The sequence below is a fragment of the Bacteroides sp. ET225 genome, from assembly GCF_024733745.1.
Lineage (GTDB): Bacteria > Bacteroidota > Bacteroidia > Bacteroidales > Bacteroidaceae > Phocaeicola > Phocaeicola excrementipullorum.
The window spans coordinates 57,672-173,014 of the sequence record NZ_JANRHN010000003.1; the positions used below are offsets into that span (position 1 = coordinate 57,672).

At 47.5% G+C, this 115,343-nt stretch carries 83 protein-coding genes and 2 pseudogenes (2 of these 85 cut by a window edge); 42 read left to right on the forward strand and 43 right to left on the reverse strand.

The window, feature by feature from the left end; genetic code table 11:
- The 16 genes from NW212_RS02085 to NW212_RS02160 form a co-directional block, all read left to right on the forward strand.
- Positions 1 to 770, forward strand: the 3' portion of a protein-coding gene (locus tag NW212_RS02085; RefSeq protein WP_258336997.1) for a hypothetical protein. The gene continues 535 nt to the left of window position 1, outside the view; 770 of the gene's 1,305 nt are visible here — the last part of the coding sequence; its start codon lies off the left edge, out of view; its stop codon occupies positions 768 to 770.
- Between the two features lie 222 nt (positions 771 to 992).
- Complete coding sequence (locus tag NW212_RS02090) at positions 993 to 2,123, forward strand: glycosyltransferase family 4 protein (protein ID WP_258336998.1); 1,131 nt, start codon at positions 993 to 995, stop codon at positions 2,121 to 2,123.
- Positions 2,120 to 3,241 (forward strand): glycosyltransferase family 1 protein, encoded by a 1,122-nt coding sequence (locus NW212_RS02095; protein ID WP_258336999.1) that lies wholly within the window; start codon positions 2,120 to 2,122, stop codon positions 3,239 to 3,241. The genes NW212_RS02090 and NW212_RS02095 overlap by 4 nt, the downstream gene beginning before the upstream one ends.
- 275 nt (positions 3,242 to 3,516) lie before the next feature.
- Positions 3,517 to 4,641, forward strand: coding sequence for a glycosyltransferase family 4 protein (locus NW212_RS02100; protein ID WP_258337000.1), 1,125 nt, complete (start codon positions 3,517 to 3,519; stop codon positions 4,639 to 4,641).
- Between the two features lie 70 nt (positions 4,642 to 4,711).
- Positions 4,712 to 5,305 carry a sugar transferase gene (locus tag NW212_RS02105; protein WP_258337093.1) on the forward strand — a complete coding sequence of 198 codons (594 nt, stop codon included), beginning with the start codon at positions 4,712 to 4,714 and terminating at the stop codon, positions 5,303 to 5,305.
- A gap of 10 nt (positions 5,306 to 5,315) precedes the next feature.
- Positions 5,316 to 5,585 (forward strand): PqqD family protein, encoded by a 270-nt coding sequence (locus NW212_RS02110; protein ID WP_258337001.1) that lies wholly within the window; start codon positions 5,316 to 5,318, stop codon positions 5,583 to 5,585.
- Between the two features lie 13 nt (positions 5,586 to 5,598).
- The gene (locus NW212_RS02115) at positions 5,599 to 6,690 is read left to right on the forward strand and encodes a nucleotidyltransferase family protein (protein ID WP_258337002.1); all 1,092 of its coding nucleotides are present in this window, start codon (positions 5,599 to 5,601) and stop codon (positions 6,688 to 6,690) included.
- 46 nt (positions 6,691 to 6,736) lie between these two features.
- Positions 6,737 to 7,657: a phosphoenolpyruvate carboxykinase gene (locus tag NW212_RS02120; RefSeq protein ID WP_258337003.1), complete on the forward strand. Its 921-nt coding sequence runs from the start codon at positions 6,737 to 6,739 to the stop codon at positions 7,655 to 7,657.
- Between the two features lie 17 nt (positions 7,658 to 7,674).
- The gene (locus NW212_RS02125; RefSeq protein ID WP_258337004.1) at positions 7,675 to 8,466 is read left to right on the forward strand and encodes a polysaccharide biosynthesis/export family protein; all 792 of its coding nucleotides are present in this window, start codon (positions 7,675 to 7,677) and stop codon (positions 8,464 to 8,466) included.
- A gap of 18 nt (positions 8,467 to 8,484) precedes the next feature.
- Complete coding sequence (locus NW212_RS02130) at positions 8,485 to 10,842, forward strand: tyrosine-protein kinase (RefSeq protein ID WP_258337005.1); 2,358 nt, start codon at positions 8,485 to 8,487, stop codon at positions 10,840 to 10,842.
- Between the two features lie 423 nt (positions 10,843 to 11,265).
- The gene (locus tag NW212_RS02135; RefSeq protein ID WP_258337006.1) at positions 11,266 to 11,457 is read left to right on the forward strand and encodes a hypothetical protein; all 192 of its coding nucleotides are present in this window, start codon (positions 11,266 to 11,268) and stop codon (positions 11,455 to 11,457) included.
- 19 nt (positions 11,458 to 11,476) lie between these two features.
- Positions 11,477 to 13,966, forward strand: coding sequence for a hypothetical protein (locus tag NW212_RS02140; RefSeq protein WP_258337007.1), 2,490 nt, complete (start codon positions 11,477 to 11,479; stop codon positions 13,964 to 13,966).
- Positions 13,967 to 14,147: 181 nt separating this feature from the next.
- A complete protein-coding gene (locus tag NW212_RS02145) occupies positions 14,148 to 16,223 on the forward strand; it encodes a fimbrillin family protein (protein WP_258337008.1) in 2,076 nt (691 codons plus the stop codon).
- Positions 16,224 to 16,251: 28 nt separating this feature from the next.
- A complete protein-coding gene (locus tag NW212_RS02150; protein ID WP_258337009.1) occupies positions 16,252 to 17,439 on the forward strand; it encodes an OmpA family protein in 1,188 nt (395 codons plus the stop codon).
- A gap of 173 nt (positions 17,440 to 17,612) precedes the next feature.
- Positions 17,613 to 18,077 (forward strand): S24/S26 family peptidase, encoded by a 465-nt coding sequence (locus NW212_RS02155; RefSeq protein ID WP_258337010.1) that lies wholly within the window; start codon positions 17,613 to 17,615, stop codon positions 18,075 to 18,077.
- Positions 18,074 to 19,744, forward strand: a complete 1,671-nt coding sequence (locus NW212_RS02160; protein ID WP_258337011.1) for an ABC transporter ATP-binding protein — start codon at positions 18,074 to 18,076, stop codon at positions 19,742 to 19,744. The genes NW212_RS02155 and NW212_RS02160 overlap by 4 nt, the downstream gene beginning before the upstream one ends.
- Here the strand turns inward: NW212_RS02160 and NW212_RS02165 are convergent.
- Positions 19,730 to 20,320, reverse strand: coding sequence for an aminotransferase class IV family protein (locus NW212_RS02165; protein ID WP_258337012.1), 591 nt, complete (start codon positions 20,318 to 20,320; stop codon positions 19,730 to 19,732). The two genes, NW212_RS02160 and NW212_RS02165, sit on opposite strands and share 15 nt — an antisense overlap.
- The gene (locus NW212_RS02170; RefSeq protein WP_258337013.1) at positions 20,304 to 21,299 is read right to left on the reverse strand and encodes an aminodeoxychorismate synthase component I; all 996 of its coding nucleotides are present in this window, start codon (positions 21,297 to 21,299) and stop codon (positions 20,304 to 20,306) included. Before NW212_RS02170 ends, NW212_RS02165 begins: the two co-directional genes overlap by 17 nt.
- A gap of 188 nt (positions 21,300 to 21,487) precedes the next feature.
- Here NW212_RS02170 and NW212_RS02175 point away from each other — a divergent pair, with 188 nt between their 5' ends.
- Both NW212_RS02175 and NW212_RS02180 read left to right on the forward strand, forming a co-directional pair.
- On the forward strand, positions 21,488 to 22,396 hold the full coding sequence (locus tag NW212_RS02175) for a hypothetical protein (RefSeq protein ID WP_258337014.1): 909 nt from the start codon (positions 21,488 to 21,490) through the stop codon (positions 22,394 to 22,396).
- A 182-nt stretch (positions 22,397 to 22,578) separates the two neighbouring features.
- Positions 22,579 to 27,462, forward strand: coding sequence for a RecQ family ATP-dependent DNA helicase (locus NW212_RS02180; RefSeq protein WP_258337015.1), 4,884 nt, complete (start codon positions 22,579 to 22,581; stop codon positions 27,460 to 27,462).
- A 384-nt stretch (positions 27,463 to 27,846) separates the two neighbouring features.
- Here the strand turns inward: NW212_RS02180 and NW212_RS02185 are convergent, their stop codons facing one another.
- From NW212_RS02185 to NW212_RS02200, 4 genes are all read right to left on the reverse strand, one after another.
- Positions 27,847 to 28,743 carry a fimbrillin family protein gene (locus NW212_RS02185; protein ID WP_258337016.1) on the reverse strand — a complete coding sequence of 299 codons (897 nt, stop codon included), beginning with the start codon at positions 28,741 to 28,743 and terminating at the stop codon, positions 27,847 to 27,849.
- A 13-nt stretch (positions 28,744 to 28,756) separates the two neighbouring features.
- Entirely contained in the window at positions 28,757 to 30,601 is a 1,845-nt protein-coding gene (locus tag NW212_RS02190; protein ID WP_258337017.1) for an IdeS/Mac family cysteine endopeptidase, read from the reverse strand.
- A 640-nt stretch (positions 30,602 to 31,241) separates the two neighbouring features.
- Positions 31,242 to 31,601 (reverse strand): hypothetical protein, encoded by a 360-nt coding sequence (locus tag NW212_RS02195; protein ID WP_204461773.1) that lies wholly within the window; start codon positions 31,599 to 31,601, stop codon positions 31,242 to 31,244.
- A 13-nt stretch (positions 31,602 to 31,614) separates the two neighbouring features.
- The gene (locus tag NW212_RS02200; protein WP_204461774.1) at positions 31,615 to 32,661 is read right to left on the reverse strand and encodes a virulence RhuM family protein; all 1,047 of its coding nucleotides are present in this window, start codon (positions 32,659 to 32,661) and stop codon (positions 31,615 to 31,617) included.
- Positions 32,662 to 32,869: 208 nt separating this feature from the next.
- Here NW212_RS02200 and NW212_RS02205 point away from each other — a divergent pair.
- From NW212_RS02205 to NW212_RS02240, 8 genes and pseudogenes are all read left to right on the forward strand, one after another.
- Positions 32,870 to 34,425 (forward strand): annotated as a pseudogene (locus tag NW212_RS02205) (RNA-binding domain-containing protein).
- A 17-nt stretch (positions 34,426 to 34,442) separates the two neighbouring features.
- The gene (locus tag NW212_RS02210; RefSeq protein WP_204461776.1) at positions 34,443 to 35,153 is read left to right on the forward strand and encodes a hypothetical protein; all 711 of its coding nucleotides are present in this window, start codon (positions 34,443 to 34,445) and stop codon (positions 35,151 to 35,153) included.
- Positions 35,154 to 35,287: 134 nt separating this feature from the next.
- Positions 35,288 to 35,494 carry a helix-turn-helix transcriptional regulator gene (locus NW212_RS02215; RefSeq protein ID WP_204461778.1) on the forward strand — a complete coding sequence of 69 codons (207 nt, stop codon included), beginning with the start codon at positions 35,288 to 35,290 and terminating at the stop codon, positions 35,492 to 35,494.
- A 6-nt stretch (positions 35,495 to 35,500) separates the two neighbouring features.
- Positions 35,501 to 36,628: a DNA cytosine methyltransferase gene (locus NW212_RS02220; protein WP_204461780.1), complete on the forward strand. Its 1,128-nt coding sequence runs from the start codon at positions 35,501 to 35,503 to the stop codon at positions 36,626 to 36,628.
- A gap of 3 nt (positions 36,629 to 36,631) precedes the next feature.
- Positions 36,632 to 38,542: an McrB family protein gene (locus NW212_RS02225; protein WP_239477842.1), complete on the forward strand. Its 1,911-nt coding sequence runs from the start codon at positions 36,632 to 36,634 to the stop codon at positions 38,540 to 38,542.
- Positions 38,543 to 38,718: 176 nt separating this feature from the next.
- Complete coding sequence (locus NW212_RS02230; RefSeq protein WP_258337018.1) at positions 38,719 to 40,740, forward strand: restriction endonuclease-like protein; 2,022 nt, start codon at positions 38,719 to 38,721, stop codon at positions 40,738 to 40,740.
- A gap of 75 nt (positions 40,741 to 40,815) precedes the next feature.
- Complete coding sequence (locus tag NW212_RS02235) at positions 40,816 to 43,017, forward strand: AAA family ATPase (protein WP_258337019.1); 2,202 nt, start codon at positions 40,816 to 40,818, stop codon at positions 43,015 to 43,017.
- A gap of 5 nt (positions 43,018 to 43,022) precedes the next feature.
- Positions 43,023 to 43,544 (forward strand): very short patch repair endonuclease, encoded by a 522-nt coding sequence (locus NW212_RS02240; RefSeq protein ID WP_204461784.1) that lies wholly within the window; start codon positions 43,023 to 43,025, stop codon positions 43,542 to 43,544.
- Positions 43,545 to 43,554: 10 nt separating this feature from the next.
- Here the strand turns inward: NW212_RS02240 and NW212_RS02245 are convergent, their stop codons facing one another.
- The 10 genes and pseudogenes from NW212_RS02245 to NW212_RS02290 all read right to left on the reverse strand — a co-directional run bounded on the left by NW212_RS02245 (position 43,555) and on the right by NW212_RS02290 (position 52,461).
- Positions 43,555 to 44,208 carry a hypothetical protein gene (locus NW212_RS02245; RefSeq protein WP_204461801.1) on the reverse strand — a complete coding sequence of 218 codons (654 nt, stop codon included), beginning with the start codon at positions 44,206 to 44,208 and terminating at the stop codon, positions 43,555 to 43,557.
- Positions 44,208 to 45,107 (reverse strand): relaxase/mobilization nuclease domain-containing protein, encoded by a 900-nt coding sequence (locus NW212_RS02250; RefSeq protein WP_204461786.1) that lies wholly within the window; start codon positions 45,105 to 45,107, stop codon positions 44,208 to 44,210. The genes NW212_RS02245 and NW212_RS02250 overlap by 1 nt, the downstream gene beginning before the upstream one ends.
- Complete coding sequence (locus tag NW212_RS02255; RefSeq protein WP_204461787.1) at positions 45,091 to 45,465, reverse strand: MobC family plasmid mobilization relaxosome protein; 375 nt, start codon at positions 45,463 to 45,465, stop codon at positions 45,091 to 45,093. Before NW212_RS02255 ends, NW212_RS02250 begins: the two co-directional genes overlap by 17 nt.
- Before the next feature lie 95 nt (positions 45,466 to 45,560).
- Entirely contained in the window at positions 45,561 to 47,378 is a 1,818-nt protein-coding gene (locus tag NW212_RS02260) for a DUF3987 domain-containing protein (RefSeq protein WP_258337020.1), read from the reverse strand.
- A pseudogene (locus tag NW212_RS02265) lies at positions 47,329 to 47,926 on the reverse strand (BT4734/BF3469 family protein). Before NW212_RS02265 ends, NW212_RS02260 begins: the two are co-directional and overlap by 50 nt.
- Before the next feature lies 1 nt (position 47,927).
- A complete protein-coding gene (locus NW212_RS02270) occupies positions 47,928 to 48,281 on the reverse strand; it encodes a helix-turn-helix domain-containing protein (protein WP_258337021.1) in 354 nt (117 codons plus the stop codon).
- Positions 48,282 to 48,293: 12 nt separating this feature from the next.
- The gene (locus NW212_RS02275) at positions 48,294 to 48,794 is read right to left on the reverse strand and encodes a helix-turn-helix domain-containing protein (protein WP_258337022.1); all 501 of its coding nucleotides are present in this window, start codon (positions 48,792 to 48,794) and stop codon (positions 48,294 to 48,296) included.
- A 213-nt stretch (positions 48,795 to 49,007) separates the two neighbouring features.
- Positions 49,008 to 50,927 carry a molecular chaperone DnaK gene (dnaK, locus tag NW212_RS02280; RefSeq protein WP_258337023.1) on the reverse strand — a complete coding sequence of 640 codons (1,920 nt, stop codon included), beginning with the start codon at positions 50,925 to 50,927 and terminating at the stop codon, positions 49,008 to 49,010.
- A gap of 164 nt (positions 50,928 to 51,091) precedes the next feature.
- Positions 51,092 to 52,120: a PspC domain-containing protein gene (locus NW212_RS02285; protein ID WP_258337024.1), complete on the reverse strand. Its 1,029-nt coding sequence runs from the start codon at positions 52,118 to 52,120 to the stop codon at positions 51,092 to 51,094.
- On the reverse strand, positions 52,117 to 52,461 hold the full coding sequence (locus tag NW212_RS02290) for a PadR family transcriptional regulator (protein ID WP_258337025.1): 345 nt from the start codon (positions 52,459 to 52,461) through the stop codon (positions 52,117 to 52,119). The genes NW212_RS02285 and NW212_RS02290 overlap by 4 nt, the downstream gene beginning before the upstream one ends.
- Positions 52,462 to 52,792: 331 nt before the next feature.
- Between NW212_RS02290 and NW212_RS02295 the strand changes: the two genes are divergently transcribed.
- Complete coding sequence (locus NW212_RS02295) at positions 52,793 to 53,290, forward strand: GNAT family N-acetyltransferase (RefSeq protein ID WP_258337026.1); 498 nt, start codon at positions 52,793 to 52,795, stop codon at positions 53,288 to 53,290.
- A 66-nt stretch (positions 53,291 to 53,356) separates the two neighbouring features.
- Here NW212_RS02295 and NW212_RS02300 read toward each other — a convergent pair whose 3' ends face one another.
- Positions 53,357 to 54,880: a DUF4301 family protein gene (locus NW212_RS02300; protein ID WP_258337027.1), complete on the reverse strand. Its 1,524-nt coding sequence runs from the start codon at positions 54,878 to 54,880 to the stop codon at positions 53,357 to 53,359.
- Between the two features lie 138 nt (positions 54,881 to 55,018).
- Here NW212_RS02300 and NW212_RS02305 point away from each other — a divergent pair, with 138 nt between their 5' ends.
- The 5 genes from NW212_RS02305 (at position 55,019) to NW212_RS02325 (ending at position 61,323) form a co-directional block, all read left to right on the forward strand.
- Positions 55,019 to 57,232 carry a bifunctional (p)ppGpp synthetase/guanosine-3',5'-bis(diphosphate) 3'-pyrophosphohydrolase gene (locus tag NW212_RS02305; RefSeq protein ID WP_258337028.1) on the forward strand — a complete coding sequence of 738 codons (2,214 nt, stop codon included), beginning with the start codon at positions 55,019 to 55,021 and terminating at the stop codon, positions 57,230 to 57,232.
- 52 nt (positions 57,233 to 57,284) lie between these two features.
- Entirely contained in the window at positions 57,285 to 57,680 is a 396-nt protein-coding gene (locus NW212_RS02310) for a DUF1573 domain-containing protein (RefSeq protein ID WP_258337029.1), read from the forward strand.
- A gap of 124 nt (positions 57,681 to 57,804) precedes the next feature.
- On the forward strand, positions 57,805 to 59,793 hold the full coding sequence (locus tag NW212_RS02315; protein ID WP_258337030.1) for an OPT family oligopeptide transporter: 1,989 nt from the start codon (positions 57,805 to 57,807) through the stop codon (positions 59,791 to 59,793).
- A 15-nt stretch (positions 59,794 to 59,808) separates the two neighbouring features.
- Positions 59,809 to 60,654 carry an alpha/beta hydrolase gene (locus NW212_RS02320; RefSeq protein ID WP_258337031.1) on the forward strand — a complete coding sequence of 282 codons (846 nt, stop codon included), beginning with the start codon at positions 59,809 to 59,811 and terminating at the stop codon, positions 60,652 to 60,654.
- Between the two features lie 105 nt (positions 60,655 to 60,759).
- Positions 60,760 to 61,323, forward strand: a complete 564-nt coding sequence (locus tag NW212_RS02325) for a 30S ribosomal protein S16 (RefSeq protein ID WP_258337032.1) — start codon at positions 60,760 to 60,762, stop codon at positions 61,321 to 61,323.
- Positions 61,324 to 61,406: 83 nt separating this feature from the next.
- Here NW212_RS02325 and NW212_RS02330 read toward each other — a convergent pair whose 3' ends face one another.
- The 5 genes from NW212_RS02330 to NW212_RS02350 form a co-directional block, all read right to left on the reverse strand.
- On the reverse strand, positions 61,407 to 62,531 hold the full coding sequence (locus tag NW212_RS02330) for a porin (protein WP_258337033.1): 1,125 nt from the start codon (positions 62,529 to 62,531) through the stop codon (positions 61,407 to 61,409).
- Positions 62,528 to 63,724, reverse strand: a complete 1,197-nt coding sequence (locus NW212_RS02335) for an electron transfer flavoprotein subunit alpha (protein ID WP_258337034.1) — start codon at positions 63,722 to 63,724, stop codon at positions 62,528 to 62,530. The genes NW212_RS02330 and NW212_RS02335 overlap by 4 nt, the downstream gene beginning before the upstream one ends.
- A 293-nt stretch (positions 63,725 to 64,017) precedes the next feature.
- Positions 64,018 to 64,785: an electron transfer flavoprotein subunit beta/FixA family protein gene (locus NW212_RS02340; protein ID WP_258337035.1), complete on the reverse strand. Its 768-nt coding sequence runs from the start codon at positions 64,783 to 64,785 to the stop codon at positions 64,018 to 64,020.
- A 67-nt stretch (positions 64,786 to 64,852) separates the two neighbouring features.
- Entirely contained in the window at positions 64,853 to 66,082 is a 1,230-nt protein-coding gene (locus NW212_RS02345; protein WP_258337036.1) for an FAD-binding oxidoreductase, read from the reverse strand.
- Positions 66,083 to 67,399, reverse strand: a complete 1,317-nt coding sequence (locus tag NW212_RS02350) for a DUF5690 family protein (protein WP_258337037.1) — start codon at positions 67,397 to 67,399, stop codon at positions 66,083 to 66,085.
- A 208-nt stretch (positions 67,400 to 67,607) separates the two neighbouring features.
- Between NW212_RS02350 and NW212_RS02355 the strand changes: the two genes are divergently transcribed.
- Together NW212_RS02355 and NW212_RS02360 are read left to right on the forward strand one after the other, a co-directional pair.
- Positions 67,608 to 68,498: a hypothetical protein gene (locus NW212_RS02355; RefSeq protein WP_258337038.1), complete on the forward strand. Its 891-nt coding sequence runs from the start codon at positions 67,608 to 67,610 to the stop codon at positions 68,496 to 68,498.
- 13 nt (positions 68,499 to 68,511) lie between these two features.
- The gene (locus NW212_RS02360; RefSeq protein WP_258337039.1) at positions 68,512 to 68,979 is read left to right on the forward strand and encodes a GNAT family N-acetyltransferase; all 468 of its coding nucleotides are present in this window, start codon (positions 68,512 to 68,514) and stop codon (positions 68,977 to 68,979) included.
- Between the two features lie 3 nt (positions 68,980 to 68,982).
- Here NW212_RS02360 and NW212_RS02365 read toward each other — a convergent pair whose 3' ends face one another.
- Positions 68,983 to 73,038 carry a two-component regulator propeller domain-containing protein gene (locus NW212_RS02365; protein ID WP_258337040.1) on the reverse strand — a complete coding sequence of 1,352 codons (4,056 nt, stop codon included), beginning with the start codon at positions 73,036 to 73,038 and terminating at the stop codon, positions 68,983 to 68,985.
- A gap of 299 nt (positions 73,039 to 73,337) precedes the next feature.
- Here NW212_RS02365 and NW212_RS02370 point away from each other — a divergent pair, with 299 nt between their 5' ends.
- Both NW212_RS02370 and NW212_RS02375 read left to right on the forward strand, forming a co-directional pair.
- Complete coding sequence (locus NW212_RS02370) at positions 73,338 to 75,851, forward strand: DUF4962 domain-containing protein (protein WP_258337041.1); 2,514 nt, start codon at positions 73,338 to 73,340, stop codon at positions 75,849 to 75,851.
- A gap of 156 nt (positions 75,852 to 76,007) precedes the next feature.
- On the forward strand, positions 76,008 to 78,542 hold the full coding sequence (locus NW212_RS02375) for a DUF4962 domain-containing protein (protein ID WP_258337042.1): 2,535 nt from the start codon (positions 76,008 to 76,010) through the stop codon (positions 78,540 to 78,542).
- Between the two features lie 484 nt (positions 78,543 to 79,026).
- Here the strand turns inward: NW212_RS02375 and NW212_RS02380 are convergent, their stop codons facing one another.
- The 19 genes from NW212_RS02380 to NW212_RS02470 all read right to left on the reverse strand — a co-directional run bounded on the left by NW212_RS02380 (position 79,027) and on the right by NW212_RS02470 (position 107,532).
- Positions 79,027 to 81,462 carry a DUF4962 domain-containing protein gene (locus tag NW212_RS02380; protein ID WP_258337043.1) on the reverse strand — a complete coding sequence of 812 codons (2,436 nt, stop codon included), beginning with the start codon at positions 81,460 to 81,462 and terminating at the stop codon, positions 79,027 to 79,029.
- Positions 81,463 to 81,595: 133 nt separating this feature from the next.
- On the reverse strand, positions 81,596 to 84,142 hold the full coding sequence (locus tag NW212_RS02385) for a DUF4962 domain-containing protein (protein ID WP_258337044.1): 2,547 nt from the start codon (positions 84,140 to 84,142) through the stop codon (positions 81,596 to 81,598).
- A 149-nt stretch (positions 84,143 to 84,291) separates the two neighbouring features.
- A complete protein-coding gene (locus NW212_RS02390) occupies positions 84,292 to 85,911 on the reverse strand; it encodes a DUF6562 domain-containing protein (RefSeq protein ID WP_258337045.1) in 1,620 nt (539 codons plus the stop codon).
- Between the two features lie 192 nt (positions 85,912 to 86,103).
- Complete coding sequence (locus tag NW212_RS02395) at positions 86,104 to 87,729, reverse strand: DUF6562 domain-containing protein (RefSeq protein WP_258337046.1); 1,626 nt, start codon at positions 87,727 to 87,729, stop codon at positions 86,104 to 86,106.
- Positions 87,730 to 87,785: 56 nt separating this feature from the next.
- On the reverse strand, positions 87,786 to 89,342 hold the full coding sequence (locus NW212_RS02400) for a DUF6562 domain-containing protein (protein WP_258337047.1): 1,557 nt from the start codon (positions 89,340 to 89,342) through the stop codon (positions 87,786 to 87,788).
- Positions 89,343 to 89,528: 186 nt separating this feature from the next.
- Complete coding sequence (locus NW212_RS02405; RefSeq protein ID WP_258337048.1) at positions 89,529 to 91,094, reverse strand: hypothetical protein; 1,566 nt, start codon at positions 91,092 to 91,094, stop codon at positions 89,529 to 89,531.
- Between the two features lie 22 nt (positions 91,095 to 91,116).
- Positions 91,117 to 92,181, reverse strand: a complete 1,065-nt coding sequence (locus NW212_RS02410) for a DUF6562 domain-containing protein (protein WP_258337049.1) — start codon at positions 92,179 to 92,181, stop codon at positions 91,117 to 91,119.
- A 31-nt stretch (positions 92,182 to 92,212) separates the two neighbouring features.
- Positions 92,213 to 92,974, reverse strand: a complete 762-nt coding sequence (locus tag NW212_RS02415) for a DUF3575 domain-containing protein (protein ID WP_375337937.1) — start codon at positions 92,972 to 92,974, stop codon at positions 92,213 to 92,215.
- 41 nt (positions 92,975 to 93,015) lie between these two features.
- The gene (locus NW212_RS02420) at positions 93,016 to 94,383 is read right to left on the reverse strand and encodes a sulfatase (RefSeq protein WP_258337050.1); all 1,368 of its coding nucleotides are present in this window, start codon (positions 94,381 to 94,383) and stop codon (positions 93,016 to 93,018) included.
- A 5-nt stretch (positions 94,384 to 94,388) separates the two neighbouring features.
- Positions 94,389 to 96,110, reverse strand: coding sequence for a RagB/SusD family nutrient uptake outer membrane protein (locus NW212_RS02425; RefSeq protein WP_258337051.1), 1,722 nt, complete (start codon positions 96,108 to 96,110; stop codon positions 94,389 to 94,391).
- A 12-nt stretch (positions 96,111 to 96,122) separates the two neighbouring features.
- Positions 96,123 to 99,290, reverse strand: a complete 3,168-nt coding sequence (locus tag NW212_RS02430) for a TonB-dependent receptor (RefSeq protein WP_258337052.1) — start codon at positions 99,288 to 99,290, stop codon at positions 96,123 to 96,125.
- A 106-nt stretch (positions 99,291 to 99,396) separates the two neighbouring features.
- Positions 99,397 to 100,668: a DUF4995 domain-containing protein gene (locus NW212_RS02435; protein ID WP_258337053.1), complete on the reverse strand. Its 1,272-nt coding sequence runs from the start codon at positions 100,666 to 100,668 to the stop codon at positions 99,397 to 99,399.
- 218 nt (positions 100,669 to 100,886) lie between these two features.
- A complete protein-coding gene (locus NW212_RS02440) occupies positions 100,887 to 101,303 on the reverse strand; it encodes an amino acid-binding protein (RefSeq protein ID WP_258337054.1) in 417 nt (138 codons plus the stop codon).
- An 18-nt stretch (positions 101,304 to 101,321) separates the two neighbouring features.
- Complete coding sequence (locus tag NW212_RS02445) at positions 101,322 to 102,623, reverse strand: phenylacetate--CoA ligase family protein (RefSeq protein ID WP_258337055.1); 1,302 nt, start codon at positions 102,621 to 102,623, stop codon at positions 101,322 to 101,324.
- Between the two features lie 62 nt (positions 102,624 to 102,685).
- Positions 102,686 to 104,011 (reverse strand): pyridoxal phosphate-dependent aminotransferase, encoded by a 1,326-nt coding sequence (locus tag NW212_RS02450; protein ID WP_258337056.1) that lies wholly within the window; start codon positions 104,009 to 104,011, stop codon positions 102,686 to 102,688.
- 4 nt (positions 104,012 to 104,015) lie between these two features.
- Positions 104,016 to 104,603, reverse strand: a complete 588-nt coding sequence (locus NW212_RS02455) for an indolepyruvate oxidoreductase subunit beta (protein WP_258337057.1) — start codon at positions 104,601 to 104,603, stop codon at positions 104,016 to 104,018.
- Entirely contained in the window at positions 104,600 to 106,219 is a 1,620-nt protein-coding gene (locus NW212_RS02460; protein WP_258337058.1) for a thiamine pyrophosphate-dependent enzyme, read from the reverse strand. Before NW212_RS02460 ends, NW212_RS02455 begins: the two co-directional genes overlap by 4 nt.
- A 197-nt stretch (positions 106,220 to 106,416) precedes the next feature.
- Positions 106,417 to 107,166: an amidohydrolase gene (locus NW212_RS02465; protein ID WP_258337059.1), complete on the reverse strand. Its 750-nt coding sequence runs from the start codon at positions 107,164 to 107,166 to the stop codon at positions 106,417 to 106,419.
- A 12-nt stretch (positions 107,167 to 107,178) separates the two neighbouring features.
- On the reverse strand, positions 107,179 to 107,532 hold the full coding sequence (locus tag NW212_RS02470; protein ID WP_258337060.1) for a hypothetical protein: 354 nt from the start codon (positions 107,530 to 107,532) through the stop codon (positions 107,179 to 107,181).
- Positions 107,533 to 107,609: 77 nt separating this feature from the next.
- On the opposite strand from NW212_RS02470, the gene lysS reads away from it, so the two are divergent.
- The 4 genes from lysS (at position 107,610) to NW212_RS02490 (ending at position 112,515) form a co-directional block, all read left to right on the forward strand.
- Entirely contained in the window at positions 107,610 to 109,337 is a 1,728-nt protein-coding gene (gene lysS / locus NW212_RS02475; RefSeq protein WP_258337061.1) for a lysine--tRNA ligase, read from the forward strand.
- A complete protein-coding gene (locus NW212_RS02480) occupies positions 109,334 to 110,329 on the forward strand; it encodes an NAD(P)H-dependent glycerol-3-phosphate dehydrogenase (RefSeq protein WP_258337062.1) in 996 nt (331 codons plus the stop codon). The genes lysS and NW212_RS02480 overlap by 4 nt, the downstream gene beginning before the upstream one ends.
- An 11-nt stretch (positions 110,330 to 110,340) precedes the next feature.
- Positions 110,341 to 111,690, forward strand: coding sequence for a glucose-6-phosphate isomerase (locus tag NW212_RS02485; protein ID WP_258337063.1), 1,350 nt, complete (start codon positions 110,341 to 110,343; stop codon positions 111,688 to 111,690).
- A gap of 96 nt (positions 111,691 to 111,786) precedes the next feature.
- Positions 111,787 to 112,515: an HAD-IA family hydrolase gene (locus NW212_RS02490; RefSeq protein WP_258337064.1), complete on the forward strand. Its 729-nt coding sequence runs from the start codon at positions 111,787 to 111,789 to the stop codon at positions 112,513 to 112,515.
- Between the two features lie 124 nt (positions 112,516 to 112,639).
- On the opposite strand, the gene NW212_RS02495 is transcribed toward NW212_RS02490, so the two are convergent.
- Positions 112,640 to 113,845, reverse strand: coding sequence for an ROK family transcriptional regulator (locus NW212_RS02495; protein WP_258337065.1), 1,206 nt, complete (start codon positions 113,843 to 113,845; stop codon positions 112,640 to 112,642).
- 201 nt (positions 113,846 to 114,046) lie between these two features.
- Here NW212_RS02495 and nagB point away from each other — a divergent pair, with 201 nt between their 5' ends.
- Both nagB and NW212_RS02505 read left to right on the forward strand, forming a co-directional pair.
- The gene (gene nagB, locus NW212_RS02500; protein WP_258337066.1) at positions 114,047 to 114,838 is read left to right on the forward strand and encodes a glucosamine-6-phosphate deaminase; all 792 of its coding nucleotides are present in this window, start codon (positions 114,047 to 114,049) and stop codon (positions 114,836 to 114,838) included.
- Positions 114,839 to 114,880: 42 nt separating this feature from the next.
- Positions 114,881 to 115,343, forward strand: partial view of a glucosamine-6-phosphate deaminase gene (locus NW212_RS02505; protein WP_258337067.1) — the 5' end (the start) only. Its footprint extends 1,523 nt past the window's final position; 463 of the gene's 1,986 nt are visible here — the first part of the coding sequence; the start codon lies at positions 114,881 to 114,883; its stop codon lies off the right edge, out of view.

A 115,343-nucleotide genomic window follows, 5' to 3' on the forward strand; every position in this document is an offset into this window, starting at 1 on the left:
CTGTTGTACTAGTTATAATCGCTTTCGGTTTAACAAGAATTGGAGACTTTTTTAATAAAAAATACATCTGGATTTATATTATGGCTTTTCTGGTATTGGCTGTAATAGGTAACATGATGGCTCGCACAACTTCCGTTGGAGTAATTATGGGATTACTATATTTAATATATGCATCAGGGAATTCTTCTGGTGTATCACGATGGAAAATATTTTTATGGATGCTATTTCTGGTTGTAGCATTAACTCCTATTATCATATATTTTTATAATACGAATACAGCTATACATAAATATGTCCGATTTGCATTTGAAGGCTTTTTTAGTTTTTTTGAAACGGGAAAATGGGAAGTAGGCTCAAATGAGATACTGAAATCAATGTATGTGTTTCCTGAAACGCTGAAAACTTGGATTATCGGTGACGGATATTTTCTTAATCCTTCAGACATTGATTCCTATTATACTGGAAAAATTTATGGCGGTTATTATATGGGCACAGATGTGGGATATTTACGTTTTATCTTTTATTTTGGCTTAATTGGTTTAATTGCATTTTCCATATTCATTTATAAAACATATAGAATTTGTTACCAACGTTTTCCCTATATGAAAGATTTATTTTTTATGATACTTCTTATAAACTTCATCGTTTGGTTCAAGGTATCTACCGATATATTTCTTGTTTTTGCCCTCTTCCTAATGGTTGACAAAACAGACAATGAGAAGATGGAAAAGCAGACATGCAATAAAACAGTAAACATATCCCCAACATAAAAGACTAATTTTTATTTAACCTAAAAGAAACATAAAGATATAGTCAAGCAGATCTTGCACAAGAAGCATCTAGAAAAGTGAACTTTCTCTGAATTCAGAAAAGATAATTATATTGACAAGACAGAATATGCATTTTACTCTGAGATCAAAAACATATTTCTTAATAGAATTGGACATTTTTAGAGAACTACACTAAACGACTCATATCACTAACGTTATTATATGAAAATAATTTACTGCATAGCTGGCACCCGACATTCAGGAGGGATGGAACGAGTATTAGCAAACAAAGCTAATTTCTTGGCAGAATGCGGATACGACATTGTTATTGTAACAACGGATCAGTGTGGGGAATCTTCTTTTTTTCCATTGAACAACCGCATCAGATGTATTGATCTAAATATCAATTACGAGGAGAACAACGGTAAGTCTATCTGGAACAAACTGGTTCATTATCCTATTAAACAGATAAAACATAAAAGAAGACTTACGGCATTATTAAAAAAAGAGAAACCCGACATAACGATTTCCATGTACTGCAATGACGCAGAATTTTTACCGTCTATTCATGATGGGAGTAAGAAGATTCTAGAAATACATTTTTCTCGTTTCAAACGGTTACAGTATGGTCGGAAAGGTTTGTGGAAATTAGCGGACAGATTCAGAAGTCACCAAGACGCATCCATTGTAAAAAAATATGACAAATTTGTTGTTTTAACCAATGAAGACAAAAGTTATTGGGGAAATTTAAAAAATATCTGTGTTATACCCAATGCACGTACTTTTACATTTTCAAGTCTAACTCCACTAGATAATAAAGAAGTAATTGCCGTTGGAAGGTATTGCTTTCAAAAGGGATTCGACATATTGATAGATGCATGGTATATTGTGTGTAAAAAAAATGCAGACTGGATTTTACGTATCGTGGGAAACGGTGAACAACATGAAGAATTACAACGGAAAATCAATATTTATGGTATAGGAGAACGTGTCATTCTTGATAATTCAAGACCTAATATGATTTCTATTTATCAAAAGGCCTCTCTATTTGTTCTGTCTTCAAGATACGAAGGGCTTCCTATGGTTCTTCTGGAAGCACAATCCGCGGGACTTCCTGTCGTCAGTTTTACTTGTAAATGTGGACCAAAAGATTTAATTGAAGATGGCATCAGCGGTTTCCTTGTTTCTGAAGGAGATGTGATAGAGTTAGCCAACAAAATACTACGGTTAATGGAAGACAAGAAATTGCGTGAATCAATGGGAAAGGCAGCATTTATCAATTCTAGAAAATATTCCATGGAACATGTCATGCAGCAATGGATTGACCTGTTCGGAAATCTTACACAAAAATGATGAAAACAATCGTGGTTTCAGCAGTAAACTTGCGTAAAGGAGGCACATTGACTATACTTCAGAATTGTTTGAAGTTCCTTTCTGAATCTGCTTTGTCAAAAGAATACAAAATCATAGCACTTGTACATAAAAGGAAACTTGCTGACTATCCGAATATTCAATATGTGGAAATGCCGGATATTATAAAAGGATGGGGACGAAGATTATGGTGTGAATATGTTACAATGTTCCAGCTTTCAAAAACATTTGCTCCCGTATATCTTTGGCTTTCTTTACATGATACAACTCCAAGAGTACGTGCGGAACGGCAGGCTGTTTATTGTCAGACCTCTTTCCCTTTTTATAAATGGCATTGGAGAGATTTTCTTTTTGACTATAAGATCCCATTGTTTTCGATATTTACCCGTTTTGCCTATCAAATAAATGTACATAAAAATATATATATGATTGTACAACAAGAATATCTTAGACAAGGTTTCAGTAAAATGTTAGGGGTAGAAAAAAAGCATTTTATTGTAGCACCTCCCGAACTTAAGCGATATGACTTGCCTTCCTCTATAGAATGTAGAAATATTTACTATACTTTTTTATTTGCCTCTACACCTGACTGCCATAAAAATTTTGAAACGGTATGTGAGGCTGCAAGATTATTGGAGAGCGAAATGGGACAAAATAGATTTAGACTCCTATTAACAATTGATGGAACAGAAAACAAATATTCACGTTGGCTTTTCAGGAAATGGGGAAAAGTCAAATCAATTTGTTTTGAAGGATTAATGAATCGAAATAAATTGTTTGACTGTTACACTTCTGTTGACTGTCTTGTCTTTCCATCCAAGGTTGAAACTTGGGGGCTTCCTATTTCTGAATTTATGTGTACCGGAAAACCTATGCTGCTAGCTGATTTACCCTATGCACATGGAGCGGCGGCCGGCAGCAAAAAAACAGCTTTCTTTACTCCGGAAGATGCTTGTCAATTGAAAAAAATGATGAAGCGTTTAATTGAAGGGGATGAATCTGATTTACAAAACATAAAGCGGAAAAAAATAGATGCTCCAAAAGCTTTCTCATGGGAAGAACTATTTCATTATTTGATATACGAAAAGCCCTCCAATTAAAGAATTCTTTATATCACTTGAAACATTAATCTGATTTAGGGCGACATAAAAGGGCTGCTTGACGCTGCCCGCACCATCCGGAAAGCCGGAAAGCTGCACTATCAGCAACTGTGCCGCAAATACGCCTTGGAGCATTTCAACAAAGAAGACCGCTATGCGGACTATATCCGGCTTTATGACGAACTGACGGAGCGTCACTGACATGCTGCAACGGATCTAAAGCGGAGGCATACAGTCAGACGCTGCCGGGAACAACAAACAAATGAAAAACTTCTATGAAAAATAAACCGTTGAAAATACTGCAACTCGGCAAATTTTATCCGATACGCGGAGGAATAGAAAAGGTGGCATATGACTTAACTGTCGGACTGTCTGAACAGCACACTGACTGTGACATGATGTGCGCTGCCATACAAGGGGGAAACAGGATCATTCCAATAAACGAACATGCACGGATAATATGCTGCCATACATGGATGAAAGCCGCCGCAACCATGATTTCGCCGGCTATGGTCTTTATGCTGCGGAAGATGCAGCGGCAATATGACATCATCCATGTGCATCATCCCGATCCGATGGCCTGCCTGGCCTTGTTTCTGTCCGGCTACAAGGGGAGAGTCATCCTGCACTGGCATAGCGACATATTGAAGCAGCAGTTTCTGCTGAAACTGTACAAGCCGCTGCAACAATGGCTGATCAGACGTGCTGACCTGATTATAGGCACATCGCCTGTATATCTGGCCGAATCACCTTTTCTGCAGAAAGTACAGGAAAAAACGGTCTGCCTTCCGATCGGAATAGCACCCGTAAAACAGGACTTGAAAAAAACAGAAGAAATCAGAGAAAGATACAGGGGAAAAAAAATCGTGTTCTCGCTTGGGCGTTTGGTCCCTTACAAAGGCTACAGATACCTGATCAATGCAGCCAAATACTTGGATGAAAGCTATGTGATCCTGATAGGGGGAACAGGACCGCTGAAAGATGACCTGCAGAAAGAAATCGAAGAACAGAACCTGTCGGAGAAAGTATTTCTGGTAGGACGTATCAGCGATGAAGAGCTTTCAGGATACTATGGAGCATGCGATGTGTTCTGTCTCAGCAGCATACAAAAGACAGAAGCTTTCGGCATCGTGCAGATCGAAGCCATGTCGTGCGGAAAACCGGTTATCGCCACAAACATTCCGCATTCAGGAGTGGCGTGGGTTAATGCGCACGGCATATCCGGACTGAATGTCAATCCGGAAGATGCGCACAGGCTGGCCGAAGCCATCAAAGCCGTAACGGAAGACGAAGCTGCATATAAAAGGTATTCAGAAGGTGCAGCAAGCAGATACCGGGAGCTATTCACCAAGGAAAAGATGATAAGTAAATGCTTAAATATATATTGTTATGAAAAATGAAAGTACAGATGCAATCGCAAAGACACTGGAAGCAAATGTAACGGCAGAAAGAAGTTACAATTACAGAAGCATGTCGGTTGCTGCATGTAGGACAAAACGTGCCTTTGACATTCTGGGGAGTTTGTTGGGTATGGTGGTTTTCTCGCCTGTATACCTGACCATTTATTATCTGATCAAACGGGAAGATGGAGGCCCGGCCATATTCAAGCAGGAACGTATCGGCTATGGGGGAAAGCCGTTCATGCTCTACAAATTCCGCTCCATGACCGTACAGTCTGAATCGGACGGCAAACCGGCTTTATGCCAGAAGAACGACAAACGGCTCACCAAGATAGGAGCTTTCCTGCGTGAGCATCATCTGGACGAACTGCCTCAACTGTGGAACATACTCAAAGGGGAAATGAGTTTTGTGGGGCCGCGCCCGGAACGCAAGTTCTTTGTCGACAAAATTACGGCGATAAATCCGAACTACGAACTGCTGTACCAGCTTCGCCCCGGGGTTTTTTCTCCGGCCACGCTCTACAACGGCTATACCGATACGATGGAGAAAATGCTGGAACGGCTCAGAATGGACCTGAAATATATGAGGGAAAGGTCATTGTGGCTTGACTGCAAGATTATCTTCCTTACGGTAAGTTCCATTCTTACAGGAAAGAAATTCTAAAACAACAAATATGGTAAAGACAAAACCCGGACTGAAACTGAGAAAAATAGGCAGCCAGTACATGATTGCGGACGCATGCGACGGAAATGTAAACATGAGCAGCGTATATAGCCTGAATCAGACGGCTGCACAGCTATGGACACAGATAGAGGAAGGAAATTCAACCCCTGAGGGACTGGCCGACTATCTGTGCGGAATATATGAAACAAACAAAGATACGGCTCTGCACGACGTGGAAAGGCAACTGGCCGAATGGAGATCTTATGGCCTGATATGCTGACCCCTCCGAAACTATGACATCCAGGGAAACAGAAAATACCGGAAAGGTACAGACGGCGTTGCTTGCGCTTCTGAAGGCCGGATTATGGGAATGCAGCCCGAACAACCTGAATCTTTTTCCTCTTTCGGCAACGGAGTGGAAGCATGTATTCAGGATGGCCGGACAGCAGACGGTTACCGGACTGACATTCCAGGGACTGCGCTGCTTGCCGGACAATCTGCTTCCTCCCCAAACATTGCTGCTGCAATGGACCGCCGAAACGGATGCCATCGAACGGAGAAACAAAAAAATGAACGCTGCATTGCAGACTCTCTGCTCCTCTTTCAAGGAAAAAGGACTGAATCCGATCCTCCAGAAAGGACAAGGCATAGCCCGGCTTTACGAAAATCCGCTGCTCAGGGAATGCGGCGACATCGATCTTTATTTTCAAAGCGCACACGACAGGGAGGCCGCACTGCAACATATAAGGCAAATGCGCATACAGATAAAGGAAGAACCCGACGGCAGTGCATTCTACGTGTGGCAAGGAGTGAAGGTGGAACATCACCAACGGCTGTTTGATCTGTACAATCCATTCCAGCAGCATGCCATCGGCCTGCTGATACGTCAGAAAGGATTTCAAGAAACAGGATCGGCACCTTACCGGCTTCCCTCCCCTTTCCTCAACCTGCTATTGCTGAACCTGCACATCCTGAAACATGCGCTGGGACGAGGCATCGGCCTGCGCCAGTTTTGCGACATGGCACGTGCCTGCTACAAACTGCATGGGGATATCAACCGGGAAGAAATGAAAACAGTATGCCGGAAACTGGGGCTCGGACAATGGAATCCGCTGCTGCATGCTTTTCTGGTAAACTGCCTCGGGCTGCCTGCCGAATGCCTTCCATACGATGAAACCGCATCTACAGCACAGCCTCTATCCGAAATTGTCTGGAGGGGAGGAAACTTCGGACAGCATAACCCGCTATACAGCAACACGGAAGGAAAGGCACGCAAATGGGAAACAGCACGCTCATTCGGACACAACGTAGGCTTTGCTTTCCGCTATGCACCGACAGAAGCCTTTTGGATTTTCACCAGCCTGATAAAAGGACAGTTCAGGTAAAGGAGGCAGAGAGATTAGAGTTTAAATTTTCCGATTAAGTATTTTTATGCCTATCAATTGCACTACATATTATTTCCGCATAGCAGACTTTCTGTTCTCGGTACAGTTGCCTGAAGCATCAGACATCGAAAAGCTGCTTCCTTCCTTCCGCCCTTTCCGGGAAACAGAAAATACGGACGGACAGATTCTTTTCAACTTTTCGGCACTGCCAGACGGTATTTCGCAGGAAGAAAGTTCGGACAAGCTGCTGGAGGAAACCGATAATGACATGGGTCATCTGAGCTTATACGCTTCAAGCTCAGGCTACCGCGTTGATGTTTCAAACAACGGCTATACCCATCGGCTACAGGCATCCCCGGACTTTTCGTCCGTCAGAGCTTCTGTTCTGTGGAGCGACAAATACGTGGGAAACATACTGTCTTCCATGATCCGCATCGCTTATGCACAAGCCATACTGCCCCATGAGGCTGTATCCATTCATGCCGCAACGGTTTCACACGAAAACAAGGCTTACCTTTTCATGGGAAAAAGCGGAACAGGCAAAAGCACCCATGCCAGTCTATGGACCGCCTGCATACCGGGTGCCGAACTGTTGAACGATGACAATCCTACCGTCCGCATCGTGAACGACAAAGCATATGCCTACGGCACACCCTGGAGCGGAAAGACGCCCTGCTATAAAAACGCCTCCTATCCCATAGAAGGGATGGTACGGCTGGTCCAGGCACCCGAAAACCGCTTCATCCTGAAGGAAGGAACAAAAGCATTTGCCATCCTTTATCCGGGATGCTCAGTGATATCGCAGGATATCCGCCTGCGCAACTGCCTGTACGACACACTGGCACGGCTGTCCGGAATGACAACCGTCGGTACGCTTGAATGCAGACCCGACGAGGAAGCGGCACTTCTGTGCTTTCAGAATCTGAATCGTTTATCAACTCCAGATGAAATAAGTATAATCCATTAAATTTATAACACACAACAATGAACAAACAATTTTTATGGGCAAGTCTGATTGCCGTACTGTTGCTGACATCCTGCGCTTCACGAAAGAATTTCGTCTACCTGCAGGATATGCAGCTGGGGGAAAAATACCCCATAGAAACCAGCTATGAAGCTGTTATCCACAAAGACGACCGGCTGAGCATTACGGTGAGCAACAAAAATCCGGAACTTGCCATTCCGTTCAACGTTTCCGGAGGGACGTTCAAGGTCGGAGCCGACGGAAATGTCACGGCAGACAATTCAACCCGAACAAACGAGAACGGATACCGCGTGGACGCATCAGGAAACATCGACTTTCCCATTCTCGGCAAGTTGTATGTAGAGGGCTTGACAGTAAGCCAGGTGAAAGAACTGATCAAGAAGCGGATTGAAGAGGGAAACTACATGAACGACCCGCTCATCTCGATCGAGTTCCTCAACTTCAAGTACACCATGCTGGGAGCTGTTGCAAGTAACGGCACCTTCACCACAAACGGTGACCGGATAACGATTCTGGAAGCCATAGCCAAAGCGGGTGACCTGAGCGCGAAAGCGAAGGTAGACCGGGTAGCCGTCATCCGGGAAGTGAACGGCGAACGCGAAATGCACATGCTCGACCTGCGTAGCACAGACATATTCGACTCGCCCTGCTTCTACCTGCAGCAGAACGACATCGTATATGTAGAACCCAAATACCGCAAGAAAGACAACGAAGACCGCGGCTGGCAATTCGCAACAACCCTACTGTCTGTCGCAAGTGTCATATGTTCAATCTTATGGCTCACCAAATAACCATTCTATAAAAAAACTATGCAGACTAATACTCCGACAAACAAGAACGACCAGAGCATAAACCTAATGGATCTGCTCGTTTATTTCGCATCCAAGTGGAAATGGTTCCTCATTTCGATACTGGTATGCGGAGGCATAGCATGGTACTGCTATGCCAGTGCGCCGCTGGTCTATTTCCGGTCGGCAACCGTTATCATCAAAGATCCGTCCAACAAGACTTCCACTACGGGACTGGACCGCTTCGACAACATCATCAACAAAGTAAACGTAGCGAACGAAATTCTTCAGTTCCGTTCCAAGAAACTGGTGCGCGAAGTGGTAAAGCGGATACACGCCGATATCAGCTACCTGAAGGAAGACGGACTGCGCACCAACGAGCTGTATACACAGTCGCCCGTACTGGTCAATTTCCCGGATGCTTTGCCCGAACAGCATTTTGCCTTTACGCTGACGCTGAAGGACAACAAGACAGTGGAGCTTTCGGACTTTACAGGCATCAGTGCCAAACCGAACTATACCATCAGCCTGAACGACACGACGGAACTGGCCGAAGGCATGCGCATCGTGGCCACATCCACCAACTTCTATACCGATTCATGGAAAGACGCTTCGATCCGCATCGTAAAGCGTCCGGTGGAGTCTATGGTAAACTATTACAAGGGGGCGATCGGAATCCGTCAGGAAGAAGAAGAATCTTCTATCCTTACTCTCTCGCTGAAGGACAGTTCGCCGGCACGCGCGGAAGACATGCTGAACACGCTTATCAACGTGTATAACGAAGAGGCGGTGAAAGACAAGAACCAGGTGGCGGTGAATACGGCCAACTTCATCAACGAACGCCTCATCATCATCGAAAGCGAACTGGGAAGCGTAGAATCGGATCTGGAATCGTTCAAGCAGAGAAACCAGATTATCGATATCGCTTCGTCGGCAGGCATGTACATGTCTGAATCGCAGAAGTACAACACCGACGCACTGGAACTGGAAACGCAGCTCAGACTGGCAAACTTCATCAAGGAATACCTGACAGACCCGACCAAGGAAACCGACCTGATTCCGTCGAACACCGGTATCAGCGACATGAATATCGAAAACCAGATCAATCTGTACAACACAGCCAAACTGAAGCGTGACCGGCTGATAGACGACAGCAGCGAGAACAATCCGGTTGTGAAAGAGCTGAACAACACGCTCAGGGCCATGAAACAGAATATCATACGCGCCGTTGACAACATGATTGTCAGCCTGAACGTAAAACGGAACGATGCGCAGAACCGGGAAATGAGGGCACAGGACCGCGTAACGGCGATCCCGACCAAAGAACGCCAGATGCTGTCGATCGAACGCCAGCAGAAAATCAAGGAAGCACTTTATCTGTATCTGCTGAACAAACGTGAGGAAAACGCGCTCTCGCAGGCGATGGCAGACAACAATGCCCGGGTAATCGACGGGGCGGAAGGAAGCGACTCGCCCATCTCACCCCAGCGGAACCGCATTCTGCTGCTCGGAATACTTATCGGAATTGCCCTGCCGGCTGTGGGATGCCTGCTGGTACTCTTCATGGACACACGTGTACGCAGCCGCAAGGAGGTGGAAAAAGCGCTGAACGTGCCGTTCCTCGGAGAGATTCCTTTCGACAAGGAAAAATCGAAAGGACACCAGAATGGAAGAATTGCAAGCATAGCGGACGAAGACGGCATGGTGTCTGAAGCCTTCCGCATCCTGCGCACCAACATCTCGTTCATGTCGCACAAAGACAAGCCCATACAGGTGATCACATTTACATCGTTCAGCGAAGGTGCCGGAAAGACCTTCATCTCGCAGAACCTTGCCACCAGCCTTTCTTATACAAAGAAACGGATCGCCATGGTAGACCTCGACATCCGCAAAGGTACGCTGAGCCACCGCTTCGGAAGCCGTCAAAACGGCGTTACAAACTACTTGTCCGACTCTTCGGTCACCGTAGATGACATCATCCAGAAGCACGAATACTTCGATGTCATTCCGTCCGGACCATCGGCTCCCAACCCGGCCGAACTGCTGATGGACAGCCGCCTGGACGAACTGATTGCCGAACTGCGCAAACGTTACGACTATATCATTGCCGACAACGTGCCTGTGGGCATCATCGCCGATGCCAGCATCGCCAACCGTATAGCGGACCTCACCGTGTTTGTGGCGCGCGCCGGACGTCTGGACCGCCGCCAGCTCCCTGACATCGAAGACCTCTACGAAGGAAAGAAGCTGCGTAACATGGCGCTCGTTCTCAACGGAGTGGATCCGAAACGCCGGGGATACGGATACGGCTACGGATATGGTTACGGTTACGGTTACGGACATGGATACGGTTACGGACATTCGAAGAAAAAGAAATGACGCTCCGCCGGTACAATTGCATAATCCGGCATGGACTTCTTTTGCCCACAAACCTGCATTTCCTAGGGTATCAGAGCGCGAAATTTGTCTTTTTTGGCATTTTTTACCACCCAAAGAGCAAATTCTTCGCAAAAATTATCCGTCATATCATAAATATACGTAACTTTAGCCGCTAAGGATGTAGCGGAATCGTTAAAATGTTGTTTCAAGCATCACAACTTTTGATACTTTACCGCTATGATTCCATTTAGGGGGACAAATCAACATTATACAGAACTCACGTAATTAAAAAAATTAAAAGGGAACAGCGAATGAACGGAAAAAGCAAATGAAAAACATTGCTGGCTTGGTGGCCGGCGGCTGCCTCCAGCGCATTCAAGAGATTCAAATTCAAACCAATAAACTAAAAAAGAAAGGAAAACTATGAAGAAAGAGTACATTGCTCCACTCACCGAGAGAACGGAGGTGGAACTGGAGCAGGGGTTTATGGCTGCTTCAGTGGTCGACAAAGAAGAACCTAACAGTGACGTCACAGCAGGAAGTCAGCAAATTGATGAGAATTTTGATTTCACAGGCAAAGGTCAAGATGTCTGGGGAACATCATCAAATAATTAAAAAGAAAGGAGTAACTGATATGAAACTGAAACACTATTTAGGCGTGCCGTTTATGGGCACGGTGGCACTTCTTGCTTTCACCGGATGTTCCGACGAGCTGGAAAGTGGAAAAAACAATATACCGCAAGGCAACGGAATCGTGTTTGGTGCAAGCGCACAATATGCCGGTCCGATAACGCGTGTTGCATACGGTGACTATGACTTTACGGAAGGACACGAAGGTGAGTTCGGTTTTCGTGAAAGTCAAGATATCACGTGGGAATCTACTGATCAGGTATCAATTTATTCTCCCACTTCGCCCAACCAGCAGCAAGTAGATTACGGCATTCAGGATAATACTGAAAATACAGATGCAAGCGAAGCCTATCTTGCCGCTATCAACGGACAAGACGGACTGCAGTGGGACAGAACGAGCACAACGCAAGACTTTTATGCTGTCTATCCTTCGAAAGCAAGCATCACGAACACTCAGATAAAAAATCTCGTGAGCTTCGAAGACGGCGTGCTTACAGGATACGTGCCCATCAATCAGGAACACACCATCACCAAAAGCGACAATGAATGGACAGCCAAGCCAAATATGAACTGGCTCTACATGGCAGCGATAAACAAAGGCTATAAAGTGCCGGCTCCTGATGCAGAACAAGACGGCATTTCACTTGATTTTGTGCCGCTGGTAACCACGCTCGAAATCACTTTTGTAGGTCCCACCGAACAGCCGATAGCCTCGTTCAACGTCGAATCAAACAGCGTACCTGTTACAGGGCAGTTCCTTTGCGATCTGAAACAAGGAAACACGACTACAGACGGAGATTTCGAAAATGTACCTGACTGTGAATCGATTGGGACGCATACTACCAACACTTATGCAACGGTCAGCACGTATTGGAATGAACCCAGTGAATCCGAGGACGGAACTACTGTTTATACACGTAAACCTTTAACTCTTGCCGCAGGTGAAGAAATCACATTCAACGTGTTCCTTCTGCCTAACCAAGACTTGGAAAACGTAACCATTCGTGTAGCAGGATTCAATACAAGTAGCCGCACTCTGTCGCTGGGTTCTCTGGGTGTTGTGCTCAGGCCTCACCGGAAGACTTGTATCAGGGTTCAGGCTCCGAAAATTAATGCCAGCGAAACCAACGAATGGATTTCTGGACTTAATGATAATGTGCTGGTTTCACAGCTTTCAATCCCTGGAACGGCAAATTCGTTCTCGTACATGTATCGTGGAACAAATTCGCATATCTACCAAGCGCAGACAAAAGATATTGATGCACAATGGAATGCAGGTATCCGTTGCTTTGAACTGGTTTGCTCAGAAAAATATGACAATTATAATAATAATAACAGCTCACCAAACGTTACAAATTTAGCCGACGCAAACTTGGGATGCAATCGAACAAATATCGGCATGACCTTTGGCGATGCGGTGGATGCGATATGGAATAAAGTTAACGGTACTGGAGAATTTGCTATAATTATACCGACTTATGAGTCAGGGACAGGACATCCTGGGGACCATAACGGAGTAATAAGTTTTGCAAAAGCCCTTAATGCTTTCTATGATAGTCGCAACTATAAATATAAATACCAAACTTACAGTTCCACCCTTACGGTAGGTAAGGCAAGAGGACATTTGCTTTTCATTGCGCGCATCACGAGTGAAGAGGATGAAAACCCTGACGATTATATGCCTGAACCTGCTAAAGGAATTTTTGTTGACCAATGGGGTTCGCTGAAAGATAATTGGGCACGCCGTGGTTACACAACAAGAAGCGGTACGGTTGTGAACAACTGGGGTACGTCAACTACAGACCGTTATTCAATGGAAAGCTATATGCTTTATAGAGGTGGCAATGTTCCATCCATTTTCCCAGAAAGAGTTGATGCCAACACCAACTTCGTGCATTCCAGTACACGACATGACGGCTCAAAAGGAACAGCTTACATTCAGGATTGGATGCGAGTAGTGCCTGATCCCGGTGTTATAGATGGTCTGCAAGGTGCAGGCGGTTATACGTTGCATGGTGATTACAAAGTCTACTGGAACGAGTCATTGACAGAAAAGCAAGATGACATTTGGAATACATTTACCCGCTCTATCCAGCAGAACAGCACAGACAGTCCTGACGCATTCTATATCAACTCGCTCGACGGATATTTTGTAGATCAAAACATCACCGAAAGTTTCACTCCGTATGTAGCCAGTGGAACTTGGGGCGTAGGGTTGTCTAGCGGTGGAACTGGTGGTAACATCGGAGCGTGGGCTACCCATATCAACAACTACTTCTATAACAAAATTCTGGAATTTGGCGAAGACAACATCTACGGCCCGATGAACATCGTGCTGATGGACCGTGTGTATGCTGATGACCCCAGCAGCTATCTGCCGTCTGTTATCGTCAACAACAACTACCGTTTCCCGTTGCGTACAGCCGATGAAGGAACTACTCAAAACAGATCCTCAGACGCTTCATACGCATCAGGAGGCAGCGTTTGGAAATAATTTTGGTCTTATGCAGTGAAGGTGTGCCTGACGGCACACCCTCATTGTAATCCAGTTGATTGCAGATTATGCAAACACATGCAGCGACATTGCAAGCAGCATAGTCTGTGATGGAGAGAAGATGCCGGAAAAAGACTGCAAAATCATTCATTTTAGAAAAAACGATCAAGACACAAATAGAATGAAACTGATTCTCAAAGCTTGCTGTATCGGACTGCTGGGAACGATGGCCTCCTGCACTGACACGGATGAAAAACAGATGCTGCAACAGAGCAGCGAAATACATCTGACAGGTACAGCCGACGGATTTACATCGCTTCAACAGTCACGTACACAAGTAGGTGACATGACAGAAAATGGAGTGGTACTGATAGAATGGAGCGCAAACGACAAGATCGGAGTGTTCGGTGACAATGCCGTAAACCTCCTGTTTACAGGAAACAACACCGAAGCAGCCGCAGAAGCGACTTTCTCTGGAACAGCCGAAGCGAATGCAATACCCCGATACGCTTACTATCCTTATGTGGAAGGACTGACTGACCTGCATTCCATCCCGGCAACGATCTCTGCCGAACAGACATATGCTGACGAAAGTTCTATTGCGCGATATGACATAAAGGCTTCACAAAGCATTACAGACGAAGAAGACGGCTACAAAGTGCGCATGCGCCAAATGGCCGCTCTTGTCCGCTTTGAAATTGACCTGAATGGAGTGGGCGAACTGACAGGTGACGAACTGATGCTCCGTGCCGAACTGCAAACCGGCGCTCCGGTATCAGGCAATTTTACCTATGACCTGGCAAATCCGGAAAACGGACTCACCGCAGAAGGCACACCCGGAAATTCACTCAACCTGACATTTGCCAACCAACCGCCGATTACTGAAACTGTAGTGGCCTACGCCATAATGGCTCCAGGGGAGCAAGAGGGAACAACATGGACCTGCACATTCCATACCGACCGACACAAGGTGACTTTCACAACCCAAGCTCTATGCAATCTCGAAGCCGGCAAATATTACACGTTGCCGCTCAATGCACAAGTGCTGGAAAATAACCAAGCGGAAATCACTGAGATAACCGAAGAAGAAGAAACAGCAAACTGCTATATCGTAACAGAAACGGGACGTCATGACTTTCTGGCAACTGTCATTGGCAACGGACAGAAAGGAATCATCCCCAATGCGGGTTTCCATACAGAATCGGCATATATCAATCCGCAGTCGGCAAAACTTTTGTGGAGCGATGTAGAAAACTTTGTTTCCGATGTTTCTCTGGAAAACGGACGCGTCTACTACAACGTAAACAGCCTTTCCGGCAATGCAGTTATAGCTGTATATGACGAACCCGACCAACAGGGAAATATCTTGTGGAGTTGGCATATTTGGGGAACAGGCGGAGAAACGCCCGCTGACGAAGAGTATACCAACAGGGTGGGAACACAACTGACAGTAATGGACCGCAACATCGGTGCCCATAACAAAACCTCTGTCAACGCAATGCTTTATCAGTGGGGACGCAAAGATCCGTTTCCCAATTCGCTGACCTACTATGCAGACGGTGCAGTGCAAGATATCGAAACGTCATTTCCTGTATATGTTTCACAGACAGGTACGATTGAAGAATCCGTCCGCCATCCAGACCAGATGATGAAGTATCAGGACAATACCCATCAGGACTGGCTTGCCGAATCGAACAACTACCTTTGGGGAGATACAAACGACTGGCAACCCGGATGGCCGGACTATCTGAGCAACTCTGAATGTGTGGCAGAATGGACAGACGTGAAGACCATCTACGACCCGTCACCTGTAGGATACCGTGTACCCAACAAGTTTACATGGACCTATTTCGTATCAAGAAGCAATGGTGATACTTCCGGCATATCCGGAGTAACCAACAGGCTGGACTATATCAACTATGTAAGATATGACAACGGCTATTACTTCAAGAAAAATGAAAGCGACACGGAAGGAGCGTATTACCCGCCCATTTCCAAACGCTATGGTACGGATGGCACCATGATAGCAGCGGGACAAGGAGGCGAACTGATGCTTGGCGTTAGCGGTTTCTACTGGTCGGCCACCCCGTATGGAATAGGAAATACAGACGTACTGTATTCGGCCTATTTTCACTTCGGAAGATATACAGAGCAAAGCGGTACCACAGGTTACAGTTCAGGCAATGGTGTTGCAGTCTGCGATTTCATATCAAGCCGCCGCGACGCACACGGCATTCGTTGCGTGAGAGAAAACTGATTGATTTTATAAACAAAAAATAAACGACATGAAACAGAAAACATTCATCGCAGCTTTAGCCTTGGCGGCTGCGTGTCCGGTTTTCGCACAAACCGGAGAAAACGCTGAAACCACAGAAACCGTGGAATACAGCAGCGACAAGTATAAAGTAGAAACAAACCGTTTCTGGAGCAACTGGTTCATCAGCGTGGGCGCAGGTCCGCAAATGCTGTTCAGCGACCACGACAGACAGATGAAGTTCGGCAAGCGTATCTCACCCGCACTGGACATTGCTATAGGCAAATGGTTCACACCGGGCATCGGTGTACGCTTCATGTACAGCGGACTTTCGCTTGACGGAGCGACACAGAACGGGGCGCACTCTGACGGCACTCCCATCAGCGGCAAACCCTGGAACGGCTACTGGCTGACCAACCAGGATATCAATTTCTACCACTTCCACTTCGATGCCATGTTCAACTTCTCCAACCTGTTCTGCGGGTATAACGAGAAGCGTATCTGGAACTGCATCCCCTACGGTGGTCTGGGTGTGATCAAGGCGACAGACTCTCCTACCCATACGGACATTGCCGCAAACTTCGGTATCCTGAACACATTCCGCCTCAGCTCGGCATGGGACATCAACCTCGACATCCGCGGTACCATAATGAGCGACGACTTTGACGGAGAAACCGGAGAGCGTGGCGGAGAAGGTCTGCTGGCAGCAACCGTAGGCTTCACTTACAAAATCAAGCCGAGAGGATGGGAACGCAGCAAGACGATTACACGCACTGCCTATAACAACGACGAACTCAACGCCATGCGCGAGAAACTTAACCGCATGAACGACGAGAACGCCCGCCTGAGAGAGCAGCTTGCCGAAAAGCCTGAAACAGTCACCAAGCAGATCGCATCTTCCAACCTGATCACATTCCGGATCGGAAAGAGCGACCTCTCGAACGAAGCCCGCGTCAACCTCGGCATGCTGGCTGAAGTCATCAAGAAGGGAGATCCCTCTACCGTTTATACAATCACCGGATATGCTGATGCCGGTACCGGAAGCAAGAAGCTCAACGAACGTCTGAGTAAGGCACGTGCGGAAGCCGTATACAACTGCCTTGTTGAAGAGTTCGGTGTGAACAAATCGCAGCTCAAGGTTGACTATAAGGGCGGTGTAGAAAATATGTTCTACGACGATCCTCGCATGAGCCGTGCGGTAATCACAAAGAGCAACTGATTGGAATAACCGCATTCTTTAGAAGAACGCAAAAGCGTTAAGACACGGAGCATTGAAAGAGTCCGGAGTTCACGGAGCACACAAAAGCTTCGCGCGCTCCGACTCCTTCAAAAATACGTTTCCGCGGCTTTGCGTTTTTGCGTTCGTTTTTTATAGATTCTTTCGCTTCGACTATGCTTACAGACAAACTCTTGCTGAACAACGACCAATTCTTCACGGAAGTGGCACGCATGCTTGCCGGAGGAAACTCCGTAACCTTGCGGGCCAAAGGAAACAGCATGTATCCGTTCATCGTAGACGGACGTGACAGCGTCATATTGCAGACCTACAGGAAAACAGCCGCCGTAGGAGATATCGTACTGGCCCATTTGCCGGAAAAAGGATTCGTGCTCCACCGCATTTACAAGAATGACGGAAATGAATTCGTGCTGATGGGCGACGGCAATCTTCACACAACCGAACGCTGCAGCAAGAACGACATCGTGGGGAAAGTTGTCAAGATCATACGGAACGGAAGATACATAGACTGTTCCTCTTCCATCGAACGGTATAAGGCCACACTTTGGAGAAAAATGCTGCCCACACGCCGCTACCTGCTGTTCGCATGCAGATGGTGGGTGAAAAGAAATGAACGATGAACAACCTGAAATGGCTATGGAAAATATCGGACGGATTCCGTCCGGCTATCGCATGCAGCGCACTGACAGGTACGCTGCATGTTTGTGTTTCACTTGCATTCGTGTATGTGTGCAAGCACCTCATTGACATCGCAACGGGAATATCGGATGACAGGCTCGGCTCTTATATAGGCTGGCTGGCATCATGCCTGGTCATGCAGCTGCTGCTCTCGGCAGCAAGAAGCCGCCTGACCGCACAGACAGAAATACGGCTGAGAAACGAGCTGCGGAGAAAACTGTTTGTCCACCTGATGGACAGCCGATGGAACGGACAGGAAACATACCACAGCGGTGATGTGCTGAACCGGCTGGAAGAAGACGTGAGCACAATCACCAACGCACTGTGCAGCACAGTGCCCGCCGTCTTCATCACTGTCGTCCAATTCGGAGGAGCCTTGTTTTTCCTCTCCAGACTGGACGTACGCCTTGCCGGAATACTCCTATTCATCATGCCGGTCGCTTTGCTGTTCAGCAAGGGCTACGTACGGAAAATGCGCCGGATGACACGCGAAATACGTGAAACGGACAGCCACATACAAAGCCATCTGCAGGAAAACCTGCAACACCGCATACTGATACGCACGCTGGAATATACGGAAAAGACAATCGACAAGTTTGCAAACATACAGTTCCTATTGCAGGACAGGATTGTCCGCCGCACAAACTTTTCCATTTTCTCACGCTCAATGATACAGATCGGATTCATGAGCGGCTATGCAACCGCTTTCCTGTGGGGAATATTCGGACTGCAGGATGGAACGGTTACATTCGGCATGATGGCCGCCTTTCTGCAACTGGTGGCACAGATACAACGCCCGATGGTGGACATGAGCCGGCAAATCCCCACGTTCATACGCGTCTTTACTTCCATCGACCGGCTGAAAGAACTGGAAGCACTCCCCTCAGAAGAGTCAAGCCCGTCTCTCCGTATGGAAGGCCCCTTGGGAATACGCGTCAATCATCTCCATTTTTCATATCCCGGAAGCAACCGAAACGTTCTGGACAATTTCTCGCACGACTTCAAGCCCGGAAGCCTCACCGCCGTTGTGGGTGAAACCGGCGCAGGAAAAAGCACCCTCATCCGGCTGATGCTGGCACTGCTCCAGCCCGACGAAGGCGAAATAGCATTCTATAACAGCAAAGAAACAGTAAAGAGCTCCCCTCACACCCGCTGCAACCTTTCTTATATACCGCAAGGGAATACCCTGCTGAGCGGAACAATCAGAAGCAATCTCCTGATGGGCAGACCGCAAGCAACCGACCAAGAGCTCTACAACGCACTGTATCTTGCCGCAGCCGATTTCGTAACGGCCCTGCCAGACGGCCTTGACACACCGTGCGGAGAAGGCGGAGCAGGACTTAGCGAAGGACAAGCGCAACGCATAGCCATCGCACGCGGCCTGTTGCGTCCCGGAAACATCCTGCTGATGGACGAGCCGACCTCCTCCCTTGACAAGGAAACGGAAGAAACGTTGCTGAAGCGTCTGTCCGGACAGGTAAAAGGAAAAACCCTCATTATGATTACACACAGGGAAACAATCGCCGGACTGTGCAAGGAAGTCGTAAGGATGACAAAAAACACGCCGGCAAAACAGGAGAGCATTTCACAAGGTTCAGTACATGACTGAAGTGCAGGGAAGTTCTACCTCACCAAAAAGCAGCATGGCATTGAACAGGCAGATTTTCCGGTATTCCGGAAGAGCAGACACCGCTATCTCACGCTCGGCGATCACACCATCCCGCAACAGTTCTTCACGCCTGGTTCCCTTGAGCAAGGGATGTGCCGGCGTATGCCATTCACTTCCGTTCCATAGAGCGATATTGGCTATGGAAGTGTCCGTAAGCAGTCCGTTGCGCACAATCAGCACATCATCAGCGTTTCCTCTTTGCGAGAACAGGACATCAAGTCCGGTACGGTCGGCATACTTGAACGAATAGTCAACGCCGCCGCACGGAACGAGCCGCAGACTATGCACCGGACGGATACGGTAAGGAAAATATTCCACCCGTTCAATCTCCCGGCCATACACAATCCGGCACCGTGTCCTGCTGCTATAAAGGGCAGGACGAATCACATCTTCCAGCCGAAGCGGAGGCATGTTTCCCCACACCGCACGGCGAGTGGCATTCATCCGCTCATCATGCAGCGGCATATTCCAGGCTGTCCGCCCTTCAATCCGAACCGTTTCAATAAATCGGCACATACACTTTTCTTTTCATTTCTTCATATTCATCACGCACATCGCTCAGAAAGGTTATACCTCCCCCACTCTTGAAGACCAGCTTCCCTCCCGCTTCCTGCTCCAGAAAACGGATCATCACGGCACTGTCCAGGTCTTTCCCGTCAAAATAACCCATTACACCCGTATAGAATCCCCGGGAATAGTTTTCGGCTTCCCGAATGATATCCACCGTTTTTTTCTTGGGAGCACCGGTAACGGAACCGGCAGGAAGCAAACGGAAAAACAGTTCTCCCAGCCTCCGGGCGTAATCGAGAGGCAGGCGGCCCCGTATCTCAGAACTCATCTGGAGCAGCCGCCCGTCATGCGTGTCCACTTCATCCATATAGCGGTAGCGCATCACCGTAACCTCATCCGCTATCTGGCTCAGATCATTGCGTATCAGATCGGTGATTGTGGCATGTTCAGCCGTTTCCTTTTCATCGGAAAGCAATCGCAGCCCGGCATCAGGCACAGACGCGTCAATCGTTCCCTTCATGGGATGAGAACTGATAAATCCGTCCTGTATGCGGACAAAAATCTCAGGCGAGAAGACCACAAACCGGTCTTTCAGCCACAACTTATAAAGCGCCTCCGCACGGACAAATATACGGAACAGAGAGAGATCCGTTTCCACCGGAGTAGCGCATGTCAGGTTAATGAGAAACGTATTCCCTTCCCAGATATTCCTCCGGACAATGTCAAAAGAATGGCTGTAGTCCTCAAAACTTTCCGGAAAACTTTTCCATAAGAAAGGTTCCTTCAGACGCGGCATTTTCCCGGCCCAGTTTCCGGCCCGGGGAAATAAAAACAAAAGCTCATCCTCCGGAATATCTTCGGGACGCTCCACCAGGCATTGTTCCATGTCAAAATCAATCATGAAGAAAAAGGGAGTTCCTTCCCCTCCCCATCTGTCCATTCTCCGCACAGCTTCTTCCTTATCAACAAACACAAGTTTTCCCATTTTCATCCACATTCTGATTCATATTCCGAAACCGCCTTTCCAACAGGCTGAAACAGAAAAATTGGGGCAAAATTAATGAAAAGAAAAGAATAAGCAAATACCTATTTTCAGGTATTGGCATTGTCGCGGCAGATGGCTAATTTTGCACCGTTATTTTTTTACGGCAAAAACATACAGACAAATCGATTATGACTGACAACGGAACAAAAGACTGCAAACCCGCTTCCGCCAAACGTTACTGGTGGAAAGCTATCGCCTCATTTCTGACGGTTCTTTTTACCATGCCCTTAGGACATGCTCTGATGATTATCATGGAACACGCCATGAACGAAACGGCACTCCACTATTCGGCCTTCGCCATGGGAGCCGCAGGCATGATCATGGTCATTGCGGGCGTTTATGCAAAAGGTGATACCCGGCAGACACTCTGGGGATTTTTCGGCGGCTTGCTGTTCTGGACCGGATGGGTGGAATTTCTTTTCATGTACTATGCCAACCGCTACGGCACCCAGCCTCAGCTCGATCCTGTTACCGGCGAAGTCGTCACGCGCCCGGAATACCTGATTATGCCCGCTTCTTTCGGCTTTTGGATGATGGTAATGCTCATGTACATATTCAGCACAAAAAACGGATGCAACTTCATCAACTGGTGGCAGCGCCGCATCCTGAGAAACCGGAAAAATGAAATCGCCGCCCGCCCCATGACGCGCCATACGTCCATTGTCACTTTCATGGAACTGATCATGATTCTTTGGGGATCCTACCTTTTGCTCATGTTCTGCTACGACGACAATTTTCTGGGCGACCTTCATCCGGTCACACTGCTTGTCGGGCTGGGATGCCTGATCGGCTCTTTCTTCATCTTCGCCAAGCAACTGCGGATTGCTTCGTGGGGAGCAAATATCCGCATGGCAATCGCTACGGTAGTAGTATTCTGGACACCGGTAGAAATCATGGGACGCATGAATCTGTTCAATGAAATCTGGATTGCTCCCATGGAACACAAAACCGAAATGGGCATTGTCGTGGCTGCATTTGCAGCGCTGGTAATCTACCTGTGCGCCGCCGCCAGAAAGAAAAAGAAAGCGGTACACTGACTTCTGGAAGAAACAGATCCCGTTTAAGAGCGTTTCAATTTTCCAATGAAACTAATTCCACCCACAATCTGTTTCTGAACAGCATACCGGCCAAAAGAACACGAAAAAATTTCACTATTTTTCCGTTTTATGCTTACCTTTGTAAAAAGGATTGGATTGCTATATCAAACAGCCGGTTAGATATGTCACTATGGAACAAACTTAGAGGGATCTGGAATGCCGAAGACGCAGACGAAGCCGTCGGCAACAGTTCTGTGCCTGCACCGTATTCCATCCCGCACTACGTCATAGTAGACGTTGAGGTTGGCGTGAAAGACCATAAAATCCATGACATCGGAGCTCTCCGCGACGACGGAGCTGTATTTCACAAGAATTCAAAAAAGGAACTTTTTGACTTTATGGGAAATGCCGGCTATATCTGCGGACACAACATTATCCATCACGATGCCACTTACCTGTTTGACCAAACGACTCCCGGCAGGATGCTCGTCGATACCCTTTATATCTCTCCCCTGCTTTTCCCTGAACGCCCGTATCACCGGCTCGTGAAAGACGACAAGCTGGTGAGCGACCAGATGAACAATCCGGTAAACGACTGCGAAAAGGCAAGGGACCTGCTGATGGACGAAATAACGCGCTGGAGTTCATTGCCGGACAAAAAGCAGGAGCTCTTCGCGTCACTGCTGAAAGGGGAAAAAGAGTTTGAAGGATTTCTCAGCATGGTGAATGCAAGATACTGCAAAAAAGGACTGGCGGAACTGGCAAGAAGCCTCTACAATGGAAAAATATGCGACCATGCCGATCTTCAGACGCTGATCAGGCAATACCCGTGCGAACTGGCATATGCACTGGCTCTGATTGACACGGCAGACTACCGCTCGGTTACGCCCAGATGGGTGCTCCGGAACTATCCGGCAGTTGAATATGTTGTAAAACTCCTCCGCCATACCCCATGCAACGAAGGATGCGACTATTGCAACACCCAACTGGATGTACACCATAATTTAAAGGCATTTTTCGGTTATGAACATTTCCGCACATACAACGGCGAACCGCTTCAGGAACGGGCTGCCCGGGCAGCCATAAAAGGCAAGTCGCTGCTTGCGATATTCCCGACCGGAGGAGGCAAATCACTGACTTTCCAACTGCCCGCACTGATGGAGGGCCGTTCTGTACATGGACTGACAGTTGTCATCTCTCCTTTGCAGTCGCTGATGAAAGATCAGGTAGACAATCTTGCCGACAGAGGCATTACCGATGCCGTGACCATCAATGGCCTGCTAGACCCCATAACCAGGGCGTTAGCCATACAGAGAGTGCACGACGGAGAGGCTTCACTGCTATATATATCCCCGGAAACGCTTCGTTCAAAAACCATCGAACGAATTCTGATGGCACGCCATGTCGTAAGGTTCGTTATCGACGAAGCGCATTGTTTTTCTTCATGGGGACAGGATTTCAGGGTAGACTATCTTTATATCGGAAAATTCATAAAGGAATATCAGCTGAAAAAAGGATGCAAAGACCCGATACCGGTTTCCTGCTTCACCGCTACGGCAAAGCAAAAAGTGGTGCAAGACATACGCGACTATTTCAAGCAAACGCTCAACCTGGACTTGGAGCTGTTTGCTTCAACGGCTTCAAGAACAAACCTGCACTATTCGGTCATCCACTCTGAAACGGATGAGGACAAATACCTGAAGCTAAGGGAACTTATATCCGAATCCGACTGCCCGACAATCGTCTATACATCGCGGACCAAGCGCACCGAAGAACTGGCAAAGAAATTAACCCGCGACGGATATAAAGCACTGGCCTTCAACGGAAAGATGGACTCGGACGTAAAAATAGCCAACCAGGACGCGTTCATGAACGACCAGATACGCATCATCGTGGCAACTTCAGCGTTCGGCATGGGCGTGGATAAAAAAGATGTAGGGCTCGTTGTACATTACGATATTTCCGATTCGCTGGAAAATTATGTGCAAGAGGCAGGAAGAGCCGGCCGGGATCCCAGCCTGAATGCCCGCTGCTATGTGCTTTACTGTGACAATGACCTGGACAAGCATTTTATTCTGCTGAACCAGACGAAACTGAGCATCAGTGAAATCCAGCAGATATGGAAAGCTATAAAAGACCTTACCAGGCAACGCAAAAGGATATGCTGCTCGGCTCTGGAAATCGCACGGCAGGCAGGATGGGACGACGCTGTTTCAGACATTGAAACCCGTGTAAGGACAGCCTTGGCAACCTTAGAACAGAACGGATACATCGAAAGGGGCAACAATGTGCCGCACGTCTATGCCACCGGCATTACTGTAAAGAACGTGGACGAGGCAAGAAACCGTATCACTGCTTCCCTGCTGTTCGGCAGCGATGAAATAGAAAATGCTGTCCGGATCATCAAATCGTTGATTTCCCAAAAGCACATCACCAAAACTCCGGATTCAGAGGCCGAATCACGAATCGACTATCTGGCAGACATCCTGGGACTGAAGAAAAAGGAAATCGTGTCTGTTGTCGAAAGGATGCGGCAAGAAGGCATTCTGGCGGACAGCAGGGACATTTCTGCCTATCTGATGGATGCAGGCGACTCGGAGAAGAAATCACGGACACTTCTTGAACGTTTTGCGAAACTTGAAAAATACATGCTAAGCAGCATCCCCGACGAAACATTGCAGATATCATGCAAGCAGTTGAACGACAATGCTGTAAAGAACGGCATCAGCACTTCCAAAGAGAAGGATATCCGAACTTTGCTGTACTTCCTTTGCATCAAAGGATATACCCGCAAAAAAGAGGACGCAGCCCACAACCTGAAAATCATCCGCCAGACAAACATGGAATCGACTCTCAGCCGATTTGAAAAACGGTTGGCAATAAGCCGGTTCACCGTAGAATGGCTATACAAACTTGCTTCCGATGAAGAGGCTAGAGTTTCCGCTTCCCCTGACAACTCTGTGCAATTTTCCGTTGTGGAACTGCTGAATGAAATAAAAGCGAACAGCCAGTCCCTTTTTAAAGAACTCAACGACATAACACTGGAAGATGTGGAGGAATCACTTCTCTACCTTTCAAAAATCGGTGCGCTCAAGCTTGAAGGCGGTTTTCTGGTCCTTTACAACGGCATGGACATCAGACGGATAAAAGACAACAAGTCAAGATACAAAATTGACGATTACCGGATGCTGAACGAGTTCTACAAACAGAAAATCCAACAGGTACATATCGTGGGCGAATATGCCAATCTGATGGTAAAAGACTATAGCGCCGCCCTGCAATACGTGCAGGATTATTTCCAGATGGACTACAAGAAATTTATCGCAAAATATTTCAAGGGAGAAAGGACGATCGAAATAGAGCGTAACCTGACACCCAAGAAATACGAACAGCTCTTCGGCCAGCTATCCAAACGTCAGATGGAGATCATATCCGACAAAAGTTCGCGCTGCATTGTCGTAGCCGCAGGACCGGGCAGCGGGAAGACACGTGTGCTCGTCCATAAACTTGCGTCGCTTCTGATTCTTGAAGACGTGAAACACGAACAGCTGCTGATGCTGACATTTTCAAGGGCGGCCGCCACCGAATTCAAGCAGCGGCTGATGGAACTGATCGGCAACGCTGCACATTTTGTCGAAATAAAGACTTTCCATTCCTATTGCTTCGACCTTCTGGGACGGATAGGCAACCTTGAAGATGCCAGGAATGTGGTTGAAAAAGCTGCCCAGATGATAGAGGAGGGAGAAGTTGAACCTAACAAAATCGGCAAGACCGTACTGGTCATCGATGAAGCCCAAGACATGGGTGCCGAAGAATATGCGCTGGTGAAAGCGCTCATGGCCAACAATGAAGAAATGCGTGTGATAGCAGTAGGCGATGATGACCAGAACATCTACGACTTCCGCGGATCGGACTCGGGATACATGTATAAGCTCACGCAAAGTCCCGGAAGCAAACTGATTGAAATGACAGAGAACTACCGCTGTGCACGCCATGTGGTGGATTTCGCCAATGCTTTTACAAGAAACATCGGCAGAAGAATAAAGAAAAATCCCATCTCTTCCATGAGCAAAGAGAACGGTTGGGTGGAAACGACATTCCACCGCTCAAAATACATGTACCAGCCGCTTGTGGACGAACTGACTTTGCACAAAAAGGCAGGAACCTCGTGCGTCCTCACCCAAACGAATGATGAGGCAGTCATTCTGATGGCTCTGCTGAGGAAACAAGGGGCTAACAGCAAACTGATACAGTCGCTGGACGAAATCCGGTTCTGCAACATCGCTGAAATACGGTACTTCCTGAAATATATGGACAGACGGCTGAGAACGCCTATGATTTCAGACGAATTGTGGGAGGATGCCAAACGTGCAACTTTCAACGCCTACGCCACAAGTCAGAGTCTGACATATATAAGGCGATGCGTGGAACTGTTTGAACAGACAAACAAAGTAAAATACATCAGCGACTTTAAAGAGTATGTTTTTGAATCGTCGGTAGAAGATTTCTGTGATCTGTCCGGAGCTGATGTGGTGGTATCTACCATCCATAAGGCTAAAGGCCGGGAGTTTGACAACGTATATATGCTCATTTCCGACAATTACCAGAAAGACGACAACCTGATGCGCCGGTACTATGTAGGAATTACCCGTGCAAAAAGCAGCCTCTGCATACACACAAACGGCTATTTCTTTGACCGTTTGCCGCAAGACCGCTACTCCATCGACGAGAAGCAATATGGAACGCCCGAAGAGATTGTTCTCCAGCTTTCTCATAAGGATGTTTATCTTGACTTCTTTAAAGGAATCAAGCAAGATGTTTTGGCTTTAAGAAGCGGCGACCCTTTGCTTTGCAAAGATTCCTATTTATACCGTACATCCGGCCGTCAGCCGATAGCCAGACTGTCAGCAAAAATGCAGAAAGAACTGGCGGGATGGAAAGAGAAAGGCTATGAAGTGAAGTCAGCATCCGTCCGGTTCATCGTGGCATGGAAGTCCAAAGACGCTCCGAAAGACGAGCCGGAAACAGCTGTCCTTCTGGCTGACTTGATCCTTTCGAGTGAATGAAATTTTGCTCTGCCTCGGCTTGAGAATTGTTTTCGAGGATGTTTTCTGTTTTTACTGAATCGGAAAATTGAAACAGGTTCTAAACAAAAAGGCATGCAATCCGTCCGGACTACACACCTTTTCCTCATCATTTATATAGAATTCATTGGTTTCCTGAATAAATAGCCACAAATGCAGTGCCTACTTTAAGTCAAACATCCGTAAGCAACCACATTTCTTATATGCAAAAGTACAATATTCTTCATAAATAACGAAAAAAACAACAGGAAAAATATCCAATGACACCTTTAGAGCCTGCAAGAAATAGAATGCACTTCAAGATTCAGACCCGGAATACATTTCATTTATAAGATCCTCCACTCCGGGCATGTCATATGCAGAACGTTACAGCTCTATCTCTCCGTCCACAGTTCCCTGATGCTCCCATCCTCCTATCTGCACCCCGTCAAGCTTAATCTCATCGGAGGATACATTTATTTGCACAGTCAGGCTCTTTCCTCCTTCGAGCATGGCGACAGGACTGCCATCCTGAGCATGGTCAGGAATATCAATTGTCCGCGTCATTGTTCCCACGCTTACATCAAGCGTAATGTAATCCTTTTCCTGAGGTACTATAAAGAATGAAGCCCGCCTGCCTTGTCTGCTCCCGACCTCAGACAATCCCGCAGCCGTACCGTCCAATATAATCCCTTTTGTCTGATCCACGCTGCAGGAAGAAAGGGCTCTGACAGAAGTGGAAACCTGCGACAACTGTTCATTGCTCAAATCATCTGACACATATATGATTACAAGCCTGTGAAGGGCATGTCTGAAAGCCAGGTTTACTGCAGTGTTAGCATCTTTCTTCACATTTACCGCCCTGGCCAGCAGAAGATCCGTTTCTTCTGTCGGAGAAACAGTAAATGTAAATATACCATCCACTGCTGTTTCCTGCACAGGATAACAGCCGGAAAAATACACATCCCCGACATCTTCAGGCAAGTCAAGGTCTTTCCACATAAGTTCGGTAATTCCCGCAGCATAGTTTCTGCCGGTGCTGGCAAAACCGCTTCCAGACACGGTAACCGTAAAAATATCTCCGTGAGAGAAATTTCCTTTTCCTTCTTCATCAAGCACGGGAGCCTTGGTCAGCGCGTCAATGGATGTACGGATGTCAATCACTCCCGTCCCATCTGCTTCATCGCCGCCATCAACAGGAGTCTTCCCGCATGAAACAGACATGGTTAGAATCAGGCCGGCCGCAACAGCCATAATTGAACGGTGAAATATCTTATTGCTCATGATAACTTGCCATTTATTGAATATAATCTTCTTTAATCACCACTTCAGGGAATTCTTTCTGCCAGACATCCCGTTTCAGATCCACAAGCGTTATACTGGATATGGCGTGTACGTTAGAATTTCCCATCATTACTTTCCAAAGTCCATCCCTATATCTGATCTCCTGCCGTATCAGGCGGTGATGCTGGAATTTATTGGTCCCTCCTTTAACCTCAAAGTTATAGTGGTCATTATTGTCTACATAATACAGGGCAGATACATAACCCGCATCATCAAATTCCACACCCCAAATTGTCATAACGTGCGTAACCCCTTTGCTCACGTTAGACTGAACGAAACCCACTCCCTGCTTATTTTCCAGAGCTCCTTTGATGATCCTGCTAAGACTCTCTTTATTCATAGCGTCTTTGGGCTTGACTGCAACGTCTATGTTGTCGAATATTTCCGTAAAATATCCATTAAAATTGTCATCGATGTCAGGATCCGGAGATGATATTCCCGGAGTCCCGCAGATAAACCAGTTAATTCCAACGGCATCCGATCCCCCTCTGTTTCTGGATATGTTTCTGAAGAAATCGAAAATCCCACTGCTATCCTTATCGGAAAATCCAAAAGAAGGACGCGGATATGACGGCCATGGATTTGAACTGTACTTTGCATCATACGCCTCGATATACGGTTGATTGAGCCGTGTCCACCAATGCAGCAAATTAGATGCGCCCGCCGCCCAGCACATATTGCCGTCATGATATCCAGGACGAGATTTACTATCGTCCGGATCGTTCTTATCGCAGTCATACCATAAAAAGTCTTTCTGCCAGTTCAGATACATAATACCGGAAACTTTATACCACATACCGCTGGGAAAGTTTTCCGGAACCAGGAAACTGTACTCGGGTACAGACTCTTCATGATCTCTTGGATAATCTGGCAGGCCCGCGGTCTTGACTCCGTAGACCCAGCATGTCTTGCCACCATAGTCAGGATCTGGAGCAGGGTCAGGATCCGTACCTATATCTCCATCGGATTTGAGATGCAAATTAAGCACTGTTTCTTTTCCGCTCTCCAGAAGGCTGCTTTCTCCGATTTTCACCGGAGCTTTGTAAACGGAAGTCTTGCCGCCGGTGGATATCTCAACCCATCCTTCAGCATAGACATCAAGACTGCCGGGAAAAAGAATAGCCGAGTATTTCCCCTCCGATTCTGACAATATGCGGGGGCTTATGTCCTTCATCGTTCCCCCAGGAATGTCTATCTGCCCAGTGGAAAGGTCAAATGAACCTTCTGTAATATTCTTCACAATAACGGTCAAGTCTTCCGGAAGCGAACCGCTGTCGCTTGAAATATGAATGGACAACTTGTGCATTCCATGAACAAACGGCATCTCTATTACATTTCCTGTCAAATCGTCCTGTTCCATGTCGATATGACTCCACAATAAATCCGAATCCTCATATCCGCTTCCTGTCTGATCCGTATCTACACTGTGGGTATGCCGGTCCGTTTCGGGCGAAACATCCTCCCTGGCCGGATAGTATGCGGAAAGACGTACGGTACCTGCCCCCAATTCGCTTTTCAGCAGTTTCGGAGTCCATTGTCCACCCTCCCTAGTCAGTATGACCTGCTTTGTCTGCTTTCCGTATATATAAAGTCCTACTTTGTCACCATCGGTGAAGAACCCGCTTCCGTCATCCCCGATTTCGGCTCTTGTATCGCTATCTTCTTGCGTGAACTTTATTTCTATATACCTGTCACCCTCTGATATGCAAGCCTCAGATTTTTTGCACCCTGACAATAAAATTGGGGCAACGACCAACGCCAGAAGCAGATATTTCACTATAATCCGTATGCTATTCATTTCACGAACGATTAAATTTAACTGCAAAAGTAGTGAAAAACCATAAAAGAAATGATATGGGCTGAATAAATTCCACAGACAATGCGGAAAAGATATCAATAAAAAGATAATGGAAAGGGCGGCATATGAAGTTAAGGATGAACGATACAGACTTTGCATTGAAACGATCGAATCCAGTTCCATTTACACAAAATTTTGGACAATGTCATTATTTCTGAAGAAGATACCGAGAAACACCATATCGCATATTTGGTATTCTTACGGCTTTTAACTATACTAATTTTGAAAATTGAAGATGATTTATGGTACGCAACAAAAGCCTTTGTTACAGGGATATTATCAACCCTATAAACGCAAAAATCGTGCAGCTCTGGTGAGTTGCACGATTTTGCTTGCGATTTAGTATGTATTTACTTATCGGAATCATTTGACTTCCTCAAAATCAACACATTATATCTATCAGCGACTTGCGTGAACGTGTTGCAAATATCATGCAAACCCGAAAATAAGCATCCATAAGCAACCACAGCTCTATGCCGCAAAAGTACGATTTTCCGCCGAAAATAACGAAAGAAAAATGAGGAAAATATCAATATTGAAAGATAACCTAAAACTGCATCACTAAGGGTTTCTACAAAAGCTATTGCGCTTTCTTTATGATTTGGATTATTTTTCTTCTTGCTTTTCGGTATGCTTGTTTGAATTCACTTGGAGCCGTTTTGTCATTTTTTGGAACGAACATTTGCTCTTTCCTTATCTTTTTAATAAGACGTCTCGCTTCCAAAAATGAATGTCGAGGTATTGGTACGAAGTTCACAAACTCACCATCGGTTGCACACATCGGAAAATCGGATTGTATGATAATCTCATCCTTGCAAACCATATACCAACTCACGTTACAAATTTCCTTGGTATCGATAGTATCGGTCACTTCAAGGACTTCCATAAAAATTATGGTATGTCTTGGTTTATATTGAACAAATGTATCTAAGTGTTTCATCTTGCAGTTTTGATTAAGAATTTTCTGGTGTAAAATCAAGTGAAGGCAAATCTTTGTCATCCAATTTATCAAAGTCGGACTTAAACAGGCGGTCTTGAATGACACGATACTTTTCAAACTCCGTTTCGGCAAACTCTTTGGCGTATTCAGCCGTGACCTTTCCTGCATCGGAAAGAATAGGTCTGTCCGTTATATCCAGAAATTTGTCAATACGTTTCGCCCAATCCTCCATCGTCATCGGAATATGACGTTTCGCCATATCTTCCGCTATATCAAGAAAACTGTTGACGATGCGTCCCATTGCCTCCAGTTCATTTTCTTTAAGGTAATTCTTGGCAACACTTACATCCGGTTTTACTATTTTTCCGTCCGGAGCCTTCTCCCATGTGGTCAAGCCCATGTGCTCTTTCTGTGCATCCGCACGGTCAACTATCAATTCCGCAGCGGTATGCCCATGTACCGCATAGTGCATTTTGTTCTGCACCTTTTTGTAAAACAGCCGTGTTGTGGGCGCACTTTTGTTATAATCTATGGCCGTGGCATATATATCTGTAAGTTTCTGGTAAAAACGCCGTTCACTCAGTCGTATCTCACGAATTTCGGCAAGCAGATGCTCAAAATAATCCTCTCCGATAAATGAGCCGTTTTCCATCCGCTTTTTATCTATGACATATCCACGGATGGCAAACTGACGTAAAACGTATGTACACCATTGGCGGAATTGCGTGGCACGAACAGAATTGACACGATAGCCTACGGATATAATGGCATCAAGATTGTAGAACTCAACTTCTTCTTTTGATTCTCCACGGAAGCCCCTATTCACGACTGTTTCCATTTTGGAAATAGTCGTATTCTTATCAAGCTCTCCACTCTCAAAGATATTTTTCAAATGTTTGCTGATGGCCGGAACACCTACATCAAATAATGTCGCCATTGCTTTTTGTGTTGCCCAAATTGTTTCATCCTTATACAACACTTGAACACCATTCTCCTTACCCTCGGCAATAAAGGTAAGAAACTCTGCCGTACTGTTCCGTATTTCAAAATTCTTTGCCACGACTCCTTTGGTTATTAATTATCACAAATACAAAGGTATAGAAAATCTTAGGAAAATCTATCATATAATCACATTTAGGAATGGATTTTACGAAGATTTCTTCTCCCTAATCCGTTTTTTCCCATTCTAATTGAACGGAAAACGGACTTTTTTCCGTATGTTTGTAAACGATATTGGGGTATTACACCCTTATAACAACGAGAAAATCATGCAGATACACGATAACAGACTTATAGCAGAATGTACGTCTTACGATTTCAAGGAGATGCTGGAACGCAAGAAAGTGAAGTCGTGGCTGAAATCCGTGTCGGCCTTTGCCAATACGGAGGGCGGCAGCTTGTTCTATGGCGTAAACGATGAAGGTGAAATTGTGGGATTGAAGAACGTACAGGCGGATGCCGACTTTATCAGCGAAATGATAAAGGCAAGGCTTGACCCTGTACCGGAGGTGCAGCTTATCCCGATTGAGCACGAAGGACGCATCCTGCTTGAAGTGAAAGTCAAGGCTGGTGTTTTGACACCTTTTATTATTACCAAGACGGAACGCGCACGGCTTTTGTAAGAGTTGGCAATGAAAGCGTGGAATGCAATTCGCAACAACTTCTCTCGTTGGTACTGAAAGGTACACACATGACATGGGATTCACTCCCCACGCAAGTGGACGCACGCAAGCACTCTTTCATCATCCTTGCTAATACGTTCCGCGAACAGACGCATCAAGAATGGAACGACAAATATCTTGAATCATTTGGCTTGGTAACTTCTGACGGAAAACTTACCAATGCCGGACTGTTATTTGTGGATAATTGCACCGTGTTTCAATCCCGCATATTCTGTACCCGTTGGACGGGGCTTTATAAAGATGATGCCATCAGCTCCGTGGAGCATCGTGCCAATCTTGTGTTGCTTCTGAAATATGGCATGGATTTCATTAAGAACTACACCATGAGCGGATGGGTGAAGATGCCAAACTACCGCCTCAATCTGCCCGACTATTCCGACCGAGCTATCTTTGAGGGATTGGTCAATCACCTTATCCATCGGGATTATACGGTGATGGGCGGTGAGGTACATATCGACATCTACGATGACCGTGTAGAATTAGTTTCGCCCGGCGCGATGCTCGACGGCACACAGATTCAAGACCGCGATATTTACAATGTTCCGTCCATACGTCGCAACCCCGTCATTGCCGATATGTTTACCCAGCTCGACTACATGGAGAAACGTGGATCCGGTCTGCGCAAGATGCGTGAACTGACCGAGAAACTGCCCAATTTCTTACCCGGCAAAGAACCTCTCTATAAAACTGAAGCATCCTCTTTTTTCACCACCTTCTATAACTTGAATTGGGGTGAGAATGGTAGAATCTCCGTAGAAGAGGTGGCCGATAGGGTAAACAGTACCCTCAAAAAGTACCCTGTAAACGAAGGAGCTTCGGAGAGAAAGTTCGGTGTAAACGAAAAAAGTTCGGAGAAAAGGTTCGGTGTAAATGCTGAAAGGTTCGGTGTAAACGAAAAAGGTTCGGAGAAAAGGTTCGGCGTAAAAGGAGAGGATGCATCTAAAAGAGTTAGCAGGACAGGGCAAAAAATAATAGACTTAGTTATTTCCGACCCTTCTATAACAGCAGAAGCAATGTCTGTAAAAATTGGCGTGTCCAAGCGGGCAGTTGAAAAGAACATCAAAGAGTTGCGTGAGAGAGGCATTCTCGTTCATGAAGGTTCTGACAAGGCAGGCTATTGGCGTATCATCGTAAAACCATGACAGGGAGGACGTGACACATGACAATCTTTATCTTGGTCTCCATCTTATTAGTCGCAGCTTTGGCGATAGCCTTGCTTATGGGCGTTTCTCCTGCAAGCCAAAAAGTCAAAGTCTGGGCGATGTATATCGGAGCTGCGCTTATGCTCGTAGTTGCTCTTGTTGTCTGCGACTATATTGATACTTTGCCGGATTTTCCGTCCAAATTCCGATTTCATGCAGTATTTGTGCTTACCGTAACCGTAGGTTATCTCTGTATTGCCATTGCTTGTATGGAAAAATACAATGTCCTAAAGCGTAAGAACCGTGTACTTGAAAAAGCCCTTACCGAGAAAGAACAAGAGAAAGTATCCATTCTGATGGAACGTCAGAGCGAACAGCAACAAGCACTTCAGAAAGGAGAACTTGAATGGTTTGCAGGAAAAATCAAGATGTTCAGCGAAGAGGAGCAAAAGGCGATTCTTGCCAGTGCCTACGCATTTGCAGAACACGATTTGGTTCTTCCACCCTCAATTACAGTCCAGCCAAACGAAATGTGCAGTCAGCAGGAACTCATGTACTGCGTTTACTCCGCTTTCTCCAATATAGGCAAGAAACGTAGTGACATAGTAAGTTTCTTATGTCAGGTTTTCAAGGCATACTTTCCTGCTGGTGAAAGTTCTGTATCAAAGAAGATGCCGGGATTGGATAAGGTTAAGGAAAGAAGAGAAAAAGAAAACAAGTCCAAGTAAAATTCCATATACATATTGAAGTATATTTCAATATAAAGTTGTTCTTCAACATACATTTGTTAGAAAAGCATTATAATCGGAACTGAATTTCAATTATAATGCTTACCTTTGCATTTAAACATATCATAGAAAGTATGAATAAAGACATAAATCGTTTGAAGGTGGTTTTAGCTGAAAAGAAACGCACCAATAAATGGTTAGCAGAGCAGCTTGGGAAAGACCCTGGGACTGTATCTAAATGGTGTACCAACACTATGCAACCGAATTTAGAGACGCTTGTTAAAATAGCGGAATGCTTGGATGTGGATGTAAAAGATTTACTTTGGTCAATAAAAGATTAGTCGTAGATGAACATATTTTCTTTTTTTGCGGGAGCTGGTTTTTTAGATTTAGGATTTGAATTACAAGGTAATTATAATATCGTTTTCGTAAATGAGTTTTACGAAACATTCAATCGTATTTATCGGTATGCCAGACAAAACATGGGATTGCAAGAACCTAGATTTGGCCATCACATAGAAGACATAACTGAGTATGTTGACGGTAAACATGAGGATAGACTACAAAATCTCATAGAGTGGGTTGAAGAATCAAGAGAAGAAGAACTTACTGGTTTTATCGGTGGACCCCCATGCCCAGATTTTTCTGTTGCAGGGAAAAATAAAGGTCGTAATGGCGAAAATGGCAAATTATCAGGAACGTATGCACAATTAATATGTACTGCACAACCTGATTTTTTCCTTTTCGAAAATGTCAAAGGATTATATCGGACAGCACGGCATAGACAATTCTTTGAAGAGTTGAAACAGCAATTTAGGGCACATGGCTATTCTTTAACAGAGCAACTTGTAAATTCGTTAGAATACGGTGCTCCGCAAGATAGAGATAGAATCATTTTGATAGGTTTCCATCAACATGCTATTGACATGTTACATCTTCAAGCGGAAAATGGGACATTGATAAACTTCCCTTGGGAAGCTCATAAAATTTACAACTTAGAGGAGGTTAAAAGACTTCCTTGGCCTGATAAATCTCCTTATCAAGAAAACGTGCCCATTCCTATGCCCGATGGGATTATAGAAAATTTAACTGTACAGCATTGGTGGACTGAAAACAATGTCATGCATCATCCGAATGCAAACATGTACTTTCAACCACGTGCGGGAATTGTGAGATTTAGAACAAAAGATGAAGGTGACGTAGAAAAAAAATGCTATAAACGCTTGCATAGATGGAGATACTCCCCTACTGCAGCTTATGGGAATAATGAAGTCCATATACATCCTTATTTTCCTAGAAGAATATCTGTAGCGGAAGCATTGGCTATTCAATCATTGCCTGCAAATTTTATTCTACCGTTAGATATATCGCTAACAGATGCTTTTAAAACTGTTGGAAACGGTGTACCTTTTGTTTTAGCCAATGGTATAGCAGAAAGCATCTCAGATTATATTAATCACCATTTAGAAGAATAGCTTATGGATTTAAACCACTTAATAGACCTGATTAGTCAATTACCCGAAAACAGCCAAATGAACTATGTGCGAGGGGAAAGTGCTTGTACTTTTGTCCGGATAGACAAAAGTGAAATTCGTTTGTATGCAAAAACTCCTGAAGGAAAGGATGTAACCTTTGCTGAATCATTTCTAAGCGAACTGGCACAACGAATAGAACCCAATGTGGCATTCAACACAAGTCAGCTTCTTAATAATAAAGGATCTAATAGAGCTGTAGTTGATAGTATTATAGCCAATACTGCAGAATTTTATTGGATTACTAAAGATAGAGCAAAATTTACAGTATGGATTCCTTCCAAACCGCATGAGCCAGGAATCTTGGTAGAATGGACAGATTTGGACTTCATAAACCGAGAGACTTCCCTTTTACATCAAATACAACCAGTATCTCCGAAGACAGTAAGGGACTGTTTTATACATTTTTGGAAGATGACTGATGAACATGGCGCAGATTATGAAAACTACATATCATTATTTGAAAGCACTGTTAATCCATACATTAAAGCAGAAATCAATTTCAACAGTGTTTTTGAAATAACAGATTATAAGCAATACAAGCAGATATTAGATGCCATTATTAGCAAATATGGTGAACTGTCTTATCTATCTAGTCCTAACTTAGGAGGTGACAAGTATCGTGTATATTCCACACACAAGCATTATGCTACTTTCCTAAATATTTTGCAGGAAACTGCTAAAATAACAAGACAGAAGCCTAAAACACTACATCATAGCCTAAAAGTACATTCTTCTTACCGCCATTACATCGCTGCAATAAAATCAAAACCATTTCTTTTATTGGCCGGTATATCCGGAACGGGCAAGAGCCGCATTGTACGTGAATTGGCGCGTGCCTGTTGGGATGAAGACTCTGAAGAATTCAAAGCCCAAAAGCCTAAGAATTTCGAGATGATTCAAGTGAAACCAAACTGGCATGACTCCAGCGAACTGATAGGTTATGTAAGTCGTGTCAGCGGCAAGGCCGAGTTTGTTGCAGGGGAGTTCCTGAAGTTCATTGCCAAAGCATGGGAAGATACGGATACACCATACTTTTTGTGTTTGGACGAAATGAATCTTGCTCCTGTAGAACAATACTTTGCAGAATATTTGAGCGTGATAGAATCACGCAAAAGCCATGAGGATGGTCTGGTAACTACCGATCCGATATTGGAAAAGGTTGATGAAGAATGGTATTTCAATCTGACAGCCTCTCTGACTATGAAGGATGATATACGAAAAAAGTTCAATAAGGAAGGTATCTGCATCCCTCAAAACCTCATAGTTGTTGGCACCGTAAACATGGATGAAACCACATTCTCCTTCTCACGCAAAGTGCTTGACCGTGCCATGACCATTGAAATGAACGAAGTGGATTTGGATGCAGGATTGACCGAGCGTTACGAACATATAGAGAAACTGGGCTATGAAGAACTTATAGGGACGGCTGTGGAAGGAGTGGATGTTTATTCCGACAACCGGGAAGTTTGTGACAAGGCGTTAAATTACCTGAAAGCAGTCAATACTGTGCTGGAGGGTACTCCATTCAAGGTGGCTTACCGCACACGCAACGAGTTCCTTCTTTATGTAGTGAACAATTTGCCTTACAACAAAGATGAAGAAGGCAATGAACTGCCGGACGGATATGTGATAGCAAGGACGTTGGACGAGGTGACGAACATGAAAATCCTGTCGCGCATTGAAGGTGATGACACCAAAGTGACAGATAGCTTACTTGACAATTTAAAACGAGTCATAACCGAAAAACTGGTAAACATATCAGACGGATTCCCCATTGAAAAATCGGTATCCTTAAAGAAATTGAATGAGATGAAACAACGACTGATATCTGGCTATACAAGTTTTTGGAGCTGACAATGGAACTTTTGACTATACGGCATAGGGATTTCGAGTTGAGTATTGAGTGTACAAAATTCGATGTCATTTGGGAAAAGGCCAGGAACAATATAGGCAAAGAAGCACTTCTGTCCTCTTATTCTTGGTCTGACGGTGTGGAGTCTGTTGTCTGGTTAAAAGGCTCTGACAAAGAAATGCCGATAGAGCAAAACGTTCCGGCACAAGCTGTATTCTTTGACAATACGGACTACCCGGTGTGGGTGGACTTCAAGGACTATGTGAAAGACGCGCAGTTTGGCTCTATCCTGCAAGGCGACAATGAGCGGTTTACTTTCCATCGGCATATCCTTGCAGGCTATTTGAACTATGGCAACGAAATAGGCCGCAGTGAAATCCGGCTGATATATAAGGCAGGTAGCGAAACACGCCGTTTCAGCTTTTCGTTTGAAGTGCTCAGCAGCAAGCTCGATTACCACAAGCATTGGAAAGCCATCATTGAGGATATTGAACGGGAATACCGTATGCTGTCACTCGACTATATGCGAAGAACATTCCACGGATTTACGCCTGACAAGAATGGTGAGACACCGGAAATCGTATGGTGGAGCTTATTCGCCGGAGAGCAACAGAAATTTATCAAGGCTTGCAAGAATATCATTGAGCGTCCACGGCGCAGATTGCATGGACATCAGACCTATCTAAAAGCGGATAAACTGAGACATATCCCTGTATCCATCGAAAACGGACTGGCAGAACACCGACTGGAACCAGCTCATCTGTATCGTGTGGAAGAACAAATACACACGAACGACACACCGGAAAACCGTTTCCTGAAATTCTCCCTCGCGCAAATAACCGATAAATATGAAGCACTGAAGAAACAGATTGAAAGCGTAAAGGGAGTGTCAGAGGCCATGAAATCAGAAATGCAGGCCGTGTCAACCACGTTGAAACGGTTGCAAAGCAATCCGTTTTTCCGAACCATAGGACGCTTTAAGGGGCTGAACCAAGAAAGTCTGGTCTTACAGAAAGCTTCGGGCTACAGCCAAGTTTACCGCACATGGAATATGCTACGGCGTGCCTATTCGCTCAACGACGGCATTTACAGACTTCAGACAAAGGACATTGCTACTCTGTATGAGATATGGTGCTTCCTAGAAGTGAGCCACATCGTAAAGGAGCAACTGCATCTGAACGATGAAGACATAGACCACCGCAACCGCATGGAGATGAACGGCCTGTTTACATGGGAGTTGGGCAAAGGGGAGCACTCACGCATCTTGTTCAAAAAAGACAACGTGGAACTGGCAGAGCTGGTGTACAATCCGAAAAGTACAGAAAACGACAACGACTCAACAGGCATAAAGGAATTAGTTACCAAAACTGTTCCGCAGAAGCCGGACATTGTTTTACGGTTGACCAAGAACGACTTGCAAGAAGGAATGAAGCTGACATACCTTTTCGATGCAAAATACCGCATCGGTGGAAAGGTAAGGGGTGTAGACGTGCCGCCAGACGATGCAATCAACCAGATGCACCGCTACAGAGATGCCATATATTACAAGGACTATTCGTCTGATGCGCTCAAAAAGGAAGTGATTGGCGGTTATATCCTTTTCCCCGGTGATGGAGAGCTAACAGAAGTAGAAGTCTCCAATTTCTATAAAAGTATTGCGGAAGTGAATATCGGCGCATTCCCCTTACGCCCGAAAGAAGAACGCAACCGGAAGTTATTGGAGCATTTCATTGAAGGTTTGATAAATACAAAATCACAGGAAACCATATCGCGTGTCATTCCGCAAAAGGGTACTTTTGTAGATGTAGGAAACCGTGTACTTATCGGACTGGTCGGCAACAGTGTTCGCCGGGGTTATACACAAAGTTTCCTTGACGGAACAGCAACCTTGTATTATACGGGCAAGCAATTCCCGACAACCATAGCATTACAAAACTTACACTTCTTCATACCTTACATTAAAGGGCAAGGGATTCGGGATGTCTATGAGATTGTCAGAGTGCGCACTATAACAGCAAAGGAGGCAAAACAAGTAGAAGGTGATGACTTTCCAGCAGATGATTTACGATTGGCTTTTGATTTGCAATCCGGTAAACACTTATTTACTGATTATAAAATGATTGACACTCGTAAAATGGCCTATAACACTTTTATTGATACGACATTTGATCGTATAAATGAATTGTTGATAATAGATTAGCTGCAATTACTTTGCGCCCAAAAGATTTTTTTTTGATAATAATTTGTTGATCAATACAATATTCTAACTAACGTTATGATAAGTAAATTAAAAATAGATTGGAAAAATTGTTACGGAATAAAGGAATTCTGTCATGAATTTCAATTCACTCCTGGAAAACAAATACATTTGGTTTATGCTCCTAATGGATCAATGAAAACATCTTTTGCAAAAACCATGCGCTATTTATCAGGGCAGTCCAAAGATAAACCATGTGATAAATTGCATGATAAAGACGAATCGAGCTTTATACTAAAAGTAGATGACTTAGATGTACCAAAAGAAAATATATTTGTTGTGAATGGAGATGATGATATTGATAGTTCCAAATCATTTGTGAATTTCCTGGCAAGTTCAGAGCTAAAAGATATATATGACTCTATATATCAGCAATTATCAGAAAAGAAAGATTCTTTAATGAGTAAACTAAAAAGTGCTTCTTCAAGTTCTGATTGTGAAAAGGAAATATTGGGTGCTTTCAAACAAAATGATAATGATACTATTTTCAGCATACTTGAGTATTTAAATAGTATGGTTAAAATAGGTCTTCCAAAGTTTAAGTTTAGATACAATGATATATTTGATGTCAAGGAGAATGTTAAAAAGTTTATAGAATCCAATAAGGATAACTTGAATGTGTATATCGAAAATTATAATCGGCTTTTAGAAAATTCCAAACTTTTTCGAACTGTTGCTGGTCATACTTTTGGCACATATCATGTAACGCAATTACAACAGTATGTTTCTGATGGTTCATTTTTTGGCGTTAACCACAAAATCGTACTTCAAGACGATACAGAGCTGTCATCAGAGAAAGAATTACAAGACCTCGTTGAAAATGAACAACAACGCATATTAAATGATAAGGACTTAAAGAAAGCATTTGATAAAATCACAAAAGCCATTGACAAAAATGTTGAATTAAGAGGCTTTAAGTCAGTCTTAAATGAACATCCCGACTGGATACCTGAAATTATTAATTATGAAGAATTTCGGAAAAAAGTTTGGTTAGGATATTTGTCAGATAGTGAAATTAGACCTCTATTTGATGCTTATATACAAGTTTATAATGAAAACAAAAAGGCTCTACATGAAGTTTTAGAAAAAGCGAGTTCGCAGCAGGAAAGATGGAAACAAATTATTGACCTTTATAATACTCGATTTCATGTGCCAATAAAAGTAGATATAACTAATCAGAAAGATATCATACTTAAACAAGAAGCAGCGAAATTGCAATTTTCTTATGTTGAGCCATCGAATGCAGAGACAGCTGTAGGAAAAGATGTGTTAGAAAAGATCCTTAGTCGTGGTGAAAAACGGGCTTTTATTATCTTGCAATTTCTTTTTGAAATGGAAGCAAGCAAGACGATGGGGCATGACTCGATTATAATTATGGATGATATTGCTGACTCATTTGACTATCAGAATAAATACGCCATAGTTGAATATATCAAGGATATTGCTGTTGACAGCAGCAATAAGTTCTATATGCTTGTATTGACACATAATTATGATTTCTATAGAACATTGTCTTCTCGTCTAAGTCTACCCCAATCCAATATGTGGATGGCGGAGCGTTTAGCAAATGGAAAGGTCATCATCAATCAAGGACAATATAAAGGCAACGTATACGCTAATGCTTTTATCAATCATGATGACAACAATAAAATATTTATTAGCATGATTCCTTTTGTTAGAAATTTGATAGAATATACTAAAGGGGAAGATGATGACGATTACATAACATTAACTGAATGCCTTCATCAAAAAACAAACACAAGAAATATAACAGTCACACAATTGGTAGATATCATGGTAAATTATACACATGGGAAAGGCATGAAACACCCTAAAACGACCGATAAAATTTACGATTTAATAATGCAAACTGCTGATAGCATCTCAACTGAGGCCAATCCCAATGAAGTGCTAATCGAAAATAAAGTATGTCTATCTATCGCTATAAGACACCTGGCTGAAAATTATATGCACGACAAAATGATAGCTGCAGGTAAAAGTGAAGAAGATTTATTTGTAACAGGTAATCAAACAGGAAAATGGACAGGGAAATTCAAGAAAACTTGTCCGAAAGACACTAATTATAGTATTATAGAACGTGTTAACATGATGACTCCTGAACTAATTCATTTAAACAGCTTTATGTTTGAACCTCTCATAGATATGTCACTATATCATTTAATCCAATTATATAAGAATTGTAAAGACAAACTTAAATAAACAGAATGACTGATGTGCTAAATAAAGAGCAGCGCCATCGCAATATGGCAGCTATACATGGGAAGAATACCAAACCTGAAATATTGGTACGAAAATTCCTTTTCAGCCGAGGCTTCCGCTATCGGCTAAACCATCCACGTCTGCCTGGTCATCCTGATTTGGTACTGCGTAAATACCGCACGGTCATCTTTGTGAACGGCTGTTTTTGGCATGGTCATGAGAATTGCAAATACTTCCGCCTGCCTAAGACTAACATCGACTTTTGGCAAAAGAAAATTGAACGGAATAAGGAACGTGATAAAAAGGAACAATGCCAACTCGCTGCTATGGGTTGGCATTGCATCACTATATGGGAATGTCAGCTGAAGCCTAAAATCCGGATGCAGACATTAGAATCATTGGCATATACCTTGAATCACATTTATCTTGAAGACCGTAAAGTCAAGACATACGAAATACCAGAAAGCGTCAATAATCTTATGGTCGCAGAACCCAAACCTTCATACGGGAAAGCAAAACATCCATAGGATTTTCAGATTATTCCGTACTTCTTTTCACTTTTGTACTAATTCTTTCCATCAGATACTGATGCTGCTCCTTTATCGCCCGATACATGGAATAATGTGCGAATGATTCTTCCTTGTACTTTATACTGCTGACAGAAGCTGCTACAGCCCATGCAAGAATGGCAATGACAACAATTATCACATAACGAAGTTTGAAGTGATAACCACGCAAGAACAGGCCGTTAACATTGGGCGGAATAATGGTCAGCGGACACCTTAGTTCATTGACTCTGGCAAGTATCTCATCCTGCCGTTCAAGGATTCTCTCCGTATTGGCTTCTATCTTCAAGCGATTCGTGTTGTAATCGCAAACATGAATATAGAGATAGTCTATCAGGCTGAACTTCCGTTTAAGCAAGTCTATCAGTTTGGGAATCCATACAGAGAAAGGAATTCTGTCCGGTTGCTCTTTTCTCACTGATTTTTTCAATATCGACAAGACATCGTTCCAACAGTTATAGAAACTTTTTTCAACGCTATTGCAAATAGCCTGTTCGTTAACGGCTGATTGGGTAGTCTGCTCATGATTTTGAGAACCATCATTCAGTTTATTGACGGTTTCCTTCAATTCATTTACACTTTGACGCAAATTTGCGAGATTTGCGGCTATAACATCTTCTTTCATCATCTTCCACGTTTAAGGGGTTTATAAAAAGGTTCATTCTTTGGGCTGTTCTTGTCTTTTTCGTCACGCCATCCGAGGCTGTTGCTTGTTCCCCCACCAGCACTGGAAGTGATTGTCTGATGAGGTTGAAGCAACAGTTCCTCCGTTAAGCTACCCAATGTCGTGCAAAGGCTGTTAAAACTTAAGTCACGGTCAAGCGTGGAGCCTGCCAAACAGATACCGTCTTGACTGAAAGAAACACCACGCACTTTGTCTGACGCTTGATTTCGGTTAAAACGGATGTCTATATTCCGGACTTTCAATGCAGACAAAAAGTCTTTCCATGAATGGGATTCTGCCAATGCATCCAAAGTTGCGGAACGGAGATTGAGTTTCCGTAATTGGTGAGGCCGCAACCTATTTTTATTTCTCGCCTTACTGTTCTTCGGTGCAAGGTAAAGGCCATATTCTTCCGTCAGCGCACGGCATACTTTCGTGCTGCGTATCCTTTCGTTACTGTCGGAAATGAGGTTACCGTCATTATCTATCCGATTAAACACTAAATGGCAATGGGGATGCTTGGTATCATGGTGACGGGCTATGATATATTGTGTGTTGCGAATCCCCATCCGTTCCATCCATTTCCGGGCAACCTCCACCATGAGCGCATCTCCTTTCTCATCGTTGGGGAAACGAGCCGCATCTTGTGGTGAGAAGGCCAAAGAAACGTGCTTGACGGGACTTTTCACTTTTGGGCGCATGGATGCCTGTATCTGGAAAGAGTCCGCAATAGTCTTATTACTGACAGTGCAAACGCCCTCATATGCCAACAGCGTAGCACTCTTCTTCTTGTTCTTTTGGTCATTGGCATAGTTCACGATGCCTCCGAAGTCCATTCTCGTTTTAATGTTCGCTATCATGACTATCGTTTTTTATCTGTGCAATAATTCTGCTGATTTCTGTGATGATGGTAATACAATGTTGCTTGACTACTTCCAATCCATGAATGTGCATCTGATGTGCAATCTGGTTGACATTATTGGCTATGCCGGACAAGTCACGGATGGCAGAAACCATTTCCGGGCTGATACGTTGGTTTACCTCACAACCCATCGCCGCCTGATGGCAAAATTCATTGACAGACAGTCCGGCCTGTTCCGCCTTTGACTGAATATAAATGTAGTCGCTCTCATTGAACATGATGCGAAAACATCTCGTGCGCTTCTGGTAACTCGCCAGCTTCGGGCGACCTCCGGGCTTTTTATTTTCTGTATTCATGCTGCTTGTTGATATTGATTTTTTGAGTATTTTGAGTGGGTAGTTGTGCCGCTTGTCGCATAGGTTTTAGTGACACTAAAACACAAACTGGCCACTCAAAAAATCTTCCGATATTTACCTTGTTCAATCCGATGCAATTTGCCACTTTTGATGAAGGCTTCTATCCACTTGGCAGCCGTACTGCCGTTCTCACCCAAAGCTAAAACAGCCGCATCGTAATCCTTCTTCGTGAAGGTTTCAGGCAATATATTATAAAGGGTGTTCCTCCGTGTGGCAACACCTGTTTCCTGTAAAGCGGAAGAAGTCTGTTTGCTCTGATTTCCTGACAGATTCCGATAGATAAAGACGGCATGATAGAGCAATGTATCACAAATATTCATGGCAACGAAATAGTCGGACTCTTGGCAAACCAATTGGATAATGCCATTGGAATCCGCTTGCACATTGTACACGTTCTCCAAATGGCGGACAGCGGTCAGTATCATCATGATGCGGTAAGCAATCAGTCCCATCCGTCTGACTATGCCCTGCATCCGGTTGTCCACTTCGTCACAACATTCTTCATTCACCCGGCTAAGGTATTCGATGAACTGTTCCTGCAAAGCAGAGGGAAGGGAAAATGAATAGTTGCCATGATTCACGAACTCTTCATGCAGATGACAGAAGCGGTCGCCCAATATGCGGAACATGGTATTCTTGGATTGGGAAATATCGCTTGTGGCAAACACATTTCTGATACCACGCTTAAAACGGATGATGTAAAAACAGAATCGGCTCATCAGTCCGTTCTCCGCATCGGGTATCAACCGCCTTACCTGTTCAGGCGTTCCGGCCAACGCTACAGACACCCTCGGATTGCTGACTTCGCAATACTCCCTGTCCTTGCGTCGGCTCAGACTTACCAGCTCATGGTGGAACGCCTTACGCAGCACATCGGAATAGTTTCCGTAATCCGACTTCAATGTCTGGCTTAACGTGTCACCTTCAGATTCGAACAACAGCCCGACACCGTCATTATCGCCCAATATCTTCAACAAGGAACTTGCGCTGCTATTGGCCGGGATGATAAGCATACGCATAGGCGGCTCGGTCGGCATAGCTGCACCGTCCGACTTCTTGCTTTTGATATAGGTGTTCATCGCTTCCTTGTATTCCTGCTCCATTCGTTGCGAAAGCTCATGCAGATTACGGTTAATGGGAGCCACCAACTCACGGCATAAAGTCAACGCTCCTTTGCCCATTCCGGCATCAGCCACGACAAACAAGTAAAGATTGGGATAAACAATACGCTCGTCATACACACCACAGACATTATGGAAGCAAACCGACAGACATACTATCGCTCCTATCAGAATGGTATCGCGGTCGTCCTCTGAAATAGAGTTGTCGACAACTTCACATAAAAAAGGAGGCAGTTGCTCGAACACACATTCGGGAAATGCAGGAAGCTCATCTGCCGATTTTATCCATTTGCCCGTTTTGCCATTTTGGTTATTTGGTAAAATGGATAAATCCTGTTCCCCTACCGAACTTAGCGGAATACCTGCCTGACCAGCCAAATGAAAAAACGAACGGATTGTTATGCCTTGTCCTTTGGCTTGCAGGCAACGGGTATATTGTTTGTCTGCTTCTTCCCTTTGATAGTCTGGATGGAAGCGGCTGATACGATGGTAATATTCTCTTCCGTTTTCACCGAATCCATCAACCAAGGCAAAGCCCAATTCCACCCAATCCTTGTATTCAGGTGCGATGTCAACGGCACGTTGTTCTATTTCGCAAATGATACGTTCTATTTCTTCCTCTTTATTATTAGAGGTGGAATTTGGAGCCGGAAGTAATTTAGGAGATGTTGGAACACTATTCTCAAAAGGGACATTCTCCCAATCTTGGGCGGAAAATATTTTCTTTGACATACTCGTTGTATTTAGGGTTAATATATACTTGTGGGTCGTAAGGCAGGAAACAGGCGCGCGCCACATCGCTCCCCGACATATCCACCTTTGGCAATCCGGTAGCACGGATGCAGTTGGCAACAGCCTTGAAAAAGCGTGAATGTTCCCATCCTTTCAAATCTACAGGTATAATCCACTTCAATCCATTTCCTGAAGGGCTGGTGAACAACAGTTCCGTATCAAAATATTCATGATTGAGAATCTGCTGCTTCACTTCCTCCATATTCTCTATATGGTCAAAATCCAGGCACATCAGTCCTGAGTGCATGATCAGTTCCTTTTCATTCCGCTTGCGGAAAAGACCGGAGAAAGTGCAATAGTCAAAGTGAGAAGCTTTATATCTTTTGACATCCGTAGGAGAAGTCATCGAGCGCAGAGCTTCCGTTTGTGCCTGGGCATAATGGCCAACCACATATCGGTACACATCCACAATGCCTATTGCCCTTAACGGCTCAATGTTCTGAATGGGCTTACGAAAAAAATGAAAAACAATAATCCGTCTCTTCCATATTATCTGATAATCTTTTTGGATTTGACAAATTGTTCGGCTTCCAACATAAGGTCGTCCTGTGTCTTGTGGACTTTGCTCTTCAGCCAATCATCTATTTCCGATTGTAAAAAAGCCAATGCCTTATTTATCTTATGTACGGGTATCTGTTTGGCTGACACCCATCCATAAACCGTTTGCTTAGTCGGATGTGATGGCAGATATGCACAAAGCTCATCTATATCCATCCATTTAGGTGAATCACTTGCCTGCTTATGCTGCAAGGCTTTTACGGTGGACTGTAATTCTTCAACAGTCTTAATTAAGTAGGACAATGCATTTGGCATTTCCTCCAACGAATTTACGGTATAACTCATATCCTCGCATTTTTAAGTTTGATGCCGCAAAACTATATGGATGCTTACGGCCCATACTGAACTGTCATTGATATGATATTTCTCACAAACCTGAGTAATGGTATAACAGTCCTCCGGCTCCATACTGTAAAGTTTGGGAATAGGTTTCTCTTTTTCAGCAATGCTCTCCGGACGGGTAAGGAAACGATTCTCCATGTCAGAACGTTTAATGCGTATAAGACGGGTGCCGATATTAACGGCAGGAATACGCCCTGATTTTATCAGTCTGTACAAGGTGTTACGTTCCACACCGAACATAGCCACAGCTTCCTTTACGGAAATATACTCTCTGATGTCGGGTATTTGCTGGGCGATGGCTTCTAACCGTGCGTTTTTATCCTTTGCATCCTTTTTGCGTTTCCAAGCCACTTTGCCGCATTTAGGCGAACAATAATGACTGTCAAGTGTCTTTGCGACAAAGACCTTGCCGCAGACTTTACACTTCCTTTTGATTTCAAATCCGATTGTTGGCATATTTTCTACTTTTAAGTATGTATTAGTTGAGATTAGTAGGATTTTGTCCTACATTATCTACTTTTTTGTCTTGTCGCAAATATGTCGCAAATAAGAGATAAAAAAGGGCGTAAAAAAGGCATAGAAACCATGAACCCCATAAACGCAAAAAGCGTGCAACTCATTGAGCTGCACGCTTTTGCTTGCGATTTGGTATGTATTTACTTATCGGAATCATTTGACTTCCTCAAAATCCGCATCCTGCACATTGTCATTATTCTTGCTTGAACTCTGACCGCTGTTTGCCTGTCCGGCGTTAGGACCAGCCTGGGCACCGCCCTGGGCTCCTGTCTGCGCATACATTTCAGCGCTTGCTGCCTGGAATGCAGTTTGCAGTTCTGCGCTTGCTGCATCGATGGCAGCCAGATCCTGAGCCTTATGAGCGTCTTTCAGTTTCTGCAGAGCAGCCTCAATAGGAGCTTTCTTGTCGGCAGGAATCTTGTCGCCAAGGTCTTTCAACTGATTTTCTGTCGTGAAAATCAAGCTGTCGGCCTGATTCAGCTTGTCGATACGTTCCTTTTCTTTCTTGTCGGCTTCAGCATTTGCTTCAGCTTCTGCTTTCATACGGTCTATTTCTTCCTTGCTCAAGCCAGATGAAGCTTCGATACGGATAGCCTGTTCCTTGCCTGTAGCCTTATCCTTTGCAGACACTTTCAGGATACCGTTGGCATCGATATCGAATGTAACCTCAATCTGAGGAACACCACGGCGAGCCGGAGCAATACCTGTCAGATTAAACTGACCGATAGACTTGTTCTGAGCTGCCATCGGACGTTCACCCTGCAATACATGGATGGTAACTTCTGTCTGGTTGTCGGCTGCTGTAGAGAAGACTTCACTCTTCTTGCACGGAATGGTTGTATTGGCATCAATCAGCTTGGTCATTACACCGCCCATGGTTTCGATACCCAAAGTCAGCGGAGTTACATCCAGCAGCACGATGTTTCCTACACCTGCTTCCTTATTCAACACAGCACCTTGGATAGCTGCACCTACGGCTACCACTTCATCCGGATTCACACCCTTGGAAGGAACTTTGCCGAAGAAGTCCTGAACCAGTTGCTGAACAGCCGGAATACGTGAAGAACCACCTACGAGGATTACTTCATCAATGTCCGAATTGCTCAAGCCCGCATCACTCATCGCTTTCTTACACGGTTCCAGACAAGCCTGAATCAGGTCGTGGGCAAGCTGCTCGAATTTGGCACGGGTCAAAGTCTTAACCAAGTGCTTGGGCACACCGCCTACCGGCATGATATACGGCAGGTTGATTTCGGTAGAAGTAGAAGAAGACAATTCAATCTTTGCCTTTTCCGCGGCTTCCTTCAAACGCTGCATAGCCATCGGGTCTGTAGTCAGGTCAGCGCCTTCATCGTTCTTGAACTCCTGAACCAGCCAGTTGATGATAGCCTGGTCGAAGTCATCACCGCCCAGATGAGTATCACCGTTGGTAGCCAGCACTTCGAACACGCCGCCGCCAAACTCAAGGATTGAAATATCGAACGTACCGCCACCAAGGTCGAACACAGCCACCTTCATATCCTTGTTAGCCTTGTCCACACCGTATGCCAAAGCAGCTGCTGTCGGCTCGTTTACAATACGTTTCACATCCAGACCTGCAATCTGTCCCGCTTCCTTGGTTGCCTGACGCTGAGAATCAGAGAAGTATGCCGGCACAGTAATTACGGCTTCTGTAACCTCCTGGCCCAAATAGTCTTCAGCCGTCTTTTTCATTTTCTGGAGAATCATTGCCGAGATTTCCTGCGGAGTATACAGACGGCCGTCGATATCCACACGCGGCGTATTGTTGTCACCTCTCACCACTGAGTAAGGCACACGAGAGATTTCTTTCTGAACCTGATCGTAAGTTTCACCCATGAACCGTTTGATTGAATATACCGTACGTTTCGGGTTTGTAATGGCCTGACGCTTGGCCGGATCACCGACTTTACGTTCGCCGCCGTCAACGAAACCTACAACAGAAGGAGTGGTACGTTTGCCTTCACTGTTGGCGATTACCACCGGTTCGTTACCTTCGAAAACTGCTACACATGAATTTGTAGTTCCTAAGTCAATACCAATAATCTTTCCCATAATTGTATCTATTTTATTTGTTTGCTAGTTAAATTGATTCTGCAATGCCGAAGCATTACGCTCTTCATATGACAAATGCCGTGCCAAAAAAAGATCAGTCCGTGCCGAATAAAATTTTCGGACACGGACTGACAAAATGTCTGTTATTCTGACAGAAATCACGCCTATAACATGACACTGCCTAAGAAAGGGGAATCAAAAAAGACAATTGTCCCTACAATGACAGCCACAAGCCATACTAATATAAGGATAAGTTTCGCCACGGTTGACATCGGCTTCCAGTTTCCGAACACCTGCATGAGCACCTGCACCAGTCCTGCAATAGGAATACCTACAACCAACAGGCCGCATACGGCCATCACTCCCGACGTTACCGGAAATGCACTTACCATATTCCAGTCGATGACCGGAGAAAATTCATAAAACAAAGAAGGTACACTCACCAATATGCCCGCTGCAGCAAGCAGAAGGGCAAAAGCCACAATCAGCACAACGAACAGCACGGGAAAGCAGCAGACGGCCAGCAGGATAAGACAAAGTTTCAGGACAAAGCCGAACACGGTTACCAGCACATCTCCTATTTTGTGCAGTAATGACCGGTCTTCCGGACTGGAATCCTTTTTTTCAAATCCTCCGGTCACCGTACGGCCGATATTTTCCATATTGACGGGCTCCCCCCGCATCTGCAGTTTTTCCGTAGCCGTCCGCGCGAGAGGGATAATAATCCATGCCGCCAGATAAACCAAAAGCAGCCACTGGAAAAAACATCCGGCCACAATCAGAAGCAGGCGCAAAGAAACCACATCCCATCCGAGATAGGCGGCAATGCCCGAAGCGACACCTCCCAGCACCTTGTCGTCCGGATTGCGGAACAAGTGGCGGACCACCTTCTCATCCTTGTCCGGTTTCTCTTCAGCAACGTCCTCTTCCGCATCATTCAACTCCTCGGGCTTACCCATGCGGGCGATTATGGCTTCCACATTCTCAACCGTAACCACACGGCTTCCTCCGCTCACACATTCGTCAAAGAGTTCCGCAATGCGGTTTTCCATGTCGCGCACAATTTCCTCCCCTTCCGGATTCTTGCGGAAATGGTAACGGAGGTTATTCAGATAACTGTCGAGAAGGGTATAGGCATCTTCATCTATATTATATACGGCCCCCCCTAAATTTACTGTCAAAGTCTTTTTCATTGCTGTTCGATTTTAATATTGTTCCTTAAATGATTCACCGTATCGGAAAGTTCGTCCCAAGCATTTTCCAATCCTTGCAAGAACTCCACTCCGCCGTCCGTCAGGCTGTAATACTTTCGGGGAGGCCCTTGCGTGGACTCCACCCACTCGTACGAAAGCAGCCCGTCGTTCTTCAACCTTGTAAGCAAGGGATAAAGCGTCCCCTCCACCACAATCAACTTGGCTTCCTTCAGCCTCTGGATGATATCGGAAGCATACGAAGCCTCTCTGTGCAGGAGCAGCAGGATGCAATATTCGAGCATCCCTTTGCGCATCTGCGATTTCACATTGTCTACATTCATAAACTGAAACTATTTTGTATGGCACAAATATACGTACAAACAAGATACCTTGCATTACATAGTACTATTATTTAAATCAAATTAACAAGACTCTTTCATATGCGAGCCAGGCAAGAAACATCAGGCACCCAGACAAATCTTTATCTCCAGCCTGAAGACGGGTATCTTCAAGCTAAAGACATACATCTCCAGCCTAGAGATGCAAATCTTCAGGCTGGAGATAAAGAACCGGAGGGAGAATCCGGCAGAATTGTCTGCAAAACAGGCGGAAAGAAAAATAGGCTGACAAAAAAATCCGTATCTTTACGGACGCATTAAAATACAAATGAACATGTTTACGATAAGAAAAGCAGATACGGCCGACATCGGCCTCATCAACAAACTGGCATGGCAGGTGTTTCCCGCCACATACAAGGACATCTTGACGAAAGAACAGAGTGACTACATGATGGAATGGATGTACTCGCCCGAAAGCTTGCGCAAACAGATGGAGGAAGAAGGACACATCTATTACATAGCCTATGAAGAATGCGAGCCGGCAGGATACGTATCTATCCAGCCGGAAGGAAAAGACCTCTATCACTTGCAGAAAATCTACGTGCTCCCCTATTTCCAGAAATACGGCTTGGGAAAACAACTGTTCAGACAGGCGATAGCGGCCATCAAGGAGCTGCATCCCGGACCATGCCGGATGGAACTGAACGTAAACCGCAACAATCCGTCGCTGGGGTTTTATGAGCACATGGGCATGAAAAAAGTGCGCGAAGGCGATTTCCCCATCGGAAACGGATATTACATGAACGACTACATCATGGGAATCGATATCTGACCGCACCTGCAAAAAAACAAGAAGGCCGCCGACAGGCAGCCTTCCTTTATCTTGCTTGAAACCATATCACTGATGCTGTTCGCGCAACAGGTCGTTTACGGTCTTGACCGGATTGAATGTGCTCAGCGGCACTTCCACGAACACCGTATTCCAGTCGCTCATCGAACCGTTCCACAGACCCGGAAGTTCGAGCGCCTTCAAGTCTTTTCCGTTCTTCGACTTATAGGAAATGAATCCGGTGCTCTTGTCCACATGCTCCAGCAAATTGAACTTGTTTCCCTTATAGTCGCGCACAGCGCAGACCAGGTCAACCGGATTGAAATGAGTTCCTTTCTCAAACATCGCCTTCTTTTCAGGATCTTTCATGTCGATCTGCGAACTTTCGAGAATCTGCAAGGAAACGGTTCCGTCAGCATTGTATGCAAGGAACGGACCGCCACCCGGTTCTCCCACATTCTTCACCATACCGCACACACGCATCGGGCGGTTCAGCTTCTTGCGGAGATAAATCACAAGATCGGCATCTTCCATGTCTTTGATGTCCGCTTTCCGGCAATGCAGCTGCTGCTGAACGAAACGTATCATCTCTTCCAGCTGGTCATGACGGTAGTGTCCGCTGTCCAGCAGTTCGAGGTAAGCAAATGCCTGCTTCTGAAGAGTGACCAGTACGCCTGCAATCAGTTTCTTGTACAGCACGGTATCATCCTTCAGACGGTCGGGAACAACATTGTCGATATTCTTGATGAACACCACATCCGCATCCAGGTCATTCAAATTCTCTATCAACGCGCCATGACCGCCCGGACGGAACAGCAGCTTGCCGTCCTTGTCACGGAACGGCTTGTTGTCCATATCTGCGGCAACGGTATCCGTGCTCGGCTTCTGCTCCGAAAAGCTGACGTCATACTTCACGCCGAATTTAGCTTCATAGGCTGCCACCTTGGCTTCAACCAGTTTGGCGAAAAGGGCACGGTGCTCTGCAGATACAGTGAAGTGAACGTTCACCTGCCCGGTCTTTCCCGCCGCATACAGCGCGCCTTCAACCAGATGTTCTTCAAGCGGAGTACGCACGCCGTCGGCATAACGGTGGAATTTGAGCAGGCCTTTCGGCAAAGATCCGTAATTAAGCCCCGCCGCTTCAAGAAGATTGGAAACGACAGCCTTGTATTGCTTTTCGCCCAACAGCGCATCAATATTCTTGCCCGTATTGTCCATACATGCAGCGTTCAGGTCGTTGTAGAAAGCGAAATTGTGGATATGGTCGAAGAATTTCTTTTCAAAATCAGTGGTCGGAACATCGTAGTCTGCTCCTAGAAACTCAAACATATTCTTGAACATACGGCTCGCAGCTCCCGAAGCCGGAACAAACTTGACTATTTTCTTATCCCCTTCCTTGTATGAATCCCAAGCCGCAAGATATTCTTTCTGCTTTTCAGCATCCGGCACCACAATGCCTCCATTCTCTACAGAAGCCGCGGCATACAGTTTAAGATAAGGGAAACCTTTTTCAAAGCAAGCCAACTGTTCGGCAATCTTTTCTTCGGAAATCCCTTTCCGGAGCAACAAATCTTTGTCTTCTTGTGTCAACATAATGAAATATTATTTAGGTTATGAAAGTTTCGGAACAATTGATGCTCAAAAATATAAAAAATACCGAAAGATAGCATCAAAAACGGAGAAAAAAAGTAACTTTACACGCAAACTAAAAAGATTTAAAAACCAAGGCCTATGGAGAAAAATGATTTTTTCACTCCCGAGGAACACAAACAGCTGATTGCCTTATACAGAAAACTGCTTTCTTTATCGAAAGACACTTTGCTGAAGGATGACTGCCGGAAACTGAAAGCTCATCTGATAAAAGACATGTCGGCGGGAACAATCCCGCGCAACGTGTTTGGCATGAACCCGATCATCGAAGATATCCAGACCGCCGTAATCGTGGCGGAAGAAATAGGAATGCGCAGAGCTTCGATCCTGGGAATCATGCTGCACGAATCGGTGGAATATAACCTGTGTACCCTCGATACTATAAAAGAAGAATACGGAGAAGATGTGGCAGGAATCATACGGGGGCTGGTAAAAATCAACGAACTTTATGACAAAAGCCCGACCATCGAATCGGAAAACTTCAGGAATCTCCTGCTGTCGTTCGCAGAAGACATGCGGGTTATCCTGATAATCATAGCCGACCGCGTCAACCTGATGAGGCAGATCAAAGACAGCCCCAATGAGGAAGCGCGGCTCAAGGTGGCCAACGAAGCTGCATACCTTTATGCTCCGCTCGCACACAAACTGGGACTGTATAAGCTGAAGTCGGAACTGGAAGACCTGTCGCTGAAATATACGCAACACGATGTGTACTACCACATAAAGGAGAAACTGAACGCTACAAAGGAAACGCGCGACCGCTATATCGCAGCTTTCATCGAACCGATACGGAAAAAGCTGGAGGCAGCAGGACTGAAATTCCATATGAAAGGACGGACCAAATCCATACACTCCATCTATCAGAAGATGAAACGCCAGGGATGTCCCTTCGAAGGAGTCTATGACTTGTTTGCCATCCGCATAATCCTCGACTCTCCGCTCGAGAAAGAGAAACAGGAATGCTGGCAGGCTTATTCGATCGTGACGGACATGTATCTACCCAACCCCAAACGGCTGCGCGACTGGCTTTCCGTGCCTAAAAGCAACGGATACGAATCGCTTCATATCACGGTGATGGGACCGGAAGGAAAATGGGTGGAAGTGCAGATACGCACGGAACGGATGGACGAAATAGCGGAAAAAGGACTCGCAGCCCACTGGAGATACAAAGGAATCAAAGGCGAAACAGGGCTGGACGAATGGCTGAACTCTATCCGCGAAACGCTGGAAAGTGCAGACAACGACCTTGATGCAATGGACCAGTTCAAGCTGGACCTGTATAAAGATGAGGTGTTCGTATTCAGTCCGAAAGGCGATCTCTACAAACTGCCGAAAGGAGCGACTGTGCTCGACTTCGCCTTTTCAATCCATTCAAACGTAGGATGCAAGTGTATCGGAGCCAAAGTGAACGGAAAGAACGTGCAGCTCCGCCAGAAACTGAACAGCGGCGACCAGGTGGAAATCATGACATCGAACACCCAGACTCCGAAACGCGACTGGCTGAACATCGTAACGACATCGAAAGCAAGAAACAAAATCAGACAGGCGCTGAAGGAAATTGCCGCCCGACAGAGCGCGTTTGCCAAAGAAATGCTGGAACGGAAGTTCAAGAACCGAAAGATAGAATACGATGAAGCCATCTTGATGCGCCTCATTCGGAAACTGGGCTTCAAGACAGTAACAGACTTCTACCAAAGCATATCCGACGAATCGGCAGACATCAATGCGATTATCGACAGATATGTGGAAATGCAGAAACGGGAAAACGAACTGCACGATGAAATAACTTACCGGAGTGCGGAAGCCTACAACATGCCCTCACCGACCGAACCGAAAGATTATTACAAAGAGGACGTACTGGTCATCGACCAGAACCTGAAAGGGCTCGACTTCACTCTCGCCAAATGCTGCCATCCGATTTATGGCGACGACGTGTTCGGCTTTATCAGCATCAGCGGAGGCATCAAAATACACCGCAATGACTGCCCGAACGCAAAGGAACTGAAATCCCGCTTTCCCTACCGCATCGTCAAGGCTCGCTGGGCAGGGAAAAGCCAAGGCAAGCAATACCCCATCACGCTCCGCATCATCGGACATGATGACATCGGCATCATCACAAACATCACCTCCATCATCAACAAGGAGGACAACATCCTGCTGCGGTCAATCAGCATTGACTCGCACGACGGGCTGTTTTCAGGCATGCTGACGGTAACGGTAGACGACAACGCAAAACTCGAAGCCTTGATAAAAAAAATAAAAACAGTGAAAGGAGTCATGCAGGTTAACCGATAAATGGTAACTTTGCAGGCAGAATGAATTATCAATACAATAAAGAATATACATCATGAAAAAAGCTGCTCTATTTGCTGTTCTGCTGGTAATGAACGTATTCTTTGTTCTGGCACAAGGAACAGCGCAGATTACTTTTGAAAAGACATCGCACAATTTCGGCTCTTTCCCGGAAAGCAGCCCTAAAGTAACCTGCACCTTCAAATTCAAAAATACAGGCAATGGTCCGCTGGTCATCCACCAGGCCATCGCTTCCTGCGGATGCACGGTACCGCAGTATCCGAAAGAACCGATCAAGCCGGGCGAAAGCGGAGAAGTGACCGTCACTTACAACGGAGCCGGAAAGTTTCCGGGACATTTCCGCAAAACCATTACCCTGCGCACCAATTCCGAAAACGAAATCACGCGTCTGGTCATTGAAGGCGACATGACATCGGCAAAAGCAAAATAAGCAGGCTTTCCGCCACATCAAAAGATCCTTTTCCGCTTTTTGTCTTTCAGAATGAAAAACGGAAAAGGATTTTTTATTACTTTTGGACACGGAAAACATCAACAAAAATAACACATAAGAATCCATGAAAGAAGAAAATGAAAAACCGGCGGGATTGCCTGAAAACGCATTCCGTCCTTTGAAACCGGGTGAAAAGTACGAACCTCTGATGTCGCCCGGAAAAACTTATCCGGAGGTTAATCTATGGTCCGTATCCTGGGGAATTGTCATGGCAGTCATCTTCTCGGCCGCCGCAGCCTATCTGGGCTTGAAAGTCGGACAAGTGTTCGAAGCCGCTATCCCTATCGCCATCATAGCGGTAGGCATCTCCAGCGCAACCAAACGCAAAGGCGCACTTGGCGAAAACGTGATGATACAGTCCATCGGCGCCTGTTCGGGAGTCATTGTAGCGGGAGCCATCTTTACACTCCCCGCACTTTATATCCTTCAGGAGAAATACCCGGAGATGACGGTAAACTTCATGCAGATGTTCATCAGTTCGCTTTTAGGCGGCATTTTAGGTATTCTTTTTCTCATTCCGTTCCGGAAATATTTCGTAAAGGAGAAGCATGGAGAATATCCCTTCCCTGAAGCCACAGCCAGCACGCAGGTGCTTGTGTCCGGAGCCAAAGGAGGCGATCAGGCAAAGCCACTGCTGATGGCCGGCCTGGTGGGCGGCCTGTATGACTTCATCGTCGGAACATTCGGCTGGTGGAACGAAAACTTCACGAGCCGCATCTGCGGGCTTGGAGAAACCGTTGCCGACAAGTTCAAACTGGTATTCAAAATCAACACGGGAGCAGCCGTGCTCGGACTGGGATATATCGTAGGACTGAAATACGCAGCCATCATCTGCGCCGGCTCTGTTGCAGTATGGTGGATCATCGTTCCGGGGATTTCATTGCTTTGGGGCGACCAAGTTCTGAACGCATGGAACCCGAGCATATCCATGGCTGTAAAAGACATGTCACCCGAAATGATCTTCAGCGAATACGCCAAAAGCATAGGCATCGGAGGCATCGCAATGGCAGGCATCATCGGTATCGTACGTTCGTGGGGCATCATCAAAAGCGCGGTAGGGCTGGCTGCCAGCGAAATGAAAGGAAAGAAGTCGGAAGACAATGTAGAACGTACACAAAAGGATCTGTCCATGAAGATCATTGCTTTCGGATCTATCTTCACGCTCCTGCTTACACTGGCATTCTTCTATTTTGACGTAATGGAAGGCAATGTGCTGCATACCATCGTGGCCATCATACTGGTTGCAGGCATTTCTTTCTTATTCACAACAGTGGCCGCCAACGCCATCGCCATCGTAGGAACAAACCCCGTTTCGGGAATGACACTGATGACACTGATTCTGGCATCAGTCATTATGGTAGCCGTAGGCCTTAAAGGAGCAGGAGGCATGGTTGCCGCACTGGTAATGGGTGGTGTGGTATGCACGGCTCTGTCAATGGCCGGCGGTTTCATCACCGACCTGAAAATCGGCTACTGGCTGGGAAGCACCCCGAAAAAACAGGAAACATGGAAATTTCTCGGCACACTGGTATCTGCTGCCACGGTCGGCGGAGTCATTATGGTATTGAACGATTCATACGGATTCACAAGCGGGCAGCTGGCTGCACCACAAGCCAATGCCATGGCAGCAGTCATTGACCCCTTGATGAACGGAGTGGGCGCACCATGGCTTCTCTACGGAATCGGCGCACTGCTGGCTTTGGTACTGACATTCTGCAAAGTGCCGGCACTGGCTTTCGCCCTGGGCATGTTCATTCCGCTGGAACTGAATCTTCCGCTGCTGGTTGGCGGTGCCATCAACTGGTATGTGACAAGCCGGAGCAAAGACAGCTCAATAAACAATGCGCGTCAGGAGAAAGGCACGCTGCTGGCATCCGGATTCATCGCAGGAGGTGCTCTTATGGGCGTAGTGAGCGCCGTAATGCGCTACTGTGACATCAACTTCATCAACGAAGGATGGCTGGCCAATCCGATGAGCCAGATGGTATCACTCATCGTCTACATTCTGTTGATTGTCTACATGATCAAGGCAAGCATGAAAATCAAATCATAAAAACCTGTCAGCACCATGAAAACACTGTTATTGATAAGTCTACTTACTATCTCCTGCGCTATGTTTGGACAAAAACCGATAGAAATGAATGTCTGGCCCAACGGGGCACCCAAAGACAACGGAATAAAAGCAGAAAAGGACGGCAACACCGACCACCCAAGCTATACGAACAAGGCCATCCTTTATGTCTATCCGGCTCAAAAAGGAAACGGACAAGCTGTGCTGGCATGTCCCGGAGGAGGATATACTCACCTCGCCATGGCACACGAAGGAAAAGACCTGGCAGACTGGTTCAATGCACAGGGAATCACATATGCCGTATTGCGCTACCGCATGCCCAACGGCCACGATGAGATTCCGCTGAGCGATGTCCACGAGGCCATCCGCATGCTGAGGAAACACAAGAGCGAATGGAACATAAAGAAACTGGGCATCATGGGATCTTCTGCCGGAGGGCATCTGGCAAGCACCGCAGCCACACACTTCGATGCAGAAACACGCCCCGACTTCCAGATTCTTTTTTATCCCGTAATTACCATGGATCCAAGCTACACGCACATGGGCTCTCACGACAACCTGCTGGGAAAGAATCCGGCAAAGGAACTTGAAAAGAAGTATTCGAACGAACTTCAAGTCACTCCCCAGACGCCTCCGGCATTCATCATGCACAGTTCGGATGACGGAGCCGTACCCGTAGCCAACAGCGTAAACTATTACACAGCCCTGGTAAAAAACGGAGTGCCCGCGTCACTTCACATCTACCCCATAGGAGGACATGGCTGGGGATTCCGCGACAGCTTCACCTACAAACGCCAATGGACAGGCGAACTGGAAAAGTGGCTGAGGGAAATAAACAAATAAAGGCAGAAAACCTTTGCAGGACAAATAAAAAGTCGTACCTTTGCGCCGCCAATACGGGTTATTGGCACAATTCAAATCATTAACTAATTAAATTACAGTTTTAAAATGGCAACTAAAATCAGATTGCAAAGAAGAGGACGCAAAGGTTATGCGTTTTACTCAATCGTCGCTGCAGATTCAAGAGCACCACGTGATGGTAGATTTATTGAAAAGATCGGTACTTACAATCCGAACACCAATCCTGCCACAGTAGATTTGAATTTCGACCGCGCATTGTACTGGGTTATGGTAGGTGCACAGCCTACTGATACTGTACGTAACATCCTTTCCCGCGAAGGTGTTTACATGAAGAAGCACTTGATGGGTGGTGTTGCTAAAGGCGCATTCGATGAAGCTGAAGCTGAAAAACGTTTCAATGCTTGGAAAGAAAACAAGCAGTCTGGTCTGGAAGCTTTGAAGGCTAAACTTGACGAACAGAAGAAAGCTGCCGCTAAGGAACGCCTGGAAGCTGAAAAGAAGGTGAACGAAGAAATTGCAAAGAAAGTAGCTGAAAAGAAGGCTGCCGCTGCTGCTGCCAAGGCTGAAGCTGAAGCCGCTGCAAATGCAGAAGCTGCTGCATCTGAAGAAGCTCCTGCCGCAGAAGCAACAGAAGCTCCTGCTGAAGCATAAAGCTTTCTTGACTGATCAACCTGAAGGAAGAGGCTGTTTCATGAAACATGAAGCGGCCTCTTCTTTTTTCCGACAAGCTGCTATCAGAATATATATTGCAGACGGGCCTGCGCCAGAAAGAAATTTTTCTGATAGAAGGCGTTGCAATGCCTGCCTACCCACACATAGCTTCCGTTTACTTTTACACCAAAATAGTTGTTCAGATAAAAGTTCACGCCTACCGACAGATCCTTTTCCTCCCCGCCTGTTATGCCGGAACGCCAATCATTCATATCCGTATAATTGAACCGAGCAACAAGCTCTATAGCACGCGGAGTAAGCGGACGGCCGGGTATCCCGTACATCGAATCATAAGCAAACCCCTTTCCTTTCAACAGGAATCCTCCCTGAACATACCCTCCATGCGAACGGTAGGCCTGCCTGCCGCCTGTACGGTTCATCCGGTCAAAAAAGTATTCAGCCTGCAACATGAAACGCGGAGCCGTACACAAAAGCTCTGCCAGACCTTTCACCTCAGTTCCCATATCATAAACCTCGGCTTCGAGCAAAGAGGCAGGAAACATCGATGTTATCCCGGCACTGCTTCTGCTGCCTGAAGGCGGTTCCGAAGCATGGGCTTCTTTCGAACGGAATGAAAACGCACCGCCCAGATGAATCAGCCAATGCCCCGCTTCCCGTTTCCGCCAAACGGCACGGGATGTAGACACAAAGGCATTTTTCTGCCCCTCCCCGATTTTATTGATGTCATTGTGGGTATAGATGCCGGTCGCCAAATACCAGTTGTCACTATAAAAATGATAAGTGGCTCCCAGTTTCCGGCTGTCTGTGAAGGCCAGCACCGAGGCGGCAGACTGATGGAAGCGCATATCTGCTGTGCTGATGAGCATATCCATCGAAAACGGCTCATATCCGTTGCCGAGCGCAAGCACCCCGTGGGCAAAGTGATAATTCAGCAGCATATCTTTTATGGCAAGCTTGCCGCCTCCCAGTCCGATATCCGTTTTCATCTCAAAATCGCCGTAAACCGCTTTAAATCCAACCCGAAAGTCTTCCAGACGATAATATCCCTGCACGTCTTCCTTGCCGTATCCTGACACCGCAACGTCAAGCAATGCTCGCGAACGGAACTTCACTTCCAACTGATCCTGCGCATGCAGCACCGCACATGCACCCGACAAAAAACAAATAAGCGCAAACAGTCTTCTCATAAGGATACGCTCGCCAATTCCGAAAGTGCCTCCTCTGCCGATACAGACCAGCCATAATCAGCGATATTGAAGATAGGTGCCGTGCGGTCCGGATTTATGGCAACTATCTTTTTCGCCCCGGAAAGCCCTGCCATATGTTGGATCTGTCCGCTTATCCCAATAGCTATATACAGATCCGGAGAAATGGTATGCCCCGTCTGCCCCACCTGCAAATGCGCATCAATCAGCCCCATTTCTACAGCCGCACGCGAACCGGCCACAACAGCGCCGATCTGTTCGGCCCATTGCCGAATCCGGACAACGGTTTCCTTGTTTTTCACGCCGCGGCCAACTCCGATAACAATACGGCTATTCTCTAATGTATCGCCGCATACATTCGCCGCCATCTCGTCCATCAGACAAATCCGATGGTCCGGTTCAAAGTCTGAAAGGTCGTGACAGACAATCTCTCCCTTCCTCGATCTGTCCGGTTCTGCTGCTTTCATCACGCCCGGACGAACTGAAGCCATCTGCGGACGACAATTAGGGGTGACGATGGCAGCCATCAGGTTTCCTCCGAAAGCAGGGCGTATCTGATGCAGCAGTCCGCTTTCCGGATCAATTTCCAACTGCGTACAGTCGGCTGTCAGCCCGGTATGAAGCATCGAAGCGACACGCGCAGCGAGTCCCCTTCCCCGCTCCGTCGCTCCGACAAGCAGAATGTCCGGATTGTATCGGCCAGCCAAAGCAACCACAACCCGCGCATAGTTTTCTTCTATAAATGAAGCCAGCGAAGAATGTTCCAGCACATGTACACGATCGGCTCCATAAGCAATCAGCTCATCAGCCAGCACAGCCACACCGCTTCCGGGCAACACAGCCTCCACATTGCAACGAAGCTTTTCTGACAATGCAACGGCTTCCCCAAGCAGCTCTTTCGTGACAGAAGCAAGCATTCCGCCTTCCGTTTCGGCAAGAACCCAGATTCCTTCCGACTTTTTCGGAGAAAAAGAGGCAGAATCCGGAGTATCAATCTGCAAAGCCTCAGCCAGGCATGTCTGCACACAAGTTCCGCACAAGCGGCATGTATAAGGGTCAATCTCCGGATATTCAACCAGACGGATGGCATTGAATGCACATGAATCAGCACAAAGCCCGCAACCGGTACAACGGTCTTTCAGAACTCGAAGCGCAAACGAAGTTTTATTGTTCATAACATATTGTTTTAAATGAATGCCTGCAACGTACCATTCCTGCCGGTCCAAAAAGAAAAACCAGACTATTGCCGGCAAAGCATCCGGAATAAAGGCTTGAAAAGTTCATCCTCAGCTTAGAGAAGTATATCTTTAGCTTAAAGACATGTATCTTCAGACTGGAGATACAGATTTTCATGAATCACCGCGCATTTCTGCCCGTATTCCGCACTTTCCTCCAAGCCTCAGCCCACATTTTCCGACTGGCCGCTTGCAGGCACCCGCATTTTCCAATTAAAAAATTAAACGATTATTCATATTTCACTTATGATAGCCAAACGAAGTTCTTCTGCGTTTGCAAGCCAGCGAAGCGACTTGCCCTGGCAAGGAACAAAAGTAGAAACAACCTTGGTAGGCGAAGCATGTAATCCGACTGCAGACGAATCCAGATTCAGATCAGTTTCATCCCAGCGAACAATCTCCTGCTTCCAGGCATACCGCCATCCCGACAATGTGGGGCAAGCCAGCACTCCATTCTCACGGCTTACCATTACGGTGCATGGCAATTCCGTTTCCAGATGCTGGATTACCGTTCCCGCTCTTCTGCACGCGCGAAGATGATTTTCAGAGATTCCCTCCAATGCCACCAAAGAAGTGACCTGCGGGATATCCAACTGCCCGGCCACTTCCGGCCCCACCTGAGCCGTATCTCCGTCAATAGCCATACGGCCGAAGAACAACAGGTCAAAATCTCCTACTTTCCGGACTGCAGCGGCCAGCACGGTGCTGGTACACCACGTATCACTCCCTGCAAAAGCAGGAGAAGAAAGCAGTATCGCGCGGTCTGCCCCGCGCTGAAGTGCCTCGCACAGCACATCTTCAGCAGAAGCCGGCCCCATACTTACAGCCACGACTTCCGCTCCGGTATCACGTTTCAGGTCGAGCGCAGCCTGCAATGCGTACAAATCATCGGGATTGGTCTGAGTCAGCGCAGACGAACGTTTCAACGTATGAGTTACGGCATCTATCTCGACCTTTGTAGACCGAGGCACCTGCTTCAAGAATACAATATAGCGTTTCATAAATAAAGTTTCAATTATGTTTTTCCGTTTGGTCTTTTTACATGAAAATAGATGGCAAAGGTTCCGCTTATCCTCCTTTCTTATTGGAACGGGCATCAGCGCAACGCCGCTGGAAATCAGCAGAAAAAGGGTCAACAGCACCGAAACGGTCCGGAGCGAAGAGCGCAGGGTCCACAAACGGGCTATCTCCCAGAATCAGTTCTGCCGCCAGGCGTCCCATCCCTCCTCCTGCAGCCACGCCGCCTCCGCAACAGCCGGCCACGGCAAACAGCCCATCATAAGAAGCCACCGGACCGACGATGAACATTGCGTCAGGAACGTAGCACGAAGGTCCTGCCATATAATGTGCAATCGGCAGGTCATCAATATCATGCAGGTAAGGCTTCAGCAACGGCGCACATTCATCCAGCACAGTCCATTCCGCCTTCCGGTTAAAGTCGAAGTCTTCCAGCTTGTCGGTCAACGCAGACGGATCGAATGCCTGACAGCAGCTCTCACGCAGTCCGATAATCAGCGCACCGACATCCGAACGGGTGAAAGCACGCGCGTCAGGAATTACCGTAAACGGATGTCCTGCCGGAAAACGGTCGGGATCAATGGCGGTAATCCAGAAATGGCTGCGCACCGGAGTAAAAGGAAGGCCAACATGCAAAGGCTTCATCAGCAAATTCGCCCATGCCCCGGCTGCATTCACAACAACCGGAGCAAAAACCGCTTCACCGTCTGCCAGCCTGACCCCGCAAACTTTTCCGTTTTCAGTCACGATTTCCTTCACCCTGCAATTCGGCCGCAACGTCACGCCCATCCTTGCAGCCGCCCGGGCGTAACCGGAACAGAGCAAGGCCGAATCGATAAACGCATCAGTAGGCATATATAAAGCTACATCCACCGCCTCGACATCCATCCACGGAAGAAGTTCTTTGGTCTGTTCACGCCCGATACGTTCGTTCAGAATGCCGAAACGTGTAGCAGCTTCTTCCAATGCTTCCAGTCCTTTCAGCGAAGCTTCCGACGAAGCTACCGTGATGCTTCCGCACTGCTGAAGTCCGAGCGGCTCGCCCAACAGTTCCTCCATCTCGCTTATGCAGTCATAAGTTTCCTGCACCAGTTCCATCAGGGCAGGTTTCGTGCGCGCCCTTGTCAGCAGGCAGGCCGCACGCGAGGAAGCCTGCGAAGCGATTTCATTCCCATCAAGCAGCAAGATGTTTCCGGCCTTGCGCTTAGCCAATTGGTAAGCCGTGGCACAGCCCAGCAGCCCTCCGCCGACAATTATCACATCATAGTTTTTTTCCATCATTCAAATTGTGTTATAATTTGCATTCAGACAAGTATCATTTTCCAGTTCTTTCGGTCTGAAAGTCCTGTTGTATTTTTTGTAAATCAACACAGCAACCGCAATGAACAGCACCGTGCAGACAGCTCCCACCGCACAGGCTATGTGATTGAAAAGAGCGAACCACTCGATATCGATGTTGAAAAGCTCTTTGGTTGAAAGCAGCGCTACCGTACCCATATAGCCTATGAAGTCAATCATGGCAATAAAGAATCCGACATTCCCCTTTATCCGGAAACAAGCGATGAAACGGTCGAAAAAGATGGTCTGAAAAGTCAGGTAGGCAATATAGAGCGAAAGGCTCTCCACAAACAGCCAGGTGGTAGGCTCCAAGTCAAGCGTTTCGTAATGATAAGACACATAAGTCATCGTAAGACACCCCGCCACAACCAGCGTCATCATCCATAACAACGCATTGATATTGCTCCGGAAGAAGATGAACAGCGTAAAAATGCCCAAAATAATCAGCGTGACAATCGTATCAATACGGGCAAACATCCACGACGACTGGTTGCTCATGTCAAGAATATTCACCAAAAAGTCTTCTTTGATATCGCGCAGCATCAGCAGCATGAAGTTCCCCACGAATATCAGAGAAAGAATCGGAGCATATTTCCTGAACAGTGCCCGGCGTCCTTTTCCGTCAAGAGTGACACGTTCGTTACGCAAGGCGATGTCTTCGGCAGTAGGCTGTGGAAGACGTTTCAGCATATAGCCCATAAAAACCAGCAGAGGCAAGGCAAAGCCACCGATAAGGGCGGGCATCCAGAACTGGTCCACATGCAGTTCATTCATGGCAAACAGGCCGAAACTTTTTGCCACTCCCGAGCTGAACACCATGCTTACTCCCAGCAGGCTTGCCAGAATGTCGGTCACCTTGCGCCCTTCGATAAAGCTGAATATCACTCCCCACATGCACCCCAACGAAAGTCCGTTGACAAACATGGCAGCCACATTATACGGAGCGCCCAGCAATCCAAAGCCCACAAGCGCCGCCTCGGCCAGCACAGCCGACCCGACAAAGAACCGGAAACGGTTTTCCTTCTTCAGTTCCGAAATAATCTTGATCCCGAAAAACTTGGCTATCACATAACCCAGAATCTGAATAGTAGTCACCGCCACCTTGTAGTCGCTTCCCAAAAAAGTCAGCCCTTCAAATGAAGCGGCAGTGTAAGGCTTGCGCAAAGCGTAAACCAACGAATAAGAGAGCAACGCTGCTCCTCCTACCCAAAGAACCAGCAGGATATCCGACATTCTCCTGTTTGCTGTAATCTGTTTCATTTTATTGATTATAAGTTGTTTTCGTTTTAACGGGAGCAAAAGTAGAACGGCCGGACATCTGAAAGAATTAATTTATAATGTATTATAACCCCGGATTGCGCCGATTTTATAATGTCATGTTTATAAAAGAATAATGTCACGGAAATGTAATATCTGAAATACCGCTGTAACAACTAAATCGTATCTTTGCGGTGCAGATATTATGACTATGGACAGACTGTTATCTCTTTATGAACGCATGAAAAAGCTCCGTGAATCGGGTGTACGGATGAAAGACATATCCGAAGAAACAGACATCGCATCAAGCGTGCTTTCGTCGCTCTACTCTTCTGTGCTTCCAATGTATGTAAACCTGATATCCAACGGAGAAGACAAGGAAAAAGCGCTGGACAAATCGTTGCAGCAGGTGAACAATGTATCAAAGCGCAAACTCCTAGGATGTCTGGATACGCTTTATGAAAAGGTGCATGCCATCGAACCGAGGCTGATAAACGGCAAAAAGAACGAACGCCCCTTCCTTGACGACATTGAAAAGGAAGCCATCAACTACCTGCCGAACGCGGGCGTATATACCGGACTGTATCTGGCCTACAGTTCGTCTTCTTTTTCCGACGGGCTCAAAGTGGAACCGTACATGATCGCTTCCATTACCGACGGCGACACAATGCCGAAAGTGTATTCACAAAACATGTCGGGCGACTATTATACGGGCATCGGTCTGTTCTCTCCGTTCCAGATCGGCTATTTGATGTTCAACGAACAGAAACGGCTGCAACTGGCCTTAAAAGTGGTATATCTGCAACTTCCCATCATCGAATACCCCAACTTTCTGAAAGGCATTTATCTGACGCACGACTACAACAGGAATCCCATCGCACGACGGGTCATCTTCATCCGCCAAAGTGACGAGATTCCACTGGAAGAATTTGCCAAAATGCGCACGGAAGTGATTCCAAAAGAGAAACTGACAGACGAACAGCAGATATATTACGAATATACCTGTGAAACGGGGGACACCATCAAAAGCATGATGCTGGTTTCGCCGGAGAAAAGCCTCGAAGAACTGAAGCGTGAAAAACAAATGCTGAAACTGCTCTAACCCTAAGACACCTATGAACGCTTGTATCAGAGAAAGCAAGGCGGATGACTGCAAGGCGGTGTACGCCCTTATATGCAGCATGGAAGAAAAACAGCTCCCGCCCACGGAGTTTGAAAAGATCTACAATGCCCAGCAGAAAGACGATTCCTGCCTCTGCCTGATTTACGAACAGGAAGGAAAAGCTGTCGGCTGCCTGAACCTGCGCATGGAATACCAGCTCCATCATGCCGCAAAGATAGCGGAAATCATGGAACTGTCTGTAGACGCACATGCAAGATGCCAGGGAATCGGCCAGAAACTGTATGCATATGCCTGCCGGAAAGCCAAAGAATCCGGCTGCATACAGATAGAGGTTTGCTGCAACCGGCTACGCACACGTGCGCATAAATTCTATGAAACGCAGGGGATGCACAACTTCCACTACAAATTCTCTCTGGATTTCTTATCTCCGGATGACAGCGAAAACAGGCTGGGGAAATGACAATCACCGCGATTCTTTATTCACGTATTCTGTTGGAGAGCATCCCATATACTTCTTGAAGCTGGTCGTAAAGTAAGAAGGAGTGTTGAATCCTACCATTTCACTGATTTCCGTAATGTTATAGCGTCCTTCTTCCAGCAGCCTGCACGCATGGCTGAACCGGATTTTCCGGATAAAGTCCATCGTGGAATCTCCCGTAATGGCCTTCATTTTCAGATGCAGGCTCGAACGGCTCATGTTCATCTCGGCAGCAAACTTATCCGCAGAGAAGCCCACATCATCCAGATAGTTTTCAACGATCTTCACCGCCTTTGTCAGAAACTCTTCATCCAAAGGATTCAGCGCCATTTTCTCCGGCTTAACTTCCAGTGATTTCGAATAGAATTCAACGGCCTGCCGGTATGTACGCAAGACATTGCGTATCTTTGCAATTACCACTTCCATGACGAAGGGCTTGGGAATATAGTCGTCAGCTCCTACATGCAAACCTTCCAACTGGTCCTTCACGTCCGCTTTCGCCGAAAGAATCACAACGGGAATATGGCTGGTCTTCAGGTTTCGCTTCACCTGCGAACAAAGCCTGATACCATCCATTACGGGCATCATCACATCCGTCAGTATCAGGTTAACCTCTTCGTTCTGCAAGATCTCCCAGGCCTCCTGCCCGTTTCCGGCCTTCAGCACATGAAAATAATCTTTCAATCCATCTGCAAGATAGTCTATAATATCCGCATTGTCTTCAACCAGCAGCACCGACTGCTTTCCTTTCTGCCCGCATTGCCCGTCCTCATCTTCATCTGCACCACGGGGCTGTTCGCCGGCATTCGTTTCCGGCAGACAATCTTCCATTCTCACAACAGCATCCTCCACTTTCGCCTTTTCATCTGTTTCACCTGCCAATTCATCAGCTGTGTAAGCTCCGGCTGAAACAGGAAGACAAACAGCAAACACACTTCCCTTCCCTACCGAACTTGTCAGTTCAATCGTGCCATGATGCAAATCAACCAGTTTCTTCACGAGCGACAATCCGATTCCGCTGCCTATGTTTTCATGGTTCACCTGATAAAAGCGTTCAAACACCAGATTCTGCTTTTCAGGCGGAATTCCCTGACCGGTATCGCTTACCAGCATTGACAGGTTCTTATCATCTTCCTTCAACGCAAGTGTGATGCTGCCGCCTTTAGGTGTATACTTAAACGCATTGGAAAGCAAATTATTCAGAATCAGTTCCACGTAATTTCCATCGCACATCACTTTCTTCCCTCTCATATCAGAATTCAAATGATAAGCAATCTGCTTTGACTCCGACAGACTTGTATAGGCATTAAACACTTTTTCTGCCAGAGCGTGAACATCCGTTTCGCTTACCTTAAGATGAAACACGCCCAGTTCTGCACGCCGATAATCCAGCAACTGATTCACCAGAAACAACAACCTCCCGGCATTCGCATTCACGTATTTCAGCTTTGACAGCACCCATTTGTCGGTAATCTGAGGAAGCACATCCCGCAAAGGACCTACAATCAATGTCAAAGGAGTACGCAATTCATGAGAAATGTTAATAAAGAAACGCACTTTCATTTCGTTGATTTCTCTCGCCTTCTCTTTATCCATGCGCTCCATTTCCAGTTGCAACTGCATTGTCTTCCGGATCCAGAAGTAACGGATGATAAAAGCTATCACCCCCACCACACAGACAAAAAACAACATCCTCGCCCACCATGTCTGATACCACATGGGCAGAATCTTGATTTCCAGCACGGTCGGGACATCATTCCACAGGCCGTCACGGTTAGCTGCCTTCACCATGAAGCGGTAATCTCCGGCAGGAAGATTCGAATACACAGCAAAACGGTTGGGATTCTCTACATAAATCCAGTCTTTTTCATATCCGTCCAGACGATAGGCAAAACGGTTGTGCGTTCCTGAGATGTAGTCGGTGACAGCAAATTTCAACATAAACGACGACTGTCCGGCAGACAACGTGATGCTCTCGGTTTCACTGATATGCTTTTTAAGCACTCCCGTATCGTCAAACGGCTTGACCGTTTTATTTGCGACTTGCAGCTCGGTAATCAGTACAGCCGGAATGAAAGGGCTTTCCGTCAATGTTTCCGGATTGAATGAAACAATTCCGTCAACACTGCCGAAATACATTCTTCCGGAAGCGGTCATGCAATAGGCACCTATATTAAACTGATTGCAAGACAAGCCGTCTACAACGGAATAGTTTCTAAAGGTTTCTTCCTTCACATCCAGACAAGCCAGCCCACGGTCTGTACTGACCCAAAGCATTCCTGCGCTGTCTTCCATTATACCTTGAATGACATTGTTGGGCAAACCATTCCTTACAGTATAATGCCTCAACACCCGGGCTCTCCCATCCAGACAATACAGCCCGTTTCTCGTGCCGATCCAAAAACAAGAATGCTTCAGATTTTCATGGATGCAATTCACCATCTCATTCCGAAGCGCACCGCCTGCTATAGAATCAGTGCTTTCAAGACGGTTGCCCGACAAAAGATAGACATTTGCCCCGTTGGTTCCTCCGACCCATAATCTTCCTTGCGAATCAAAGCACATCGCGATGCGTCCCTGATCCTTGTAAACCTCCCCCTCAACATAGCAAGTCATCCGCTCAAACTTCTGCGAATGGGGAAAGAAACGATAAATTTCTCCATTGGACGTGCCCAACCAGACCGATCCGTCGGAATCGGGGATGATGCTGTATACATTCCTTGTCTGAAGGCCACTGTTCTCCATTGTGTATCTGACAATATTGCCTGTCCGCCGGTTCAGCACATTCAATCCGCCGGAATGACCGCCAATATACACCAGGTCATCATCTTCGTCTATATACAGGCTTTTCACATCATCAAATTCCAGCCCGCTGTTCCGCGAGTAACAAGTATAAAGTCCGCTGTGCACATCATAAAAATTCAGTCCTCCGGAGTTTGTCCCGATCCAAAGGTTTCCCTCCTTGTCCTCACGGATGCAGTTCACGACATTGTCACTGAGCGAATTGTGATAAGGAATATTCTTAATTACGCGAAAACGCCGGCGCAAAGGATGATAATAGTTCAATCCGCCAAAATAAGTGCCCAGCCACATGCCCCCTTGAGAATCACAATAAATGCTCCTCACAGAAGCCTGCGACAGCGAACCTTCCCTGACCGGGTCGCTGTTATAAACGATAAACTCATCCTTCTTTTCGTCATATATATTCAACGAGTTGATGGTGCCCACCCACAAACGCGATTCCATGTCTACGGCCAAAGCCCGGATATAGTCAGAACTCAGTCCCCTATTCCCGGAGCTATAATGTTTCATCCTTTCCCCTTCAACATCCAGAAGGAACAGTCCGTTTCCTTCCGTCCCTACCCACAGCTTGTTTTTTGCCTGCTGAAATATGGAAAGAATCCGCCTGTCTTTTTTCGAATGAAACCAGTCCATTTTACTCAAACTGTGCGTAAAGAAAGAATAAGCCATCAGTTCACTTCCTTGCCCGAAAAAGATTTGCTCATCATTACGCTCGACCGCAGTAGGACGCAACGGTCTTAAACAGGAAGGAACATCGGCAAAAGCCTTCTTCCGCTTATCAAACAACACAAGTCCTTCGGTTGTGTTCACCAGCAAATGCCCCTTTTCCCATTCTTCTATATGAAGCACTTCCGCATCCTTGTCCTTCAAACGGTAGCGGAAATTACAGAAGACATCCTTGTCCATATCATACAACGACAATCCCCGATGTGTGCCAACCCACAGATTGCCTCCACCATCTGTCATCACAACACGGATTATATCGCTTGAGATGCTGGTGGAATCCGAATCATCGTGCTGATATACCGTAAAATTATATCCGTCGAAACGGTTCAGTCCGTCATAAGTGGCAAACCACATATTTCCCTTCCGGTCTTGCGCTATGCTCAAAACCGTACTTTGCGACAGCCCCTGTGACAGACCGATATGCTCAAACGAAATCTGTCCGAAAGCAATCGCCGGAATAACTGAAAAATATACGCACCATAAAAAGACACGCCACTTTACTGCATTTTTCATTGTCTTATCTCTTAAGTCTGTATTTCCGATATTCACTTCAATCTCCCGGCTAAAAAGCCCGTTTGCCAATGCTTTCATTTACCAGCAACTCCGGCAAGCCGCGATACTTCAACGAAAAAACAAATATAGGCAAAATTCAAATCTGAACAAACCGATTCCGCTTTCAAAATCGTTGAATTTACTTTCAATTTTGTCCAATGACTTAATTATAAGATAAAAATGAAGTATTTTTACGCAAAATAGAAAGTCGGAGAGAGCAGAGTCGCCTACTTTTGTTGAAGTAAACAAAAACAGACAATATGAAGAACAATCTGCTAACCATGAAAAATCTGGCATTGGCGGCCTGCACGCTGCTGTGCAGCACGCTTCATGCCGCAACGACACCTTTCCCTGACCGGATACACGAAAACACACGCACCACTCCCTATCCGCAGGAGTTTCACCAGCCGTTCATTAATCCGGCTCCACTGCTTGTTCCCCCCGGCGAAGAGGGGGATTCCGTGCAATTCATGCTCTCGCAAGACAAGACATTCAAAGACAGCAGCACCCAAATCTCCAAGCCGGCTGTATGGCGCATGTTCAACCCGCACCGCATACTCAAGCCGGGAACATGGCACTGGCGCTTCCGCTCGGTGAAAAAAGGAGGAGAAAAAATGCCGTGGAGTCCAACCTACTCGTTTACAATGGATGCAGACGTGCCTCAGTTCGTCACGCCTCCTTTCGAAACCTTCCTCCGCAACATACCCCAAAACCATGCACGGCTGTACTGCTTTCTGGATGCCACGGTTGAAGAAGCACGGAAGCACATGCGCCAGTCCCCCGACTTTGAACGCATGATCAGCGAAGCGAGGGATGCACTTGCAATGGATTACCGGACCGACACGGCCCCCTACAAGAAAATATCGCTAATGTATAAGCATGCAAACTACCTGCATACTGCCTATATGATGATGCAGCGTGATGTCTATGCCGAAAAAATGGTACAGAACGTCAGATGCCTGCTGCAAACAGAACCGGACGAGAATGTATTGGCGAATGACTTCAATGCCGGCGAACTGGCTTATACACTGGCCTGCACCTACGAAACATGCTACAGCCGTTTCAGCACACAGGAGAGACAGCAGATCGAAGAACTCCTCCTGTCTGTACTGAACAGGTATATCCCGCACATTATCGGAAAAGAAGAAGTGCATATTTTCGACAACCACTTCTGGCAGTTCACCTTCCGGCACTTCCTGCAAGCGGCACTGGTGCTTCATGACAAATATCCCGAAGCCAGAAACTATCTGGAATACAGCTATGAGCTTTGGACATCGCGTGCTCCGGCATCCGGATTCAACCGTGACGGAAACTGGCACAACGGCACGAGCTATTTCAGTGCCAATGCCGTTACCTTATATTATATAGCCGAACTGTTCTCGTATCTGACAAAAACAGATTTTCTACAGCATCCGTGGTACCGGAACTCCGGAATCGGAGAAGCCTACAGCTGGCTTCCCAACTCGTCTGCAGCAGGATTCGGTGACGGACACGAGAAACTGAATGCCCAGCCGCTCCGTATACGCAGCGCATACGCAGATTATCTGGCACGCAAAACCGGCGACCCGTACGCTGCATGGTACTCGTCGCTCAACCGGCGTTATCTGGACGAATACGAAACGCGCATCTATCGGCTCGCCAGCGGAAAGAAACGTCCGGACAATGAAAACCTCCCGGAAGACGCGCCCAAAGCCGTGTGGTTCAAAGACAGCGGCGAAATGATAGCCAACTCCGACCTAAACGATTTGAGCAACAATTTAAGCTTGAGCTTCCGGTCCAGCCCGTTCGGTTCGGGCAGCCACACGCACTCAAACCAGAACGCATTCAACCTGCACTTCCGCGGAATTCCCGTATATCGGGCTATAGGCCACTACATGAACTTCGCCGATTCGCATAACCTGCTGTCATACCGGAACACACGCGCATACAATACCATTCTTGCAGACAGCATCGGACAGCCTTTCACCACACGGGCATATGGCAACATCGTGCGCATGTTCAACGGTGAGCATATATCCTATGCGTTGGGAGATGCCTCAAAGGCATATTGCGGGATCAGCGAATATCCCATGTGGGAAAAGAACTTCAAGAATGCCGGACTTGAACAGTCGCCTGAAAACGGATTCGGGAAAACGCCGCTAAAGAAGTTCCGCCGGCATATCTTCCTCCTTCACCCCGATAAGGTGCTGATCTACGATGAACTGGAAGCTGACAAGGAAGTTCACTGGGACTGGCTGCTTCACAGCCGCCATCAGTTCCATATTGAAAACAACCGGCTGACCACAGTACATCCGGAAGGCAAATTCGCCTCGCTGGCAGAAATATTCAGCGAACAGCCGTGCAAGATATCGCAGACCGACCGGTATCAGGCAGATCCCAACAAAGCCATAGCCGTGCGCGGAGAAGAGTTTTATAAAGAATGGTCTATCGACGCACGGTTCTCGCCATGCAAGAAAAACCGCGTGCTGACACTCATCCAGATTACACCTGAAGGCAAGAAAACAATTCCTGCCGTACGTAAAAACAGCAACACTTTCCGTTTCGGGGACTGGACCGTGACAGCAGAACTGGATGCCGACCGCCCCGCAAGCCTGTACATCCGGAATACACGGAACAACGCGGCATTCGGATACGGCCTCAAGGAAATGAACGCTGGCGGAAAGACCTATCGGTTTAAAAAGAAAAACGCCTCTGTTCTTCACGATAACATCGGAGGAATATGGGAAACGAAAGAGATGGCTGACAGACCGGCATTACTGACGGGAGCGAAATAAGGCCCAAGGATCCTCCAAACTACAGTCCCTCCAAACCTCCCCCGAAGGGGAGGCTTAAGAAAACATCAAGCTATATAAACTCCCCCTCGGGGGGAGTTGAGAGGCTCGGAGCTTAGTTGAAAGAGCTTAATTTTTCTAATCAATAAATATTGCAACATGAAAAAACACTTGTTACTTTTCAAGGGAATGATGATGGCCATATCATTGTTCGCATTTGCCGGAGTCAGTCCGACCACGGCACAGAAAACGACGCTGGAACGGGTACACGAGAATGTACGCGAAACAGCTTATCCGCAGTCGATGCATCAAGTTTATCTGAGTCCGCCTCCATTGATTCTCCCCAAAAGCGTGCATGAGAAAGACGCTTCGTATCAGTTCGAGCTGAGCAACGACAAAACTTTCCCTGCAGGAAAAACAATCACTGCCGACGCAAAGCCCTGGCTCATGTTCAGTCCGCATAAAGTGCTTGACAAAGGTACATGGTACTGGCGCTGGCGTAAAGTAAAAGACGGGAAACAAGGCGAATGGAGCCAGCCTTATGATTTTCAGATTGCAGGCGACGAACCGAAATTCGCCACGCCGGTCTATGAAACCTTCCGGAAGAATCTGCCGAAAGGCTATCCGCGCCTGTTCTGCTTTCTGGATAACGACCTGAAGACCGCACGCGCAAACGTAGCTTCACATCCCGAATACAAGGAAATGCTGAACCGCGCGAACATGGGACTCAACTATGAACCGGCAGCCAACCCATACCCTAAAGCACGCCCGGCTCTTGCCTTCGTCACTTACCTGCATACCGCATACACGCTCACCGAAGACAAGCAGTATGCCGACAAGATGGTGGAAATCACCCGCGCCTATCTGAAATCGACCCCCGACAAGAATCTGCTCCGCGACGACTTCTTCTGCGGCGATCTGATTGAGCAGCTTCTGATGTGCTACGACGTATGCCACGACATGTTTACGGCAGACGAACTGAAACAAATCGAAACGCTTGTATTCGAAGTGGCAAAGAACCACCACAATCCGATGCGCACCGGATATGAAGAAACACACTTCTTCAACAACCACTTCTGGCAGCACGGCTTCCGGCAGACACTTGAAATCGGCCTGATGTTCTATGAACACAGCGAAAAGGCCCGCGAAATGCTGGAATACTGCTATGAACTTTGGAGCACGCGCGCTCCGGCCGGAGGATTCAACCGCGACGGAGAATGGCAGAACGGAACAGGATACTTCACTGCAAACACGAAAACGCTTTATTACGTTCCCAGCCTGCTTTCGCATATCACAGGATTTGATTTTCTGAAACACCCCTGGTATCAGAATGCCGGACAATCACTGCTCTATGCGTTTCCTGTAGGCACGATGAGTGCGGGATTCGGTGACGGAAACGAACGCCAGCCGACACCCGACCGCCAGCGTCTGGCCATAGCAGACTTCCTTGCACGGGAAATCGGAAATCCCTACGCCAAATGGTATGCTTCACACTGTACACGGGATTTAAGACGTGACTATGAAACACGCATTTACCGCATGGCCCGTGTAGCGAAAGACTATCCGTACACGAAAGATCTTCCGGCCGATCGCCCCAATGCTGTCTGGATGGAAGACATGGGCGAAGTGTATGCCCACTCGGCCATTCAGAACACCAACCGCAACGTTTTCTTGAGCTTCCGTTCAAGCCCGTTCGGATCAGGAAGCCATACACTGGCCGACCAGAACAGTTTCAACCTGCACTTCCGTGGAGTACCTGTATATCGCTCTACCGGCTATTACCTGAACTTCAAAGATGCCCACAACATACTATCCTACCGCCATACAAGAGCGCACAACAGCATTCTTGTTGACGGAATCGGACAGCCTTTTACAACCCGCGCCTACGGTAAGATTACCCGGATGCTGAACGGCGAGAACATCACTTATGCACTGGGAGATGCATCAAACGCATACTGCGGAACCAGCGAATATCCCATGTGGATAAAGAATTTTGAAGAAGCAGGACTTGCCCAAACTCCGGAATACGGCTTCGGAGAAACTCCGCTCACCAAATACCGCCGCCACATTCTGCTGCTTCATCCGGACATCGTGGTTATATACGACGAACTGGAGGCTTCGAAGCCTGTCACCTGGGACTGGCTGCTGCATAGTCCGGTACAGTTCCAGATTGACAATGCCAAACACACGATGACCACACGCTACGAAGAAAAACAGTTCAGTTCCGTGGCACAGATGTTCAGCAACCAGGCATTCGAAATGACACAAACCGACCAGTATGTGGCTCCGCCCGATCCGAAGAAGATGAAAAAAGGAGTGAAGTATCCTAACCAGTGGCACCTGACCGCCAAGTTCCAGCCTTGCGCACAAAACCGTATCCTCACCGTCATCCGCATCATGCCTGACGGCAACAAGGAAAAGGTGCTTTCGCGCAAAGGGAATGTGTTCACCTGCGAAAGATGGAAAATTGAAGCGGAACTTGATCCGGCAAAACCGGCTTCGCTCAAAATATTCAACGACCGCAACAATGCCACATTCAGTCTGGGGGACGGAGATATAGAAATAGGAAACACAACCTACAAACGTCTCGAACAAGGCTCGTCTGTTTTATTTGACAAAATCGACGGCGAATGGCTCGTGCATGAAATGTCCGATTACCAGCCCCAGTTCACTGGAGCCGGACCTGAAAAATAAGATTTCTCTATTTACATTTAATATAAGGTTTTCAATAGGAAGAAGAGGCTGTATCGTGAGATACGGCCTTTTTCATAGTTTCACTTAAAAGGCATTCGATAGGACAAATGCGGGCGACAAGCCAAACTACGGCTCCCGATCAGACTTCCATGAAACATAAAATACCGGAACACAGAGAGAAAATACAGGGAAATCCAACCTGATAAATCTCTGCGTTCCGGTACGTTTTCAGTCAAAGCCTTCACATGACAATTAGAAACTGTTTTGAATTTCTCCAAAAAGTTTTTCTTGGCTTGATGTATTCGTTTTCGTGTGTGCTTTGGGCTATTTTTTGGTCTTTTCCGCTTCTGTTCTTCGTCAGATAGCCCGCTATCTTCCTCATCACACAAACGGAAATGCCTCAAAAACTCATCCCAAATCAGCACACGATAAATTCAAAACAGTTTCTTAGTGGGAAAGCTCTGAATTCCCTACGGATGTTCCATTACCATTTTCCCATCCAAAGAATATGCTGGTCAGTCATCTTGTTTACCGAAAGTTTTCCGTCCACAGTGTCGGAAATCACGGAAGCGCCCGACGGATCTTCGCCATAGCTGAACGAAGAACCGTTTGACAAGTTGCGGACAGAAAGCCGTGAAGCTTTCTCGGCATCCAGTTCAGCTTCTATCTTCCAGTCGCCCAGCGTAAGGCTTCCGCCTTCATCTTTCACGTCTACAGCCTTCATTCCGTCGGCCTCCACCAGCATCACGGCAAGTACGTGGCATTTGCGGCACGAATCAAAAGCCGCGGTCATAGTCCATTGGGGAGTGAAATCCTCGCCTCGCTGAGCATCCTTGTCACTGGGAGAAGCCGCATACTTGTCCGTTTGTACAAGACGGGGAACCACGCTGCCCCAGATGTGTCCCACCGAACGGAATCCCTTGTCGGGACGTTCCGTAACGAATGTCCCGTTATCGAAGTCAAACTTCACCGGACTGTGCAGCAGCCAGTCCCAACGCACCTCTTCCGACGCTTCCAGTTCATCGTACACGATTACAATATTGGGATACAGCATCAGAATGTGGCGGCGGTATTTGGTGAGCGGATTATCCCCAAAGCCATTTTCGGGCGACTGTTCCAGTCCGTATTTCTCAAACGACTCTTTCCACAAACAAATATCGCTGACTCCGCAATAAGCGTCCGAAGCATCACCCAATGCATACGCCATCCGATCGCTTTCCATCATACGCACGATGCGCCCGCGAGCCTCCGGTGTAAAGGGCTGTCCGATGCCGTTCACCAGCACCGTATTATAAGCGCGCGTATTGCGGTACGAAAGCAAATTATGCGGATCATTGAATTTCATGTAATGCCCTGCCGCATGATAGACCGCCTCGCCGCCGTAATGCAGATTGAAAGCATTTTGGCAGGAATGTGTATGATTGCCTGATCCGAAGGGACTGCTCCTGAAACTCAAGCTGACATTCCGCTTCAGATCATGCAAATCGCTGTTGGCCACCATCTCGCCGCAGTCGCGGAACCACACAGCCTTCGGCGCACTGTCGGGCAGTTCCGCACGTTCCGCCCTCGGCTTGCCGCACGCCATCCGATAAAGACGGGTTTCAAACTCCTCCTTATAGCTGTCGTTAAGCGAAGAATACCATTCGGCATAAGGATCTCCGGTTTCACGCGCCAGAAAGTCGGCAAACGCACTGCGGATACGGAGCGGCTTTTTGTTCATCTTCTCATGGCCGTCGCCGAATCCGTCACTCAGCGAACCGGGAAGCCAGGTATAAGCTATTCCCTTGCCTGCGTTCCGGTACCACGGATGCTGCAGGAAATCAACGCCTGTCACATATCCCAGAAGCGAAGGCAGATACATCAGGCTGACGGCATTCGCGCTGAAATAATTCGCTCCGTTGTGCCATGAACCGTCACGGTTGAAACCGGAAGCCGGCGCCCGCGAAGTCCAGGCTTCATACAAATATTCCAGATATTCTTCAGCTTCCGGATACTTGTCATACAATACCAAAGCTCCCTGCATAAGGCGGCGGACAGTGAATTGCCAGATATGTTCGTCATAAAAACGGTTTTCCAGCCGGCCCATCAACCGTCCGTTGCAGTACTGCCTCATCACATGCAGGATCAATGTTTCTATCCGCTTGCGCTCTTCAGCCGTAAAACGGTCACGGGCAACATCGTAAGTACAAGCCAGCAGATAAACCAGTTCGCCCGCATTAAAGTCATTTTCGACAAACTGTTCTGTCGGATCCTTAGGAAGCAGGCAGCGCACATTCTGCATCATCTTTTCAATATAAAGATCACGGCCCAGCATCCGCCATGCCGTATGCAGGTTGTCGCAGTTCTCTGACATCGCAAACACATGCTTGTAAGGCACGGTATCCGTGCGGAAATCCATCGCCAGTGCACGGCGTGCGTCGTCTACCATCGTCCAGAACTCCGGATGTGAACGCACGTTGCGCCTCGCTTCTTCCATTCCGTCTTCCAGAAAACAATAGATGCGCGGCCACTCCACAGGCAGATTCTTCCGGAACACGTCAAACGGAGGAGCAGCGAACTCCGGCACGTCTTCCCCTATTGTAAAACGGTAAACCTTGCTCCAAGGATGCTTCTTCCCGTCCTTGTCCACTGAACGGAAACGCCAGTACCATGTACCTTTTTGCAACACCCGGTGCGCGTTGAAAACGCCCCAGCGTACGGGTTCCGACAGCATGTCGTCCGTTCCGTTAAATCGTTTGCTCCGCGACAGGTTGAACTGCAACAGTTCTCCGTCCCTCATGGACGGCGGCACAAGCAGCGGAGCCGGATTAAGAAACACGTCGTCATTCTCTTGCGGATAAGGAGCTGTCCGCAAGGGGTTGTTGCCGCTGACGGCAAAAGCCACACACAAACAAAACAGTAAAAAACAATATCTTTTCATATCAATAATCAAGTCTTTCCAAACCTATCCCCAAGGAAAGGCTTACAGAAAAATATAAAATCAATAATAATAAAACCAACCGGCCTCTCCAATCCCAAGTCTTTTCAACTTCGGGAGAAACGGGCAGGAAGCCTCATCCCCTCCTGCTTGATACGGGCGACTGGTCTGTCCGTTCCACAGCCTGATACTGCCCGTCAATCTCATCATACAGTACGGAAGAATTGCGGTACTGCCGTGCATAGACTCCGCTGCCCGTCTGCACATTGTCCGAGCCATAACTATAGACTGCCGGAACGGAACCGCTCGTCACCTGCAAACGTTCGGCAGACGAAGGATCGAGGTTCACGTCTATCGTCCAGTCGCCGCAGGTGATGCGGCTGCCGTTGCGTTCAACAGGAAGAATCTCTCCCTCCGAATCTTTAATCTGCACTACGGTCAGTATGCGGCAGGCAGAGCTGTTGGCGAATGCTGCCGTCAAGTGCCACTGGTTCGCATAGCCCTCTCCCGGTGACACGACAAACTGGTCGGTTTGAGATACTTCAAACGCTGCGTCACTGAACATACGAGCTACTGCTACGCCGGTTTCCGCACGGGTAGTAAACGTATCTCCGTCGATGCCGAACTGTACCGGACTATGCAGCAGCCAGTCCCAACGCACAGGCTCTGAGGCTTCCAGCTCGTCATAAATCAGCACGATATCCGGATAAAGCATCAGCGTCTGGCGGCGGTACTTCGTGAGCGGCGTTTCGCCAAAGCCATATTCCGGTGTCTGTTCGATGCCCGCATCCGCGAAGTTCTGTATCCACATCGGATCATTCGAAATGCCTCCGTAAGCCTGCGAAGCGTCACCCAACGCGTATGCAATATGCGTACCTCCGTTTGCCCGAAGCATCATGCCGTAGGCCTCGGTCGAAAAAGCCTGTCCGATGCCGTTCACCAGAATCGTATTGTGCGCCCTCGTGTGACGGTACGACATCAGATTGTGCGCATCGCTGAAAGCCGTGTAATATCCCGAGTGATAATACACCTCTTTCCCGCCATAAAGCAGGTTGAAACTGTTCTGGTCGGCAAGCGTATGGCTTCCCGAACCGAAAGTGCTCGAACGGAAACTCAGCGTCAGGTTGTCTGCCGTATGTTCAAGATCGCTGTGCATCACCACTTCGCCTATGTCTTCGTACCACTTCATTTTCGGAGCATCTTCAGGAAACGATGTATCATAGGTGCTGTTTCTGCAAATGCGATAAATGCGGAACAGCACATCATCGCTCACATCGTTGTCCGGATCATCATCAGTGGAACATTCGTTGGCATACCATCCGGCATAACCGTCGCCCGTTTCCCTCGCGAGGAAATCTGCAAAAGCCGCATATTGTCTTCCCGGGACGTCCCAACGTTCGCTCATGTCACCAAATCCTGTATTTTTTGACGAAGGAGGGAAATTATAGACCAATGCCTGCCCCGCGTTCTGATACCACGGATGCTGAAGAAAATCGCTCTGCCCCACATGCGACAGAAGCATCGGCATATAATATAAGGTATAAAGATTGGCCGACAGATAGCCGCTTCCGTTCACCCATGCGCCGTCACGGTTGAATCCCGAAGCCGGAGCGCGTGCCGTCCAAAGCTCATAATAATATTCCATCATATAGGATGCCTCTTCCGCATAGCCTGTCTTGTCCCACAGACAAAGGGCTATCTGAAAAAGGATGCGCATGTTCTTCTGCCAGAAGTGGTTGTCGAAAATATTATTCTCCTGAGAACCGCAGTAAGACGCAAAATAATGCCGCGCTATGCGCATCAGCAAATCCTGAGCCTGCTGGATCAGACTTCCGCTCAGACGGCTATACAGCACATCGTATGGAACAAGCAGGCTGTAGGCAATGGCAGTGGAACCGAAATTGGAAACGAAAAGTTCACTGTCGGTAAAGCCGTGTCCGCAAAGCAGGCTCAGTATTTCCGCCAGCTTGGATGCGTAGGTCTGGTTCTGAGTGAGCAGATAGGCCTGGTGAAGATACTCTACGTAATCGGCCATTTCCTCCATACCGTCTTCCGTAACCTGGTTCAGGTAGATACTGTAATCCACATTCATGGCACTGTTCGCACGGCTGACAAGCCCCCGGTATTCCGAATGGGATTCCACGCGCTGCCGTGCTTCCGCCAAATCTCCGTTCAGATAGCAGTACAGGCGCGGATGCACATCCAGCCCTGCCTGCGAAATGTTTGCACGGAAGGCGGCAAAGTCGGGAGTCACAAACACGGGAGTTTCCGGCTTCACCTCAAAAGCGATGGGTTCGCTCCACGCTTCTTCCGTTCCGTCGGCGGAAACATTGCGGTAGCGCCAATACCACGTCCCGGACGCAAGCTCGCGGTGGGGATTGAACATGCACCATTCGTCCGCTTCCGAAAGCTGGGTCGAAGCTTCCGGAAAGCCCTCATCCTGCGAAAGGGCAAACTGAAGTTTCTCTCCCGTCTTCATAGACTCCGGCACGATGAGCGGCGGAGGGTTCAGATAAAGCTCGTTCGAGAGCTTCGGGTAAGGCTGCGTGCGAGTCTTGTCGTGCCATGCTTCCGGAGTGTCCACCGCCTCGGCATCTACAGCTGATGCGAGAATCTCATCATCCGAACAGGCAGAAGTCAAACACGCGCAAGCGATTCCCAGCAGATAAATTATATGTTTCATACGTTCTTCAATTATTTGGTGATCAAGGCTGATAAAAAAGTGCCTCCGCCCTGCCCTTGCCGAACGCGGCCCGGACAAGGGGAAGGCACTTTCTGATTATGGAAACCTATTTATTTGTATGCAATCGAATGCCATTGCTGATCTTCTCGTCAGAAAGTCAGGATGGGACGGCAAGGAGAGCCAGAACTTCCTCCATTCTGATTTGTGACGGCAACTCCATCTTCATTCACAAAAGTCATACGCATAACACTATTGCTTGAAGAGCCTTCGTATGCCGTACTTGACCAATAATACTGGTTTGATCCGGCATCATTCTTCTCTACCAGAAGAACCTTGGCATTGGCATCTCCCGAACCGTAACCGGCATCAACCAGCCCTTGCAGGGCAGCTTTCACCTTGCTGTCTTCCGCAATATAGGCATTACGCAACGCTGCCAACTGACCGATTGCAGGAATGTACCATCCGCTCGTCTTTCCTTCTGGAACAGAAGCATTATAATTACCAGCATAACTATCCATTACATTCGGCAAGGCGACATACACTTTAGAACTGGTAAGGACATTCCCAATCCAGGCATTACAATTGGCAAAGCCATATATGTCATCCTCTCCCTGACCTACACCTTCTATGCTTTCAACCGTAGAGCCGGAAGCGCCCTGTTCGGCACTTGCATTGACAAAGCGGGGGGTAGGATGCAAATCACGCCATCCCATCACCCAAGCATGAATCTTTCCATCCTCGAAAGTCACACCGTCGTAGTTTTCGGGGGAATCGGCGGCCGCTTCCGTTTCTGAGGTGGCGAACACCACACCGATAACGGTCTTTTCAGCGTTCAAAGACGTCGACCATGTGCCGTCACTGTAATAATAGTCGCCCACATTCGGAGTATCCGGATCATCAAAGCTCACGTCCACCGTGATGATACCGTTCGCACGCTCCCAGTTGAGAGTGGCGTTTATCTTCCTGTTGGCGGTCAGCGTGATGTTTTCCGTAGACACATCGTGCGTATTCTCTCCCACCTTCATCGTGAGATTTCCGGGCAGACTGTTCTTGTTTCCCACAAACAGGTAGTTGTAGAACCACACGCCATTGTCCGCATCGGCTGCAGGCCCGGAATAAGAGATTGAAACAGGCGTGTCGCTTACCGTTCCGTTCACGATGTCAAAGCCGTTATAAACGTTGTAGTTGCTTACCGACACATTTCCTGCCGAAGCCACCGTTTCAGGCCTTTCGTCGGCAAAGCTGACTTTAGCCAACGGACGGGTCATCGTTCCGGCGGTCGCTCCGTTAAGAAGCGAAAGGCTGAAAGCATCACACGCGTCATTGTTGAACAGCTCATTGCCGGTCGCCTTATAGCTCACCGCAGGAAGCGACTCGGTGTTATAGTACAAGTCGGGGTATCTCCCGTCTGTTGCGGAAGCATCCTCTGCGACGTAATCCGCCCAAAACGAACACTTGAAGTCCTCGCCCTCGGGATTGATGGTGAAGAAGAAGCTTCCGTCCTGCGCCTCATCCACAAGCTTCTCCTGCCGGTCGGTGACCGTGCCGTTCTCCTGCACAATAAGAATGCAGCGGAGCTTGTGGCCTGCATATGCTTGCGGCAGTGCGCGCGAATCGTTGCCGAAGGCATCATCGGGCAGTGTCACCGACACCGTAACCGATCCGTCTGCCTGCGGTTCCTGAAGATTCTGCGGTTCCGCATCGTCCTTGCCGCACGAGGACAAAGCCAGTCCCCATGCCAGAACAGAATATAAAAACAGTTTTTTCATACAGATTTTCTTTATGTTTAACCGGATGAATGTCAGCCCTTTGTCACATTGCCGAACGGCGCCGGAAGATGACGGGTCATTTTTTTATTTTACCCGTCATCTTAATCAATGTTTCCCATCATCTTCATTAAAATGTCCCGTCATTTTTCAGGACGTGAAAACAGGGGGTGTGGGGCATTCTATTTCAGTCCCTTAGAATGTCAGCATGGGACGGGCTGACTGACCAGGACCGCCGGTGCTGTGACCGACATAATCAGTTTCTTCAGCATTGAAAGTCACACGGTATACAGAATAGGGATCAGTATCTGTGTCCGCCGTACTTGACCAGTAATATCTGTTGGAAGTCGTATTCAAGGCACCGTTTTCTAATGCTGAAAGTGAAGCCAATACCTTGCTTTCGCCCGCATAATAAGCATTGTACAGACAAACGAGCTGTCCAACAGCAGGAAGATACCATTCGCTCGATGCAGACGGAGCCTCCAAAGCAAATGAACTGATATTATTAATAGCTACATAAGTTCCCTGCTCAGTGCCCTCTGCCAGATTTGTCAATGCATTGTTCGGCCATGCCAGCGTATTCTTGTAGCCCAAGATATCGCTTTCTCCCGTGCCAACTCCCTCTATGCCTTCAATTGCACTTTGTGAGCCATGTCCTGTTTCCACAAATCTCGGACTTCCAGACATATCCTGCGCAGCGATAACCCAACCATGAATCGTGTTATCCGCAAAAGTCACCTCCGGATAGTTTGCCACTGCATCCGAAGAAGCATCGCCGTCAGCCGTGGCGAACACCACACCAACTACGGTTTTCGTGCCGTCTAAAGAAGCAGACCAGGTTCCGTCGCTGTAATAATAGTCACCCACCTGCGGAGCGTTCGGGTCAGCGGCCTCTTCCCAATCGCCTGCAATGTCTACCGTAATGCTTACAGAGCCGTCGGACGGTGCATTTGCCCAGTCAAGGCTTCCGTTCACCTTTGTATTGGCAGTCAGGATTATGTCACTCACATTGATCTCTTTGGTCGTTCCGTCAACCGTCATTGATATGTTGCCATCGGCATCCGGCAGTTCATTCTTGTTTCCTACGAAAAGATAGTTGAAGAAGAACACGTTGTCTGTTTTCACAGGCGCTATATCGCTGCATGAAATCACGGTTTCACTCTCACCAACCACTTCATTGGTCTCGATATTGAAGCCGTTATACACTCCGTAGCCGCTCACGCTGATTGAAGAAGCTGCCGATACGGCATCCCCTTTATCGGAAATGCTCACCTTTGCGAACGGACGCTTGAGCTCCACACTCAATGCCGCCCCGTTTGCGATGGTTCCGCAATATGCGTCGCAATCATCATTGTTGAAAAGACTTCCGTCTGTGGTCACACCCGTATTGTAAGTTACTGCAGGCAGGCTCTGTGTGTTATAATACAAGTCGGCATATTTCTTTTCGTTGCCATCTCCCGTAACGGCAGCATCATCTTCAATGAAGTCTGCCCAGAACGTACATTTATAGTCGTTCGCATCCTGCGGAGTAAAGGTAAAGCTGAAGGTTTCGCCAACGGCTTCCGATTCCACCTTCTCGATGCGTTCGCTCCAAGAGCCGTCGCTATTGGTTACATAAAGGATGCACCGCAACTGATGCGCGTCGTCGGAAGCTGACGGAATATAGCGTGAAGAAGCTCTGCCGGCAACATTGTCCGGAAGCTGCACCGTAACGGTTACGGGCTGATCTGACTGAGATGCGTTTCCGCTCAAATCTTCCTGGCTGCATGAAAACAGTCCCACGCTCAAAGCCAGTGCCGGAAATAAAATACTTTTTTTCATGATGTCTGTTATTTAAAGGTTTATGATTTCTGTATGCCAACCAATATCTGTTGTTTTTAAAAAGTCAAGATGGGACGGCAGTGGCGGCCTGTTGTTGCCGATTGTGTACGGGCAACATAATTTGTTTCTCCGCTAACCGGAAAGAAGCGCATAAGTCCCAGTTCTGTCATATTAGTATGATAAGTACTTGACCAATAATAGTGGGTATTACCAGATTCAGCAGAAGTGTCCATAAGATCAGCTTCCCCATCTCCATTCAGAGCGGTCAATGCCTCAAGTACTTTGCTACTCTCTGCATTATAGGCCTCTCGCAGAGCCAGCAACTGTCCTAAAGCCGGAATGTACCAGCCACTGGTTTCAGTCAACGGAGCCTCAAGTTCATAGGCATCAACTGCATCCAATGCCGGAAGATCCACACCGCCGGCACCTGCCTTCCATGCCTGCGAATTGGCATAACCTTTTATTTCATCACAAGTTGTTGTAGAAGCAGTAATGTTAGCAACGGCAACACCTGATACATTATTTAATCTTTCGGCCGAGAAAGCAGAAGAAGCACATTCCTTCAAGCCAATAACCCAGCCGTGAATTTCACCATCCGCAAAAGTCACATCCTCGTAGTTAGCGGGCAAATCACTGTCTATTGCACTTCCATCACCTGTTGCTGCGAACACCACACCGACAACGGTCTTGTTCTCATCCAATGCAGAAGAATAACTTCCGTCGCTATAATAATAATCGCCCACTTGCGGAGCCGGAACCACCTCGCCCACGTTCGCCTCAAAGCTCAGATTATATTGCGTATTGGCATTCAGAAGCAGCCCATCGGTAGAAATGGAAGTCGCTCCTCCATCGCCAACCGTCATGGAAATGCTTTCCGGAAGCCTGGTGCTTGTTCCGTCTGCAAACAGATAATTGCAGAACCACACGCCATCACCGGCAACCGCTCCGCTATAGTCCGGGAGATTTGCTCTCGTTTCGCTTACCGTTCCGTCCGTAATGTTCATTCCGTTATTGACAGCATAACCCGTGACCGCAATGTTTCCCGACACCTCCGAAGTCTTTTCTTTAAAGTTCACCTTCGCGAACGGACGCTTCAAAACCACCGTACCGCCCGTAACCTCAGCGGCAGTAAAATGTCCTGTGAAAGCATCGCAGGCATCGTTGTTATAAAAGCTGTGTCCATCCGCCAACGTTGAAGAATAAGTTACGTCCGGAATACGCTGCGTGTCATAATACAAATCATCATAACGCCCATCGGCATTTGTGTCAGTGCCTGAAACAAAATCCGCCCAGAACGAGCATGTATACGTATCAGTAGCTGGAGTAAAAGTGAATGAGATGGTTCCTCCTGCATCAGCAAGAACCGTTTCCTGACGTACCGGTGTTTCTCCGTTACCCGACACATAAAGTATGCAACGCAACTGATGTCCGTCCGGAATAGCAGGAAGTGCACGCGACACAGCGTCACTTCCCACTTCGCTCGGCAACTGCACCGATATCGTAACGGGCCGCCCTGCCTGAGGCGCACTGCCCTGCTCCATCAAATCTTCCTGGCTGCACGAGAACAGTCCTGTTCCCAAAGCCAGTGTCGAATATAAAAGTATTCTTTTCATGGTTCGTTATTGTTTAAGGCCCCCTCAACTCCTCCCGAAGGGGAGCTTACTGAGCTTGTTCTTTAAGCCTCCACTTCGGGGGAGGTTTGGAAGGGCCTCGGGTTTGTTTTTAATTTTAATTATTTGTTTATTATGTTTTCTCTGAAGCCTCCCCTTCGGGGGAGGTTTGGAGGGCCACTAAAGGGCTTAGAATGTCAGTATCGGACGGCAACGCTTACCGGAAGTACCTCCATGCGAATTTATAAATCCATCTGTTACAGCAGGATCAAATGTTATAGTCCGGACATAATACACGGAATTTGAAGTTCTCCCCGTACTTGACCAATAATAATTGCCCGTACCGGATTCCGTCACGATAAGGTCTGCCTTCGAATCGTCATCCGCCAAAACCTGCAGCGCATTCTTTACTGCATTGTTCTCAGCACCGTAAACAGTACGTAAAGCCGTCAACTGTCCGATTGCAGGAATATACCAGCCGGAAGTACCTGACTCTGGAAGCGGGGCATCGAAATCCTCTGCATAAGTGCTTAATTGATTCAGTGCCACATATTCAACGCCTTCGGCAAGCACATTGTCTGGCCATGCTTTGCAGTTCGCATACCCTTTGATGTCATCCTCGGCAGTTCCTACTCCTGCAACGCCAGTCAAAGCACTGCCTGCAGTGTTTGTAATGAACTGAGGTGTGCTCATCTCTTTCAGAGAAACAACCCATCCATGAACCACACCGTCCTCGAAAGTCACGCCTTCATAGTTGGCCACATCATCGGCAGCAGCGGCTCCGTCACCCTCTACTGTAGCAAATACGACACCGACCGGAGTTTTTCCGGGCACCAGATAGTTGGCCCATGTTCCGTCACTGTAATAGTAGTCACCCACTCTCGGAGCATCCGGATCGGAAAAGCCTACATCCACCGTTATACTGATACCGGCATCCGCCCAGTTAAAGTGCGCATTTACCGTCTTGTCTGCCTCCAGCACCATATTGTCCGTTTCGATACTCTTTGTAACGCCGTCTGCCGTCATGGAGATTGCTCCTCCCGGAAGAGCGGAACTTCCGGAAGCGGAGGCAAACAGGTAATTGGAGAACCATACCCGGTTAGCTCTATCCGCCACTCCACCGGCATAACTGATTGTACCCGTTCCATCCGGAGTTCCGCTTTGTATGTCAAACCTGTTGAATACTTCATAACTGACCTCTATGTTTCCTGAAACAGCAATCGCATCCTCATTGGAATAAGTAACTTTCGCAAACGGACGCTTCAAGGTGAGCACCGTTCCCTCACCGGCTGCAACATGACCATAGAAAGCATCGCACGCATCGTTGTTGAACAAGCTTCCGTCTGTCATCCGGCCGGCTACATAAGCGATTGTCGGCATACTTTGCGTATCATAGTACAGATCGGCATAACGTCCGTTCTCGTCAGGCTCGGCATCCGCTTCAATGAAATCCGCCCACACATACAGTTCAGCGCCGACAGGAACATCAGTAAAGTAGAACTTGTTGTTCACAGACTCCGACTCCACCATCTCGTAGCGGTTTTCTCCGCTCACAAGAATGCAGCGAAGCTGATAACCTTCCGGCGTTTCCGGAAATGGCGTCGATGTTCCGTCCGTCGGTGTCCCTCCTTCAGGAAGCTCCACTTCCACCGTACCGGAGTTCCCGCCAGAAGATTCCCAGTCGAGATCTTTCGTTGTGCATGACGAAAGTCCCGCACCCAGAACCAGCATCACATATAAAAATAGCTTCTTCATGGCAATCTCATTTAACAGATTATCAATTGTCCAGATCCACATCTATTTCATCATCGAAATCCGGATCAAACCCAATGCCGCCATTCGGATCCGTAGTCAGGAAAGGAGCACGAATTACAGTGTTCACTCCACGCTTGCACTGAAGGCGGAATGAATATCTGGCATATTCCACATTCGTATCTTCGGCATTCACTACCCTCAATGTCACAGGAACAGAAAAGGTTTCGTCCGGATCGATAAGAATATAGTCGAACAGCAGCGAATATTCGCCTCCTGCATTCTCCAAAGCTGTTTTTCTGAGTGAGGCATTGAAAGACATTCCGTCGAAAGCATGGCGGGTCACATCAGACAGCACATCATAACCGACCGGCATGCTTCCGTCATAATCAAGGTATACGCGGAATGCCGAGCCGCCTTCAGGATCGGTGACAGAAGCCACATTTTCCAAAGCCAGAAAATCGGCCACGTCTGTCGCCACCAGTTCAAAACGGCCTGCGGGACGCGCCAGTTCCATGCTTACCGGCACTTTCGCACCCCACTCGTCACGATAACGTGTCAGATCCAGGTCCTGACACCCGTAGAACGCATCCTCGAAACGGTTGTTTCCGACATAGCTTTTGCTTTTCGGCTTCATCACAGTGGTGAAATCAAATGTATTGTAGCAGGAATCCGTTTCCGCAATTTCATCGGTATCAAAATCCCCGTAATAATCCACCCATACCGCCAGGCGGTAGTCGCGTGCATGCAAGGGAACGGACACTCTCGTCTGAAAACGGTTAGTGAGCGGAAGATCTTCATAAACGACAACCCGTTCTGCCAAAGCAGTGCCTTCGTATGCCGCTATGGTAATTCGGTGAAGCGCATCCGGATAATTGGCCGCATTCACATACAGATTGTTTACGCTCGCATCCTCCGAATCGGGAAGGTTCAGGTCCAGCGAAATTTCCGCTTCCACAGTAACCGATGTAGGGTCAACTCCCACTTCACCGTCAGCCGTTTCTTCCGGAAATTCCGAAAGACAACCGGTCGCCAGCACGGGAAGCAATGCCATCATGCTCCACCGCGCAAGTTTGTTCTTATATGTCATAATCTTTTTCATGATACTTTATTCTTCTTTCTTAGAAACGATAAACCAATGACGCGCCAATACGGGTAATTCCCCAATAGTTATAGGACTTCTTTCCTATCTGCGCACCGTTGTCGATATTGTAATACTGATTATATTTCATATTGGCGTACCCTGCTCCAATAAGGAACTCTGCTCCCCAATGCTCGGAAAAAGGAAGCGAATAACCGTAAGTGAAGCCGGCTCCCAGCACCGGACGCTCCGTAGACTGAAAACGGTCGTCTTTCCATTTCACATTGAATGCACCGACATGAGCATGAACACCAACGAAATGTCCTTTGCCCACACCTTTCATCCACCAGCGGGCTTCGGGCTGGAAAAGCACCAGACGAACGCCGTGCTCCTGCTCAATATCCCAAAGGCTCCAGTTGAAAGGAAGCTCCAAAGACACATGCTCATGAAGCTGCACTTCGGCAGAAAGGTTCATGATCGCTCCTGCCCAATAAACCGCATTTGTCTTGACCGCCACATAACGTGAAGACGGGTCGAATGTTTGTTTCTTAACGGCCTTTCTGACTTCGCCGCCCTTCTTGCCTGTTTGAGGCTTTGTCGTTTCCACTTTCTTTTCTGCCGGACGTCCTCCCTGTGCCTGGGCACCCAGCCTTGTCTTCGTACCTTTCGGTTTATGAGGTACCTGCAATGATTCAGTCCCGTTTTCCGAGCTGCCGGCCGAAGGCAGAGATTCTGCCAGAATTGTCCCACCGAAGAAAGACATGCACAAAAGCAGACCGACTATCATATATTTCCTTTTCATAATGCTTGATTGTTTTCTATACATTCTTTTTCACTTTGTTTTCATTCCGGTATATACCGCAAATCAGGAGTCTTTCCGTTTACAGGATGATTCTTCATCCACTCTTCCAGCAAAGCACGGTGTTGCTTCACTACATCTCTGTATTTCTGCTCTACAGCCAGGTTGCGCATTTCTCCACGGTCGGATTTCATGTCGAAAAGCTGTTCGCGATAAAGCCCCATATTGTACAATACATATTTATAGTCTGCCGTACGCACCATCCATCCGACAGTTCCTCCTCCGGTTTCGGTGAAAGCCGTTTCGCTCACGATATATAGCTGTCCGAGAGCCGCTGCGTCACCTTTCTCTACTATCGGACGGATGCTCACTCCCTTCCGTCCGGCAGGAACTTTCGCTCCGCCCCAGTCGCATACGCTCGGCATAAGGTCCACTCCAGCATTCACCAGCTGGGGAAGCACCTTTCCGGCATTCTTTCCTCCGGGAAGGCAGACAATGAACGGCACATTCGCCACCTCTTCATAAAGCGCCGTCTTCTGGTTCCACTGGTGCGCGCCTTGTCCGTCCCCATGATCGCTTGCGAAAATGACAACCGTATTCTTCCAAAGATTCTGACGGTCTATCTCGTCTACAATCTTTCCGATTTCCGCATCCACCGTTTCCACCAGACGACAGTAGGCATTGCGGTAATGCCGCCAGTCGTCGGGCGTATAGCTCCGTGTCGGATGGAGGCGGTATTTCAACGATTTCTCGAACGCCAGCGCGTCGGCATCGTAGGGAGCAACTGCATAATTGGCCGGAAGACTCGGACAATCCTCTATGTCAGCCGGCTCTTCAATCGCAGCGTAAGGCATTTTCTGCTTGCGCGCATACTCACAGATGTTGTGGGGATTGTCAAACGAAGCCACAAGGAAAAATGGCTTGTCCTGTTTGCGGCGCAGGAATTCCACGCACGCTTCCGCAAGTCCATAATCATTATGCTCATGCAGACGCTCGAATCCGAAGGCGTGTTCCGACGGAAGGGAATTGGTATGCACGTGCCATTTCCCGGCGTACGCGCAGTTATATCCTGCCTCGCTCATCAGCGTACCCAAGGTCTGCGTGCGCAGCGAATCGGGAAGCGGAGTGCCGTTTGCACATAATCCCACCATACCCGGCATATAGCCGGTGAACATGGACGAACGCGACGGACCGCTCAAAGGCATCGAACAATAGGCATTCTCGAAACGCACCCCATGTGCGGCAAGCCTGTCCATGTTAGGTGTCCGCAAGTCTGTATTGCCCGCGCAGCTCATAGCCGTGGCCGACTGCTGGTCCGTCATTATATAAATAATGTTCGGACGATCCTGAGCCATTGCAGCCATCGGCACAAGCGCACTGCAAAACAACGCGGATGTCAAATTCCTTTTCATGTTTTTCAGTAATTAGGGTTATTTTTATTTTCAAGCAAGGGATTAGCCTGTATCTCATCCAACGGAATCGGGAAAAGCTCATGCTTGCCAGTCTGGAAATTGTCGCCGGCTACGTAAGGCCTGTTCGTTCCTGCCGTGTTCGCATGCGTATTGTTTCCCGTCATCACCAACGCCTCTTCCAAGATGCCCCAACGAATCAAGTCATACTTGCGCATACCCTCGAAGGCCAGTTCAAAAGCGCGTTCCCAATAAAGGGCTGCACGAAAATCATCTTGTGCCGTACCTCCATTGAAGAAAGGAAGCTCCAACAAGTTAGGCTGGCAATTGCGGTATTCCTGCAATGAATTGACCTGCGTTGCCTGCGCACGCTCACGCACCCGGTTCAGCAAAGTCCATGCCGTAGAAGTTTCTCCCAATTCATTATATGCCTCTGCAGCCATCAATACCACATCAGCATAGCGCAACATGCAATAGTTGACATCGGTTATGTTCGGCTCCTTGTATCCTATCGGCATCCATTCACGGCGCCATTTGCCGGGATACCAACTGCGCACGTCCGTTACTTCCTCCTTCACATGATTGTAGACATCACTGTCCCACGTGTAATTATAAGTACATACCATTACATCGCGGCGGTTATCACCTTCTTCAAAGAAGTCCCTCCATTCAGGAACCACACGGTACATCGCATTGGCACGTCCCATAAAGTCACTTGTTTCCGTCGTATTGATTCCCGGCGCATCCACACGCGGACCGTTATAAGTACCCCAATAGCCTCTGGCACCCGTACTTCCGTCCACTGTATAGAAGGCTACTTCAAAAAGACTTTCCCTGGAATTGAGCGTTCCATAAGAGAACGTCCGGAACAATGCTTCATAGTTTCCAATCGTATGGTCGTCATCAAACCCGTTGGAAACTCCGTTATCGGTAGTATAAAGTTCGTGATAACCGTTTGCTTCAAAAGCTTCCCATTCTTCCGTAACGGCGGTAAAATACTCCTGGCGCAGATTATCTTCGGGACGCTGCAACGTTCCGTCCATCTGCAAGCTGTAACCGGCACGCTGCAAGAGCACACGCATCTTCAACGCACGCGCAGAAGCTTGTGTTGCCCTTTCGGGAGAACTGCTTGAAGTGGCCCAGTCCATACCTTCTTCCGCATCGGTCAAATCCTCTATAATCTGGTCATAAATGTCCTCGCGAGAAGTACGGGGCAAATACGCTTCCTCATAAGAATTGGTCGGAGTAGTCTTATAAGGCACATCTCCCCAATAAAGCACCAGATTGAAAGAAAACAGCGCACGCAGGAACTTGGCTTCCGCAACCAGTTCATGAAGGTTTTCATTGCTTTCATATTCGTCCATCGCCTCGATTCCGGCAATCATATAATTTGCACGCTCAAGTCCCTGATAGGTGTATGTCCACGCATTCTCCACATACCTGTTGGAGGTAGTTATCGTATAGGCGGAAATATCGCGCCTTCCACTGTCAGAGTTACCTGTACTGGCATACCACGTATCATCAGAAGCAAAGAAAGCCATAGCATAATCACCATACAATGAAGGCAATACGTTATATATACCCAATATGCCCATCTCTACATTGTCGGGATCAGAGAAGAATTCGTCTTCCGTATAATATGAGTTCGGCTTTTCCGTCAGCTTGTCTTCACAAGATACAAGCGACATACATCCAGCCATAAGCACCACTATATTTTTCAAATATTTCATAATACTGATCCATTAGAAAGTTAAATTCAATCCGAATACAAAAGAACGGTTGCGCGGATAAGCACCGAAGTCCACTCCCGGAGTCAGGTTGTTGCCTTTGGTAGAAACTTCCGGATCAAAGCCGGTATAAGGAGTCCACACGAAGAGATTGCTTCCGGTGAAGTACACTCTCGCCTTGCGCACATTCATCTTCCTTGTCCATGCCGCAGGAAATGTATATCCCAACGTGAGATTGCTCAAACGAAGATAGGAAGCGTCTTCCACCGCCCATGAATGAATCAAATAATCTCCTTGCTCCTGATCGCCGATGTAAGCCACAGACTTGCCTGCATTGAGCGCACTCAGCTCAGCCGGATCAGTCACTGTTTCTCCATCCGCATTGACGGTCATCCAGCGGTTCGAGCTGTTGGCTATGTCCAGCACGTTCTTGTTTGTGTTTCCCGTCTTCGTATTGCTCAGCTTCGTGGCATTCAGCACTTCCGCCCCGTAACTGAAGGTAAAGAACACGCTCAGGTCGAAACCTTTATAAGTGAAGTTGTTGGTTATACCTCCATAAAAGTCGGGATTAGCATTTCCGATTACGGTACGGTCATTGTCGTCCACGATCCCGTCGTTATTGATGTCCGCAAATTTCCATGAACCAGGCTGTACTTCCGAGTCAGAACGTCCCGGTATTCCATCCTTGAGCGTATAAGTCTGTGTAGCGGCATCGTAATCGAAGTCATCCACCTGATAAAGTCCCAGCGTCTTGAATCCGTAGAACTGTCCGATGGGTTTGCCCACTTCGATCTTGTGCGTATTCTGACTGTATCCGAACGCAGCTTCTTCAAGGAAGTAGCTTTCACCAGACAATGCTTCAATACGGTTCTTGTTGAATGACAAGTTGAAGTCCGTTGTCCACGTAAACCCTTTCGACTCGATATTCACAGATGAAATGCCCAGGTCAAAACCGATGTTGCGCGTTTTGCCGATGTTGCGGATCATAGTGGAATAGCCTGAAGAAGTAGGCACTTTAGAGTTCAGCAGCAGGTGCGAACTCTTGTTCAGATAAAATTCCGGGGTAATGGTCAGACGCTGTCCCCAGAATCCCATGTCTATACCGACGTTCAGCGTCTTGTTAGACTCCCACTGCAGTTCAGTGCTAGGGATTCCCGAACGGGCATATCCCGGAGAAACAGTTTCACCGCTCGGATAAGTGGCGGACTCCAGCAAATCCAATGAAGAATAACTTCCGATACGGTTGTTTCCTGCCAAACCGTAACCGGCACGCAGTTTCAAGTCAGAAAATACATCCAGCTTCTTGATAAACTCTTCTTCGCTCAAGCGCCATGCACCGGATATGGAAGGGAAGAATCCCCATTTGTGATTCCGCGCGAACTTGGAAGAACCGTCGGCACGGATTGTCGCGGTTACCAGAAAACGTTCCTTGAAGTTCCAGTTGGCACGCGAGAAGAAAGAAAGCAGCTTGTCGTCATAATTCTCTTCTGAAGTGATCGATCCCGGTGTACCCAGATTCATATCGCCTAATCCGATGTCATTGTTTGGGAAATTAGTCGCTCTCGAACGGATCCACTGCGACCAGCGGGAAACCCATTCCTGACCGAACATAAGGGTCAGACGGTTTGTCTTCGACTTGTATTCATAGTTCAGAACATTTGAAGCCTGAAAACTTCCGCTCTCCGAATACTGCACATACCCGTTGATGCTGGAACGTTTGGCTGTAGATGTAAGTTCGCCATAGAATACATCTCTCCTCAGGTTCTGATAACGTGTTCCCAACGTACTGCGCAGAAACCAGCGTTTGTTAAAGCGGAAAGTAAGTCCTCCGTTTGCCTGGAAAACGCGCGTCGTGCGGTCGTCCCTGCTCTGCGCCGCCTCAATCAGCGGATTCTGCATCGTGTTTGACGCGTCATCCTCATAAAGCGGATTCTCGCCTGCTATCAGTTCGTCTTCCGTCGAATAGATTCCGGCGATGGGAGGGTACTGGAGAATGCTCTCCATCTTGTTGAAGCGAGTATTCCCGTCAGACGTTCCCATGCCGCTTACATTTGTCTGGGAGAAGGTGACACGCCCGTTCACTGAAAGGCGCTTATCCCCCCGCTGAGAGAAGCTCAAGGAAATGTTATGGCGGTCAGTTCCGCTGTACACCATTGCACCCAATTCCTTATAGTAGGCATAATTCAAGTTGTAGTTCAGTTCACGTCCGCCTCCGGATATGTTCACACGGTAGTTCTGGCTGGTTGTGGTGCGTCCCAACGTTTCATCCTGCCAGTCGATTCCGCGATTCGCATAATTCTGATGGATCTCATGAAACGAACCGTAAGTATTCTGAAAACGGGTTATCCCCTCATCACCGTAAAGGTAAACATTCCGCTCGTAGTCAAGCAGAGCGTATTCTTCAGAAGACAACACCGGAAGCTTGCTCGCTATCTTGGACACGCCTACATAGGCATCGAAGCTGACAGACATCTTCGTGTCCTTCTTCTCACCTCCCTTGGTCGTGACCACCACAACACCGTTCGCACCGCGCGCACCGTAAATGGCGGTAGCGGAAGCATCCTTCAAAATGTCGATGGAAGCGATTTCACCCGGGTCGAGGTCTGAAATACCGTCTTCGCTCGGAAAACCGTCGATGATGTAAAGAGGCTCGTTGCTCTGCGTAATGGACATACCTCCACGCACACGGATGGAGATGCCGGCACCGGGACCGCCTTCAGCCTGCGTGACCTGCACACCAGCCACACGTCCGGCAAGGGCAGAGGCTACGTTGGATGTCGGGGTCTTCATCAGGTCGTCGCTCCTGACAGAAACGACAGAACCAGTCAAGTCCCCTCTTCGGGTTGTACCGTATCCGACAACCACCACTTCATCCAACACCTTGTTATCCTGCTTCAACTGCACATCTATTACCTTTTTCCCTTTTACCGGAACCTCCTGCGTAGCCATTCCGATATAAGAGAAAACCAGTATGTCCTTCGGTTTTGCCTGGATGGAGTACTTTCCATCAAGGTCAGTAATCGTGCCCACTTTCGGATTGCCCTTGATGCGGACAGTCGCTCCGATTGCTTCCAGTCCGTCATTGTCGAGAACCTTACCGGTCACCGTCAGCGTCTGTGCCGAAACTGCCGAGCATCCGAAAAAGCAGATCAAAAGTGCTAATAGAAACTTCACATTTTTCATAATATATCATTCTCAGTCATTTGTTACCGATAGCGAAGATAGGCAGATTTGAAAGGACAGGCTTTCAAATCTGTCTTATCTTCTTTCGATTCTGTTTTATCTTCTTTCAGTTGGATTGCTTTTTCAGGTCAACATAGCGTTTCAGACCTTCCAGATAGTAATAATCCGCATAATTCAACGGAGCGTCAATTTCAGAACCGTGCGGCAACGAACCGGTAGAATGCATAAGAATAAAGAATCCGTTCTTTCCCTTTCCAGCCAGATAAGCGTCGCTCGAAAGTGTTTTCAGAATCGATTCCGCATAGTCAAAATATTTCTGTCCATCCGGAACAAACGTGCTCAATTCCAGAAAAGCGGAAGCTATAACCGCAGCTGCCGAAGCGTCACGCGGCGTGTCTTCCTTCACCGGAGCGTCAAAATCCCAATAAGGTATCTTGTCTGCCGCCACATTGCGCTTCATAATCATATCAGCAACATTGACCGCATGACGAAGGAACAGACTGTCCCGGGTTTCCCGATAGCAGAGCGTATATCCATATACAGCCCAGCTTTGCCCTCTTGACCACGACGAATCATCATTCTTTCCCTGGTGCGTCTGCTTCTTCTCTACCGAACCGTCATTGTTGTAGCTCACCACATGCCATGATGTGAAATCAGGACGGAAATGATTCTTCATTGTAGTCTTTGCATGCTGCACAGCTATCTGCTTATATTTCGGATCGCCAGTCAACTTCCCTACATTAAAAAGCAGTTCCAGATTCATCATGTTGTCGATAATTACCGGATAGTTCCAAGGACCGAAATCCCACGAACGGATACATCCGATACGGGCATTGAAACGCGAACAGAGATTGTCGGCCGTTTCAATCAGAACCGCTTTGATCGTGTCGTTCGCATCCAAACGGAGTGCATTGCCATAACTGCAGTTCATCATGAAACCGATGTCATGATTGTCATTTACCTTGCGGATGGGATACATGCGGTTGGTATAGCGGACAGCTTCCTGTCTGATGGTGTCATTCCCCGTCAGCTCGTAAAGGTACCACAATGTGCCGGGAAAAAATCCGCTTGTCCAGTCATACAAGTTGCACGTACGCAACTTGCCTATTTCACTTGCAGGCGGGTTCGCCACCAGCGAATCCATAAACACTGTGGAGTCACATTCCATCTGTTCCACCAGAAAGTCCATATTATAACCCGTATAAAGCGTACGGGGCATTCTGTCCAGCGAATCGGTCATCAACGCAGACATTTCTTTCGCCTGATACAATGCAACATCCAGCGCATGATCAATCCACGGACTGTTTTCTTTTACTGCCTGCCGGCAAGAAACAAGTGCAAACCCAACGGCAGCACACAAGATCAATTTACTTTTCATGGCATTCTTATATTAATTATACATAAATAAAAGTCGGAAACGGTGTTTCTTCCGGTCGCAAAACTAAAGAAGAAACACCGTTTCCGGCTTTATCTGTGTTGAAAGATCTTTCACTGACGTTGAAAAGTGAAACAAAAACAAGCCGCACCAAACGGAAACAGGCGGCTGCCCTGACTGAAGCAACCGCCTGTTTTTATCGCAGACTATATGAATCAAACTTACAACTCTCCCTGTGCAAGGATATGGCACTGATGTGCCTCAAGCACTTCCATGCAACGTTTCAAATCGTTAGGCTTGATCACCACATGCGCTTTGCTGTCCTGGGCAAACGCATACATATATTCAATGAATATCTGCTCCTTGGCCAAATATTCCAGAATGACGGCAAGCGATCCGGGTTCGTTCTCACAACTCAAACAAACGACATCAGTCGACATTACCGCAAAATCATGAGCCCGAAGCACTTCTACAGCTTTCTCCACATCAGATACAATCAGTCGGAGAATCCCGAAATCGGCTGTTTCCGCCATACTGAACGCATGCATGTTGATTCCGTTCGCGCCCAATGTCCTTACCACTTCATTTATTCTTCCGGTCTTGTTTTCAAGAAAGACCGACAATTGCTTTATCGTCATGATTCCTCTTTTTTAATTTTACACTAATACACGCTTGTCAATGACACGCTGCGACTTTCCCTGGCTTCGGGCAATGCTGTTGGGCTCCATCAGCTTCACGTCCGCGCTGATGGACAGCACGCTTTTCAGTTTGTCATACAAAGCCTTCTTCAGGTTCAGCATAGCCCCGATGTCGTCATTGAAATAATCGCGGCGGACCTCTACCTGGACCTGCAGCGTATCCAGATTGTTTACACGGTCGACCACCAGCATATACCGCGGTTCAAATTCCTTCATGCTCAGTATCACGCTTTCCACCTGTGACGGGAACACATTGATTCCGCGGATAATCAACATATCGTCGCTCCGTCCCATAATCGGAGTCATACGCACGCTGGTGCGGCCGCAAGGACATTCGCCCGGCATAAGCGAAGTCAAGTCTTTGGTACGGTAACGGAGCAGAGGCATGCCTTCTTTTGTAAGGGTTGTGAAAACCAGTTCTCCCTGCTGTCCCGCCGGCAACGGTTCCAAAGTGACCGGATCGATGATCTCAGGATAAAAATGGTCTTCATTGATATGCGAGCCATGCTGCTCCTGACACTCGAACGACACGCCCGGCCCCATGATCTCGCTCAGGCCGTAGATATTGTATCCTTTCAGGCCCAGCCGTTCCTGTATTTCCTGACGCATGTGCTCCGTCCACGGCTCTGCGCCGAACGCGCCTATTCTCAGTCCAAGTTCTTCTTTCTTTATTCCCATACGCTCCACCACCTCAGCCAGATACAGCGCATATGAAGGCGTACAGGCAATGCCGGTTATTCTCAAGTCACGTATCAGGCGGACATGCTTTTCGGTGTTTCCCGTGGAAGCCGGTATCACCGTCGCTCCCAGATTCTCCACCCCGTAATGGGCTCCCAAGCCGCCGGTGAAGAGTCCGTATCCGTAACTGACAGAAAACGTATCGTCGCGCGTCACGCCGTATGCTGACAGGCAGCGCGACATCACCTCCGACCACACGGCAAGGTCTTTCCGCGTATAACCGACAATGGTCGGATTGCCGGTCGTTCCCGATGAAGCATGAACTCTGACCACTTCTGATTTCGGAGCGGCCATCAGTCCGTAAGGATAGTTGTCACGCAGGTCCTGCTTGGTAGTAAAAGGAAGTTTCACTATATCATCAATGCCCCGGATATCCTCGGGCATCAAATCCATTTCCTGCATCTTGTGCCGATAGAACGGCACATTATGGTAAACATATGCAACAAGTTTCTGCAACCGTTTGCCTTGCAGCTCGCGCAACTGTTCGCGCGGCATGCATTCTTTTGTAGGATTCCAAATCATCTGAAAGAGTCATTAATCGGTTAAGGCTCTCAGAGCCGACACTTTTTTCATATCACTATCCGTCATTCTTTTCCAATGGCTTTATGGTCCTCACGGAAAGCTTTCATGCGTTCTTCCAGCACAGGATAAAGCTCTTCGCGCATACGTGAAGTGCAGGCACGCACACCTTCCTGATCGCTTCCGGTTGTAGACAGTGAAATGCTGCTCACCCCATAATACATCAGTTCAAGCAGCAGCTGTCCGCCCGTCATGCCGGAATAGCCGAGCGTAAAGAAGAAACCGTCGCCCACTTCCCGTGTAACGTCACGGTCGTACACGATAGTGAAGCCGTTGTCCGTAAAAATCCGCTTCATGCGGCGGGCACGGCGTTCGTATTCGCGCACATCCTCCACAAAATTGATTTCACCCGATACCGAACGGTTCAGCATTTCCGCCATTCCATACTGCGTGGTTGCCGTACAGCCGGAAGTGATCATATACATAATGGAAGCGATAAACGTAGGGCCGAATACGCCTGAGTCTTCATACCTCCTGGCAAGTGCAGGATACTGCCTGTCGAAAAGCTTGTCGGATATACATGCCAAAGCGATGCGCTGTCCGGCGTAGCTGAATATCTTCGAGGCGGAAAGCATCAAAATGTAATTGTCGGTATAACGGGCCACGGTCGGCACAAAAGGCGGCTGGAAAGGACGGCCATAACGGTGACGGAAGTCCATGCAGAAATAAGCCTGATCCTCCAGCACCACGACATCATACCGGGTTGCAAGCTCGCCGATAATCTCCAGTTCCTCTTCTTCCAGACAAATCCATGCCGGATTGTTGGGATTGGAATACACAACGGCGGCGATATCGCCTTTCGACAAATAGCTCTCCAGCTTCTCCCGAAGAGGCTTTCCCCGGAAATCGTGGATGTCAAAAAACTCCCACTCTACGCCCAATATGCGCAACTGCGATTTCTGGATGGGAAAGCCCGGATCAATGAAAAGCACTTTGTTCTTTCCCGGCAAGCGCTGGGTGCATGCAATGAACGCTCCGAACGAAGCTGCCACCGACCCCGTTGTAGGCACACACGCCCGCGGGGATATGTCGATATCGATAAAAGCCTTGATAAAGCGCGAAGCGGCATCCTTCAGCTCAGGCACTCCGGCCGCAGCCGGATACTGGGCGCCCAAGCCTGCATCGAGGGCTTTCTTTTCGGCTTCAATCCCCACTTTGTTTGCAGGAAGGCCGGGCGAGCCCTGATCCATGCGGATAAAAGGGATTCCCGTCAATTCTTCCAGCCGGGAAGCCACCAGCAGCACATCGCCGATGGTGGCATTCTGCAAGTCGGCTACTTTCATCTCGCGCGCCACCTGCGACACCAGTTCTTCACTGAACACCCGACTCATAAGCTCAAAGTTTTAGATTTTTCACGTATTCGTGACCGATATCAAAAGCGCGACAGTTCATGCTGACCACTTCTTCTCCTTTCGAAGCAAATATCCGCCCCACGCTTTCGCGCAAGGTGGCCGCATCAAGAATCTTCAGGAAAGAAGCTGCCGCACCCAGCAGAATCACATTGGCCGACTTCTGCATCTGGTTCTCCCGGGCAAGCTGTTCCACGTCAAGCGACACAATGTGAGGCTGGGCCTTCAGCTCTTCCGCCAACGCCTGTTCATCGGGATAGTTGGGGATATTCTTGAACGGAGCAGACGAAGTGATGATCCATCCGCTTTCGGAAAGATAAGGCAAATAGCGCAAAGCCTCCATCGGCTCCAGCGAAATGATCATGTCGGCTGTTCCGAGTGCGATCAGGTCGGAAGCGATGGGCCTGTCCGACAAACGAAGATTCGACTGCACGTCCCCGCCCCGCTGGCTCATCCCGTGCACCTCGGCCTGCTTCAGCGCCAGTCCCATACGGGTGGCGGCCTCACCGATTATGGTAGCGATAGACAAGATTCCCTGTCCTCCTACTCCAGAAAGTATAATGTCTGTTTTCATTTTTTCTCAGCTCTTTTCTTTTTCAACTTACGGTTCAATGTCTGTATACACTCGCGGCGGGGAATGATGACGGACACTCCGTCGTATTCAATTTCCTCGCGGATGACACGGGTAATCTCTTCCATGTTTTTAGGCAGCGGAACCACCACACGCACATGTTCCGGCTCTACGCCCAGCCCCAGACAAATGGCTTCGAACTTGTTGGTTCCGGCAGAATCCTGCCCTCCCGTCATAGCCGTTGTCAGATTGTCCGAGATAATCACCGTTATGTTCGCCTTGTCGTTCACGGCATCCAGCAGGCCGGTCATGCCCGAATGCGTAAAGGTGGAATCCCCGATAACCGCAATGGAAGGAAACTGGCCGGCATCGGCGGCTCCTTTCGCCATCGTGATGGACGCTCCCATATCCACGCAACTGCTCAATGCCCGGAAAGGAGGCAGAGCGCCCAGCGTATAGCAACCGATATCGCCGAAGATCTTCGCTCCGGGATACTCCGCAGCCACCCGATTCAGCGCGTCATACACGTCGCGGTGTCCGCATCCCACACACAAGGCAGGCGGACGGGGAACAACATGCTGCGCCTTCGGATAGACCTGGCCTCCCGGAATGCCCAACGCAGCCTTCACATTGTCGGGGGTCAGTTCGCCCGTCCGGGGCAGATCGCCGCTCAAGCGCCCTTTCACAACATACTGCGAAGGAAGCAGCCCCTTCAACTGTTCCTCTACGAACGGCTGACCGTCTTCAACCACCAGCATCTCCCGGCAAGAGCCTGCCAGACGTGTAAGCAGATCTGCCGGAAGAGGATACTGCGAAATCTTGATAACCGGATAGGGACATCCGTCCGGATAATTCTCCATTACATAATTATATCCTATGCCGCAAGCCACAATCCCTTTTTCAGACATGCCTTCCTTGAATGCGGCTTCATTGAAAGGCGAAGTTTCCGAAAGGTCCAGCAGGCGGGACTGCTCTGCAATCACCTCAAGATAACGGCGGCGTGCATTGCCCGGCAACAGGACCCAGTCGGAAGGCACGGATTCTTTGCCCGTGCAGGTTACGTCCAAAAACTTTTCCTTCACCTTTACAGCGGCTCTCGAATGGGCCATACGGGTTGTGATACGCATCAGCACAGGCAGCCTTTCTTCTTCCGACAGACTGTATGCGTACTCCATCATGTCATACGCCTCCTGCTGCGACGAAGGTTCAAGGACAGGAATCATCGCAAACTTGCCGTAGAAGCGCGAATCCTGTTCATTTTGCGAAGAATGCATGCTGGGGTCGTCTGCCGCCAATACCACAATTCCTCCGTTAACACCCGTAATGCCTGAATTGACAAAGGCATCGGCACACACGTTCATGCCCACATGCTTCATGCATACCAGCGCGCGTTTTCCCACATACGAAACGCCCAATGCGGCCTCCATTGCCGTTTTCTCGTTCGTACACCAACTGCTGTGCAGGCCTCTCGACTTCGCCAAGGGTGAATCCTGTATATATTCGGTAATCTCGGTAGAGGGAGTTCCCGGATAAGCGTAGACACCGGAAATCCCTGCATGAATGGCTCCCAAGGCTATCGCCTGGTCGCCCAATAACAAAAGTTTATCGTTGTTTTCCATATTTTAGCTCCTCCAAACCTCCTCCGAAAGAAGGCTTCCCGAGTTAAACTTCATATTTAAATTTACTTGAAAATCCGCAATCCCCCCATTGCAGGGGCAGGCAATTCCTCACCCGGATGCAGACTATATATAATGAAATCATCCCATATTTGCTCAGAATGAAAATAAAAACGGCCTTTCATTTTGACACAGCTTCCCTACACGTCGGCATCATCCAGCACGGGGAACTTCTTGCGGAACGCCTCAAGCTGTTCCATATCGATCTCCGCCCCGGCACATTCCGCCTTTCCGTCCTCACAGGCCGCCAGCGTATGACCATACGGATCGATTACCGCACTTCCTCCGCAATAATCGCATTCGGGGTCCTTTCCAACCCGGTTCACGGCAACTACATAGCACTGGTTTTCGATGGCGCGGGCGCGAAGCAAAGTTTTCCACGCATCCACCCGAGGAGCAGGCCAGCTTGCCACATAAAGGATGGCATCATAATCCTTCCGGTTGCGCGACCAGACGGGAAAGCGCAAGTCGTAGCACACCTGCAGAAGGAAGCGCACGCCCCGGAAAGCGACAATCACCCGCTCATTGCCCGGCGTATAGCGCTTATGCTCTCCGCCATAAGTGAACAGATGCTTCTTGTCGTACCATGTCACCGTCCCGTCAGGACAGACAAAATAAAAACGGTTGTAGTATTTTCCGCCATCTTCCGTGGCGATGCTTCCGGCAACGGCACAGTTTCCGGCAGCCGCCTTCCGCTTCATCCATTCGAGGCTTCCATGCCCCGCCGGCTCGGCCACGCCTTCGGGCCGGGTGCAGAACCCTGTCGAAAACATTTCGGGCAGAACATACAGGTCAGCCCCCGGACAAGCGTCCATCATCTTGTCCGCCCGCTTCAGATTCTCCTCCGGATCGGCCCAGCAAATATCAGTCTGCAGTATGATTACTTTCATGCTTTTCATATTTTAGAAACGCCCAAAGGTAACAAAATAATAATTATAACCCAATATATGAAGCAAAATATTCACTTTGCCATCTTTTCTCTCCCTATTTATCACTGCATCCGGCGCAGGCCGACACCATGCGGCACCGTCTTTTCTCCTGCCGGCAGCAGAAAAGCGAAACGAGAGGAAAGATTCTTCAAACCACATTGCCGTTTGTATAAACCACGATGCGGTTTGTATAAACCACACTGTGGTTTGCATAAACGACGATGCCGTTTGAAGTTTGCGCAAGGCCGTTCCGGTTTTTATACCGCAGAACAGACAGGCAGGGCCTGCATCCCCTCCGGTTTCTCCTTCAAAATAAAGTTTTTGCATAAAAGAAGCATACGGATAGGGATAAATTGCAAAATGTTTGTTATTTTTGTCCCGAAAATGAGTTAATATACTGACAAATGAACGTATTAGAACTGAGCGAACAGGAGATTATCAGACGCAACAGTCTGAACGAATTGAGAGCGATGGGAATCGATCCGTACCCCGCCGCCGAGTATGTAACCGACGCTTTTTCAACAGACATCAAAGCCGAGTTCAAAGACGATGCCGAACCGCGCAAGGTATCCATAGCCGGACGTATCATGTCACGCCGCGTGATGGGAAAAGCATCGTTCGTTGAACTGCAGGACTCAAAAGGACGCATCCAAGTATATATCACACGGGACGATATCTGCCCGGAAGAAAATAAAGATCTGTATAATGTGGTATTCAAACGCCTGCTGGACCTGGGCGACTTCATCGGAATCGAAGGCTTCGTGTTCCGCACCCAGACGGGAGAAATCTCCGTCCACGCCCGGAAGCTGACCGTATTGTCGAAGTCACTCCGCCCGCTTCCGATCGTGAAGTACAAGGACGGCGTGGCATACGACAAGTTTGAAGACCCCGAACTGCGGTACCGCCAGCGCTATGTCGACCTGATTGTGAACGACGGCGTAAAGGACATTTTCCTGCAGCGCGCAACAGTGATACGCACCATCCGCCGTGTGCTTGACGAGGCGGGCTATACGGAAGTGGAAACGCCCACGCTGCAGAACATAGCCGGCGGAGCAAGCGCAAAACCGTTTATCACGCATTTCAACGCCCTGGATACTGACATGTATCTGCGCATAGCCACAGAGCTTTATCTGAAACGGCTCATCGTGGGCGGATTTGAAGGCGTGTACGAAATCGGCAAGAACTTCCGCAACGAAGGCATGGACCGCAACCACAATCCGGAATTTACCTGCATGGAGCTCTACGTGCAGTACAAGGACTACAACTGGATGATGTCATTCACCGAAAAGCTGCTCGAAACGGTGTGCATCGCCGTCAACGGCAAGCCCGAACGTGAAATCGACGGAAACATCATCAGCTTCAAGGCTCCCTACCGCCGGCTGCCGATACTTGAAGCCATCAAAGAGAAGACAGGCTATGACCTCAACGGCATGGACGAAGCGCAGATACGCGAAGTGTGCCGGAAACTGAACATGGAAATCGACGACACGATGGGGAAGGGCAAGCTGATCGACGAAATATTCGGCGAATTCTGCGAAGGCACGTTCATCCAGCCGACGTTCATCACCGACTATCCCGTAGAGATGTCGCCGCTCACCAAAATGCACCGCTCGAAGCCGGGACTGACAGAACGCTTCGAACTGATGGTGAACGGAAAAGAGCTGGCCAACGCTTACTCTGAGCTTAACGACCCGATAGACCAGGAAGAACGCTTCAAGGAGCAGATGCGCCTTGCCGACAAGGGAGATGACGAAGCAATGATCATCGACCAGGACTTCTTGCGCGCACTGCAGTACGGCATGCCCCCGACAAGCGGCATCGGAATAGGAATCGACCGCCTGGTTATGCTCATGACGGGCAAGACGTTCATTCAGGAAGTGCTGTTCTTCCCGCAAATGCGCCCCGAAAAGGTGACGCCGAAAGACAATGCGGCAAAATACACGGCACTGGGAGTGCCCGAAGAATGGGTGCCGGTGATTCAGAAAGCCGGATACAACCTGGTGTCTGACATGAAAGACGTGAACCCGCAGAAGGTGCACATGGACATCTGCGGAATCAACAAGAAATACAAACTCGAACTGAAGAACCCCAGTGTGGACGAAGTAGCCAGTTGGATTAAAGGAATAGTATGAAACTGCCCGGGAAAATAGCGATTATGGGGGGAGGAAGCTGGGCCACGGCAATCGCCAAAATCATACTGACCCAAGCCGAATCGATAAACTGGTATATGCGCCGTGACGACCGTATTGAGGATTTCAAGCGTCTGGGCCATAATCCGGCTTATCTTACCAGCGTGCGCTTCAACATCAAGTGCATCAACTTTTCATCGGACATCAACAAGATCGTGAGGGAATCGGATACGCTGATATTCGTCACTCCCTCGCCCTACCTGAAAAGCCACCTCAAAAAGCTAAAGGTCAAGCTCAAGGATAAGTTCATAGTTACCGCCATCAAAGGAATCGTCCCTGACGAGAACATGATCATCTCCGACTATTTCCATCAAGTGTATGATGTGCCGGAAGAAAACATCGCCGTTCTGGCAGGGCCGTGCCACGCGGAAGAAATTGCGCTCGAACGGCTTTCCTACCTCACGGTGGGATGCAAGGACATCGAAAAGGCCAAAATGTTTGCGCGGCAGCTTGCAGGACATTACGTGAAGACATCGGTCAACACGGACGTGGCGGGAATCGAATACGCCTCGGTGCTGAAAAATGTCTACGCCATAGCGGCAGGCATCTGCAGCGGACTGAAGTACGGCGACAACTTCCAGGCCGTGCTGGTATCAAACGCCTTGCAGGAAATGAACCGATTCCTCGATACAGTGCACCCCCTGGACCGCTGCACGAACGATTCGGCGTATCTGGGCGACCTGCTGGTCACCTCCTACTCCAACTTCAGCCGCAACCGCGTGTTCGGAACAATGATCGGAAAGGGATATTCAGTGAAAAGCGCGCAGATCGAAATGGAAATGATAGCGGAAGGGTACTACGGCACAAAATGCATCAAAGAGCTCAACAAACACTTGCACGTGAACATGCCGATTGTGGATGCTGTATACAACATTCTCTATGAACGCATATCACCCATGATTGAAATAAAACTACTAACTGATTCATTCAGATAAAATTTACAGTTATGGAAAACATCAAACTGAACATCGAAAAAACTTTAGACTTCATCGCTAAAGACAAATTGGCTTCTTACGAAGAAAAAGTAAGAGCTTGTATGGAAACGCTGGAAAAAGGAACCGGACTGGGAAATGATTTCCTGGGATGGCTGCATCTGCCTTCTTCCATAACGAAAGAACATTTGGCTGACCTGAAAGCAGCCGCACAGACGCTGCGCGAAAACTGCGAAGTGGTTGTCGTGGCAGGTATCGGCGGCAGCTATCTGGGAGCACGTGCCGTCATCGAAGCGCTCTCAGACAGTTTCGCATGGCTGAAGGAAAAGAAAGCCGGAAACCCGACTATCATCTTTGCCGGACATAACATCAGCGAAGACTATCTCTACGAACTGACCACTTTCCTGAAAGACAAAAAGTTCGGCGTAATCAATATTTCCAAGTCAGGAACCACCACCGAAACGGCTCTGGCTTTCCGCCTGCTGAAAAAACAGTGCGAAGAGCAGCGCGGAAAGGAAACGGCACGCAAGGTAATCGTAGCCGTTACTGATGCAAAGAAGGGCGCAGCCCGCACTACTGCCGACAAGGAAGGATACACATCGTTCATTATCCCCGACAACGTGGGCGGACGATTCTCCGTACTGACTCCGGTAGGCCTGCTCCCGATTGCCGTGGCAGGATATGATATCGAAAAGCTGGTGGCAGGAGCCTGCGAAATGGAAAAGGTATGCGCCAACGGAAATCTGCATGAAAATCCTTCCGCACTATATGCGGCAACCCGCAACGAACTCTACCGCGAAGGAAAGAAAATCGAAATTCTGGTGAACTTCCATCCGAAACTCCACTACTTCATGGAATGGTGGAAACAATTGTTCGGTGAATCAGAAGGAAAAGACCACAAGGGCATTTACCCGAGTTCCGTAGACTTCACCACCGACCTCCATTCAATGGGCCAGTGGATCCAGCAGGGCGAACGGAGCATTTTCGAAACAGTTGTTTCAATTGAAACTCCGAACCACGAACTGCACTTCCCGAGCGATGAGGAAAACCTCGACGGACTGAACTTCCTTGCCGGCAAACGGATTGATGAAGTAAACAAGATGGCGGAACTCGGCACACAGCTGGCTCACGTGGACGGCGGTGTCCCCAATCTCCATGTAAGCGTCCCGACACTGAACGAATACTATCTCGGCGAACTGATTTATTTCTTCGAAAAGGCTTGCGGCATCAGCGGCTATCTGCTCGAAGTGAATCCGTTCAACCAGCCGGGCGTAGAAGCATACAAGAAAAATATGTTCGCCCTGCTGAACAAACCGGGCTACGAAAAAGAATCTGAAGCAATTCAAGCTCGCTTGAAGAAATAACCGGATCTGAAATGAGAGTCAAGGCACGGGCTTCACGGAATCTTTTCATCGTGAAACTCGTGCCTGATTTTTTAATGCTAACGTAATTACTCTAAAATGTTTCAAGAAGCTATCAAGAACTATCTGAACAGACACAACTATCCCGAAATCAATCTGAAAGCCGTACTGTTCGACATGGACGGAGTATTGTTCGACTCCATGAAAAACCATGCGGCTGCCTGGCAGGAGGCCATGAAAAGATACGGAATGAACATGTCACGCGAGGAAGCCTACCTGCACGAAGGAAGAACCGGGGCGGGAACGATAAACATCGTCAGCCAGCGCGAAAGAGGACATCAGGCAACCGAACAGGAAGTAAAGGAAATCTATCAGACAAAAAGTGACATATTCAACAGTCTGCCCAAAGCTGAACCGATGCCCGGCGCATACGGACTGCTGCAAAAAATAAAGGCCGGCGGACTCATTCCGATGGTAGTGACCGGTTCAGGCCAACTGTCGCTTTTAGACAAACTGAACCACTATTACCCGGATGTATTCAAACGGGAACTGATGGTCACTGCCTTTGACGTGAAATACGGAAAGCCAAACCCTGAACCGTATCTGATGGCGCTGCAAAAGGCCGGAATAGCAGCAAACGAGGCGATTGTAGTGGAAAATGCGCCGCTTGGAGTACATGCCGGCGTTGCCGCAGGCATATTCACCGTAGCGCTCAATACAGGACCGTTGCCCGACAAAGCATTGCTGGACGAAGGAGCCGACCTGCTGTTTCCTTCCATGCAGGCATTCAACGAAAGTTGGGAAACGTTTTACAATACGACCCTATAGATCAAGAACAAGACACGAAGTCACAGAGAGGACACTTTGAAAATCAACCTGCATGAAGTCCCGTATCTCTGTGCCTTTGTGCTCAAAACAGAAACCAGTCCCCGCCTGCGGCACGAAAGAAAGACTAATCCAATGCAAAAAACTTGCTTCGCGCCAACAGGGCTGAACCGATAGCATTCGCTTTCTCCTTCAGTTCAGAAAGCACAATGTCCGAATCACGATACATGAGATTCAAGGTATAGCGACGTATCGCAGAAATTACCGGAGGCAGCAAATACTCTCCCACTCTGGAAAACTCACCGCCGATAATCACCTGCTCCGGATTGAAAATGTTCATCATCTCGCCGATGTGGCGTCCCAGTTTCGCGCCGATATCTTCAACAAGTTCGATGGCAAGGACATCTTCACGCTTTACGGCAGAAATCACATCGTCCAGCGTAATCTCATCGATGTTTTTCTCCATCAGCAGAATCGAGTTTTCGCCTTTGCGAAGACGCTCGATGAACTTCCGGTAAAGGGCAGAACAAGAAACTTCTGTTTCTATGCACCCCCTCTTGCCGCAGTCGCAAATCTGCTGGTTGTCGTAGCCGTAATTATGGCCAAGCTCGCCTGCAAATCCCGACATGCCCGAATAAAGCTTGCCGTTGATGATGATAGCCAGCCCCAATCCCCAATTCACATTGACGAATATAAGATTCTTGGCGCATTTATCCTCACGCATAATATACTCGCCGTATGCCATCGCACGGCTGTCGTTGTCAATGCAGACATTGATTCCGATTTTTTCGGACAAAGTTTCAGCCAAAGGCTTGTCTGTGCAGGTCAGCTTCGTGAAGCTGCATCCCGTTTCAGGATTGACCCGTCCGGTAATTCCCACACATATATTCAGAATTTTATCCGTATCCACTTCAAGACCGGAAATAAAGTCTTTCACCTCACCGCATATCCGGTCTACACACTCCATCTTGTTTTCAAGACGGAAACCAGCATTCTGCTTCACCTGCAAAACATCGCCCTTAAAATTAATAAGAGCGAAACGCAATGAATTGACTGCAACGGCAACTCCTACAAAATATCCGGACTCAGAGTTCAGCCCATACAAACTGGGATGCCTTCCACCGCTCGTTTCAAGTTTGCCGTAATCATTCACATAACCTTCCTTCAACATTTCATCAACAAACTTTGTCACGGTAGGCACGCTGAGTCCCACCGCCTTCGACAAGTCAGTTATTGTAGTACACCCTGCATAAATGAAATGAGAGATGATGCGCCGCTTGATCAGCGCGCTCTTCACCCCCTTTTGTATTTCAGCCAATAAAGTCTGTCCCATAATAATTCTTATTTTTTATAGAAACGCTTACAAAAATAAGTTTTTTATTTAATAAATCAAGCAAGAAAAATCTTTTTTTTTATTTGTCTTTCTGATTTAGCTTTGATATATTTGCATTAAGTTCAGCAAGCGAACTTTGAACTGCAAATTTTGAACAATAAAACAAACATTTATATTTAACTTTCAAAATTCTAACCTATCATGAGACTTATAATTGAACCCGACTATCAAGCCCTTTCGCAATGGGCTGCAAACTATGTAGCAAACAAAATCAACTCAGCAAATCCGACACAAGAAAAGCCATTTGTTCTGGGTCTTCCTACCGGTTCTTCGCCATTGGGTATGTATAAAGCTCTGATTGAACTGAACAAAAAAGGTGTTGTATCGTTTAAGAATGTAGTCACATTCAATATGGACGAATATGTAGGGTTGCCGGAATCTCATCCTGAAAGCTACCATTCTTTCATGTTCAACAATTTCTTCAACCACATTGATATCTGCAAAGAAAACATCCATATTCTGAATGGCAATGCTGCTGATTTGGAAGCCGAATGTGCCAACTACGAAAAAGAGATTGAGAAATTCGGCGGAATCGATTTGTTCCTTGGCGGAATAGGCCCCGACGGACACATCGCTTTCAATGAACCGGGATCTTCTCTTTCATCACGCACACGTGTAAAGACGCTGACCACCGATACGATCATCGCCAACTCACGCTTCTTTGACAACGATGTGAACAAAGTCCCCAAAACGGCTTTGACTGTGGGTGTAGGTACAGTCCTTTCTGCAAAGGAAGTGCTGATTATCTGCAACGGACACAACAAGGCACGTGCCCTGCAGCATGCAGTTGAAGGCGGAATCACTCAAATGTGGACAATCAGTGCCATTCAGATGCACCAGCACGGCATTATCGTATGTGACGAAGCAGCTACAGACGAACTGAAAGTCGGCACATACAAATATTTCAAGGACATTGAAAAGAACAATTTGTAATTAAAAACCGAGGCTGCAAAGCCTCCACTAACACCCCTACTCATGAGAACCAATCTTAGTTCACAAATTTCATTGAACCGCGTATCTCCCCGCTACTACAGGCCGGAAAATGCGATTGAACGTTCTGTGCTGACCCGTTTGGAAAAAATTCCAACCAATATCTATGAAAGCATAGAAGAGGGAACGGAACAGATCGCCAACGAAATCGTCGCTAAAATCCAGGACCGCCAGCGAGAAGGCAAGTTCTGCACCATCGCCATCGGCACGGGAGCTTCGCTGCGTTACCTCTTCACAGCTCTTATACGCAAGCATAAGGACGAAGGAGTAAGTTTCCGCAACGTAGTGTTCTTCAACCTGTATGAATACTATCCGCTGACAGAAGAGGCCGGAAGCAGCTTCAATCATCTGAACAAGCTGTTCCTTTCGCAAATAGACATTGACCGGCAAAACGTATTCACACTTGACGGAACAATCCCTCAGGATGCAATAACCGAGCACTGCCGCC

Excerpts from the sequence above, each read along its gene's own strand:
- NW212_RS02090 (WP_258336998.1), top strand. The coding sequence starts at position 993 with ATGAAAATAATTTACTGCATAGCTGGCACCCGACATTCAGGAGGGATG.
- NW212_RS02095 (WP_258336999.1), top strand. The coding sequence starts at position 2,120 with ATGATGAAAACAATCGTGGTTTCAGCAGTAAACTTGCGTAAAGGAGGC.
- NW212_RS02100 (WP_258337000.1), top strand. The coding sequence starts at position 3,517 with ATGAAAAATAAACCGTTGAAAATACTGCAACTCGGCAAATTTTATCCG.
- NW212_RS02105 (WP_258337093.1), top strand. The coding sequence starts at position 4,712 with ATGTCGGTTGCTGCATGTAGGACAAAACGTGCCTTTGACATTCTGGGG.
- NW212_RS02110 (WP_258337001.1), top strand. The coding sequence starts at position 5,316 with ATGGTAAAGACAAAACCCGGACTGAAACTGAGAAAAATAGGCAGCCAG.
- NW212_RS02115 (WP_258337002.1), top strand. The coding sequence starts at position 5,599 with ATGACATCCAGGGAAACAGAAAATACCGGAAAGGTACAGACGGCGTTG.
- NW212_RS02120 (WP_258337003.1), top strand. The coding sequence starts at position 6,737 with ATGCCTATCAATTGCACTACATATTATTTCCGCATAGCAGACTTTCTG.
- NW212_RS02125 (WP_258337004.1), top strand. The coding sequence starts at position 7,675 with ATGAACAAACAATTTTTATGGGCAAGTCTGATTGCCGTACTGTTGCTG.
- NW212_RS02130 (WP_258337005.1), top strand. The coding sequence starts at position 8,485 with ATGCAGACTAATACTCCGACAAACAAGAACGACCAGAGCATAAACCTA.
- NW212_RS02135 (WP_258337006.1), top strand. The coding sequence starts at position 11,266 with ATGAAGAAAGAGTACATTGCTCCACTCACCGAGAGAACGGAGGTGGAA.
- NW212_RS02140 (WP_258337007.1), top strand. The coding sequence starts at position 11,477 with ATGAAACTGAAACACTATTTAGGCGTGCCGTTTATGGGCACGGTGGCA.
- NW212_RS02145 (WP_258337008.1), top strand. The coding sequence starts at position 14,148 with ATGAAACTGATTCTCAAAGCTTGCTGTATCGGACTGCTGGGAACGATG.
- NW212_RS02150 (WP_258337009.1), top strand. The coding sequence starts at position 16,252 with ATGAAACAGAAAACATTCATCGCAGCTTTAGCCTTGGCGGCTGCGTGT.
- NW212_RS02155 (WP_258337010.1), top strand. The coding sequence starts at position 17,613 with ATGCTTACAGACAAACTCTTGCTGAACAACGACCAATTCTTCACGGAA.
- NW212_RS02160 (WP_258337011.1), top strand. The coding sequence starts at position 18,074 with ATGAACAACCTGAAATGGCTATGGAAAATATCGGACGGATTCCGTCCG.
- NW212_RS02165 (WP_258337012.1), bottom strand. The coding sequence starts at position 20,320 with ATGTGCCGATTTATTGAAACGGTTCGGATTGAAGGGCGGACAGCCTGG.
- NW212_RS02170 (WP_258337013.1), bottom strand. The coding sequence starts at position 21,299 with ATGGGAAAACTTGTGTTTGTTGATAAGGAAGAAGCTGTGCGGAGAATG.
- NW212_RS02175 (WP_258337014.1), top strand. The coding sequence starts at position 21,488 with ATGACTGACAACGGAACAAAAGACTGCAAACCCGCTTCCGCCAAACGT.
- NW212_RS02180 (WP_258337015.1), top strand. The coding sequence starts at position 22,579 with ATGTCACTATGGAACAAACTTAGAGGGATCTGGAATGCCGAAGACGCA.
- NW212_RS02185 (WP_258337016.1), bottom strand. The coding sequence starts at position 28,743 with ATGAGCAATAAGATATTTCACCGTTCAATTATGGCTGTTGCGGCCGGC.
- NW212_RS02190 (WP_258337017.1), bottom strand. The coding sequence starts at position 30,601 with ATGAATAGCATACGGATTATAGTGAAATATCTGCTTCTGGCGTTGGTC.
- NW212_RS02195 (WP_204461773.1), bottom strand. The coding sequence starts at position 31,601 with ATGAAACACTTAGATACATTTGTTCAATATAAACCAAGACATACCATA.
- NW212_RS02210 (WP_204461776.1), top strand. The coding sequence starts at position 34,443 with ATGACAATCTTTATCTTGGTCTCCATCTTATTAGTCGCAGCTTTGGCG.
- NW212_RS02215 (WP_204461778.1), top strand. The coding sequence starts at position 35,288 with ATGAATAAAGACATAAATCGTTTGAAGGTGGTTTTAGCTGAAAAGAAA.
- NW212_RS02220 (WP_204461780.1), top strand. The coding sequence starts at position 35,501 with ATGAACATATTTTCTTTTTTTGCGGGAGCTGGTTTTTTAGATTTAGGA.
- NW212_RS02225 (WP_239477842.1), top strand. The coding sequence starts at position 36,632 with ATGGATTTAAACCACTTAATAGACCTGATTAGTCAATTACCCGAAAAC.
- NW212_RS02230 (WP_258337018.1), top strand. The coding sequence starts at position 38,719 with ATGCCGATAGAGCAAAACGTTCCGGCACAAGCTGTATTCTTTGACAAT.
- NW212_RS02235 (WP_258337019.1), top strand. The coding sequence starts at position 40,816 with ATGATAAGTAAATTAAAAATAGATTGGAAAAATTGTTACGGAATAAAG.
- NW212_RS02240 (WP_204461784.1), top strand. The coding sequence starts at position 43,023 with ATGACTGATGTGCTAAATAAAGAGCAGCGCCATCGCAATATGGCAGCT.
- NW212_RS02245 (WP_204461801.1), bottom strand. The coding sequence starts at position 44,208 with ATGAAAGAAGATGTTATAGCCGCAAATCTCGCAAATTTGCGTCAAAGT.
- NW212_RS02250 (WP_204461786.1), bottom strand. The coding sequence starts at position 45,107 with ATGATAGCGAACATTAAAACGAGAATGGACTTCGGAGGCATCGTGAAC.
- NW212_RS02255 (WP_204461787.1), bottom strand. The coding sequence starts at position 45,465 with ATGAATACAGAAAATAAAAAGCCCGGAGGTCGCCCGAAGCTGGCGAGT.
- NW212_RS02260 (WP_258337020.1), bottom strand. The coding sequence starts at position 47,378 with ATGTCAAAGAAAATATTTTCCGCCCAAGATTGGGAGAATGTCCCTTTT.
- NW212_RS02270 (WP_258337021.1), bottom strand. The coding sequence starts at position 48,281 with ATGAGTTATACCGTAAATTCGTTGGAGGAAATGCCAAATGCATTGTCC.
- NW212_RS02275 (WP_258337022.1), bottom strand. The coding sequence starts at position 48,794 with ATGCCAACAATCGGATTTGAAATCAAAAGGAAGTGTAAAGTCTGCGGC.
- dnaK (WP_258337023.1), bottom strand. The coding sequence starts at position 50,927 with ATGGGAAAGATTATTGGTATTGACTTAGGAACTACAAATTCATGTGTA.
- NW212_RS02285 (WP_258337024.1), bottom strand. The coding sequence starts at position 52,120 with ATGAAAAAGACTTTGACAGTAAATTTAGGGGGGGCCGTATATAATATA.
- NW212_RS02290 (WP_258337025.1), bottom strand. The coding sequence starts at position 52,461 with ATGAATGTAGACAATGTGAAATCGCAGATGCGCAAAGGGATGCTCGAA.
- NW212_RS02295 (WP_258337026.1), top strand. The coding sequence starts at position 52,793 with ATGTTTACGATAAGAAAAGCAGATACGGCCGACATCGGCCTCATCAAC.
- NW212_RS02300 (WP_258337027.1), bottom strand. The coding sequence starts at position 54,880 with ATGTTGACACAAGAAGACAAAGATTTGTTGCTCCGGAAAGGGATTTCC.
- NW212_RS02305 (WP_258337028.1), top strand. The coding sequence starts at position 55,019 with ATGGAGAAAAATGATTTTTTCACTCCCGAGGAACACAAACAGCTGATT.
- NW212_RS02310 (WP_258337029.1), top strand. The coding sequence starts at position 57,285 with ATGAAAAAAGCTGCTCTATTTGCTGTTCTGCTGGTAATGAACGTATTC.
- NW212_RS02315 (WP_258337030.1), top strand. The coding sequence starts at position 57,805 with ATGAAAGAAGAAAATGAAAAACCGGCGGGATTGCCTGAAAACGCATTC.
- NW212_RS02320 (WP_258337031.1), top strand. The coding sequence starts at position 59,809 with ATGAAAACACTGTTATTGATAAGTCTACTTACTATCTCCTGCGCTATG.
- NW212_RS02325 (WP_258337032.1), top strand. The coding sequence starts at position 60,760 with ATGGCAACTAAAATCAGATTGCAAAGAAGAGGACGCAAAGGTTATGCG.
- NW212_RS02330 (WP_258337033.1), bottom strand. The coding sequence starts at position 62,531 with ATGAGAAGACTGTTTGCGCTTATTTGTTTTTTGTCGGGTGCATGTGCG.
- NW212_RS02335 (WP_258337034.1), bottom strand. The coding sequence starts at position 63,724 with ATGAACAATAAAACTTCGTTTGCGCTTCGAGTTCTGAAAGACCGTTGT.
- NW212_RS02340 (WP_258337035.1), bottom strand. The coding sequence starts at position 64,785 with ATGAAACGCTATATTGTATTCTTGAAGCAGGTGCCTCGGTCTACAAAG.
- NW212_RS02345 (WP_258337036.1), bottom strand. The coding sequence starts at position 66,082 with ATGATGGAAAAAAACTATGATGTGATAATTGTCGGCGGAGGGCTGCTG.
- NW212_RS02350 (WP_258337037.1), bottom strand. The coding sequence starts at position 67,399 with ATGAAACAGATTACAGCAAACAGGAGAATGTCGGATATCCTGCTGGTT.
- NW212_RS02355 (WP_258337038.1), top strand. The coding sequence starts at position 67,608 with ATGGACAGACTGTTATCTCTTTATGAACGCATGAAAAAGCTCCGTGAA.
- NW212_RS02360 (WP_258337039.1), top strand. The coding sequence starts at position 68,512 with ATGAACGCTTGTATCAGAGAAAGCAAGGCGGATGACTGCAAGGCGGTG.
- NW212_RS02365 (WP_258337040.1), bottom strand. The coding sequence starts at position 73,038 with ATGAAAAATGCAGTAAAGTGGCGTGTCTTTTTATGGTGCGTATATTTT.
- NW212_RS02370 (WP_258337041.1), top strand. The coding sequence starts at position 73,338 with ATGAAGAACAATCTGCTAACCATGAAAAATCTGGCATTGGCGGCCTGC.
- NW212_RS02375 (WP_258337042.1), top strand. The coding sequence starts at position 76,008 with ATGAAAAAACACTTGTTACTTTTCAAGGGAATGATGATGGCCATATCA.
- NW212_RS02380 (WP_258337043.1), bottom strand. The coding sequence starts at position 81,462 with ATGAAAAGATATTGTTTTTTACTGTTTTGTTTGTGTGTGGCTTTTGCC.
- NW212_RS02385 (WP_258337044.1), bottom strand. The coding sequence starts at position 84,142 with ATGAAACATATAATTTATCTGCTGGGAATCGCTTGCGCGTGTTTGACT.
- NW212_RS02390 (WP_258337045.1), bottom strand. The coding sequence starts at position 85,911 with ATGAAAAAACTGTTTTTATATTCTGTTCTGGCATGGGGACTGGCTTTG.
- NW212_RS02395 (WP_258337046.1), bottom strand. The coding sequence starts at position 87,729 with ATGAAAAAAAGTATTTTATTTCCGGCACTGGCTTTGAGCGTGGGACTG.
- NW212_RS02400 (WP_258337047.1), bottom strand. The coding sequence starts at position 89,342 with ATGAAAAGAATACTTTTATATTCGACACTGGCTTTGGGAACAGGACTG.
- NW212_RS02405 (WP_258337048.1), bottom strand. The coding sequence starts at position 91,094 with ATGAAGAAGCTATTTTTATATGTGATGCTGGTTCTGGGTGCGGGACTT.
- NW212_RS02410 (WP_258337049.1), bottom strand. The coding sequence starts at position 92,181 with ATGACATATAAGAACAAACTTGCGCGGTGGAGCATGATGGCATTGCTT.
- NW212_RS02415 (WP_375337937.1), bottom strand. The coding sequence starts at position 92,974 with ATGAAAAGGAAATATATGATAGTCGGTCTGCTTTTGTGCATGTCTTTC.
- NW212_RS02420 (WP_258337050.1), bottom strand. The coding sequence starts at position 94,383 with ATGAAAAGGAATTTGACATCCGCGTTGTTTTGCAGTGCGCTTGTGCCG.
- NW212_RS02425 (WP_258337051.1), bottom strand. The coding sequence starts at position 96,110 with ATGAAATATTTGAAAAATATAGTGGTGCTTATGGCTGGATGTATGTCG.
- NW212_RS02430 (WP_258337052.1), bottom strand. The coding sequence starts at position 99,290 with ATGAAAAATGTGAAGTTTCTATTAGCACTTTTGATCTGCTTTTTCGGA.
- NW212_RS02435 (WP_258337053.1), bottom strand. The coding sequence starts at position 100,668 with ATGAAAAGTAAATTGATCTTGTGTGCTGCCGTTGGGTTTGCACTTGTT.
- NW212_RS02440 (WP_258337054.1), bottom strand. The coding sequence starts at position 101,303 with ATGACGATAAAGCAATTGTCGGTCTTTCTTGAAAACAAGACCGGAAGA.
- NW212_RS02445 (WP_258337055.1), bottom strand. The coding sequence starts at position 102,623 with ATGATTTGGAATCCTACAAAAGAATGCATGCCGCGCGAACAGTTGCGC.
- NW212_RS02450 (WP_258337056.1), bottom strand. The coding sequence starts at position 104,011 with ATGAGTCGGGTGTTCAGTGAAGAACTGGTGTCGCAGGTGGCGCGCGAG.
- NW212_RS02455 (WP_258337057.1), bottom strand. The coding sequence starts at position 104,603 with ATGAAAACAGACATTATACTTTCTGGAGTAGGAGGACAGGGAATCTTG.
- NW212_RS02460 (WP_258337058.1), bottom strand. The coding sequence starts at position 106,219 with ATGGAAAACAACGATAAACTTTTGTTATTGGGCGACCAGGCGATAGCC.
- NW212_RS02465 (WP_258337059.1), bottom strand. The coding sequence starts at position 107,166 with ATGAAAGTAATCATACTGCAGACTGATATTTGCTGGGCCGATCCGGAG.
- NW212_RS02470 (WP_258337060.1), bottom strand. The coding sequence starts at position 107,532 with ATGCAAAAACTTTATTTTGAAGGAGAAACCGGAGGGGATGCAGGCCCT.
- lysS (WP_258337061.1), top strand. The coding sequence starts at position 107,610 with ATGAACGTATTAGAACTGAGCGAACAGGAGATTATCAGACGCAACAGT.
- NW212_RS02480 (WP_258337062.1), top strand. The coding sequence starts at position 109,334 with ATGAAACTGCCCGGGAAAATAGCGATTATGGGGGGAGGAAGCTGGGCC.
- NW212_RS02485 (WP_258337063.1), top strand. The coding sequence starts at position 110,341 with ATGGAAAACATCAAACTGAACATCGAAAAAACTTTAGACTTCATCGCT.
- NW212_RS02490 (WP_258337064.1), top strand. The coding sequence starts at position 111,787 with ATGTTTCAAGAAGCTATCAAGAACTATCTGAACAGACACAACTATCCC.
- NW212_RS02495 (WP_258337065.1), bottom strand. The coding sequence starts at position 113,845 with ATGGGACAGACTTTATTGGCTGAAATACAAAAGGGGGTGAAGAGCGCG.
- nagB (WP_258337066.1), top strand. The coding sequence starts at position 114,047 with ATGAGACTTATAATTGAACCCGACTATCAAGCCCTTTCGCAATGGGCT.